The sequence below is a fragment of the Pandoraea sp. NPDC090278 genome, from assembly GCF_044772185.1.
In the GTDB taxonomy this organism is placed as follows: Bacteria; Pseudomonadota; Gammaproteobacteria; order Burkholderiales; family Burkholderiaceae; genus Pandoraea.
The window spans coordinates 172160-284935 of sequence record NZ_JBIVYJ010000007.1 but is presented as its reverse complement, the minus strand read 5'-3'; the positions used below and the strand labels follow the sequence as shown (position 1 = coordinate 284935).

At 62.7% G+C, this 112776-nt stretch carries 109 protein-coding genes and 2 pseudogenes (2 of these 111 only partly in view); 53 read left to right on the top strand and 58 right to left on the bottom strand.

Annotated elements, in window-relative coordinates; all coding sequences use genetic code 11:
• A protein-coding gene (locus ACIQWO_RS24160; RefSeq protein ID WP_402829611.1) for an N-acetylmuramoyl-L-alanine amidase crosses the window boundary here: on the bottom strand, positions 1–203 show its 5' end (the start). Its footprint begins 1261 nt before the window's first position; the window shows 203 of its 1464 coding nt (coding positions 1–203); the start codon lies at positions 201–203; its stop codon lies beyond the left edge, outside the window.
• Positions 197–730 (bottom strand): tRNA (adenosine(37)-N6)-threonylcarbamoyltransferase complex ATPase subunit type 1 TsaE, encoded by a 534-nt coding sequence (tsaE, locus tag ACIQWO_RS24155; RefSeq protein WP_402829609.1) that lies wholly within the window; start codon positions 728–730, stop codon positions 197–199. The genes ACIQWO_RS24160 and tsaE overlap by 7 nt, the downstream gene beginning before the upstream one ends.
• Before the next feature lie 8 nt (positions 731–738).
• Between tsaE and queG the strand changes: the two genes are divergently transcribed.
• Both queG and xerD read left to right on the top strand, forming a co-directional pair.
• Positions 739–2022, top strand: coding sequence for a tRNA epoxyqueuosine(34) reductase QueG (gene queG / locus ACIQWO_RS24150; protein ID WP_402829607.1), 1284 nt, complete (start codon positions 739–741; stop codon positions 2020–2022).
• Positions 2023–2054: 32 nt separating this feature from the next.
• A complete protein-coding gene (xerD, locus tag ACIQWO_RS24145) occupies positions 2055–3011 on the top strand; it encodes a site-specific tyrosine recombinase XerD (protein WP_402829670.1) in 957 nt (318 codons plus the stop codon).
• A gap of 26 nt (positions 3012–3037) precedes the next feature.
• On the opposite strand, the gene ACIQWO_RS24140 is transcribed toward xerD, so the two are convergent.
• The gene (locus tag ACIQWO_RS24140; protein ID WP_402829605.1) at positions 3038–4636 is read right to left on the bottom strand and encodes a class I adenylate-forming enzyme family protein; all 1599 of its coding nucleotides are present in this window, start codon (positions 4634–4636) and stop codon (positions 3038–3040) included.
• A gap of 126 nt (positions 4637–4762) precedes the next feature.
• On the opposite strand from ACIQWO_RS24140, the gene ACIQWO_RS24135 reads away from it, so the two are divergent.
• The 5 genes from ACIQWO_RS24135 to ACIQWO_RS24115 all read left to right on the top strand — a co-directional run bounded on the left by ACIQWO_RS24135 (position 4763) and on the right by ACIQWO_RS24115 (position 11034).
• The gene (locus ACIQWO_RS24135) at positions 4763–5251 is read left to right on the top strand and encodes an aminoacyl-tRNA deacylase (protein WP_402829603.1); all 489 of its coding nucleotides are present in this window, start codon (positions 4763–4765) and stop codon (positions 5249–5251) included.
• 241 nt (positions 5252–5492) lie between these two features.
• The gene (locus ACIQWO_RS24130) at positions 5493–6314 is read left to right on the top strand and encodes a fimbrial protein (RefSeq protein WP_402829601.1); all 822 of its coding nucleotides are present in this window, start codon (positions 5493–5495) and stop codon (positions 6312–6314) included.
• A gap of 101 nt (positions 6315–6415) precedes the next feature.
• Complete coding sequence (locus ACIQWO_RS24125) at positions 6416–6931, top strand: CS1 type fimbrial major subunit (RefSeq protein ID WP_402829599.1); 516 nt, start codon at positions 6416–6418, stop codon at positions 6929–6931.
• 66 nt (positions 6932–6997) lie between these two features.
• The gene (locus ACIQWO_RS24120; RefSeq protein ID WP_402829597.1) at positions 6998–9865 is read left to right on the top strand and encodes a TcfC E-set like domain-containing protein; all 2868 of its coding nucleotides are present in this window, start codon (positions 6998–7000) and stop codon (positions 9863–9865) included.
• Positions 9866–9897: 32 nt separating this feature from the next.
• Positions 9898–11034, top strand: a complete 1137-nt coding sequence (locus tag ACIQWO_RS24115) for a CfaE/CblD family pilus tip adhesin (RefSeq protein WP_402829595.1) — start codon at positions 9898–9900, stop codon at positions 11032–11034.
• A gap of 21 nt (positions 11035–11055) precedes the next feature.
• Here ACIQWO_RS24115 and ACIQWO_RS24110 read toward each other — a convergent pair whose 3' ends face one another.
• Entirely contained in the window at positions 11056–11859 is an 804-nt protein-coding gene (locus ACIQWO_RS24110) for a LuxR C-terminal-related transcriptional regulator (RefSeq protein WP_402829593.1), read from the bottom strand.
• A gap of 104 nt (positions 11860–11963) precedes the next feature.
• Between ACIQWO_RS24110 and plsY the strand changes: the two genes are divergently transcribed.
• Positions 11964–12572: a glycerol-3-phosphate 1-O-acyltransferase PlsY gene (gene plsY, locus ACIQWO_RS24105; RefSeq protein WP_402829591.1), complete on the top strand. Its 609-nt coding sequence runs from the start codon at positions 11964–11966 to the stop codon at positions 12570–12572.
• Positions 12573–12668: 96 nt separating this feature from the next.
• On the opposite strand, the gene ACIQWO_RS24100 is transcribed toward plsY, so the two are convergent.
• Entirely contained in the window at positions 12669–13154 is a 486-nt protein-coding gene (locus ACIQWO_RS24100; protein ID WP_402829589.1) for a YajQ family cyclic di-GMP-binding protein, read from the bottom strand.
• Positions 13155–13375: 221 nt separating this feature from the next.
• On the opposite strand from ACIQWO_RS24100, the gene murB reads away from it, so the two are divergent.
• Complete coding sequence (gene murB / locus ACIQWO_RS24095) at positions 13376–14401, top strand: UDP-N-acetylmuramate dehydrogenase (protein ID WP_402829587.1); 1026 nt, start codon at positions 13376–13378, stop codon at positions 14399–14401.
• On the opposite strand, the gene ACIQWO_RS24090 is transcribed toward murB, so the two are convergent.
• The 3 genes from ACIQWO_RS24090 to argF all read right to left on the bottom strand — a co-directional run bounded on the left by ACIQWO_RS24090 (position 14391) and on the right by argF (position 17439).
• Positions 14391–15443 carry a patatin-like phospholipase family protein gene (locus ACIQWO_RS24090; protein WP_402829668.1) on the bottom strand — a complete coding sequence of 351 codons (1053 nt, stop codon included), beginning with the start codon at positions 15441–15443 and terminating at the stop codon, positions 14391–14393. The genes murB and ACIQWO_RS24090 overlap by 11 nt on opposite strands.
• A 360-nt stretch (positions 15444–15803) precedes the next feature.
• The gene (locus ACIQWO_RS24085) at positions 15804–16127 is read right to left on the bottom strand and encodes a pyrimidine/purine nucleoside phosphorylase (protein WP_039400939.1); all 324 of its coding nucleotides are present in this window, start codon (positions 16125–16127) and stop codon (positions 15804–15806) included.
• A gap of 385 nt (positions 16128–16512) precedes the next feature.
• A complete protein-coding gene (gene argF, locus ACIQWO_RS24080) occupies positions 16513–17439 on the bottom strand; it encodes an ornithine carbamoyltransferase (RefSeq protein ID WP_402829584.1) in 927 nt (308 codons plus the stop codon).
• Between the two features lie 294 nt (positions 17440–17733).
• On the opposite strand from argF, the gene ACIQWO_RS24075 reads away from it, so the two are divergent.
• Positions 17734–18048, top strand: coding sequence for a DUF3579 domain-containing protein (locus tag ACIQWO_RS24075; RefSeq protein WP_039400937.1), 315 nt, complete (start codon positions 17734–17736; stop codon positions 18046–18048).
• A gap of 288 nt (positions 18049–18336) precedes the next feature.
• Here the strand turns inward: ACIQWO_RS24075 and rpsT are convergent, their stop codons facing one another.
• Positions 18337–18609, bottom strand: coding sequence for a 30S ribosomal protein S20 (rpsT, locus tag ACIQWO_RS24070; RefSeq protein ID WP_010807144.1), 273 nt, complete (start codon positions 18607–18609; stop codon positions 18337–18339).
• 179 nt (positions 18610–18788) lie between these two features.
• On the opposite strand from rpsT, the gene murJ reads away from it, so the two are divergent.
• Together murJ and ACIQWO_RS24060 are read left to right on the top strand one after the other, a co-directional pair.
• On the top strand, positions 18789–20342 hold the full coding sequence (gene murJ / locus ACIQWO_RS24065; protein ID WP_402829582.1) for a murein biosynthesis integral membrane protein MurJ: 1554 nt from the start codon (positions 18789–18791) through the stop codon (positions 20340–20342).
• Between the two features lie 50 nt (positions 20343–20392).
• Positions 20393–21259: a SirB1 family protein gene (locus tag ACIQWO_RS24060; protein ID WP_039400930.1), complete on the top strand. Its 867-nt coding sequence runs from the start codon at positions 20393–20395 to the stop codon at positions 21257–21259.
• A gap of 96 nt (positions 21260–21355) precedes the next feature.
• On the opposite strand, the gene ACIQWO_RS24055 is transcribed toward ACIQWO_RS24060, so the two are convergent.
• From ACIQWO_RS24055 to ACIQWO_RS24020, 8 genes are all read right to left on the bottom strand, one after another.
• Positions 21356–21850 (bottom strand): DUF962 domain-containing protein, encoded by a 495-nt coding sequence (locus ACIQWO_RS24055; RefSeq protein ID WP_402829579.1) that lies wholly within the window; start codon positions 21848–21850, stop codon positions 21356–21358.
• Positions 21851–22051: 201 nt separating this feature from the next.
• Positions 22052–22810 (bottom strand): SDR family NAD(P)-dependent oxidoreductase, encoded by a 759-nt coding sequence (locus ACIQWO_RS24050; protein ID WP_402829577.1) that lies wholly within the window; start codon positions 22808–22810, stop codon positions 22052–22054.
• A 152-nt stretch (positions 22811–22962) separates the two neighbouring features.
• Complete coding sequence (adk, locus tag ACIQWO_RS24045; RefSeq protein ID WP_402829575.1) at positions 22963–23628, bottom strand: adenylate kinase; 666 nt, start codon at positions 23626–23628, stop codon at positions 22963–22965.
• 261 nt (positions 23629–23889) lie between these two features.
• Complete coding sequence (kdsB, locus tag ACIQWO_RS24040; protein WP_402829666.1) at positions 23890–24705, bottom strand: 3-deoxy-manno-octulosonate cytidylyltransferase; 816 nt, start codon at positions 24703–24705, stop codon at positions 23890–23892.
• An 11-nt stretch (positions 24706–24716) separates the two neighbouring features.
• Complete coding sequence (locus tag ACIQWO_RS24035; protein ID WP_039400921.1) at positions 24717–24923, bottom strand: Trm112 family protein; 207 nt, start codon at positions 24921–24923, stop codon at positions 24717–24719.
• Positions 24904–25980, bottom strand: coding sequence for a tetraacyldisaccharide 4'-kinase (gene lpxK / locus ACIQWO_RS24030; protein ID WP_402829573.1), 1077 nt, complete (start codon positions 25978–25980; stop codon positions 24904–24906). Before lpxK ends, ACIQWO_RS24035 begins: the two co-directional genes overlap by 20 nt.
• Complete coding sequence (locus ACIQWO_RS24025; protein ID WP_046292971.1) at positions 25977–26438, bottom strand: biopolymer transporter ExbD; 462 nt, start codon at positions 26436–26438, stop codon at positions 25977–25979. The genes lpxK and ACIQWO_RS24025 overlap by 4 nt, the downstream gene beginning before the upstream one ends.
• Positions 26439–26453: 15 nt before the next feature.
• Positions 26454–27068: a MotA/TolQ/ExbB proton channel family protein gene (locus tag ACIQWO_RS24020; protein WP_150737689.1), complete on the bottom strand. Its 615-nt coding sequence runs from the start codon at positions 27066–27068 to the stop codon at positions 26454–26456.
• Between the two features lie 447 nt (positions 27069–27515).
• On the opposite strand from ACIQWO_RS24020, the gene xseA reads away from it, so the two are divergent.
• From xseA to ACIQWO_RS24005, 3 genes are all read left to right on the top strand, one after another.
• Complete coding sequence (gene xseA / locus ACIQWO_RS24015; RefSeq protein ID WP_402829569.1) at positions 27516–28889, top strand: exodeoxyribonuclease VII large subunit; 1374 nt, start codon at positions 27516–27518, stop codon at positions 28887–28889.
• 202 nt (positions 28890–29091) lie between these two features.
• Complete coding sequence (gene sodB, locus ACIQWO_RS24010; protein WP_402829567.1) at positions 29092–29670, top strand: superoxide dismutase [Fe]; 579 nt, start codon at positions 29092–29094, stop codon at positions 29668–29670.
• A gap of 450 nt (positions 29671–30120) precedes the next feature.
• A complete protein-coding gene (locus ACIQWO_RS24005) occupies positions 30121–30762 on the top strand; it encodes an HD-GYP domain-containing protein (RefSeq protein ID WP_402829565.1) in 642 nt (213 codons plus the stop codon).
• A gap of 72 nt (positions 30763–30834) precedes the next feature.
• Here the strand turns inward: ACIQWO_RS24005 and ACIQWO_RS24000 are convergent, their stop codons facing one another.
• The 4 genes from ACIQWO_RS24000 to ACIQWO_RS23985 all read right to left on the bottom strand — a co-directional run bounded on the left by ACIQWO_RS24000 (position 30835) and on the right by ACIQWO_RS23985 (position 32739).
• Positions 30835–31245, bottom strand: a complete 411-nt coding sequence (locus ACIQWO_RS24000) for a DUF192 domain-containing protein (RefSeq protein WP_402829664.1) — start codon at positions 31243–31245, stop codon at positions 30835–30837.
• A gap of 272 nt (positions 31246–31517) precedes the next feature.
• The gene (locus ACIQWO_RS23995) at positions 31518–31724 is read right to left on the bottom strand and encodes a hypothetical protein (RefSeq protein ID WP_402829563.1); all 207 of its coding nucleotides are present in this window, start codon (positions 31722–31724) and stop codon (positions 31518–31520) included.
• A gap of 127 nt (positions 31725–31851) precedes the next feature.
• Positions 31852–32097 (bottom strand): hypothetical protein, encoded by a 246-nt coding sequence (locus ACIQWO_RS23990; protein WP_402829561.1) that lies wholly within the window; start codon positions 32095–32097, stop codon positions 31852–31854.
• Between the two features lie 51 nt (positions 32098–32148).
• Positions 32149–32739 (bottom strand): pseudouridine synthase, encoded by a 591-nt coding sequence (locus ACIQWO_RS23985; protein WP_402829559.1) that lies wholly within the window; start codon positions 32737–32739, stop codon positions 32149–32151.
• Positions 32740–33018: 279 nt separating this feature from the next.
• Between ACIQWO_RS23985 and icd the strand changes: the two genes are divergently transcribed.
• On the top strand, positions 33019–34272 hold the full coding sequence (icd, locus tag ACIQWO_RS23980) for an NADP-dependent isocitrate dehydrogenase (RefSeq protein WP_402829557.1): 1254 nt from the start codon (positions 33019–33021) through the stop codon (positions 34270–34272).
• A 421-nt stretch (positions 34273–34693) separates the two neighbouring features.
• Here the strand turns inward: icd and ACIQWO_RS23975 are convergent, their stop codons facing one another.
• Entirely contained in the window at positions 34694–35185 is a 492-nt protein-coding gene (locus ACIQWO_RS23975; protein WP_402829555.1) for a hypothetical protein, read from the bottom strand.
• Positions 35186–35406: 221 nt separating this feature from the next.
• On the opposite strand from ACIQWO_RS23975, the gene ACIQWO_RS23970 reads away from it, so the two are divergent.
• The gene (locus ACIQWO_RS23970; protein ID WP_402829553.1) at positions 35407–35766 is read left to right on the top strand and encodes a VOC family protein; all 360 of its coding nucleotides are present in this window, start codon (positions 35407–35409) and stop codon (positions 35764–35766) included.
• Between the two features lie 80 nt (positions 35767–35846).
• Here the strand turns inward: ACIQWO_RS23970 and ACIQWO_RS23965 are convergent, their stop codons facing one another.
• Positions 35847–36797, bottom strand: a complete 951-nt coding sequence (locus ACIQWO_RS23965) for a LysR substrate-binding domain-containing protein (RefSeq protein ID WP_402829551.1) — start codon at positions 36795–36797, stop codon at positions 35847–35849.
• 108 nt (positions 36798–36905) lie between these two features.
• Here ACIQWO_RS23965 and ACIQWO_RS23960 point away from each other — a divergent pair, with 108 nt between their 5' ends.
• On the top strand, positions 36906–37649 hold the full coding sequence (locus ACIQWO_RS23960) for an SDR family oxidoreductase (RefSeq protein WP_402829549.1): 744 nt from the start codon (positions 36906–36908) through the stop codon (positions 37647–37649).
• A 316-nt stretch (positions 37650–37965) separates the two neighbouring features.
• Positions 37966–39081: a hypothetical protein gene (locus ACIQWO_RS23955; RefSeq protein WP_402829547.1), complete on the top strand. Its 1116-nt coding sequence runs from the start codon at positions 37966–37968 to the stop codon at positions 39079–39081.
• A 13-nt stretch (positions 39082–39094) separates the two neighbouring features.
• Here the strand turns inward: ACIQWO_RS23955 and ACIQWO_RS23950 are convergent, their stop codons facing one another.
• Entirely contained in the window at positions 39095–40033 is a 939-nt protein-coding gene (locus ACIQWO_RS23950; RefSeq protein ID WP_150808949.1) for a LysR family transcriptional regulator, read from the bottom strand.
• 182 nt (positions 40034–40215) lie between these two features.
• Here ACIQWO_RS23950 and ACIQWO_RS23945 point away from each other — a divergent pair, with 182 nt between their 5' ends.
• From ACIQWO_RS23945 to ACIQWO_RS23930, 4 genes are all read left to right on the top strand, one after another.
• A complete protein-coding gene (locus ACIQWO_RS23945) occupies positions 40216–41247 on the top strand; it encodes a 2Fe-2S iron-sulfur cluster-binding protein (RefSeq protein WP_402829544.1) in 1032 nt (343 codons plus the stop codon).
• A 144-nt stretch (positions 41248–41391) separates the two neighbouring features.
• Positions 41392–42615, top strand: a complete 1224-nt coding sequence (locus tag ACIQWO_RS23940) for an aromatic ring-hydroxylating dioxygenase subunit alpha (RefSeq protein WP_150661843.1) — start codon at positions 41392–41394, stop codon at positions 42613–42615.
• 23 nt (positions 42616–42638) lie between these two features.
• Positions 42639–43112, top strand: a complete 474-nt coding sequence (locus tag ACIQWO_RS23935; protein WP_402829542.1) for an aromatic-ring-hydroxylating dioxygenase subunit beta — start codon at positions 42639–42641, stop codon at positions 43110–43112.
• A 30-nt stretch (positions 43113–43142) separates the two neighbouring features.
• Complete coding sequence (locus ACIQWO_RS23930; RefSeq protein ID WP_402829540.1) at positions 43143–43457, top strand: non-heme iron oxygenase ferredoxin subunit; 315 nt, start codon at positions 43143–43145, stop codon at positions 43455–43457.
• Positions 43458–44064: 607 nt separating this feature from the next.
• Here the strand turns inward: ACIQWO_RS23930 and cspD are convergent.
• Positions 44065–44271 (bottom strand): cold shock domain-containing protein CspD, encoded by a 207-nt coding sequence (gene cspD, locus ACIQWO_RS23925; RefSeq protein WP_039400870.1) that lies wholly within the window; start codon positions 44269–44271, stop codon positions 44065–44067.
• A gap of 440 nt (positions 44272–44711) precedes the next feature.
• On the opposite strand from cspD, the gene clpS reads away from it, so the two are divergent.
• Entirely contained in the window at positions 44712–45026 is a 315-nt protein-coding gene (gene clpS / locus ACIQWO_RS23920) for an ATP-dependent Clp protease adapter ClpS (protein WP_010807118.1), read from the top strand.
• The gene (gene clpA, locus ACIQWO_RS23915; RefSeq protein ID WP_402829537.1) at positions 45023–47320 is read left to right on the top strand and encodes an ATP-dependent Clp protease ATP-binding subunit ClpA; all 2298 of its coding nucleotides are present in this window, start codon (positions 45023–45025) and stop codon (positions 47318–47320) included. The genes clpS and clpA overlap by 4 nt, the downstream gene beginning before the upstream one ends.
• 109 nt (positions 47321–47429) lie before the next feature.
• On the opposite strand, the gene dut is transcribed toward clpA, so the two are convergent.
• The 7 genes from dut to ACIQWO_RS23880 form a co-directional block, all read right to left on the bottom strand.
• Positions 47430–47876 carry a dUTP diphosphatase gene (dut, locus tag ACIQWO_RS23910; protein ID WP_402829535.1) on the bottom strand — a complete coding sequence of 149 codons (447 nt, stop codon included), beginning with the start codon at positions 47874–47876 and terminating at the stop codon, positions 47430–47432.
• Between the two features lie 74 nt (positions 47877–47950).
• Positions 47951–48982, bottom strand: a complete 1032-nt coding sequence (locus ACIQWO_RS23905) for an LLM class flavin-dependent oxidoreductase (RefSeq protein WP_402829533.1) — start codon at positions 48980–48982, stop codon at positions 47951–47953.
• Positions 48983–48999: 17 nt separating this feature from the next.
• Positions 49000–50220 (bottom strand): MFS transporter, encoded by a 1221-nt coding sequence (locus ACIQWO_RS23900; protein WP_402829531.1) that lies wholly within the window; start codon positions 50218–50220, stop codon positions 49000–49002.
• Positions 50221–50375: 155 nt separating this feature from the next.
• Positions 50376–51581: a bifunctional phosphopantothenoylcysteine decarboxylase/phosphopantothenate--cysteine ligase CoaBC gene (coaBC, locus tag ACIQWO_RS23895; RefSeq protein WP_402829529.1), complete on the bottom strand. Its 1206-nt coding sequence runs from the start codon at positions 51579–51581 to the stop codon at positions 50376–50378.
• 136 nt (positions 51582–51717) lie between these two features.
• A complete protein-coding gene (gene lspA / locus ACIQWO_RS23890; RefSeq protein WP_039400857.1) occupies positions 51718–52260 on the bottom strand; it encodes a signal peptidase II in 543 nt (180 codons plus the stop codon).
• A complete protein-coding gene (gene ileS, locus ACIQWO_RS23885; protein WP_402829527.1) occupies positions 52260–55097 on the bottom strand; it encodes an isoleucine--tRNA ligase in 2838 nt (945 codons plus the stop codon). The genes lspA and ileS overlap by 1 nt, the downstream gene beginning before the upstream one ends.
• Positions 55098–55265: 168 nt before the next feature.
• Complete coding sequence (locus tag ACIQWO_RS23880; protein ID WP_402829525.1) at positions 55266–56258, bottom strand: bifunctional riboflavin kinase/FAD synthetase; 993 nt, start codon at positions 56256–56258, stop codon at positions 55266–55268.
• Positions 56259–56472: 214 nt separating this feature from the next.
• Here ACIQWO_RS23880 and purN point away from each other — a divergent pair, with 214 nt between their 5' ends.
• From purN to nadC, 6 genes are all read left to right on the top strand, one after another.
• Complete coding sequence (gene purN / locus ACIQWO_RS23875) at positions 56473–57132, top strand: phosphoribosylglycinamide formyltransferase (protein WP_402829523.1); 660 nt, start codon at positions 56473–56475, stop codon at positions 57130–57132.
• A 197-nt stretch (positions 57133–57329) separates the two neighbouring features.
• On the top strand, positions 57330–58640 hold the full coding sequence (locus tag ACIQWO_RS23870; RefSeq protein WP_402829661.1) for an RsmB/NOP family class I SAM-dependent RNA methyltransferase: 1311 nt from the start codon (positions 57330–57332) through the stop codon (positions 58638–58640).
• 19 nt (positions 58641–58659) lie between these two features.
• A complete protein-coding gene (locus ACIQWO_RS23865; protein WP_402829521.1) occupies positions 58660–60102 on the top strand; it encodes a mechanosensitive ion channel family protein in 1443 nt (480 codons plus the stop codon).
• Positions 60103–60417: 315 nt separating this feature from the next.
• Complete coding sequence (locus ACIQWO_RS23860; protein ID WP_150664353.1) at positions 60418–61614, top strand: acyl-CoA desaturase; 1197 nt, start codon at positions 60418–60420, stop codon at positions 61612–61614.
• Between the two features lie 94 nt (positions 61615–61708).
• Positions 61709–62842: a quinolinate synthase NadA gene (nadA, locus tag ACIQWO_RS23855; RefSeq protein ID WP_402829518.1), complete on the top strand. Its 1134-nt coding sequence runs from the start codon at positions 61709–61711 to the stop codon at positions 62840–62842.
• Entirely contained in the window at positions 62842–63744 is a 903-nt protein-coding gene (nadC, locus tag ACIQWO_RS23850) for a carboxylating nicotinate-nucleotide diphosphorylase (RefSeq protein ID WP_402829516.1), read from the top strand. Before nadA ends, nadC begins: the two co-directional genes overlap by 1 nt.
• Before the next feature lie 101 nt (positions 63745–63845).
• On the opposite strand, the gene nadB is transcribed toward nadC, so the two are convergent.
• From nadB to radC, 4 genes are all read right to left on the bottom strand, one after another.
• Entirely contained in the window at positions 63846–65450 is a 1605-nt protein-coding gene (gene nadB / locus ACIQWO_RS23845) for an L-aspartate oxidase (protein WP_402829514.1), read from the bottom strand.
• Between the two features lie 243 nt (positions 65451–65693).
• Complete coding sequence (rpmG, locus tag ACIQWO_RS23840; protein WP_039400834.1) at positions 65694–65861, bottom strand: 50S ribosomal protein L33; 168 nt, start codon at positions 65859–65861, stop codon at positions 65694–65696.
• A 15-nt stretch (positions 65862–65876) separates the two neighbouring features.
• The gene (gene rpmB / locus ACIQWO_RS23835) at positions 65877–66110 is read right to left on the bottom strand and encodes a 50S ribosomal protein L28 (RefSeq protein WP_150664350.1); all 234 of its coding nucleotides are present in this window, start codon (positions 66108–66110) and stop codon (positions 65877–65879) included.
• A 225-nt stretch (positions 66111–66335) separates the two neighbouring features.
• Positions 66336–67010: a DNA repair protein RadC gene (radC, locus tag ACIQWO_RS23830; protein ID WP_402829511.1), complete on the bottom strand. Its 675-nt coding sequence runs from the start codon at positions 67008–67010 to the stop codon at positions 66336–66338.
• Positions 67011–67197: 187 nt separating this feature from the next.
• Between radC and ACIQWO_RS23825 the strand changes: the two genes are divergently transcribed.
• The 7 genes from ACIQWO_RS23825 (at position 67198) to ACIQWO_RS23795 (ending at position 74336) form a co-directional block, all read left to right on the top strand.
• The gene (locus ACIQWO_RS23825; protein WP_039400826.1) at positions 67198–67653 is read left to right on the top strand and encodes a peptidylprolyl isomerase; all 456 of its coding nucleotides are present in this window, start codon (positions 67198–67200) and stop codon (positions 67651–67653) included.
• Between the two features lie 8 nt (positions 67654–67661).
• Complete coding sequence (ispH, locus tag ACIQWO_RS23820; protein WP_402829508.1) at positions 67662–68633, top strand: 4-hydroxy-3-methylbut-2-enyl diphosphate reductase; 972 nt, start codon at positions 67662–67664, stop codon at positions 68631–68633.
• Positions 68634–69308: 675 nt separating this feature from the next.
• Entirely contained in the window at positions 69309–70517 is a 1209-nt protein-coding gene (locus ACIQWO_RS23815; RefSeq protein WP_402829506.1) for a branched-chain amino acid ABC transporter substrate-binding protein, read from the top strand.
• Between the two features lie 211 nt (positions 70518–70728).
• Positions 70729–71679, top strand: a complete 951-nt coding sequence (locus ACIQWO_RS23810) for a branched-chain amino acid ABC transporter permease (protein ID WP_039400819.1) — start codon at positions 70729–70731, stop codon at positions 71677–71679.
• An 18-nt stretch (positions 71680–71697) separates the two neighbouring features.
• Positions 71698–72828, top strand: coding sequence for an ABC transporter ATP-binding protein (locus ACIQWO_RS23805; protein WP_402829504.1), 1131 nt, complete (start codon positions 71698–71700; stop codon positions 72826–72828).
• Positions 72829–72849: 21 nt separating this feature from the next.
• Positions 72850–73623 (top strand): ABC transporter ATP-binding protein, encoded by a 774-nt coding sequence (locus tag ACIQWO_RS23800; protein ID WP_402829502.1) that lies wholly within the window; start codon positions 72850–72852, stop codon positions 73621–73623.
• Positions 73623–74336, top strand: coding sequence for an ABC transporter ATP-binding protein (locus ACIQWO_RS23795; RefSeq protein ID WP_150576270.1), 714 nt, complete (start codon positions 73623–73625; stop codon positions 74334–74336). Before ACIQWO_RS23800 ends, ACIQWO_RS23795 begins: the two co-directional genes overlap by 1 nt.
• Positions 74337–74475: 139 nt before the next feature.
• Here ACIQWO_RS23795 and ACIQWO_RS23790 read toward each other — a convergent pair whose 3' ends face one another.
• The 4 genes from ACIQWO_RS23790 to ACIQWO_RS23775 all read right to left on the bottom strand — a co-directional run bounded on the left by ACIQWO_RS23790 (position 74476) and on the right by ACIQWO_RS23775 (position 78144).
• A complete protein-coding gene (locus tag ACIQWO_RS23790) occupies positions 74476–74940 on the bottom strand; it encodes a GNAT family acetyltransferase (RefSeq protein ID WP_402829500.1) in 465 nt (154 codons plus the stop codon).
• Complete coding sequence (locus ACIQWO_RS23785; RefSeq protein ID WP_402829498.1) at positions 74937–75434, bottom strand: GNAT family N-acetyltransferase; 498 nt, start codon at positions 75432–75434, stop codon at positions 74937–74939. Before ACIQWO_RS23785 ends, ACIQWO_RS23790 begins: the two co-directional genes overlap by 4 nt.
• Before the next feature lie 114 nt (positions 75435–75548).
• Positions 75549–76808, bottom strand: a complete 1260-nt coding sequence (locus tag ACIQWO_RS23780) for an acetylornithine transaminase (protein WP_233328774.1) — start codon at positions 76806–76808, stop codon at positions 75549–75551.
• Positions 76809–77109: 301 nt separating this feature from the next.
• The gene (locus tag ACIQWO_RS23775; RefSeq protein ID WP_402829495.1) at positions 77110–78144 is read right to left on the bottom strand and encodes a CDP-6-deoxy-delta-3,4-glucoseen reductase; all 1035 of its coding nucleotides are present in this window, start codon (positions 78142–78144) and stop codon (positions 77110–77112) included.
• A gap of 15 nt (positions 78145–78159) precedes the next feature.
• On the opposite strand from ACIQWO_RS23775, the gene ACIQWO_RS23770 reads away from it, so the two are divergent.
• Positions 78160–79281, top strand: coding sequence for an SDR family NAD(P)-dependent oxidoreductase (locus tag ACIQWO_RS23770; protein ID WP_402829493.1), 1122 nt, complete (start codon positions 78160–78162; stop codon positions 79279–79281).
• A gap of 22 nt (positions 79282–79303) precedes the next feature.
• Here ACIQWO_RS23770 and ACIQWO_RS23765 read toward each other — a convergent pair whose 3' ends face one another.
• The 3 genes from ACIQWO_RS23765 to macA form a co-directional block, all read right to left on the bottom strand.
• On the bottom strand, positions 79304–80701 hold the full coding sequence (locus ACIQWO_RS23765; protein WP_402829491.1) for an efflux transporter outer membrane subunit: 1398 nt from the start codon (positions 80699–80701) through the stop codon (positions 79304–79306).
• A gap of 174 nt (positions 80702–80875) precedes the next feature.
• Positions 80876–82906, bottom strand: a complete 2031-nt coding sequence (locus ACIQWO_RS23760) for a MacB family efflux pump subunit (RefSeq protein ID WP_402829489.1) — start codon at positions 82904–82906, stop codon at positions 80876–80878.
• On the bottom strand, positions 82903–84069 hold the full coding sequence (gene macA / locus ACIQWO_RS23755) for a macrolide transporter subunit MacA (RefSeq protein WP_402829487.1): 1167 nt from the start codon (positions 84067–84069) through the stop codon (positions 82903–82905). Before macA ends, ACIQWO_RS23760 begins: the two co-directional genes overlap by 4 nt.
• 961 nt (positions 84070–85030) lie before the next feature.
• Between macA and ACIQWO_RS23750 the strand changes: the two genes are divergently transcribed.
• The 3 genes and pseudogenes from ACIQWO_RS23750 to ACIQWO_RS23740 all read left to right on the top strand — a co-directional run bounded on the left by ACIQWO_RS23750 (position 85031) and on the right by ACIQWO_RS23740 (position 87449).
• A complete protein-coding gene (locus ACIQWO_RS23750; protein WP_046292932.1) occupies positions 85031–85252 on the top strand; it encodes a hypothetical protein in 222 nt (73 codons plus the stop codon).
• Positions 85253–85269: 17 nt separating this feature from the next.
• Positions 85270–85998: pseudogene (locus ACIQWO_RS23745) on the top strand (response regulator); the annotation flags it as partial.
• A gap of 125 nt (positions 85999–86123) precedes the next feature.
• Positions 86124–87449, top strand: a complete 1326-nt coding sequence (locus ACIQWO_RS23740) for an ATP-binding protein (protein WP_402829484.1) — start codon at positions 86124–86126, stop codon at positions 87447–87449.
• Here the strand turns inward: ACIQWO_RS23740 and ppk2 are convergent.
• Complete coding sequence (gene ppk2, locus ACIQWO_RS23735; RefSeq protein WP_150576280.1) at positions 87427–88347, bottom strand: polyphosphate kinase 2; 921 nt, start codon at positions 88345–88347, stop codon at positions 87427–87429. The genes ACIQWO_RS23740 and ppk2 overlap by 23 nt on opposite strands.
• Between ppk2 and ACIQWO_RS23730 the strand changes: the two genes are divergently transcribed.
• Positions 88346–88492: a hypothetical protein gene (locus ACIQWO_RS23730; RefSeq protein WP_402829482.1), complete on the top strand. Its 147-nt coding sequence runs from the start codon at positions 88346–88348 to the stop codon at positions 88490–88492. The two genes, ppk2 and ACIQWO_RS23730, sit on opposite strands and share 2 nt — an antisense overlap.
• Before the next feature lie 173 nt (positions 88493–88665).
• Positions 88666–89682 (top strand): transporter, encoded by a 1017-nt coding sequence (locus ACIQWO_RS23725; protein WP_150664335.1) that lies wholly within the window; start codon positions 88666–88668, stop codon positions 89680–89682.
• Positions 89683–89742: 60 nt separating this feature from the next.
• Here ACIQWO_RS23725 and ACIQWO_RS23720 read toward each other — a convergent pair whose 3' ends face one another.
• From ACIQWO_RS23720 to leuC, 3 genes are all read right to left on the bottom strand, one after another.
• Positions 89743–91065 (bottom strand): 2-hydroxycarboxylate transporter family protein, encoded by a 1323-nt coding sequence (locus tag ACIQWO_RS23720; RefSeq protein ID WP_402829479.1) that lies wholly within the window; start codon positions 91063–91065, stop codon positions 89743–89745.
• A gap of 80 nt (positions 91066–91145) precedes the next feature.
• The gene (gene leuD / locus ACIQWO_RS23715; protein WP_402829477.1) at positions 91146–91784 is read right to left on the bottom strand and encodes a 3-isopropylmalate dehydratase small subunit; all 639 of its coding nucleotides are present in this window, start codon (positions 91782–91784) and stop codon (positions 91146–91148) included.
• Positions 91777–93189 (bottom strand): 3-isopropylmalate dehydratase large subunit, encoded by a 1413-nt coding sequence (gene leuC, locus ACIQWO_RS23710; protein ID WP_402829475.1) that lies wholly within the window; start codon positions 93187–93189, stop codon positions 91777–91779. Before leuC ends, leuD begins: the two co-directional genes overlap by 8 nt.
• A 124-nt stretch (positions 93190–93313) precedes the next feature.
• Between leuC and ACIQWO_RS23705 the strand changes: the two genes are divergently transcribed.
• Both ACIQWO_RS23705 and ACIQWO_RS23700 read left to right on the top strand, forming a co-directional pair.
• Positions 93314–94234: a LysR family transcriptional regulator gene (locus tag ACIQWO_RS23705; protein WP_402829473.1), complete on the top strand. Its 921-nt coding sequence runs from the start codon at positions 93314–93316 to the stop codon at positions 94232–94234.
• Between the two features lie 462 nt (positions 94235–94696).
• Entirely contained in the window at positions 94697–96889 is a 2193-nt protein-coding gene (locus tag ACIQWO_RS23700) for a putative bifunctional diguanylate cyclase/phosphodiesterase (RefSeq protein WP_402829471.1), read from the top strand.
• 75 nt (positions 96890–96964) lie between these two features.
• Here ACIQWO_RS23700 and ACIQWO_RS23695 read toward each other — a convergent pair whose 3' ends face one another.
• Complete coding sequence (locus ACIQWO_RS23695) at positions 96965–97381, bottom strand: VOC family protein (RefSeq protein WP_402829469.1); 417 nt, start codon at positions 97379–97381, stop codon at positions 96965–96967.
• Complete coding sequence (locus ACIQWO_RS23690) at positions 97378–97854, bottom strand: helix-turn-helix domain-containing protein (protein ID WP_402829467.1); 477 nt, start codon at positions 97852–97854, stop codon at positions 97378–97380. The genes ACIQWO_RS23695 and ACIQWO_RS23690 overlap by 4 nt, the downstream gene beginning before the upstream one ends.
• A 203-nt stretch (positions 97855–98057) precedes the next feature.
• Here ACIQWO_RS23690 and ACIQWO_RS23685 point away from each other — a divergent pair, with 203 nt between their 5' ends.
• Together ACIQWO_RS23685 and ACIQWO_RS23680 are read left to right on the top strand one after the other, a co-directional pair.
• On the top strand, positions 98058–98465 hold the full coding sequence (locus tag ACIQWO_RS23685) for a helix-turn-helix domain-containing protein (RefSeq protein ID WP_402829465.1): 408 nt from the start codon (positions 98058–98060) through the stop codon (positions 98463–98465).
• A gap of 59 nt (positions 98466–98524) precedes the next feature.
• Positions 98525–99853: a type II toxin-antitoxin system HipA family toxin gene (locus ACIQWO_RS23680; protein WP_402829463.1), complete on the top strand. Its 1329-nt coding sequence runs from the start codon at positions 98525–98527 to the stop codon at positions 99851–99853.
• Between the two features lie 25 nt (positions 99854–99878).
• On the opposite strand, the gene ACIQWO_RS23675 is transcribed toward ACIQWO_RS23680, so the two are convergent.
• Positions 99879–101162 (bottom strand): autotransporter strand-loop-strand O-heptosyltransferase, encoded by a 1284-nt coding sequence (locus ACIQWO_RS23675; protein WP_402829461.1) that lies wholly within the window; start codon positions 101160–101162, stop codon positions 99879–99881.
• A gap of 135 nt (positions 101163–101297) precedes the next feature.
• Positions 101298–102260, bottom strand: coding sequence for a LysR family transcriptional regulator (locus ACIQWO_RS23670; protein WP_402829658.1), 963 nt, complete (start codon positions 102258–102260; stop codon positions 101298–101300).
• A 216-nt stretch (positions 102261–102476) separates the two neighbouring features.
• On the opposite strand from ACIQWO_RS23670, the gene ACIQWO_RS23665 reads away from it, so the two are divergent.
• Positions 102477–104765, top strand: a complete 2289-nt coding sequence (locus ACIQWO_RS23665; protein ID WP_402829459.1) for an NADP-dependent malic enzyme — start codon at positions 102477–102479, stop codon at positions 104763–104765.
• Positions 104766–104987: 222 nt separating this feature from the next.
• Here the strand turns inward: ACIQWO_RS23665 and ACIQWO_RS23660 are convergent.
• From ACIQWO_RS23660 to ACIQWO_RS23640, 5 genes and pseudogenes are all read right to left on the bottom strand, one after another.
• Positions 104988–105624 (bottom strand): annotated as a pseudogene (locus ACIQWO_RS23660) (amino acid ABC transporter permease); the annotation flags it as partial.
• Positions 105625–105682: 58 nt separating this feature from the next.
• Positions 105683–106405 carry an amino acid ABC transporter permease gene (locus ACIQWO_RS23655; protein ID WP_402829457.1) on the bottom strand — a complete coding sequence of 241 codons (723 nt, stop codon included), beginning with the start codon at positions 106403–106405 and terminating at the stop codon, positions 105683–105685.
• The gene (locus ACIQWO_RS23650; protein WP_402829455.1) at positions 106402–107247 is read right to left on the bottom strand and encodes an ABC transporter substrate-binding protein; all 846 of its coding nucleotides are present in this window, start codon (positions 107245–107247) and stop codon (positions 106402–106404) included. The genes ACIQWO_RS23655 and ACIQWO_RS23650 overlap by 4 nt, the downstream gene beginning before the upstream one ends.
• A 162-nt stretch (positions 107248–107409) precedes the next feature.
• Positions 107410–107796, bottom strand: coding sequence for a YXWGXW repeat-containing protein (locus tag ACIQWO_RS23645; RefSeq protein ID WP_402829453.1), 387 nt, complete (start codon positions 107794–107796; stop codon positions 107410–107412).
• 186 nt (positions 107797–107982) lie between these two features.
• Positions 107983–108384: a 4-oxalocrotonate tautomerase family protein gene (locus tag ACIQWO_RS23640; RefSeq protein WP_402829451.1), complete on the bottom strand. Its 402-nt coding sequence runs from the start codon at positions 108382–108384 to the stop codon at positions 107983–107985.
• A 122-nt stretch (positions 108385–108506) separates the two neighbouring features.
• On the opposite strand from ACIQWO_RS23640, the gene ACIQWO_RS23635 reads away from it, so the two are divergent.
• Complete coding sequence (locus ACIQWO_RS23635; protein ID WP_402829449.1) at positions 108507–109430, top strand: LysR family transcriptional regulator; 924 nt, start codon at positions 108507–108509, stop codon at positions 109428–109430.
• Here the strand turns inward: ACIQWO_RS23635 and ACIQWO_RS23630 are convergent.
• A complete protein-coding gene (locus ACIQWO_RS23630) occupies positions 109417–110286 on the bottom strand; it encodes an MBL fold metallo-hydrolase (protein WP_402829447.1) in 870 nt (289 codons plus the stop codon). The two genes, ACIQWO_RS23635 and ACIQWO_RS23630, sit on opposite strands and share 14 nt — an antisense overlap.
• A 131-nt stretch (positions 110287–110417) precedes the next feature.
• On the opposite strand from ACIQWO_RS23630, the gene ACIQWO_RS23625 reads away from it, so the two are divergent.
• From ACIQWO_RS23625 to ACIQWO_RS23615, 3 genes are read left to right on the top strand one after another with little or no spacing between them, the layout of a single operon-like run.
• Complete coding sequence (locus ACIQWO_RS23625; RefSeq protein WP_402829445.1) at positions 110418–110789, top strand: ArsR/SmtB family transcription factor; 372 nt, start codon at positions 110418–110420, stop codon at positions 110787–110789.
• 22 nt (positions 110790–110811) lie between these two features.
• The gene (locus ACIQWO_RS23620; RefSeq protein ID WP_402829443.1) at positions 110812–111258 is read left to right on the top strand and encodes a YeeE/YedE family protein; all 447 of its coding nucleotides are present in this window, start codon (positions 110812–110814) and stop codon (positions 111256–111258) included.
• Positions 111255–111704, top strand: coding sequence for a DUF6691 family protein (locus tag ACIQWO_RS23615; protein WP_402829441.1), 450 nt, complete (start codon positions 111255–111257; stop codon positions 111702–111704). The genes ACIQWO_RS23620 and ACIQWO_RS23615 overlap by 4 nt, the downstream gene beginning before the upstream one ends.
• Before the next feature lie 12 nt (positions 111705–111716).
• Here ACIQWO_RS23615 and ACIQWO_RS23610 read toward each other — a convergent pair whose 3' ends face one another.
• On the bottom strand, positions 111717–112776 hold the 3' portion of the coding sequence (locus ACIQWO_RS23610) for an MFS transporter (RefSeq protein WP_402829439.1). The gene runs 323 nt beyond the window's last position; the window shows 1060 of its 1383 coding nt (coding positions 324–1383); its start codon lies beyond the right edge, outside the window; the stop codon is at positions 111717–111719.

The window sequence follows — 112776 nt, the reverse complement described above, 5'->3', positions numbered from 1 at the left end:
TTGACCGGGTTGTCGGTCTCCAGCGTGACACGTGTGTAGTCCCTCGCCGGCCAGACGCGCACTGCCACGATGGCGTTGGCGAACGCGAAGCGGGGGCCGGTGAGGGCGAGAATCAGGGTCGAAGCGCCTGCGCGCAAAGCGCGGCGGCGGCCGGCGTTGGGCGATGAGGCGTCGTCGGTACGGGCGAAGCGTTTGATCAGCATGAGTTCAGGCAAGCAAGACCGGCCGGCGTATAGGCGCTCGTCGTGAGACGGCGGGCGTCGCCAACTGGTTCCAGCCAAAGGCGCAAATCAGGGGTGCCAAGGAGTCCTTCGGCTTTTTCCGGCCACTCGACCAGGCACAGGGCGTCGCCTGCAAAATGCTCGCGAAAGCCCGTGTCGTGCCATTCGGTCGGATCGGCAAAGCGGTACAGATCGAAATGATAGACCGGCAACACGCCTTGTGGTGTGTCGATGTTGTATGGTTCACACAGCGCGTAGGTGGGGCTTTTGACGCGTCCGGCGTGGCCCAGCGCGCGCAACAGCGCTCGTACGAAGGTGGTTTTGCCCGCGCCGAGGTCGCCCGAGAGCTGCACGTGCAGGCCTGCGTGCGCGGCGTCGGTATGCGCCATGCGCTCAACGACAGCGCGCGCGAACGCCGCGGCGAAGGCCTCGGTGGCGGCTTCGTCCGGCAGCGCGAAGATGCGTTCACCCAGCAGAGGCGGCGCAGAAGAGTCGGGCATGGCGGGCATTGCGTAAAATGGAGTCGATGAAAGCTTCCGTGATTTTCCCCGCTACCGCCGCACAAGTCGAGCCATCGGCACCTCCGAATGCAAAGGAAGTGTCGCCCTCGCGCGACATTGCGACGCCGTCGGCCGCCACTTCAACCCTCGATCCGAAGGGTCTGGCTGCGCTTGCGGTGCAAATCCGAGGGTGGGCGCGCGAGCTTGGCTTCGGTCACGTGGGCATCACGGACATCGACCTCTCGCATGCCGAAGCGGGTCTGCAACAGTGGCTCGACGACGGCTGTCACGGCGACATGGACTACATGACGGCCCACGGCATGAAGCGTGCACGGCCCGCAGAGCTGGTCCCCGGCACGGTCCGCGTGATCAGCGCCCGCATGAATTATCTTCCCAATGACACCGACCTCGCCCAGTGGCGCAAGCGCGAGATGGCGCGTGCCGAGATGCCCGGCGAGGCTGTCGTGTCGCTCTATGCCCGCGGACGCGACTATCACAAGGTGCTGCGCAATCGTCTGCAACAACTGGCGGATCGCATCACGCAGGCTATCGGGCCGTTCGGTTATCGCGCGTTCACTGACTCCGCGCCGGTGCTGGAAGTAGAACTCGCGCAGAAGGCGGGGCTCGGCTGGCGCGGCAAACACACGTTGTTGCTCTCGCGCGACGCGGGCTCGCTGTGCTTCCTCGGTGAGATCTTCGTCGACGTTCCACTCCCAGTCGATATCGACGATACCGACGATGCGCATGACGACGATGGTGCTCGCCCCAATCCCGGCATGGATCGCGGCGAGCACTGCGGCCAATGCCGTCGCTGCATCGATGTCTGCCCGACGGGCGCGATCACCGAAGCGTTTCGCGTCGATGCACGTCTGTGCGTGTCGTATCTGACCATCGAACACAAAGGCGCAATTCCTGAGCCGCTGCGCGCCAAAATGGGCAACCGCATTTACGGGTGCGACGACTGTCAGCTCTACTGTCCTTGGAACAAGTTTGCACAGCCGTCGCCGCTGCCCGATTTCGCACCGCGCAACAAACTCGATAGCGCGTCGCTCGTCGAACTGTTCGCGTGGACCGAAACGGAATTCATGGACCGGCTCGCGGGCAGCCCGATTCGTCGCATCGGTCATGAGCGATGGCTGCGCAATCTCGCCGTCGGCCTCGGCAATGCGCTGCGCGAGACGCACGATGCCGCTGCCCGCATTCCCATGCGCGATGCGTTGCTTGCGCGTCGCGATCACCCCTCCGCGCTGGTGCGCGAACATGTCGAGTGGGCGCTGGCCCAGGAAGGAGTTCCGGTTTGAGCCTGTCTGAGCACACGCAAGTTTCCGAGCCGATGCTCACGCGCAGCACGTCGCTCATCGACCAGTTCTGCGACACGATCTGGCTCGAAGACGGTCTGTCGCGTAACACCCTCGACGCCTACCGTCGCGATCTGCGTCTGTTCGCGGAGTGGCTGGCGGACGAAGCGAAAGCGTCGGACGCAGCAAACGGCGCGGACACATTGCACGGCACCCCGCACGACAGCCCGCCCGCAATGTCCCTCGACACCGTTGACGAGGCGGCGCTCTCCGCCTATCTCGCGTGGCGTCGCGAGAGTCTGGCGAGTAGCGTGAACCGGCGTCTGTCCGTCTTCAAGCGTTTCTATCAATGGGCATTGCGCGAGCACCTCGTGCAGCAGGACCCGTGTTTGCGGATTGCGTCGGCCAAGCGGGCGCAGCGTCTGCCATCGACATTGTCGGAAGCACAGGTCGAGGCGCTGCTCGCGGCGCCGGATCTCACGCAGCCGCTCGGTTTGCGTGACCGCGCCATGCTGGAGCTGATGTATGCGAGCGGCCTGCGCGTGTCGGAGCTGGTCGCGCTCAAGACCATCGAAGTGGGACTGAACGAAGGCGTGCTGCGGATCTTCGGCAAGGGCGCGAAGGAGCGGCTGGTGCCGTTCGGCGAAGAGGCGAACGGCTGGCTCACGCGATATCTGGCGGACAGTCGCGGCGTGCTGCTCACCGGACGCGCGTGCGACACGCTGTTCGTGACGCAACGCGGCGAGGGGATGACGCGCCAGGCGTTCTGGTATCTGATCAAGCGATACGCGCTGCAAGCCGATATTCGCGCGCCGCTCTCACCGCACACACTGCGCCACGCGTTCGCCACGCACCTGATCAATCACGGCGCAGATCTGCGCGTGGTGCAGTTGCTGCTCGGCCACGCCGACATCTCGACCACGCAGATCTACACGCACGTGGCGCGTGAGCGTCTCAAGTCGCTGCACGCGCAGCATCACCCGCGCGGCTGACACTCGCGAACCGCGTCAGCGTAACGTCAGAGCATCGCCTTGAGCTTGTGCTTGAGCACCTTGCCGGTCGATGCGGCGGGCAGGGCGTCGAGCACTCGAATCTGCCCGGGACGCTTGTACGGCGCGAGTCGCTGTGCGGCCCATCCGGCAAGCGCTTCGACGTCGATCTCATGTCCCGGACGCGCTTCCACAAACGCGATCACTTGTTCGTTGCCGTCGACAGCACGCCCGAGCACGGCCACCTGAAGCACGTCGGGATGGCTCGCCAGCGCTTGCTCGACTTCGATCGGGTAGACGTTGAAGCCCGAGTGGATGATGAGTTCCTTCGCGCGTCCGGCGAGGAACAATGCACCGTCCGCAGCGCGCCGGGCGAGGTCGCCGGTGCGCAGCCAGCCGTCTTCGGTGACGGTCGCGGCCGTCAGTTCCGGCGCACGGTAGTAACCAAGCATGACGTTCGGTCCGCGCACCCACAATTCACCGACATCGCCCTCGGTCACGTCCTTGCCGTCGAGTCCCACGATACGCACCGCGACGCCTGGAATGACGAGGCCGACGGAGCAGTCTTCGCGTGGTGCGTCCAGCAACGTCTGGGAGACGGTCGGGCTGCTTTCTGTGAGACCGTAGCCGTTGTGGATTGGCAGGCCGTAGAACGCTTCGACACGCGCCTTGAGCGCAGCGTCGAGCGGTGACCCGCCGGAGTAGACGAAGCGCAGACGCGGCGCAATGAGTGTGGCGCCCTGCGTCGTCACATACGCCATCAGGCGTGCATGCATAGCGGGCACGCCTTGCAGAATCGTCAGTCCGTCGTGCGCGAGCGAGTCCAGCACCGCCTCGGGGGTGAAGCGCGCGGCGAGGCGCAACGTGCCACCGGCGTACAACGTTCCGAGACACACGGAAGTCAATCCGTAGACGTGCGAGATCGGCAGCACGCCATAGGCGATGTCGTCCGCGCCGACGCGTCGCAGCGTGCTCGACACGGCCGCAATGAACATCAGATTGCGATGTGACAGCCGCACGCCCTTGGGCGCGCCGGTCGTGCCCGTCGTGTAAATCAGCGCCGCGCACTGTTCGGACGGATCGCTTTGCACCGGCTCGGCCACGCTCGCGGGATCGACGTCCGACACCGCCAGCGCACCCAGCGCCAGTTCCGTCCACGCAACCTTGGCCGCGTCGGTGCGCGCGTGCGCAGCAGCGTCCGGAGAGGCGTCGATGGCGTAGACAGCACAACGTGGTCGCGCGTGCTCGCGAATCACCCGCAACTCGGCGGCAGACAGGCGCGCGTTGCAGAGCAGCGGCCAGGCGTCGAGCGAGGCGACGGCCAGCAGCAGCACCACATACGCGATGCCGTTCTCGCCGACGATCATCACACGATCGCCCCCTCTGACGCCGTGCTCGCGCAAGCGCGTTGCACACGTGCTCACGGCATGCGTCAGTTCGCCGTACGTCATCCGGCCGAAGTCGTCGATCAGTGCGATGCGCGACGGCGATTGCGCGGCGATGCGCGCTGGCAGACTATCGATGCGCGCCGGCAAGTCGGCGAGGAACGTCTTCAAGGACGAGACCGAAGACGCCGCGTCGGTGTCGGTCGGCAACGGAAGCAGGGGCGATAAATGTGAGGCAGGCATGGCGGCATTGTAATGCCCGATGAAGCGATTGCTTACAATCCGTAATTAGCGAACCCCAGGGATCCCGCCGCGCGCGTGCTCGAACGCCTGCGACGCGATCCGAGAACCGACTGCAACTTTTACGATATGAAATCCAAGGCCACCGCTGAAACCCCGGCGACCAAACAGCTTCGCGAAGCGAAGGTCGCGTTTCAGAATCACTTCTACGAGTACCAGGAGCATGGCGGCACGCGCGTCTCGTCGGATGCGTTGCAGGTGCCCGAGCATGCAGTCGTCAAGACGTCGATCATGGAAGACGAAGACGCTCATCCGCTGATCGTGCTCATGCACGGCGATTGTCAGGTGTCGACCAAGGCACTGGCGCGGCAAGCTGGACGCAAGCGCATCGAGACGTGCAAGCCGGAAGTTGCCAATCGTCATTCCGGTTTTCTGGTCGGTGGCACGAGTCCCTTCGGTACACGCAAGCGCATGCCGATCTTCATGGAAGCGTCGATTCTCGAATTGCCGGAGATCTACATCAACGGTGGACGTCGCGGCTATCTCGTCTCGATGGCGCCCTCGGAAATCGTGCGAGTGCTCGCGCCCACGCTCGTCAATGTCGCGCTGATCGACTGAGCGAGCAACTGCCCCCTGATCCCCTGATCGTCCGTCTCCCATCGACGGTCATTGCGCATACCTCGATGCGCATGAGAAGTCTTTAAGAAAATACCCATTTCCACACCATTGAGCGAAATCTGACTTGTCAGATTTCGCTTGTCTGCGCTCGTTTCTAAGATGGGGCCTCCAGTTCGGCAACAGCGAATTCGCGAGTCTGCGTCGCTTTGCCGTAACGCGACAACGAGTGCAACGAATGGAAATGTATGACGCGATTAGCCGCGCGACGGACTTCGTCACGCGGGTTCGGCTGACGAGAACCCGACGAATCGGACAAACCGTCCGAATCGGACGCGGTGCACGAACGATGGTCGGTGCAGCGCTGGTGTCGGCCCTGACGATGACACAGACCGCGGCAATGGCCAACGTCACGATTTCGCCCATTGCGAGTGTGATTTCCAGCGGACAGCAGCAGGTCAGCATCATCAGAATTACGTCGCAATCGACACAGGCGCAATACGTGGACGTGTCGGTCAGGCGGATCGTGGCGCCTGCAACTCCGGACGAGCATGAAGTCGCCGTGAATATCGAGCAGGGCGACGGTCTGGTCGCGTCGCCTGCGAAATTCGTACTGGCTGCGGGCGCCACCCGACTCGTGCGTGTTGTCGCCCTCGGGCGGCCCCAGGTCGAAGCCGCCTATCGCGTCTATTTCCGCCCCGCGACGGCACCGGGCGACACACCGGCGAGCCCCGCGCAGGGAGCGTTCGAGAACGACGTCAACGTGAGCTTCGTGTGGGGGGCGCTGGTGCGCGTCGAGCCGACGAAACGCGCCCCTGGTCTTGCCTCCACCGAAGACAACACCGCCCTCAGGAACACCGGCAATGTCCGGGCCCATGTGCTTGCGATGGGGCGATGCACGGGGGATGCCGAGCACACCTGTCAGTGGCATGACATCGGCCGAAGTATCTATCCCGGCATGACGCAACCCATTCCCGACGCACTGCGCGACGCGCAGGTGCGTATCCGATATCGCGTCGATGGCGTGACGAACGAACAGGTCATGGACCTGCCGCGCGCGCCGTAGCCCGATTCGATGGGGCCGCAGAGCCTCATTTTCATCCGGCCGGATCGTCCGGCCGAACCGGGGACACCCCCCCGCATCAAGCAAACCAAGGAATTTCAAATATGAAGACGTTCAAGCAATTCGCCGCCGCGATGACACTGGTACTTCCGATGGCCGCCGCTCACGCGGCAGATGTCGTCATCGATCTGAGCGCCAATATCGATCCGACCCTGTCGGTGCTTCAGGCGAATGGCAGCCCCATGCCGCAGAATCTCGACCTCGGTTACAACGCGGCGACGGGTGATTTGAGCTCGCCGACGATTCAGACGCGTCTCTTTACCAACGACGTGAGCCGGAACGTGGAGGTGCGACTCGGTTCCGCGTCGTCGCTCGTTCACGCGACCAATAGCACGGTTGCCGCCATTCCGCTGACGGTGCGGCTGGATGGTCAGACGATCACGACCGCTACGACCACGCTCAACGCCAATGAGGTCTGGACGGGAAGCGGGGTGGGCGAGTCGCGCACGCTGCCGCTGACGGTCACGGGGCGCGCAGCGGGGGCGAACCCGCCCGTCGCCGGTCGCTACGTCGGGCGTCTTGAGATGGTGATCCTGGCGTCGGCTGCCGGTGGTAACTAAGGCGACGGCGAATAAGTAGAAGGGCGCAGACACGATGGAACGCGTGTCTGTTCCCTCTCATCGATCATGAAAACGCTTCGCCGCACGTGCCTCGCCTGTTTGTCGTGGCTCGTCGTGACCGACGACCCGGCACATGCCAATCCCCGCACGCAAGTGCCTGCGGGATTCGAGGACATTGCACTTGGTCAGGTCGAGCATCTCGAAGTGCGGTTGCTGGGGCAGTCGCTCGGGTTGTTCCCGGTGTTCGTTCGACCGGACGACGTGCGTCTCGAAACGCCCGAAGCGCTCGCGCAGGCGATCGACGAACGAATGAGCATCACCCGCAGCGACCCGACGGCGGTGTCACTGGCTTCGCTGGTCGAGGCTCTGGCCCGACCGATGCCCCGCAATGGCCATCTCGCGTGCGACGACATGAGTTCGGGCACGGGATGCCGGTATCTGGAAACCGAGTCGGCCGGTGTCATCCTTGACGAAAGTCAGGGGACGCTCGAACTCTTTCTGTCCCGAGCCTGGCTTCCGGCGAAAAGCATTCATGGCCCCGAGTTCCACGCGAATACGCCCGGCAGCGAGAACGCGCTGATTCACTCACAGGTCGTGAACGCGGCGACGACCGATCGTTACCGCAACCTCACGGTCATGGGTAGCGGCGCGTTGGGCATCTCGCCCGCCAGTTACGCAGGCTTTTCCTGGTCGCTCGTGCATTCGAGCTACAACCGGCGTGATAGTGATGCGAACGCTACGCCTGCGGCGAGCGCGCCGTCGTCGGGCGGCACGCAGGCGACGCTCGACAGTCTTTATTACCGCCACGATCTCGGCCCCCGGTATTACCTGCAATCGGGGCGTATGGATCAGCGCAATCTGTCCAGCGCGCAAGGCGGCAGTTTCGGCTTCACGCTGCTGCCAGTGAGCCGCTTCGATGGCGCACGGATCGGTACCTCTCAGGCTTACTTCAACGAATCGGCCGCGTCGCTGGGATCGCCGCTGACGGTGTTGCTGACGCGCGAGGCGCGCGTCGACGCTTATCGAGGTCACGAACTGCTGGGGAGCGCCTATTTCGCAGCGGGCGTACAGCCGTTCGATACCCGTTACTTCCCGGAGGGGAGTTATCTGGTCAGCCTGCGAATTTTCGAGGGCGATACGCTGGTGCGTACCGAAACGGTGCCCTACTCGAAGGTGGGGGGCGGCGCGTCCGCGAAGGGCACGCAATGGTTCGTGCAGGCCGGGCGAGTCGTCGATCGGCTGGGCGATGCGAGCCATACCGGGCAACGGCGCGAAGGGGAGCGCGAGCGCCAGCGATTCACGTTTCAATCCGGTATTCGTGCCGCTTTCGGCCCCGGATTCACCTTCACGAGCGGTCTCGTGTGGTTGCAGTCGAGCCTCTACAACGAGACCCAGATCGGCTGGCAACGGGAGTTCGCGTTGGGGCGTCTGACGACCACGGCGGCGTTGCTGACCGGCTCGGACGGTGCGCGCGGCAACACGCAATCCATCTCGTTTTCCAATGGCGTCGGCGTCAGTCTGTATCGCTATCAGATGCGTGATGCGGCATGTCGCGGCAGTGCAGCGGCGGCGGGTGCGGTGGGGGCGAATTTCGGCTGCTACGACGTGCTCAATGCGAGTGTCTCCGCGCCGCTGGGGAAGTGGCAGGCGGTCGCCGGATACAGCGAGAGTCAGTCTTTCGGACAACCTCGGCAATGGGCCGGTGAGGGCCTGGAAGACCCTTGGCTCGGCGCGGATCGCGCTGCCGGTGGCGTGTCGCGGACCTTGCAAACCGCGCTCAGCCGTTCGTTCCGCTGGGACAAACTCCTGATCAATGCGCGCGTCGGTGGCTATCACCGGCGTCAGGCCGGGATGGAGCGACGGGAAACCGGCGGCTTCGTCAGCGTATCGCTGAGCGCGCATCGTCCGGCCGCCGCAGGGCAGAGCCTGTCGACCTATGGGAGCGCAGGCGCCGACGTGCGCACAGGTGGCGGGGGTGAGCGCGGTGCGAGTACCGATTATCACGGGACGTATTCGCTGGTCTGGGAAGACGCGTCGCGCCGGGAGCTGATGCTGAGTCTGAACGCCAACGAACAAGGTGCGGGCAACGCGACCTTGCGAGGCGCGATCGACGGTCGATATGGTGACGCGCACGCGGCCGTTTCGCGCAGTTTGCTACGTGCGGGCGGCGCAGAGGGTGGCGGGGGGCAGGGTTCTTTCGTCGGTGGATACGCGTCGAGTTTTGCGGTGTCGCGCGACGGCTTTCGGGTGGGCCCGGCCATGCTGGCAGGCGAGCCGCCTGCGGGCGTTGCGCTGGTGGTCGACGCCCTCGACGAGGATGACCCCACAGGCACCGCCGCGACGTTGCAGGTCGGAGGACGTTCGCTGCCGGTCGACTTCGGCGCGTCGGCGCTGAGCCCCGTCAGCGGTTACCGCGCGCTCAAGGGGGAAATCTCCGAGGCACACGAGGGCGAGATCGATCATTCCGTGGCGCTGGTGCGCGGGGCGGGGCAGTACGACTACTTCCTGACACCGGGCCGGTTAAAAGTGCACCGAGTCGCAGCGGGTCGTATCTACACGTACGTCGGACGCGCCGTGGGGCCGGACGGCCTCTCGATGGACAACGCGCGTGTACTGAGCGTGGTTGCGCCGCCGCTCGATGCGCAGGGCACATTCCTGGTCGAGTCTGCGCAGCGTCTCACGCATCTCTATTTGTTGGATGGCGCGCAGCCGATGCGTTGCGAACTCAACGTGACCGAGCGGCAGGACGTGATTCACCTGACTGGCGTCACGCAGTGCGACCACGTCGCCCAACAGGCACTTCCGGAGTCGCTGCGAGCGCAGTTGCGCGTTCAGCGTTTGCTCGGCGAAGCGCCGTCGGGACCGCGACAACAGGCGGCGGTGCGAGACGCGCAGACCGGCGAGAACTCATTTGCGACGTCAAGGATAGAGTGAGTCAAATGAAGCACGAGAGGAAGCATGAGTGCATGCGCGTGATCCAGCGCGCGAAGTGGGTTGTCGCCTTGGTGGGGGCCATGGGCGTGGTGTTTCCGGTCGTCGCGCAGATATTGCCTTCCGACCGCCATGAGAGCGTTTCGTTGACATTCGACCGATCGTCGGTGCCAGCCAACTGGCCTTTCAGTGGGCAAGTGACGACGCATTACACGCCGGGTGTCGGCATTGGCTCGCGCACGGCACATGTTTGCCGCTCGAACGTTGATACGACCTTGGGCGCCTGTCCGGTCAGACCGGCCAACGTGGCCGGGCCGGTACCGACGCCGATTTCCCTGCGATTCACCGAAGAGCGTTCCAAACTTCAGGTAGATCTGACGGTGGGCGGCACCAAAGTCACTACCGTGTCGGGCAGTACATGTACGCACGTGAGGCCGCCGTTTCACACCGATCGGAACTTTGGAAGATGCCAGGCGGGTCCCTATGACGTGTCGCGATACGAGCTGGCGATCAACCGTGCCGAGTTGCAGAGGATTCCGGTCGGCGGCATCTGGCGGGCACGCCTTGAGTTCGACGTCGTCGAGCAGGGGAATCAGGTGAGAAGCGCAGCCCACAGTTACGACATCGAACTTCGCGTGACAGACGAACGGAATGCGCAGATTTACTTTCCGACGCTGTCCAGTACATCGCCAAGGGTCGCGCTGGACTTGAGGCGACGCCCCGGACCCAATTTCGTCCCAATCGTGTATGGCGGTCGGTCGGTCGATATGTGCTTCTACGACGGGTTCGGCTCGAACTCTCCCGGCGCATTACGCGTGCGCGCCAGCGACGCACGTGCGAACTTTCCTGCGCGACCGCCCGGAAACGGATTGCTCTTGAGGCAAGGGACGGACGGCTCGCAGCCCCGGCAGCGGATCGAGTATCGGGTCGGCCTGACGTATGCCGGTGCGCATCAGTGGGTGAGCGTGGGCGACACCGTGGGCACTACCTTTGCTTCGGTAGCGCAGGCGCCGATTCGGATCGTACGGTTGCCGGGCATTCCGGCGCCGGTGGCGTGTTCGCCGGGGACGCTCGTCTTCGAGGTCGTGCCGTTCGTCGAGAGCGACAAGGACGCTGGGAGCTACGAGGGCCCACTCAGAATCGAGATGTTCGTCGACGCTGCGCTGGTATGAGTCGGGTGCCGGGTGAGCGGGTCAGGCCGCGTCGACGTCATGCACGGGCGACACCAGCGGCCCTTCATCCGGCAGGCCGGTTTGCAGCGCGAAGCGATAGAGCTGCGCGTCGGAGTCGACGCCGAGTTTTCGCATGACACTGCGCTTTTGCGCACTGACCGTTTGTTTCGTTCGATAGAGTTTTGCCGCAATGGCAGTGATCGACATTCCCGATACATACATGCGCAGGACCTGAACCTCACGCTGACTCAGCAATGCCGTGCGGGCGTCGGACACTGCGCCTGCGGGCGCAGTGCGGCGCGTACGGTGCATATGGTGCGTAAGGCGTAATCCATCGTGCAACGCGTGGACGGCTGCGATAACGTCGTCGATGCCGCGCGATTTACAGAGTGTCGATGCAACACCGAGATCGGTAATCTGGCGGGCCATCGGCGTGTCCACCATTGCCGTCAGCACCAGAATCCGGATGCAGGGAAACATGCGCCGCAACGTTGCGATCAGCGACAGGCCGTCGCCGTATTTGCCGCCGGGCATGGCGGGGTCCGTCACCAGCACATCGCATGGAGACCGACGTAGCAGGTCGATGAGGCCCGTCACATTGTGTGCGGTGCCAAGGACCTCAAGCGTGGGCCATTTACCCAACTCATGTGCCAGTCCTGCAATGACGACAGGATGATGGTCAGCGATGGCGACGCGAATCTTTGTCACTTTTCGATCTGTCTCCCGGGAGCGAGCTTGCACAATTCGCATGCCTGAAAGACCGGCGCCTTTCAATGACAGTTCCGCAAGCTGCGTTGCTGGAGCCTGGTTGGCGTAATTTCCCAAAAACGTCGGGGGCCGACGCGCAACCCCGTGTTTGCCAGAATGGGGGTGCACGGCGTCTCAAGTAGAATGGCGGCCATTACAAATCTTCCTCACGTCAGAAGTTCATGGCCACACTGGTTTTTATCGTTCTCGCGTATCTGATCGGCTCAGTGCCGTTTGCGGTGATCGTCAGCCGCACGATGGGCCTCGCGGACCCACGCAGTTACGGCTCGGGCAACCCGGGCGCCACGAACGTGCTGCGTTCGGGCAACAAGAAGGCCGCCATCCTGACGTTGATCGGCGACGCACTCAAGGGTTGGCTCGCGGTTTATCTGGCGGAACGCTTCGCCGACGCTTGGGGGGTGGGCGATTTCGGACTGGCGGCGGTGGCGCTGGCCGTGTTCCTTGGCCATTTGTACCCGGTGTTCCTGCGCTTTGCCGGTGGCAAGGGCGTGGCGACGGCCGCAGGCGTGCTGTTTGCCATCAGCCCGATTCTGGGACTGGCGGTGATGGCGACGTGGCTGATCATCGCGATCTTTTTCCGATATTCGTCGCTCGCCGCGCTGGTCGCTGCTGTGTTTGCGCCCCTTTACTACGTCTTCATGTACGGCTTCGGGCCGTACTCACCGGCGGTGATCGTCATGGCGATCCTGCTGATCTATCGCCATCGCGCGAACATCGGCAAGCTGATCGCAGGCAAGGAAAGCCGCATCGGGCAGAAGAAGGCGAAGTAAAGCTCAGGGCGACGAATTCACCGTCCGCCCAATAAAAAACCCGCAGCGAGTCTGCGGGTTTTTTGTGTCTGCCGTTCCGGCTGACCAACGTAACGCTTAGTCGCGGAAGTTGTTGAAGTCGAGCGGCGTGTCGGTGACATCCTTGCGCAGCAGCGCCATCGCGCTTTGCAGGTCGTCGCGCTTGGCACCCGCGATGCGAACGCTGTCGCCCTGAATGCTCGCCTGCACCTTCATCTTGCTGTCCTTGATGATGCGCACGATCTTCTTGGCCAGGTCGCCTTCGACGCCCTTCTTGACCTTCACGACCTGCTTGACCTTGTCTCCGCTGACTTTTTCGACCTTGCCGTAGTCGAGAAAACGCACGTCGACGTTACGCTTGGCCATCTTGGCGATGAGCACCTGCGTGACCTGATCGAGCTTGAAGTTGTCGTCGGCGAAGAGCGTGAGTTCTTGCTCCTTGTGCTCGACGCGCGAGTCCGATCCCTTGAAGTCGAAGCGCGTCGAGATTTCCTTGTTGGCCTGCTCGATGGCGTTCTTGACCTCTACCATGTTGGCTTCGCTAACCACGTCAAACGATGGCATCTGGCTCTCCTGAATTCCTAAGGGTTCGTGAAATGGCACGCAGGGCGTGCCGTGTAAGTCTGGCGGGCGGCGGGTGCGGCCTGCGCGCGCGGCGCCGTCGGCAGCCTCGGTATAATGATGCGCAAAATTCTTTCGCCCGACATTGTAATTCAGCCGTCGGTCCCGCGTCCCCCTCCAGACGCTGTCCGGCACGGCGACACCCACTGGCCTGCCCATATTCCATGCTTCAGTTGCAACGCGACGTCAGCCTGCGCGAATTCAATACCTTCGGTCTGCCCGCCACCGCCCGCTATGTCGTGACCGTCGACAGCGAAGCGGCGCTGCTCGACGCGCTCGCATTGCCCGAACTGGCAGGACTGCCGCGTCTTGTGCTCGGCGGCGGCAGCAACCTCGTGCTCACGCGCGACTTCGACGGCGTGGTGTTGCGTATGGCCATTCGCCACCGCGAGCGTCTTGCGGACAATCCCGCAGATCCGTTCGCGCGCTATGTGCGCGGCGGCGCGGGCGAAGTCTGGCACGATTTCGTCGACTGGACGCTCTCGCAAGACTGTCCCGGCCTGGAAAACCTGGCGCTGATTCCCGGCACGCTGGGGGCCGCACCGATCCAGAACATCGGCGCCTACGGGCTGGAACTCGCCGAGCGCTTCCATGAAGTACGTGCACTCGACACGACGGCCGGGGCGTTCGTCACACTCTCGCGCGACGATTGCGCTTTCGGCTATCGGGATTCGCTGTTCAAACGCGAACCGGGTCGCTACATCATCGTAGCCGTGACGCTGCGCCTGCCGCAGCCCTGGCAGGCTGTGACAGGGTATGCCGACGTGTCGCGCACACTGGCCGACGCCGGTATAGCAGAACCCGATGCGCGCCAGATTTTCGATGCGGTCGTCGACATTCGCCGCCGCAAGCTGCCTGATCCCGCGCAACTCGGCAACGCCGGAAGCTTCTTCAAGAATCCCGTCGTGGACGCCGCCACGTTTGAGGCGCTTCGCGCGCGTTTCCCGCAGGCGGTCGGCTATGCGCAGCCCGACGGTTCGTGGAAGGTCGCCGCCGGTTGGTTGATCGACCAGTGCGGCTGGCGCGGCAAGACCGTCGGAAACGCGGGCGTGCACGAGCGTCAGGCGTTGGTGCTCGTCAATCGCGGCGGGGCTACGGGGGCCGATATCGTCGCGCTGGCCCGCGCCGTGCAGGCCAGCGTTCAGGAACGCTTCGGCGTCTCGCTCGACCCCGAACCGCTCATGCTTTGATGGCGGTGGCGTCCGGCAGACGTTGCAGATAATCGCGCTTCAGATCCACCGTGGAGCGCACGCCGACGTCGTCGAAATGCGCCGCCAGCCAACGCTCTGCGGCCTCGCGGCCCCGATCGCGCAGCGTCGTGAGGAAGTGCCAGTCCGTGACGAATTTCGTCGACGAGGACAAGTCGTATAGCTCCTTGTCCGCGCGAATCGAGTGGATCAGCGGGTACTTCAGACGATCGCGAAACTCCGGCTTCAGCCATCCCTCGTCGAGCAGCTTGTGCACGAACGAGATCGCCCGGAATTCGCGTTGTAGCGACGCGTTGAACGTGATCTCGTTCACGCGGTTCATGATCTGTCCCGGCAGCACCGGCTTTTCTTTGCGCTCGATCGGGTTGATGTGCACGATCAGGATGTCGCTCGTGACTGTCTCGTAATAGAACGGGTAGAGCGGCGGATTGCCGAGATAGCCCCCGTCCCAGAAAAAGTCCTCGTCGATCTTCACCGGTTTGAACAGCCACGGCAGACAGGCGGACGCCATCGCCACGTCGAGCGTGATCTCGTGCGTGCGGAAGATGCGGATGTTGCCGGTGCGGATGTTCGTCGCGGAGACGAACAGACGCGTCGCGGTGCTCTCGCGCAGACGCTCGAAATCGACTTGCGCTTCGAGCACGGTGCGCAGCGGATTGATCTCGGCCGGCGGTTGCGCGAACGGCATCATCCATTGCTGCATGCTCTGCATCCAGTCGTGCCAGACGGGGTACTCGGTCGGACGCCCGTTGAGCCAGCTAAAGACGGTTTGCGCCCACGCGGTGGCCGACGAACCGGCTTGCGAAACACCCAGCCAGAAGCTGTGCAACGCCTCACGAGCCTTCTCACGCGGATCGACATTGGGACGGTCGAGCAGACCGTGCGCTAGCACCACGGCGTTCATCGTGCCCGCGGACGCGCCACTGATGCCTTCGAATTCCAGGCGTCCGTCTTCCAGCAGCTTGTCGAGCACACCCCACGTGTACGCACCGTGCGCGCCACCGCCTTGCAGGCCGAGGTCGATGCCTTTGCGTCCTCCGTTGTTGCGTCGTGCGCGGGAGGCTTTTGCTTTCGCGCTAGCACGGTGGCCGTCAGGGGGGAGCAACGGGACGTCCGTCGGTTCGAGGTCCGGGTCGTCGGGCGGCGTGTGTAACGCTTCTGCCGACGTCAGAGGTGACGCTGCGGACGTATCGAGCGCGGATGGGGGCGTGTTGGGAGCGTGCGCGTCAGACGATTCAGGCACATCGGACGCTTGGCCGGCAGCGTGGTCGGCCGATTCGGGAGGCAGTCGCGACATAGTGGGAAGCGGCGCCGGGCCGCGCTGAACCGGCCGAGAGGGCGATGACGCGGGAGACCCCGCGCCGTCGCGATGCTGGCCGGACGGTTAGCCGTAGTGGCAAACGTAATCGAGCGTCTCGACGACCTCGATATCGAACTTGCTATTGCCCGGCACGGAGAACTCCTGACCGGCAGCGTACTCTTGCCACTCGGTCTGACCTGCCAGGCGGATGCGGCAGCGGCCGCCCGTGACTTCCATGATCTCAGGCGCATCGGTACCGAACTGGAGCGTGGCCGGGAAAATCACACCCAGCGTCTTGCGCGTGCCGTCCGGGAACAGGACGGTGTGCGAAACGCACTTGCCGTCGAAGTACGTGTTGGCGCGCTTGATTACGGAAACGTTGTCGAACTGAGTTGCGATTTGCGTCATGACCGAATGCTGTGTCAAATGCGAGCGAATGCCGCGATGGAGAGTCAATATGCCGGACCGATCAGGGCCAGGCGTGAATTCATGCTAGCACGTTTCGAGCGTCCACCCGGCTGCATTTTGTGCAATGCACAACGAAATTGCACCGATGTGGTGCGGGACGGTGCAAATTCCGAAACGCTGTGATGGGCGGGGTGGCTGTGCCGTACTGCGATGAAGCGCGGCATCACGAGAATGGCTGACGGCGCGCGTCAGCGATGATAGCGGAACGTTAATCGCGGTGGGGTAACGAAAACCGCCCGGACGGCATGGCGCCAGTCCGGGCGGTGTGGCCGGGCAGACTGCCCCGGCTGACCTGCATTCGATGCGTCGTGTGCGCGCAGAGGCGTCAGACGCGGCCCAGCATCAGGAACTCCATGAGCGCCTTCTGCACGTGCAGACGGTTCTCGGCTTCGTCCCAGACGACGCTTTGTGCGCCGTCGATGACATCTGCCGACACTTCTTCGCCACGGTGGGCAGGCAGGCAGTGCATGAAGAGGGCGTCGGACTTCGCGCGTTGCATCAGGTCGGCGTTCACGCACCATTGAGCGAACGCGGCCTTGCGTGCTTCGTTTTCTGCTTCGTAACCCATGCTCGTCCAGACGTCGGTCGACACGAGATCGGCCCCTTCGCAGGCGGCGCGCGGATCGTCGAACTCACGCACGAACGGGCGGCTCGAGTCGGACACCATTGCCTGATCGAGGCGGTAGCCCGGCGGCGTCGAGATATTGAACTGGAAGCCGAAGATCTCGGCGGCCTGAATCCACGTGTAGGACATGTTGTTGGCGTCGCCGATCCACGTGACCGTCTTGCCCTTGATCGGGCCGCGATGCTCGTAGTACGTGAAGATGTCCGCCAGCACCTGACACGGGTGGTATTCGTTGGTCAGGCCATTGATGACTGGCACGCGCGAATGTTGGGCGAAGCGCTCGATGATCTCCTGACCGAACGTGCGGATCATGATGATGTCGGTCATGCGCGAGATCACCTGGGCGGCGTCTTCGATCGGCTCGCCGCGACCGAGCTGCGTGTCGCGGGTGTTCAGAAATACGGCGTGACCGCCCAACTGGTGAATACCGGCCTCGAACGACAGACGCGTGCGGGTCGAGCTCTTCTCGAAAATCATCGCCAGCGTGCGGTCGTGCAGCGGGTGGTAGGTCTCGTAGTTTTTGAATTTCTTCTTGAGGATGCGGGTGCGCTCGAGCACGTAGTCATACTCGTCGAGCGAAAGATCCGAAAACTGGAGGTAATGCTTGATGGGTTTGGCGGTGGTCATTTGGATGTTCTGCTGGAGGCCGATCCCGCGTGCGTTCACCGCAGAATTACCGGGAACTCGAACGCGTTCGGCGCGACGAACAAACCCTAGTCTACCAAATCGTTTTGTCGTCACACGAAAAGCGTATGATCGAGCCCGCTGCTGCACAGCCAAAATCGGCTGGCAAGACCGAAAAAAACATCCGCAGCAATGGTGGGGGACAGGTTCCAGTCTTATATAAGATATAATACTGGCTCTGTCGGCCACGCTACCCGCGTACGGCTGGCCAGGTGTTTTTTGAGGTGATTGAGCGATATGACCGACCAGGTTTCCGCGCGCGAGTATTTCATTCAGGGGCTGACTCTGGATGGCAAGAAGTTTCGTCCGAGTGACTGGGCGGAGCGTCTGTGCGGCGCCGTGTCGTTCTGCGGCCGAAGCAATTCTGGCCCGAACGCATACATGCAGTACTCCCCCTATGTGCGTCCGACGATGGTGGGTGACGTCAAGTGCGTCGTTGTCGATGAGCGACTGCGCGATATCGAACCGAGAATGTTCGATTTCGTGATGAGTTTTGCGCGTGACAACGGGTTGCAAATGACCGAAGCCTGCTTCGTTCCCGACGTCAAATAAATCCCCCTTGGCCGTTGTCGGCCAGACGTGAGTGCCGGGCCTTCGGCCCTACTCACCGTCGCTTCGTCACATCTCCGCCGTTTCTGGCACATTCCCTTCCCGGTTGTCTCCGCGGTGCTCAATGCACTCGGCAGAATTGCGTGTTTTGTATGGCGTAACGAGGGGAATGAGAGAGAAGGGAGGCAGAATAGAAAAAAGCCCGCATGAAGCGGGCTTTTTAGTGTCCCGACCGTAGTCGGAACCGGCAAGCAACTTGTAGTGCTTTGCAGCTAAGCGGGGATACCCAGCTTAGGCAGCTGCCGACATCGCCTTGATGGCGGCCGACAGGCGGCTCTTTTGACGAGCAGCGGTGTTCTTGTGAACGATCTTCTTGTCAGCGATGATGTCGATCGTCTTTGCCGAAGTGCGCAGCACTTCCTTGGCAGCGGCTTGGTCGCCGGTGGCGATTGCCTTGCGAACAGCCTTCACAGCCGTGCGCAGACGCGAACGCAGCGCCGAGTTGTGGGCGTTGATCTTAACGGTTTGACGCGCGCGCTTGCGTGCTTGTGCGGTATTTGCCATGTTCAGTGAATTCCTTGAATTGCTCCGCCTAATGCGGCTTCTGTGCAGTTTGGCTCCGCTCCCTGGGAGACACGGTGGCCAGGAAGCAATCCATTGACTTCGAAACCGACGATTATAGCCGAAGCCCAACGGAAATTGCAACTTCTTTGCTGCAATGCTGTGCGTATAATACGCGCAACATGAATTTGCTCAAAGCTCTCGCTACGGTCAGCGGTTTTACGATGCTTTCGCGCATCACCGGCCTGATTCGTGAAATTCTTATCGCACGCATGTTTGGCGCCGGTCCCATGACCGACGCCTACAACGTGGCGTTCCGTATTCCCAATCTGCTGCGCCGCCTGTCCGCTGAAGGGGCGTTTTCGCAGGCATTCGTCCCAATTCTGGCCGAATTCAAATCGCAACGTAGCGAAGAAGAGACGAAAACACTCGTCGATTCCGTCACAACGGTGCTTTTCTGGGTGCTCCTGTCCATCACGATTGCCGGGGTGCTCGGCGCGTCAGGCGTGGTCTACGCCGTGGCGACGGGCCTGTCGCGTGAAAACGGCACGTTCGACGCCGCCGTCTTCATGACGCGCGTGATGTTCCCCTATATCACCCTGATCTCGATCACGACGCTTGCCGCAGGCGTGCTCAACACGTGGCGTCAGTTCTCGATGCCCGCATTTGCGCCGGTGCTGCTCAACGTCAGCTCGATCGTGGCATCGCTTTGGGTGGCGCCGCATCTGGAGACACCGGTCTACGCGCTCGCGTATGCCGTGATCGTGGGCGGCGTGCTGCAACTGGTCATTCAACTCCCGGCACTCGCCCGCATCGGCATGTTGCCCCGCATCACGATCAATGTTGCGGCGGCGCTTCGCAATGCGGGCGTCAAGCGGGTGCTCGCGAAGATGGTGCCGGCCACGCTGGCGGTGTCCGTCGCTCAGGTCAGCCTGATCATCAATACGAACATTGCGTCGCGACTGGCGCAGGGCAGTGTGTCGTGGCTGGCCTACGCGGACCGTCTAATGGAATTTCCGACAGCGTTGCTGGGCGTGGCGCTGGGCACGATTCTGCTGCCGAGTCTGGCGCGCGCGCATGCCGACGACGATCCCGCCGAGTATTCCGCATTGCTGGACTGGGGGCTGCGTCTGACCTTCCTGCTGGCCATGCCCAGCGCCGTTGGTCTGTTCGTCTATGCCGAGCCACTCACCGCGACCCTTTATCAGTACGGACGCTTCGATGCGACCGACGTCGTGATGACAGCGCACGCGCTCACCGCCTACGGCGTCGGGCTCGTCGGGCTGATCCTGATCAAGATTCTCGCGCCGGGCTTCTACGCCAAGCAGGACATCAAGACGCCGGTGAAGATTGCCATCGTGGTACTGATTGCCACGCAGCTCTCGAACGTGCTTTTCGTGCGTTGGTTCGCCCATGCCGGGCTGTCGCTGTCGATCGGCGTTGGCGCATGCATGAACGCCGCGCTGCTTTTCGCCGGGCTCTACAAGCGCGGCATTTACCGGCCTGCGGCGGGGTGGCGTCTGTTCTTCGTCCAGTTGTTGGCGGCGTGTCTGATCCTGGCGGGCGTGCTGCTTTGGTTCACGCAGAGCTTCGACTGGGTGGCGCTGGGGGCGCGTCCGCTGGCGCGCATTGCCTTGCTCGGGGCGAGTCTGGTGCTATGCGCCGTGGTGTATTTCGGGGCATTATTCCTCATGGGTTTCAACTTCTCGTTCTTCCGTCGGCGCACCCGTTCGTGATCCTGGTGATCCATTAGCGGGCCGGTCGCGGCGGAACTCACGGATACCGCATGGCGAATCGAATTCTGGAGTATTTTGCTGCGCTGGTTGCGTCCGACGACGGCCTGCCGTTGACCGAAGCGGCCATCGCCATCGCGCAGGACGTCTATCCCGATCTCGACGTGCAGGACACGCTCACCCAGATCGATGCGCTGGCCGCACGCCTGGCCAAGCGTCTGCCGCCGGACGCCGGGCCGTTGCAAAAGCTGCAACTGCTCGATCATTTCTTCTTCCGCGAACTCGGTTTCACCGTCAATCAGAACGACTATTACGATCCGGATAACAGCCACCTGCATGTGGTGCTGGATCGCCGTCGCGGCATTCCGATTTCGCTCGCCGTGCTGTGCATGGAGATCGGTCATCAGATCGGGCTGCCATTGCGGGGCCTCTCGTTCCCGGGGCACTTTCTGCTGCGTCTCGCGGTGCCTGCCGGGGATGTCGTCATCGACCCCATTTCGGGCAATTCGCTTTCGCCGCAACGCTTGCTCGAAATGGTCGAGCCGTATCTGAAACACTATCGCGACGAAAGCGCCGAGCCGATTCAGGAGCTGGCGTTGTGGGCGTTGCTGCACCCGTTCCTGGAGCCCGCGACGCCGCGCGAGATTCTGGCGCGCATGCTTCGCAACCTGCGGGCCATCTATACGCAGAACGAGCGGTGGGAGCGGCTGCTGGCGGTGCAGGAGCGTATGGTGCTCGTGCTACCCGACCAGCCCATCGAAAAGCGGGATCGCGGGCTGGCGTATGCGCGTTTGGGGCTGGTGCGTCCGGCGCAGGACGACCTGGAGTGGTATCTCGGTAAGCGTCCCGAAGCGGACGACGCCGATGCGATTCGTCAGGTGCTCGACGACCTGAGCCGCCGTCCGGGCAGTCACGGGTAAGTTTCGCCCCTACAGCGTCACCCATAAAAAACGCCAGCCGCATTCACCGGCTGGCGTTTTGACGTCGGGCGCAGGCCCGTGGACGTCTTGCATCGGTTACACCGACTGCATCGACAGCTCCTGCACTTCGCGCTTGAGCCCCGGCTTGTAACCGAAATGGAAGAACACTTCGGCCATGAGGAACATCGGGGCGATAAAAATCTGGAAGATGTTATCGAGCAGGGCAGGCTTGCGGCCCTCGTAATGGTGGCCGATCAGTTGCACGATCCAGCCGCCGACGAACAGCACACCGAAAACGGCGAGCGCCCACGGCCATGGCAGTCTCGCCAGATGTTGCGTGATCGCTAGCAGCACGGCGAAGAACGCCGTCATGGCAAGCGCGAGCGGGACATCGAGCAGGAAGTAGTACATCAGCAAGACCAGCACGATCACGTGCGTCGCGTTCAGGCCGCTGGGGCCGAGCGGCACCCACGAGAACGCCTGCATCACCGCGAGGATGATCATGGGAACGCCGAAGAAATGCGTGAGACGGTTCTTGGGACTGCGGTGATAGCGCTGATAGAACGACATCTGTTGCGCCAGAGATTTCATGCCAGCCTCCTGCCTCGGGGGACGACGGGGAGAACATCTGAGCACCGGTTGGAGCATGAAAACCGGCGTCTTGAGCCGACCGCAATCTGCGTCCGGCATTCCATTGTAGTCATAGTCCGAACGACTTTTTGCTGCACTGCGACAAAATGTCTGCAGCGCGCCGTTCGTGCCGTTCCCTACGTGTTATCAACCGCTGATGCGCTATTTCGGCTGCATGCGAATCGCGCCGTCCAGACGAATCACTTCGCCGTTCAGCATCGGGTTGCGCACGATCTGTTCGACCAGCATCGCGTATTCGGCAGGCCGACCGAGACGCGACGGAAACGGCACCATCTGACCGAGCGATGCCTGCACTTCGGCGGGCATGGCGAGCATCATCGGTGTTTCGAAAATGCCCGGCGCGATGGTCATCACGCGAATACCGCTGCGCGAGAGATCCCGTGCGACCGGCAGCGTCAGGCTGGCCACGCCGCCTTTCGATGCCGCGTAAGCGGCTTGTCCCATCTGTCCATCGTACGCGGCGACCGACGCCGTATTGACGATCACGCCGCGCTCGCCTTCACCGTTCGGCTCACCCTGACTCATCGCGGTGGCTGCGAGGCGAATCATGTTGAAGGTGCCGATCAGATTGATCTGAATGACGCGCGAAAAGGCGTCGAGCGGATGGGGGCCGTCGCGCCCGACCGTCTTGCTGCCGATGGCGATGCCCGCGCAGTTGACGAGCCCGCGCAACGTGCCGAGTGCCTGCGCGGCGGCCACAGCGGCCTTGCCGTCGTCTTCCCGGGTGACGTCGCATTTCACGAACTTGCCCCCGAGCTTCTCGGCGAGCGCTTCGCCTTCGTCGACATTCACATCGGCGAGTACGACCTTCGCGCCAAGACCCACAAGCCAGCGCGCAGCCGCCGCGCCCAGCCCTGAGGCGCCACCGGTGATCAGAAACACATTGCCCTGAATTTCCATGCGTCATCCTCCATTGGCAAAAAAGGCGGCACAGTCTGAACTGGCCGCCTTCTTCTGTGGCGTTACTGACGAGGCATCACCCCTTGCCGGACCGCGCGCGTTGCGAACAACACGGAATCGCGGGGCGGCATCGACCGATGGTCCCGGTCGCCTTACTTCAGTGCGTCGAACGCGCGCGCGCGGATTTCATCCACGCTGCCCTGGCCCGAGATCTTGCGGTACTGCGGTGCGTCGACGATCGCGCCCGGGCTGCCGTGCTTGGCCCAATCCGAATAGTAGGCGACCAGCGGCTTGGTCTGCGACTCATACACTGCGAGGCGCTTCTTGACCGTTTCTTCCTTGTCGTCGTCGCGCTGGACGAGCGGCTCGCCGGTCACGTCGTCGACGCCTTCGACCTTCGGCGGGTTGAACTTGACGTGGTACGTGCGGCCCGATGCCGGGTGCGTACGACGGCCGCTCATGCGGGTGATGATTTCATCGAACGGCACGTCGATTTCGAGGACGAAATCGATGGCGACGCCAGCTTCCTTCATGGCTTCCGCTTGCGCGATGGTGCGCGGGAAACCGTCGAACAGATAACCGTTCTTGCAATCGTCGGCCGTCAGACGTTCCTTGACCATGCCGATGATGACGCCGTCCGGCACCAGATCGCCTGCATCCATGAAGCGCTTGGCTTCAAGGCCGAGTTGCGTGCCTTCCTTGATCGCGGCGCGCAGCATGTCGCCGGTCGAGATTTGCGGGATGCCGAATTTTTCTTTGATGAAAGTGGCTTGGGTGCCTTTGCCGGCCCCGGGTGCCCCCAACAAAATCAGACGCATCGATGACTCCTGAAAGTTTGTGATTTGTGAATGCTGTGCGTGCGGCAGGCAGGTGCGTCTCCGGTGCTCTGCGGCGGTTGCGGGTCCTGTGACCGGCGAACCGCGCTGCGCGCAGACATCGCGCCCGGCAGTGCGCGACGCGCGCGACCGGGGGGTCTGCTCGCGAGAATCAGAGCGATTATGCCACGTCATGCCCGCCCGGCGGCGTTTTGCAGACGGCCCGGTGTCGCGTCGGTGCGATTTCCGGGACGCGCGACGCCGTCAGTTTTTCAGCAATGCGCGCACGCGTTCGAGGTCTTCTGCCGTGTCGACGCCCGGCAGCGGCGCGTCGTCCGTCACGAGTACGGCGATACGCTCGCCGTGCCACAGCGCACGCAACTGCTCCAGCGATTCCGCCGTCTCGATGGGGGCTTGCGGCAAACTCGGGTAGCTGCGCAGGAACTTGGCGCGATAGGCGTACAAGCCGATGTGACGAAAGACCGGCGTCGTGGCGGCGGGTAACGTGGCGACGCTCGCGAGTCCGGCAGACCACGCATCGCGCGACCACGGAATCGGCGCACGCGAGAAATAGAGCGCGCGGCCATGCGCATCGAGCACGACCTTGACGACGTTCGGAGAGAAGATCTCCGCGTTGTCGGTAATCGGATGCGCGGCGGTCGACAGCGCGCATTCGGGGTGTTCGGCCAGATGGGTTGCGACGGCGTGCACCAGACGCGGATCGATCAGCGGCTCGTCGCCCTGTACGTTGACGACAATGGTGTCGTCCGGCCAGCCCTGCGCCACGGCGACCTCGGCCAGACGGTCGGTGCCCGTCGGGTGGTCCGCGCGGGTCAGGACCACGTCGAAACCGTGCGCGGACACCGCATCGACAACGCTCTGTGCGTCGGTCGCCACGACAACCTGACGCGCGCCCGATTCGCGCGCACGTTCGGCGACGCGCACGACCATCGGCTTGCCGCCGATATCGGCGAGCGGCTTATTGGGCAGGCGCGTCGACGCCAGGCGCGCAGGCACTACGGCGACAAAGTCCGTAGTGGTACCGGTGGCTGCAGCGCCCCCCTGGGTGCCGGGGCGCAACGTCGTATCGCTCACGATGCGGACTTGTCGTCGTTCATCGGAACGGGCGTGCCTTCGACGGACTGACGCGCTTCGTCGGCCAGCATGACGGGAATGCCGTCACGAATCGGATAAGCGAGCTTGTCTGCATGGCAAATCAGCTCCTGGGCTTTTTTATCCAGCTCCAGCGGGCCCTTGCACAACGGGCAGACGAGAATCTCAAACAGTCGGTTGTCCACGCAATTTCTCCACTACCAGTGATACGAGGCGCGCATCGAGCGCTGCCTCGGCAGGTACGGCCCACACACGCGGGTCGGACCAGGTGACGCATTTTACTGCATCCTTTTCGGTGATCAGGATGGCGTCCGCGGCCACGCCGTCGAACGGATTCGTTGCAAAGTCGTAATGATCGGGCAACGCCAGCGTCTCGATCTGCAACCCCGCCGCGCGCAACGCCGCAAAGAACCGCTCCGGTGCCCCGATGCCCGCGGCTGCCAGCACGCGCTTGCCCGCAAAGTGAGACAGCGCGCGGGTGAGCGACGGCTGGCTGACGCACCACGCGTCGCCCAACGTCAACGTCAGGCGCCACGTATGAGGCCAATCCGGCAGCGTTCGGCCATACGGATCGTTGATGAGGTTCACGTCCCGTTGTCGCGACAACGGTTCGCGCAGCGGCCCCGCCGGGAGCAGGAAGCCATTGCCATCGAGGCGATGATCGAAGACGGCGATTTCGACGTCGCGTACAAGGGCGTAATGCTGAAGACCATCGTCACAGACGACGACGTCGCATTCGGGATGCGCTGCGAGTAACGCCCGTCCGCCTTCCACGCGCGACGGCCAGACCCACACGGGCGCGCCAGTCCGTTTCGCGATCAGCAGCGGTTCGTCGCCAACGTCTTCAGGACGTGCCGTCTGCACGACTTCCGTCGGCCGGGTCAGCTTCGCCCCGTAACCTCGCGAAAGCACACCGGGTGTGTAGCCGTGTTCACGCAACGCGCCGACCAGTGCGATGACGGTCGGCGTTTTACCGGTGCCACCTACCGTCAGATTGCCGACCACGACGACCGGGACCGGGAGCCGTGTCGACGGTTTCCAGCCACGGCGAAAACGCATGCGCCGCCACGCGGCAATGCCGCCGAAGACCCACGAGAACGGCCACAGCAGCCAGGCGGCAAGCCCCCGGCGTTGCCACTGCGCCGTGACCCAATGGACCAGCGAGCCCGACAGACGCGGCACGAGGGCGCGTGCGCGCGCACCCTTCTCGGTGTCCGGCTGTCGCGGCGTTTGTCGTGTCATCGGGACGGTTGCGCAGGTGCGCCGTGCGCCGTCGTCGAACGGGCGGCGAAGGTCAGACGCGACAACCCGGCCTCACGCGCGGCTTCCATCACATTGATGACGGACTGATGCGCGCTCTTGGCGTCGGCGTTGATGATGATCACCGGCGGCTCCGCGCCGGTATTGGCGGGGCCAGCCGCCTGACGCAGCGCGGCCGTCAGACTGGCAACGTCGCGTTGGGCCAGCGCATGCCGGTCGATCGCGTAACTGCCGTCGGCACCTACCGAAACGACAATCTGACGCGGCGGCACGACCGCTTTTTCCGCGTCCGCTGTGGGCAGATTGACCTTGAGCGCGGTGTAGCGCGTGTAGGTCGTCGTGACCATCAGAAAGATCAGGATGACGAGCAGCACGTCGATGAGCGGGATCAGATTGATCTCCGGCTCGTCGCGCGTGGAGAGACCTCGACGGAAATTCATCGCATGTCTCTCGAATCAGTGCCGCGGCAGCGTGGCATCGAGGAAATGGACCGCCTGGGTTTCGAGTTCGACGAGGAAGGCGTCGACGCGGGTGCGGTAGTAGCGATAGAAGATCATCGCCGGAATCGCGATCATCAGCCCGAAGCCGGTGTTGTAGAGCGCAACGGAGATGCCGTGCGCCAGTTGGGCCGGATCGGTGCCCGTTGCGTCCTGCGCACCGAAGATCTCGATCATGCCGATCACCGTGCCGAACAGACCCATGAGCGGTGCGACCGAGGCGATGGTGCCCAGCGCAGGCAGAAAGCGCTCCAGTTCGTGGGCGACGGCACGTCCCGTTTCCTCCAGCGCCTCTTTTGCGCCTTCGCGCGGGCCCTGCGGATTGTGGGCGACGTAGCGCACGCCGGTCGCGAGCACACGACCCAACATGGAACCGCGCGCCAGTGCTTCGGTGGCGTCTTGCTTGGCAGCGCCACGGCGCGCGAGCGTGATCGCGTTTTCGAGTACGCCGGTCGGCAGCACGCGTGCGCGGCGAAGCGACAGGGCGCGCTCGACGATCAGGGCGAGAGCAATGATGGATGCGATGAGAAGTGGCCAGATGGGCCAGCCGGCGGCCTGGATGACGGCGAACAAAGAGACCTCTTGCTTGTTGCGGGGGATGGGCAAACGAGTCCGAACTGTAGCGTGCAGGGGGGGGATGGGCAAGCACCGTTTTCCACACCTGACGAGCACAAGGATGTGGACAACCTTTGGATACTCTCAGCAACTCTTTGACGCGGTGGAACTTTTTAGTTCGTGATGAAAAAATGAGCAATGAGCGGTTTCAGAAATGAACACCTCCGCAAGCTCACAAGTCCCAAGATTTCCTCGTCAGCCTGTGGATAACTATGTGTACATGTCGGCCTCTGAAGATATATCTTGTCGTGTGTCACGCAAACATGCCTTTTTACGCCGTGGAAGCCCCCCGCAAAGCCCGATAAATCAAGGGTTTGCGCCCGGCGTGTAGGAATTGTCGGGCATCCCGGCGCGAAAACCCTTAAATTAGCGGGCCTGTGGACAGTTTTTCGTCAGCGCACACGCATGAATCTATCTTTCGACGACGCCCGGCCCACCGGTGGTGCGGATCGCGTACTCAGTGTTTCGGATTTGAACAAGGCCGTTGCCGGCGTGCTGGAGCGGAGTTTCCCGTTGGCCTGGGTCAGCGGCGAGATTTCCAACTTCACGCGCGCCGCCAGCGGCCATTGGTATTTCTCGATCAAGGACGCACAGGCGCAAATGCGTTGCGTGATGTTCCGCGGTCGCGCGCAGCATGCGGATTTTTCACCGAAGGAGGGCGATCGCGTCGAGGTTCGCGCCTTGCTTTCCATGTATGTGCCGCGCGGTGAGGTGCAACTCAACGTCGAAGCGATCCGGCGCGCGGGGCAGGGCAATCTCTATGAGGCGTTCCTGCGGCTGAAGGAAAAACTCGCCGCTGCCGGGCTGTTCGATGCCGGACGCAAGCGTGAATTGCCGCGTTATGCCCGTCGCGTGGGCGTTGTCACGTCGTTGCAGGCGGCCGCGTTGCGTGACGTGCTGACAACGCTCGCGCGTCGCGCCCCGCATGTGAGCGTCGTCATTTATCCCGCGCCCGTACAGGGGGCGGACGCCGCCACAAAGCTCGCGGCGGCGCTCGACACGGCCAATGCGCGCCGCGAAGTCGACACCCTGCTGTTGTGCCGGGGCGGTGGCTCCATCGAGGATCTCTGGGCGTTCAACGAAGAAGTGCTGGCGCACGCCATCGCGCGCAGCGAACTGCCGGTGGTCTCCGGCGTCGGGCACGAAACCGATTTCACGATTGCCGACTTCGTGGCGGACGTGCGTGCGCCCACGCCCACGGCGGCGGCCGAGCTGATTTCAGCGGCGCGCGACGAGTGTCTGCGCGAGGTTGACCGGGAGCGTCAGCGCCTGAGCCGTGCAATGCGTCGCACGCTGGAGCAGCGCGCCCAGCAACTCGACAGCCTGTCGCGTGCGATGGTCTCGCCGCGTGAGCGTCTGGCGCGCCAGCGCGGGGAACTGGCGCATCTGGCCGATCGCATGCGCCACGCCCTCGAACGTCCGCTGGCCCAGCGTCGCAGCCGATTCGAGATGTTGCGTCTGTGCCATGCGCGGGCTGTGCCGGATGTCGCGACGCAACATGAGCGCGTGGCATTGCTCGAACAGCGTCTTCAGACGGCCATGTCGCGCCGTGCCGAGCGCTCGACGCAGCGTCTGACCGACGCCGCCGCACAACTCGAACTGCTCAACCCGCGCCGCACCCTGCAACGCGGATACGCCGCAGTCCTCGATGCGAAGGGTCAACCGCTGCGGGACCCTCGAAAACTCCAGCGTGGTCAGCAAGTGACCATGCACCTTGCAGACGGGGCGGCCGACGTGGGCATTGGTGATGTCCAGGTCAGGCTAGACGATACTTTTTAGTCGGCACGGTTCGGCAAAGCTGGCGAATCGCAGGCATCGTGCGTCGATTAGCCGGGATCGGCAAACAATCGTCACATTGATAAGGCAGAGTGCGGCAAACCAAGTACCCGTTGGGTTTGCGGGGTTTTCGCATCTGCCCTAGAATCGATGGCTCCGGATAACGCAAAATCGGGTTCCCCTCAGAGCACAAAGGACAATTGCCATGGAACACAAGCTCCCTGAACTGCCGTACGCCATCGATGCACTGGCGCCGACCATCTCCAAGGAAACGATGGAGTATCACTACGGCAAGCACCACCAAGCCTATGTGACCAACTTGAACAACCTGATCAAGGGCACCGAATTCGAAAACGCCAGCCTCGAAGACATCATCAAGAAGTCGTCGGGCGGCGTGTTCAACAACGCAGCACAGGTGTGGAACCACACCTTCTTCTGGAACACGCTGTCGCCGAACGGCGGCGGTGCACCGACCGGCGATCTGGCCAAGGCCATCGAAGCCAAGTTCGGCTCGTTCGACGCATTCAAGGAAACGTTCTCGAAGTCGGCCGTGGGCAATTTCGGTTCGGGCTGGACGTGGCTCGTGAAGAAGGCCGACGGTTCGGTCGACATCGTGAACACCAGCAATGCTGCCACGCCGCTGACCGGCGCCGACAAGCCGCTGATCACGATCGACGTGTGGGAACACGCCTACTACATCGACTACCGCAATGCTCGTCCGAAGTTCGTCGAGGCATTCTGGAACCTCGTCAACTGGGACTTCGCCGCGAAGAACTTCGCGTAATCGACGTTCCCGGAATTTGCCGGCCGACACAAAGTCGACTTCAGTGAGCCTTCTCTGAAGCGCACGTCAGACGCCCAACGCGAGCGTCTGGCGTCACCGGCAAAACTCAGCACGCAATCCGCATCACCGCACGACTTCTGTGCTTGTTTCACCGCATTCGCCGCCTCATTGCTGCCTCCTCGCTGCAGCACTCCCTTCCCGCAGTCACGCTCCGATCGCCATGCCGATGTGCAGACCTTCGCACTTCACGCGCGATGTCTCCCTTCGTTTTCAACGGTCGCCGGATTACAGACTTTTGCGCTGCGCTTGATCGACGTCAACATTCGTACATGGGCACCTCGTTAGAGTGAACCCTTCAATCCGAACGGACAACTTATGCCAGACCCTGCGCCATCGCGCGAGGCCGCCACGGCCATTGCGCATTTTGCGATCGACACCCGATGTGCCGACGTGCTTCAAGACACTCCGCCCCGTTTCTGGCTCGCCGATCCGCATCTGATGCGCAGCCTGCCCCCCGCCGCATGGACGCTCTTTCGTTTGGCCGAATACAAACGCGGCGGGACGGCCACACACATGTGGCGCGTCGGCGCGCTGGCATGGCGATTCGCGCAGGCGCTAGGGATGTCCGCCATCAAGGCGCAGGCGTTGGGGCTAGCGGCGGCGCTGCATGACACCGGCAAGCTTTGTATTCCGAATTCGATTCTGGAGAAGCCGGGCAGGTTGTCGCCCGACGAGATATTGACGATGCGTATGCATCCGCAGTTGGGGGCCGAGATGCTCAATGCCATCGGCGGTGCGGCATGCGAATTAGCGGCCACGGTGGCGCGTACGCATCACGAACGTTACGACGGCACTGGTTATCCCTATGGGCTTTCCGGCAACCGTATTCCGTTGGCCGGACGCATTGTGGCGTTGGTCGATGTCTTCGATGCACTCGCCAGTCATCGTCCGTATCGTGCAGCGTTAAGTCCGGCGCAGATCGTCGGCGCGATGCTTGCCGAGCGTGGACGTCACTTCGATCCGTGGTTGCTGGATCGATTTCTCGAGCAATCGCTCGGCGCGGCGCTGGAAATATCGAGCGGCGCGCGATAGCGACTACCGGCGCGCTGCATGAAAGATGCGCCACCCGGCGTTGGCGCATCAGGGGAAGGCAGAGGAAAACGATCAGCGCGGCAGGTTGGAGATCTTCGAACCTGCCTTGATGTTCTTCTTCGCGAACCAGCCCTTGTTCATCTCAAGCGCGTATCGCACAGCAGCACGCGGGCAATGGTTGTCTTCCGTCTGCGGTTCCATGTCTTCGATGTTCACGATCGTGCCGTCGTCGGCGAGGAACGCGATGGACAGCGGCAGATCGGTGTTCTTCATCCAGAAGCAGTGGCCGGCGCGTTCCTCGAACACGAACAGCATGCCTGCATTGTCGGCCATGGCTTTGCGATACATCAGGCCCTGCTCGCGGTCTTTCTCATTCGCGGCGACTTCGGCCTTGATGAGATACATGCCCGCAGAGAGTTGCACGGTCGGGAATTCCCCGGGCTGCTTGATTTGTGCAACGGCGCTGGCCGGGGCGAGCGCCATGACGGCGGCAATGCTGGTGAACGTTGCGCTGGCGGCGAGCGCGGCCAGTTGACGCGAAATCCGGATCACAAAAGACTCCTGAGAAGATCGGGGGGACGTCAAGAATACGGTCGGACGACAGTGAGAATTCCGCAGCAATTTCGTCGGGAATCCGGCGAATTTACCTCAGGCGGATAGCGGGTCATTGTATCTGCGGGACGAAAAAAAAGCAGGTTGCACGAGCAACCTGCTTGTTACCGTCCGTTGCGCAGGCGTGCTGCGCGACGCGGTACTTACTTGCTTGCAGCGGCCGGAGCTTCGGCGGCAGCAGCCTTCTTCGACGACTTCTTGTGCGACGACTTCTTGTGTGCCTTCTTCTTGGCAGCCGGCTTGCTAGCAGCAGCCGGAGCAGCCGTGTCGGCAGCAGCCGGAGCAGCAGCTTGGGCGAACACGCCCGTTGCGAACAGGCCAGCGACCAGGGCAGCGATCAGTTTTTTCATGAGATTCCTCGTTGGAGCTCGATGTTTGGGTGGTGTACTCGTTGACCCGCGAAGTGAGTCATCTCCTTTAACGTCCCGTCAGGACATCGGTTGACAACCCGCTCGCGGATTTTTTCGACGGCAAGTATTACGGCTTGTTACCGGCCGGCGGTTGGCTCATCGTCTTGGACGGGTGCTTCTTGTGGTGATGCTTTTTGTGCTTGGTGGTCTTCTTCGCCGGAGTGCCATGGTCACCCGCCGGAGCCGCCATCGCAGGCGCTGCTGCTGCGGGCGCCGCCGGAGCGACAGGCGCCGTCGCAGGCGCCGATTGTTGGGCCATCGCGGCACCGGACACGATCAGGCCGGCGGTCAATGCGAGCAGCAGTTTGTTCATGATGTGGTTTCCTCGTTTCGGTAGTGGTGCGTATGTTGCGCACCTGTTCCCTCAACGAGATGGACGACGGCTGCGTTGACCGGAAAGTGTAAGTATTTGTTGCGGCAGTTCGCACCACTGACCGGGGACGAGGTTCAACGAAAAGACGTCGACCGGGCCAATGGCGACGCGCACGAGCCGAAGTGTCGGTTTGCCAACGGCAGCCGTCATGCGTCTGACCTGGCGATTCTTGCCTTCGACGAGTTTGATTTCGAGCCAGTGCGTTGGAATGCTGGCGCGGTAGCGGATCGGCGGATTGCGCGCCCAAAGTTGCTCAGGCTCGGGGATTTCGCGCGCCTCGCACGGCAACGTGACGAAGTCGCCCAGATCGAGACCACCACGAAGACGGGCCACGGCCGCTTCGTCGTACGCACCTTCGACCTGCGCCCAATAGGTCTTGGGCAGCTTTCGCTCGGGCTCCGCGATGCGTGCCTGCAAGCGGCCGTCGTCGGTGAGCAGTAGCAAGCCTTCGCTGTCGGCGTCGAGACGGCCCGCCGGATAGACGTCCGGCAGATCGATGCACTCGGCGAGTGTCGGGCGCGTCGGATGCGGCGAAAACTGGCAGATCGTACCGAAAGGCTTATTGAGAGCAAGAAGTGTCATACCGGGTGATGGCGGGTAATGGCGAGGGTGATGCCTGAGGAAGCTGGTCAGCGGCGACATGTTAATGCATAATCGAAAACGTCACTCTTATGTCTTATATAAGACTGGATTTGTGTCACACGCATTTCGAAGCGCTATGACTAAAATAAGGCAGCGCTGCGCAGGGGCGGTGACGTATCGACCACAATGCAGTTGTGGTGCTTACGTACCGGCCGCTCATGCTGTCCGACGCAAGCCATCTGATGCACGCATTCCGATCCATCCAATTGGAGCCCCACCATGTCGTATCAGCACATCAAGGTCCCGGCAGGCGAGAAGATCACCGTCAACAAGGATTTCTCCCTGAACGTGCCGGACAATCCGATCATCCCGTACATCGAAGGTGACGGCACGGGCGTGGACATCACGCCGGTGATGCTCAAGGTCGTCGACGCGGCGGTGGAAAAGGCATACGGCGGCAAGCGCAAGATCAGCTGGATGGAGATCTACGCGGGTGAGAAGTCGACGCGCATCTACGGTCCGGACGTGTGGCTGCCCGACGAAACGCTTCAGGTCGTGAAGGACTACGTCGTGTCGATCAAGGGGCCGTTGACGACGCCGGTCGGTGGCGGCATTCGCTCGCTCAATGTGGCGCTGCGTCAGCAACTCGATCTGTACGTGTGTTTGCGTCCGGTGCAGTACTTCAAGGGCGTGCCGTCGCCGGTGCGTCAGCCGGAGAAGATCAACATGGTGATCTTCCGCGAGAACTCGGAAGACATCTATGCGGGCATCGAGTGGGAAGCTGAATCGGCGGGCGCAAAGAAGTTGATCGCGTTCTTGCAGAACGAAATGGGCGTTAGCAAGATTCGCTTTCCGGAGACGTCGGGCATTGGTGTGAAGCCGGTGTCGCGCGAGGGCACCGAGCGTCTGGTGCGCAAGGCGATTCAGTACGCCATCGACAATGATCGCGAAACGGTGACGCTCGTGCACAAGGGCAACATCATGAAGTTCACCGAAGGCGCGTTCCGCGACTGGGGATACGAACTTGCGAAGAAGGAGTTTGCGGCGACGGAGATCGACGGTGGTCCGTGGTGCAAGGTGAAGAATCCGAAGACGGGCAAGGAGATCACCATCAAGGACTCGATTGCGGACGCCTTCCTGCAACAGATCCTACTGCGTCCTGCCGAGTACGACGTGATTGCCACGCTCAACCTGAATGGCGATTACGTTTCCGACGCACTCGCCGCGCAGGTCGGTGGCATCGGTATCGCGCCGGGCGCAAACCTGTCCGATTCGGTTGCCATGTTCGAAGCGACGCACGGTACCGCGCCGAAGTATGCGGGCAAGGACTACGTGAATCCGGGCTCGGAGATTCTGTCGGCGGAGATGATGCTGCGTCATATGGGCTGGACGGAGGCTGCGGATCGCATCATCGCGTCGATGGAAAAATCGATTCTGTCGAAGAAGGTGACGTACGACTTTGCGCGTCTGATGGAAGGCGCCACGCAGGTGTCGTGCTCCGGCTTCGGCGACGTGATGATCGAGAACATGTAACGCAGCCATCGCGGGGCGAGTCTCCCCGCAATGACTTACGCAAACCCCGGCGCAGCGATGCGCGTCGGGGTTTTTTTACGTAACGAAGATCAGATCTCCAGCCACATATCGCGTCACCGTCGGCGAAAAATCCAGATTGCGGCGAGTGCCGCAGTCATGAGGCCGACAATGTCGCGCGGGTCGTAGGGAAGATCCGTACGACCTATGGTGACGCCTGTCAGCGTGGCACCGATCAATGCAAAGTTCGCAACGTGTCGGAGCTTCTTTCGGGTTTCGGAGGGGAGTCTGATCATCGGGATTTCTGGACGAGTACAGCGCAGGGGGCACGGAGGAAATTCTATTTCGGCCCAATACGTCGAGTGCAAGCGATTCGTCATAAATCGCCTCGCAAATCCGAATAATCCCGAAGTGGGTGACTGCGTCACCGAATAACGATGCGCGTTGTGACGAGGTGATCACCCGTGTTGGGTGTGTGGCTGCCGAACTCTCGGGGGAAGCCGACGCGCCATGTCACGACATCGGTGCCCGGCACGCCGCCCGCCTGATACCAGACAATCATGCCCGAGAACTTCATGTCCTCGCATCGCTGACCCTTCGGGACGACGTAACTGATCCACTCGGGTGCCACCTCACCGAGCGTAGGACGTGAGTCGAGTTCGAAGGTCGGCGAGCCCATGTCGCGGCACAGCACGCTGTGATTGGTCTGCTCCCAGATCATGACCTTCTGACCTACAGCCGCTTCCACCTCCAGCGTTGGCGGCGGAAAGGGGGAATCCGGTGGTTCGGCGCTCGCCGCACTTGCCCCGAGGGCACACGTCACCCACACGGCCTTCCACAGCCAGTGCAGTCCGCGCCGCATCGCCTGAGCATGCGGAATGTGCAACGTACCCAATGCCCTTACGGTGGTGTCCATGATGGATCTCCCACCCCCCGTGGCAGCCAGCGCAGGGGCGTTCTCCTCCCCGAAAACCGCGTCGGCAGACGCTTTCATTACAGTGCACGGACGGCGACAACGCAAGGTGCGGTCAATCCTAGGTCGCGTGCTACGCTTTTAACGTTGTCAGCGACAATCGCTCGCGCATCGGCCCGATGACGACGGGCACCGATATCTGCACGATCTCTGAGAGGACGAAGATGAAGGTCAACCGCATTGTTGCGAATCTCGCCGCGCCGTCACCGCAAACGATGCTAGCGGCGCAGCGCTTTTACGGCGATCTGCTGGGACTCGATTTGCTGATGGACCACGGCTGGATTGCGACGTATGGCAATGCGTCGAAGATGTCCGTGCAGATGAGCGTCGCCACGGAAGGTGGCAATGGCACGCCGGTGCCGGATCTGTCCATCGAAGTGGATGACGTCGACGAGGCGCTCGCACGTATGCGCGAAGCAGACGTCGTCATCGAATACGGCCCCGCCGATGAACCGTGGGGCGTGCGGCGTTTTTACGTCCGTGACCCGCTCGGCCGTCTGCTCAACATCCTTGCGCATCGCTGACTGGCGCTCGCATCGCCGGGGTCGCCGGACGCCGGACGCATCACGCGTTGGCGTCGCTCACGACACACGTCCCGACTGCTTTACTTTGACTTTCCCGCAATCCCGGTCCATCGCCAGTCGAAGCGCGCCGCAAGTTGTTGTGCTTCGAACGCTTGCGCCACATGATCGACAAACACGCGCGTGCGCAACGGCAAGAGCTTCTTGTTCGAGTAGTAGATGGACACGCCGCCGTACTCGTCGAACCATCCCGGCAGTAGCCGTTGAATGCGGCCGTCAGCGAGCATCGGGGCGGCATGCGGCATCGGCAGGAGCGCCACGCCATAGCCCAGCGCAACAGCATGCGCCATCGCTTCCGGATCGTCGAAGATCATCCGCGTTCGCGCTTCGACGGTAACGCGCTCATCCTCGACGTTGCGCAAATCCCACGCGCGCAAGCGTCCCGTCATGCCGGAGCGGCGGATCACCGCATCGAACGTGGTCAGCTCGGACGGGTGCGTCGGCACCTTGCGTCCCGACATATAGGCGGCGGACACGCACATCACCGCATAGGTCGGCGCGAGACGCCGTGCGATGACGCCCGGCGTCAATTCGATGCCGCCGCCAATGGCCGCATCGAACCCTTCGCCGACAACGTCCACACTGCGATTGTCGAAACGCCAGTCGGGCACGATGTCCGGATAGCGGGCGAGAAAGTCGCCCAACATCGGGACGAGGTACTCCCGCCCGAACGAATGCGCCACGCTCACTTTGAGCGTTCCGGACGGTGCACTCTCACGCTCGGCCGCACGTGAAAACGCGTCGGTCAGGGCCGCGAACGGGCTGTCGACATCAAGCAGGAATCGTTCACCGCCCGCTGTCAGCGTCAGACTGCGAGTGCTCCGATGGAATAGTCGCAGGCCAAGCTGCGCCTCAAGGCGCGCCACGTTCTTGCTGACGGCGGCAGGCGTCATACCCAGTCGACGCGCGGCCGCCGAGAATCTTCCGGCGCGCGCGCTAAGCACGAACGATTCGATCAGATGCAGCGCGTCCATTTCTTACCTGTTCCATAGGGTTGAAAGTGATGATAGGCATTATGGTCTAGTTTGCAGGTAATTCGAAGCCGATACTGCGTTCACTTCCTAACCCAGTGGAGCAACATCATGGCAACGAACTTTCAAGGCAAAGTGGCATTCGTGACGGGCGGCTCGCGCGGTATCGGCGCGGCGGTCGTACAGCGACTCGCCGACGACGGCGCGGCGGTCGCCTTTACATATCACGGCTCGAAGGAGGCTGCCGAAGTGCTGGCTGCGCGCATTCAGGCCTCCGGCGGTCGGGCGATTGCCCTGCAGGCGGACGTCGCAAACCCCGAAGCGCTCACGCGTGCGGTGAACGAAGCGGCACGTCAACTCGGCAAGATCGACATTCTGGTGAACAACGCCGGTGTCTTCTCTACGGGTAACATCGCCGACCTGGCGCTCGACGAATTCGATCGCATGCTCAACATCAACGTGCGTGCGGTCTTCGTCGCGTCGAAGGCAGCACTCGCGCACATGGGCGACGGCGGCCGTATCATCAACATCGGTTCGTGCAATGCCGAGCGCATTCCGTTCCCCGGTTTCGCCACGTACGCCATGAGCAAGTCGGCGCTCGTCGGTCTCGTGAAGGGCATGGCGCGTGACCTCGGTCCGCGTGGGATTACCGTCAACAACGTACAGCCGGGACCGACCAACACCGACATGAACCCGGCCGCTGGCGATCATGCGGGCAGCATGCACGACGTGATGGCGATCAAGCGTCACGCGCACCCGGCAGAAATCGCGGCGATGGTGGCGTATGTCGCCAGCGAAGACGCCGGTTTCGTGACGGGCGCGAGCCTGACCATCGACGGTGGTTTCAACGCCTGAAGATCGGGACATGTGGCGCACGTGAGGCACGCCAACTGGGAGACGTCGGATTTTCACGTCTCCCAGCGGCGCGCCGTAAGCGTAAGAAATGCAACGGACTTCGGGGTTTCGGCGGTGCTCGTGAGGGCTGCGAAGACACGCTGTCCCGAAGGGAAGTCACTTTGAACGCCGCCTCACTGCGGGCTTCGGCGAATGTCACCCGCAGGTCGGCCATCGTTGGAATGTCGACGCCGACGTATTACCGCCGTAACGCCGCGTAAGCTGGCGCGCCGTTCTACGTAACCCCGCACGCAGGACGTCGATCTAGACTGCGCGCATGAAGGTCGTTCACCTCTCCCACACGCCGGTGGCGGGCAGTCCGGGCAATATCGTCGCGGCACTGAACCGGCACACCGACATCGCGGCGCGGCATGTTGTCTACAACGCTGCCGCGTATGCGTCACGCACGTTCGCCGTCGATCTCGATTGGCAGCGTCAGCGTGAGGAGGCGCTCGATGTCATTGCCGAGGCGGACGTCATTCACATCCATCAGATTTTTCCGATGGAAACGACGTTCGGCGCGGATCTGCTCACGCGTTTCGGCAACAAGAAACTGATCCGTCAGTTTCACTCCGCGCCCGAACTCTGGTCTCGCGACGACGCCGCGATGCGCGAGCGTATCGTCAACGACCCGCTCCCCCAACTCGTGATTGCGCAGGGGCCGGAGCGCTTCTATCCGTTCGCTCGCGTTGTGCCCAATATCGTGCCGGTCGACGACGCGCGCTATCTGCCGCATCCCGAATGTGCGGGCGAGACGGGGCGGCCGGTGGTCGTGTTCTCGCCAAGCGGACGCTCGTCCGGATGGCGCAAACGCTGGGAGACCAAGGGGGCACCGCAGACGTTGCGTCTGCTGCGAAAACTCGAACGTCGCGGGCTGTGCGAGGTTCGGCTGATCACGGGCACGCCGCACGACGAGTGTCTGCGACTCAAGCAGCGTGCTGCGATTGCGCTCGACGAATGCGTGACCGGTAACTATCACCTCTCCGGGCTTGAGGCGTTATCGCAAGGCAAGCCCACGCTGGGGCATCTCGACAATCGCGTGCAATCGCAATTGCGGCGTCTCACGGGCGCATGCGACTTGCCCTGGGTCGACGTGCCGCTCGAAGCGGCCGAGGCACCGCTCGTGGAGTTGCTTACGAACGCGGCGTTGCGCGCGGAGATCGGTGCGGCGTCGCGCAAATGGATGGAAACCTACTATCACGACGCCACCCTGGTCGGGCACTACCGTCAGGCCTATCTCGATCTATTCGAGGCGCCCGGACGGTTCGGCGAGCGCCGCATCGACGACGCTGCGCAATGGCTCGGCGTCGCACTGCCGAATCTTCGCTGGCGCGCGCGCCGCAATGCCAATGCGTTCTGGCGCGGGCTGTGGGAAACGTGGCACGGGCGCTGAACGGCTTTCCTCATCACTCCGAGAACAATTCGAACAGCAGCGTGCGCATCCACTGACTTGCTGGCTCGCGGTGATATCGCGCGTGCCAGAACAGATTGATCTGCACGTCGGGAATGTCGAGGGGATGGTCGACGTAACGCAAGCCGAAGTGCTGGGCGCTGCGTTGCGCAAACTTCTCCGTCACGGTGGCGATGAGATCCGTGGCATGGAGAATGTCGGCCAGCGCGACGAAGTGGGGCACGCGCAACCGTATGTTGCGTTGCACGTGAGCGCGCGCCATGAACTCGTCGACCTGCCCGTGGCCGGTGCCTGCGGCCACCACCATCACTTGTTCGGAGCGTTCGAAGTCTTCGCGTGTCATGCGTGCCGTCGAGGTCTTCTTCGACCGTGCAGACGTCGTCACGCGATCGAGCGGATGCCCGGGGCGAAACATACACACGTACTTCTGCCGGAACAGACGCCGCTGAAAGAACTCCGCCGAGAGATCCGGCAGATGCCCGACGGCAAGATCTACCTGACCCGCCGCCATCTCCTCGCGCAGGTTCACCGCCGTATTACGCACCGTGCTGACCGTAATGCCCGGCGCACGCTCCCCTAAGGCGTGCATCAGCTTCGGCAGGAAATGCACCTCGCCGATGTCCGTCATTGCGATCTGAAAAGCACGCTGGCTCGTGGCGGGATCGAATGCCAGTTGGCGGTTGAACACGCCGTGCAGCGCGTCGAGGGCCGCCGCGACCGGTTCGGCCAGCTCGGTGGCCATTGGCGTGGGCAGCATGCCCCGCGATGTGCGGATGAAAAGCTCGTCATTGAACAACTTACGCAGGCGCGCGAGCGAATTACTGACAGCCGGTTGCGTCACGCCGAGGGCTTCGGCGACGCGGGATACGCGTCGTGCGTTGTAGAGGTGCTGGAAGACCACCAGCAGGTTCAGATCGACGGCGTGCAAGTCCATAGCGAGTCCATGAGCGTCTTCTCAACGCGAAGCGCTGACACCAGCAAAATCACTGAAATTTATAGGGCATATAAACGAGATTCTATTGGTTTATATCGTTCGTTGCGCGATGCTTCTTGCAAACGGCGTCTTAACGCCATCAGCGGTGCCCGGAAGGCACCGTCAGAACGGAGACAATCCCCATGCAAGTTCACGTGCAGCCGCTCGGCGAGCGACTCGACGTCGCCTCGGGCGACAACCTTCTCAAAGTCCTGACCGATCGCAACATTCCGGTGTCGTACAGCTGCCTGTCCGGCCGTTGCGGGACATGCCGGTGTCGTGTGGTGTCGGGGGACGTGCGTGAAGCGCAAGGCGTGGAGTACCGTCATCACGACGAAGGCCACGCAGACGAGCGCTACGTACTCGCTTGCCAGTCGACCCTCCACGGCGATTGCGAAATCGAGTTGCCCGCGCTGGACGAAGTCGTCGTGCATCCCGCGAAAATTCTCAAGGCGACGGTGCTGGCCATCGAATCGCTGACGCACGACATCAAGCGATTGGTGCTCAAGCCGTCCAAGCCGCTCAGCTTCTCGCCAGGGCAATACGCCACGCTGCAATTCACACCGGCGCACATCCGGCCGTATTCGATGGCCGGGCTCGACGCCGACGACACGCTCGAATTCCACATCCGCCGTGTGCCCGGCGGCGCTGTCACCGGTTATGTCGACGAGCAACTGAAGGTGGGCGACGCCGTGCGTGTGTCGGGCCCGCTGGGTACGTCGTATCTGCGTACGCGTCACGACGGCCCGATGCTCTGCGTCGCGGGCGGAACCGGTCTTGCGCCCGTGTTGTCGATCGTGCGCGGCGCGTTGGCCAGCGGCATGACCAATCCCATTGAGATCTATGTCGGCGCGCGTTCTGCTGAAGACGTCTATGGGCTCGCGTGGTTGCGGGAGCTTGCGGCGCGTCACGACGGCATTCGGCTGCACGTTGTGACGACGGTGGCGGCCTCGTCTACGCCTGGCACGCCGGAGAGCGCCGCGTCGCGATACCGCACCGGCCACGTGACTGACGCCCTTGCCGCCGATTTTGCCGCCCCGGAATCCCTTATCGGCTGGCGCGCCTATCTGTGCGGTGCCCCGCCGATGGTCGACGCCGCGACGCGTCTGCTTCGCCAGCGCGGCATCGGCAGCACCCACATCTACGCCGACGCGTTTTACGCAAAGGCAGCGTGATTTCTGCTTTCACCGCTTCTCTGCATTTCCCGCATCCATCAGGAGACGAACGTGACGACAACACCTCAGACCGGATTCGATCCGGCGCCCTGTGCCGAACACAATGCCGCCGGGCACACGTCGGCTAACTCGGCCACCTCGGATATCTGGCCCGCCGAGGGCTCCAGCCGCATCCCGTTTCGCGTCTACACGGACGAGCAACTGCACCGTCGCGAACTGGAGCAGTGCTTTTACCGCCAACACTGGAACTACGTCGGACTGGAAGCCGAGGTGCCGAATCCGGGCGACTTCAAGCGCACGGTGATCGGCGAGCGCTCCGTCATCGTGACGCGCGACGCGAGCGGCGAGATCAATGTGGTTGAAAACGTATGTGCGCATCGAGGCATGAAGTTCTGCCGGGAGAAGCGTGGTAACCGTACTGATTTCCACTGCCCGTATCACCAGTGGAACTACGACCTGAAGGGCAACCTGCAAGGCGTGCCGTTCCGGCGCGGCGTGAAGCAGGACGGCAAGGTCAACGGCGGCATGCCGAAGGATTTTCGGCCGGAGGATCACGGACTCACGAAACTGAAGGTCGCCACGCGCGGCGGGGTGATCTTCGCGTCGTTCGATCACGACGTCGAATCGCTGGAGGACTTCCTGGGGCCGGACATCTGCGCTTACTTCGACCGGCTGTTCGACGGACGCAAGCTCAAAATTCTCGGCTACAACAAGCAACGCATTCCGGGTAACTGGAAGCTGATGCAGGAAAACATCAAGGATCCGTATCACCCGGGGTTGCTGCATACGTGGTTCGTCACCTTCGGTCTCTGGCGCGCCGACAACAAGTCGCGGCTGGTGATGGACGCGCACGGACGTCACGCAGCGATGGTTTCCACGCGCGGGCAGGGCGGGGGCGGCGAGGTGACGTCAGGGGTGTCGAGCTTCAAGGAGTCGATGGCGCTCAACGACATGCGCTTTCTCGACATCGTGCAGGAAGACTGGTGGAAGGGGCCTACGGCGGTCCTCATGACACTGTTTCCCAGCGTCATCCTTCAGCAGCAGGTCAATTCGGTGTCCACGCGTCATATCCAGCCGCGCGGCCACAACGCGTTCGACTTTGTGTGGACGCACTTCGGGTTTGAAGACGACACCGAGGAAATGACCCAGCGGCGTCTGCGTCAGGCCAATCTGTTCGGCCCGGCGGGCTTCGTGTCCGCCGATGACGGCGAGGCCATCGAGTGCTCGCAGGAGGGATTCGCCCAGAAGCCGTGGCACCGGGTGCTGGCAGAGTTGGGCGGCACGGGCGTGGAAAACACCGAACACATGGTCACGGAAACGCTGATTCGCGGCATGTACGCCTACTGGCGTCGCGTGATGGGCGTCTGAACGAAATCTGGGGAGACGATTCGATGGTGGATTTTGCAACGTTTCAGGCTGTGGTCGAGCTCAATGCGGCCTATGCGGCGGCGCTCGACGCGCAGCAGTGGGACGCCTGGCCCGAGTTCTTTCTGGACGAATGCGTCTATCGCGTTCAGCCGCGCGAGAACTTCGATATGGGCCTGCCGCTCGCCACGCTCTCGTTCGAGAGCAAAGGCATGCTGCGCGACCGCATCTACGGCATTCGCGACACGCTGTTTCACGACCCCTACTACCAGCGTCACGTGATCGGGATGCCCTCGATTCGTGCGCAGGACGTCGACACGCTACACGTCGAGGCGAACTATGCCGTGTTTCGCACAAAGCCCGACCAGCTCACGGACATCCTGTCGGTCGGGCGGTATCTGGACATTGTGAAACGCACGGACGACGGCTGGAAGTTTGCGTCGCGGCAATGCATCTTCGACAGCGAGATGATTCCCAACTCGCTGATTTACCCAATCTGACAAGACTGACAGGACTGACAAGAGGACATCATGAGCGGCAACTGGATTGAGGTGGCGTCGCGCGACGCGATTCCCGAGGACGATGTCGTCGGCGTGGTCGTCGGCGAACGGGACATCGCGCTGTATGGCGTAGAAGGCGACGTGTTCGCCACGGACAACGTGTGCACGCACGGCAATGCACGATTGTGCGACGGGTTCCTCGAAGGGCATGAGATCGAGTGCCCGTTGCATCAGGGAAAATTCGACGTGCGTACGGGCGCCGCCATGTGCGCGCCGCTGACCGAAGCGGTCAGAACCTACCCGATCCGCATCGAGGCCGGAAAGGTCTACGTCGATCTGGGGTGATGTCCTCGGTGCCCGGTCGCCTCAAAGGCCGACTTTAGGGGAAAGTGTCCAAACGGGCCGCCTACCGGGCGGCCCGTGGCATTTGTGGGGCGCGTATTGCCTTGACCGGTGGGCATTGGCGGGCGTTGGCCTGCCTCCGGCAGAGGTACGAACAAGAGGTACGCATAAAGCGAACCGGTCGATTCAAAAAACTCAACGATGCGCCGGGCAATGCATCGGGTGAGCACTCCTTTCGTCGCAAGCGTCGCTTTGGAATTCGTTGAAAGATTATTTGTTTCCGACACTTAACGTGCGTCATTTCTGTGCATCGACGGCGCAGACGACTGCGTAGGATTACTTAGTCAATTCAGGTAATTGCGTAATTGATTTCCGCAACTCGAGATAGGTAAGGAGTATTTTAATAACGGAGTGGAATATTGCGATGAATATAGTTTTATAAGGGATTAAACGAAGTTTAATGCCGTAAAGATTCGCCGGTGGAGCGGAAAGTTGCGTGTGATTTGCATGCAAAAACGGATCCAAAATATATGAACGTTTCGCATGCATTGTTGCGGTGCAATAAAAAACCCGGCCGAAGCCGGGTCTCTAATGCTGCGAACTGCCTGGCTCAGTTCGGAGCCGTGATGTTCGAAGCCTGCTTGCCCTTCGGGCCTTGGACGACCTCGAACTGAACCTTCTGACCTTCCTTCAGGGTCTTGAATCCATTCATCTGGATCGCCGAGAAGTGAGCGAACAGATCTTCGCCACCTTCGTCCGGCGTGATGAAACCAAAACCCTTGGCATCGTTAAACCATTTGACCGTACCGGTTGCCATACAAACTTCCCCTAAACAATTACGACTACTACATATCACCGCAACAACGAGCACATCTGAAAAACCCGCCGGCTGGCGGCGGCTTCTTAGGCTCACCCAGGCATCTTTTCTTTTAAACCACTTATAGAGGAAAAGCGCCAGTTCGATTGTTTTCGCTAACTACCAATAGTGTCAAGCCCTTTTTGAACGATAGAAGTTACGTTCGATCAGGTTTTACCCTTATATCTTGGAGGGTATAAGGCGTGCGGAGACACGCCCTTGAAATTTGGGTTAAGCTGACTCATATGGGTGTGGCACCCCCGGTGGTCGGGGCTGCAGCGCCTTGCTGGACAACGCACGCGCTGATCGACGAGTGTTGGCATGCCGGTGGACGACCGGACGGCAGGCGGCATTGGGGATCCGATGGCTTCCTGCACCCGAGAGTTGTTTAGAATCCACGTATGGCAACCTTACCGACAACGCATGACGACACCGTACAGGAGCGGCAAGAGCAACAGCTCAAGCCGCCGTCCATGTACAAGGTGGTACTGTTGAACGACGATTTCACCCCGATGGAGTTCGTGGTGATGGTCATTCAGGAATATTTTAATAAGGACCGGGAATCTGCCACGCAGATCATGCTCAAGGTTCATCGCGAGGGCAGGGGAGTTTGTGGGGTCTTTACGCGCGACGTCGCGGCGACCAAAGTTGAGCAAGTTGTTAGCCATGCAAGGCAGTCCGGGCACCCGCTGCAGTGCGTGATGGAGGAAGCATGATTGCCCAGGAATTGGAAGTCAGCCTGCACATGGCGTTTATGGAAGCGCGCCAGGCACGACACGAATTCATCACGGTCGAGCACCTGTTGCTCGCCCTGTTGGATAACCCGACTGCAGCCGAAGTGTTGCGCGCCTGCGCGGCCAATCTCGACGATTTGCGACAGAACCTGCGCAACTTCATCGCAGATAACACGCCGACGGTGCCGGGCAGCGACGAGGTCGACACACAGCCCACGCTCGGTTTCCAGCGCGTGATTCAACGCGCCATCATGCACGTTCAGTCCACTTCCAACGGCAAGAAGGAAGTCACGGGCGCGAATGTGCTGGTCGCCATCTTCGGTGAGAAGGACTCCCACGCGGTCTACTACCTGCAACAGCAGGGCGTGACGCGTCTGGACGTCGTCAACTTTATCTCTCACGGCATTACCAAGACCGGTGCGTCCGGCGAGTCGGCCAAGGCTGGCGAAGGGAGTGCCGAAGGGGAAGAGGGCGCCAACGCCAAGGAAAGCCCGCTCGCTCAGTACACCCAGAACCTGAACCAGATGGCGCGCGACGGCAAGATCGATCCGCTCATCGGCCGGGAATCGGAAGTCGAGCGCGTGGTGCAGGTGCTGTGCCGCCGTCGCAAGAACAATCCGCTGCTCGTGGGTGAAGCCGGTGTGGGCAAGACGGCGATTGCCGAAGGCCTCGCCTGGCGCGTCACGCGCGGCGAAGTGCCCGAGATTCTGCAGGACGCCACCGTCTACTCATTGGACATGGGCGCGCTGCTCGCCGGGACCAAGTATCGCGGCGACTTCGAGCAACGTCTGAAGGCGGTGCTCAAGGAGCTCAAGGAGCGCAACAACGCGATCCTGTTCATCGACGAAATTCATACGCTGATCGGCGCAGGCGCTGCGTCGGGCGGCACGCTCGACGCGTCGAACCTGCTCAAGCCTGCGCTCTCCTCCGGTCAGCTCAAGTGCATTGGCGCTACGACCTTTACCGAGTATCGCGGCATCTTCGAAAAGGACGCTGCACTGTCGCGTCGCTTCCAGAAGATCGACGTGAACGAGCCGACCGTCGAGCAGACGGTGCAGATTCTGCGTGGCCTGAAGTCGCGTTTCGAAGAGCACCACGGCGTGAAGTATTCGTCGAGCGCGCTGTCGGCCGCCGCTGAATTGTCGGCCAAGTTCATTACCGACCGTCACCTGCCGGATAAGGCCATCGACGTGATCGACGAAGCGGGCGCTGCACAGCGGATCCTGCCGAAGTCGAAGCAGAAGAAGACCATCGGCAAGGGCGAGATCGAGGAAATCGTCTCGAAGATTGCGCGGATTCCGGCGCAAAGCGTGTCGGCAGACGACCGCGGCAAGCTTCAGACGCTCGATCGCGATCTGAAGAGCGTGGTGTTCGGGCAAGACCCGGCCATCGACGCGCTGTCCGCTGCGATCAAGATGTCGCGCGCCGGGCTGGGCAAGACGGACAAGCCGATTGGCGCGTTCCTGTTCTCGGGCCCGACCGGTGTCGGCAAGACCGAAGTTGCCAAGCAACTCGCGTTCACGCTGGGCATCGAGCTGATCCGCTTCGACATGTCGGAGTACATGGAACGCCACGCGGTGAGCCGTCTGATTGGCGCGCCGCCGGGCTACGTGGGCTTCGATCAGGGTGGTTTGCTGACGGAAGCCGTCACGAAGAAGCCGCATTGCGTGCTGTTGCTCGACGAAATCGAGAAGGCGCATCCGGACATCTTCAATGTGCTGCTTCAGGTCATGGACCACGGCACGCTGACGGACAACAACGGTCGCAAGGCTGACTTCCGCAACGTCATCATCATCATGACGACGAATGCGGGTGCCGAGACGATCAACCGTGCGAGCATCGGCTTCACGAACGAACGTCAGGCTGGCGACGAGATGGCCGACATCAAGCGCATGTTCACGCCGGAGTTCCGCAACCGTCTCGACTCGATCATCAGCTTCAAGCCGCTCGACGAGCAGATCATCCTGCGCGTGGTCGACAAGTTCCTCATCCAGCTGGAAGATCAGCTGCACGAGAAGAAGGTCGAGGTTGTCTTCACCGACAAGCTGCGCACGTATCTGTCGAAGAAGGGCTTCGATCCGCTGATGGGCGCGCGGCCGATGCAGCGTCTGATTCAGGACACGATCCGTCGTGCGCTGGCAGACGAACTGCTGTTCGGGCGTCTGACGAGCGGGGGCCGTGTGACCGTCGATCTCGACGAGAACGATCAGGTGCAACTGTCCTTCCCGGAGGACGGCAACACCAAGGCTCAGCCGGAAGCTGCCGAAGTCGAGTAATCGACTCGACACTGTCGCAAAGAAAAAGCGCCGCGAAATGCGGCGCTTTTCTTTTGTCCGTCGCCCGCACGGTGTGCGGGCGAATTACGGCGTAGTTACTACAGCGTCGTTACTGCTTGCCGGTACTGCCGAAGCCGCCCGCGCCGCGATCGCTTTCCGGGAATTCGTCGACGATGTTGAACTCAGCTTGCACGACCGGCACGATTACCAGTTGTGCCAGACGCTCGAACGGGTTCAGCGCGAACGGCTCGTTGCCGCGATTCCACGTCGAGACCATCAACTGACCCTGATAGTCCGAGTCGATCAGGCCGACCAGATTGCCCAGCACGATGCCGTGCTTATGGCCGAGGCCGGAGCGCGGCAGAATCAGGGCGGCGTAGCCCGGATCGGCCAGATGGACGGCCAGACCCGTCGGCACGAGCACGGTCTGGCCCGGGGCGATGGTCATGGGTGCGTCGAGGCACGCACGCAAATCGAGCCCGGCGCTGCCCGGCGTGGCATAGGCGGGCAACTGCGTGCGCAGGCGTTCGTCGAGGATCTTGACGTCGAGTTTCATGGCGTATGGCGGTGAATTAAGGCGAGTGAATCAAAAATTTCCCGGGCGGGGACGGCGCGAATCGTCAGGTCCGATCAGTCATCGGCACGCAGCGAAAACGCCTGCGCCAGCAGCTCGTGCGAACGCAGACGGGCGCGATAGCTGCCAGCGACCGTCAGCACGGTGATCTCGTCGGCTTCGAACTGCTCCTGCAATTCCAGCACACGTTCGGTCACGCGCTCCGCGGTGCCGATGATACTACGCGGCTTCTCCCGGGCGATCACGGACAGTTCCCGGTCCCGGTATTGCGCCTTGGCCTGCGCACCCTGATCGAGACTCGGGATCGGTTCGTTCATGCCGTACGCCATCTGCACGCGACGCAAATCCACGCCCGCTTCCAGCGCCTCGGCTTGCGCATCCGTATCCGCACAGATGACGAACAACGCGACCGAGCAGTAGGGCTTGTCGAGCTGGCCCGGCGTGAAGCGCTCACGATAGGCCTGCGTCACGCGATGGCCGTAATGCGCGTTGATGAAGTGCGCGAAGCAGTAGCGCAGACCGAGTTGTGCGGCGAGCAATCCGCCGAACTCGCTGGAGCCGAGTACCCACAATTCGGGGCGCGTTTCCACGGCCGGTTGCAGGAGCACGCCACGGTACGGGTGATCGTCGGCCAGCGTGTCGCCGAAGAGTCCCGCCAGCTCGGCGACTTGTTGCGGGAAGTGTTCGCCCGCGTCGTACGGACCCTTGGCGACGGCGCGTGCGGTGCGCATGTCGCCGCCCGGCGCGCGGCCTACCCCGAGGTCGATTCGATTCGGAAACAGTGCCTCGAGCATCAGAAATTGCTCAGCCAGCTTGAACGGGCTGTAGTAGGGCAGCATCACACCACCCGAACCCACGCGCAGACGTTTCGTCACGCTCGCCAGCCGGGCGATCATGACTTCCGGTGCAGGGTTGGCCACGCCACGTAGGCCGTGGTGCTCCGCGCACCAGTAACGTGTGTAGCCGAGATCGTCGGCGGCTTGCGCCAGTTCGACGGTGGCGGCGATGGCATCGGCCACGCTGTGGCCGTGGATGACCGGTGTCTGATCGAGCACCGACAGTTTGATACGTGCAGCGGGTTGCGTCATGAGTGGGGCGCTCCCGATCAGTGACCGCTGCCAGCGGACGAATCCACCGGGGCGGCGCCGGGGCCTGCATGCGGCAGGCGCGCAATCATCAGAATGGCGACGATGCCGCCAACGGCACCGCAAAGGAAGATCGAGGCGTAGCCGAAGAAGTTGGCGACGAGACCGGCCATCGGTCCGATCAGGCCGAGCGCGAGATCGAAGAACGCCGAGTACGCGGCCAGCGCCGCACCACGGTTCTGCGGCGGCACCGAACGCAATGCCTCCACACCGAGTGCCGGGAACACCAGCGAGAAGCCCATCCCGGTGAGCGCTGCGCCCGCGAGCGCCATATGCGGATTGACCGCGCCCCACAGCAGGAACTGACCGATGGCGCTGAAGACGAGCGAGCACATGGCGACGCGACGTCCGCCGAAACGGTCGACCGCGTGCGAGAGCAGAATCCGCATCGCGATGAACGTGCCGCTGTAGAGCGTGAGTGCGAACGCTGCGCCCGACCAGCCGTGGCTCGCGTAAAACAGCGTGATGAAGGCAGCGATAACGGCATAGCCGATGCTGCCGAGCGTCATCGCGAGACCCGGACGCCACACCAGCCCGACCACCTTGAAGAACGGCAGGCGGGTACCACCGACGGGGGCTGCGGCGGGCAGACGCAGCGCAATAGCGAACGCCACGGCAGGCAGGCCGATGTTGACCAGCGAAACGACAGTGAAGCCCGCCGCTTGCAGCAGATATGCGCCAAACGGTGCGCCCACGGCGAGCGCGGTGTACATCGACACGCCTTGCCACGAAATCGCCTTGCTCGCGTGCGCAGCACCGAGCAGGCCGATGCCCCACGACATGCCGCCCGTGAGCAACAGGCTTTCGCCGAAACCGAGCACGACGCGTCCCGCCAGCAGCACACCCAGCGCCAGCGAGGGGTTCGGCACCATCGAGGCGACGAGGTACAGCACACCGGCCGCCGCGCAGCCGCACAGGCCGGTCAGCACGGCGTTGCGTGGGCCGCGTGTGTCGACGGTGCGTCCGGCGTAGGAGCGCAGCAGGAGCGTGACGACCGACTGGATGCCGATCGTCACGCCGACCACGAACGAGCCGAAGCCCAGCGTTTCGTGGACGTACACCGGCAGCACGGGGAGCGGCATGCCGATGGTCATGAAGCCGAAGAACATAATCGCAGCGAGCATGCTCAGTGTCCCGTAGACACTGACGACTGGTCGCGCGGAGGTAGGAGGTTGCGTCATCTGGTTGTTATCGTCTGCGATGGCCCGAAGGGCCGGGTACTGATGGCGGCAGGTCGTGGGGCGCGCAATGCTGCTGCCGCGCCTGCCAGTCTGTCAGCGTCGCCGGACAACGACAATGACAGACGGACTGGCAGTAGGGGTATTGGGGGCGGGGATCAGTGCGACGACGGCAGCCGTGCGGCGATCTCGACGATCAGGCTGCGAGCGAGCGCTTGCTTGTCGGCGCGCGGCAGACGCTTCTGTCCCGCTTCGTCGAACAGAATGACTTCGTTGTCGTCCTGCCCGAACGTGGCCGGGCCGAGATTGCCCACGAGCAACGGCACCTGTTTGCGCTGACGCTTTTGCGCACCGTGCTTTTCGAGATCGCCCGACTCAGCCGCGAAGCCCACGCAAAACGGCGGTTTCGGCAGTTGCGCCACGGCGGCGAGAATGTCCGGATTCTGGACGAATTCGAGCGTCGGGACGTCGGCGTCACCTGTCTTCTTGATCTTGTCGTGCGCCACGTCGCGCACGCGCCAGTCGGCCACGGCGGCCACCGCGATGAAGATGTCGTTACGCGAAACGTCGGCCATCACGGCGTCGTACATTTGTTGCGCCGTCTGAACGTTGCTGCGCGTCACGCCGTAGGGCGTGGCCAGCGAAGTCGGTCCGGCCACCAGATGCACGTCCGCGCCCGCTTGTGCGGCGGCGCGTGCAAGGGCGAAACCCATCTTGCCGCTGGAGCGATTCGTGAGTCCGCGCACCGGATCGATCGGCTCGAAGGTCGGGCCTGCGGTGATGAGCACGCGACGTCCCGCGAGCCGCTTCGGCTGGAAAAAGCCAGCGAGTGCTTCGTACAGGTCTTCCGGTTCGAGCATGCGCCCGTCGCCGATTTCGCCGCAGGCCTGATCGCCGCTGCCCGGGCCGAGAATCGCGATGCCGTCGCCGCGCAGCGTCGCCGCGTTGCGTTGCGTGGCCGGATTGGCCCACATCTGACGGTTCATCGCAGGCGCGACCAACAGCGGGCAATCGCGCGCCACACACAACGTGGAGAGCAGATCGTCGGCCATGCCGTGCGCGAGCTTGGCGAGGAAGTCGGTGGAGGCGGGGGCGATGAGAATGGCGTCGGCCTCACGCGAGAGGTCGATGTGCGCCATGTTGTTGTCGACGCGGTTGTCCCACTGACTGGTGAAGACGGGGCGGCCCGAGAGCGCCTGCATCGTGAGCAGGGTGATGAATTGCGTGGCGGCTTCGGTCATCACGACCTGCACCGTGGCACCGGCCTTGATGAGCAGCCGCGTGAGTTCTGCCGACTTGTAGCAGGCGATGCCGCCCGTCAGGCCGAGCACGATGGTCTTGCCAGCCAGTTCACCACGTTCCATAGGAAATGCCTCCTCCAAAGTGCCGCGCGGCGCCTCCCGGGCGCCGCGACGGTGTTTGCTGCTTACCGATCCGTCGCACCGGCTGCACGCCGTGGACGCATCGTGCCGCAGATCGCTGCGGCCCCGTTGCGCTGCACTACTTGCCGCGCCGCACGCGTCGCAACTCGTCGATCACCAGCAGCACCGCGCCCACGCAAATGGCCGAGTCGGCCACGTTGAACGCCGGCCAGTGCCAGCCGCCGACGTGAAAGTCCAGAAAGTCGATCACATGGCCGTAGACCACCCGATCGATCACGTTGCCCAGCGCGCCACCGAGAATCAGCGACAGCGACAGGCAGAACATCTTCTGGCCGTTATGACGCTTGAGCAACACCACGATGACCGTTGCCGCCACGATGCCGAGCAGCGTGAAGAACCAGCGTTGCCAGCCCCCGGCGGCTGCCAGGAAGTTGAACGCCGCGCCCTTGTTGTACACCAGCACGAGATTGAAGAACGAGGTCAGAGGACGGAATTCGCCGTACTGGAACGTCTTCAGAATCGTGAGCTTGGTGACCTGATCGATCAGGATCGCAATGACTGCGATGCCCAGCCACGGCGCCAGTCCGAGGGACGCGCCGCTGCGGGCATTGCTGCCACCACCACGCTTCGCGCCCGTACGGGCGCCTGCTTTGCTTGCCATTATGCCGCGCTCCGGTGTTCGCCGCTGCCGAACAGATTCGACACGCAACGTCCGCAAAGGGTCGGGTGAGCGGCGTCTGCGCCCACGTCTTCACGATAGTGCCAGCAGCGCTCGCACTTCTGATGCGTGGACGGCGTGACGACCACGCCTTCCTCCGCTTCCGATGCGACTTGCGAGACCTTCGCGGCCGACGTGATCAGCACGAAACGCAGATCGTCGCCGAGGCTGGCCAGCACGTCGTACTTGCGACCCGAGACGCGTACGTCCACTTCGGCTTGCAGCGACGAGCCGATCTGTTCGGCGGCTCGTGCTTCTTCCAGCGCCTTGGTGACGTCGCCGCGCACCGTGCGCAGCAGATGCCACTTCTCGAGCAGACGCGTACCTTCTGCGACTTCCGGATAGGCGTAGTACGTCTCCGTGAAGATCGTGTCGTTGCCCGGCTGGAACACCTGCCACGCTTCTTCCGCCGTGAACGACAGGAACGGGGCCATCATCTTCAGCAGACCGTGCGTGATGTGATACAGCGCGTTCTGTGCGGCGCGGCGTGCCGGGGCGTCCGGCGCGCTCGTGTACAGACGATCCTTGAGGATGTCGAGGTAGAAGCCGCCGAGGTCTTCGGAGCAGAACGTCTGGAGCTTGGACACGACCGGGTGGAACTCGTAACGGTCGTAATGGCCGAGCACTTCGGTTTGCAGCGATTGCGACAGCGCCACGGCGTAACGGTCGATTTCCAGCCACTGATCCACAGGCATGGCGTGCTTCGCGTGGTCGTAGTCGGTCAGGTTCGCGAGCAGGAAGCGCAGCGTGTTGCGGATGCGGCGATAGCCTTCCGTCACGCGCTTCAGGATCTCGTCCGAGATGGACAACTCGCCCGAGTAGTCGGTCGAGGCCACCCACAGTCGGATGATTTCCGCGCCAAGCTTGTCGGCAACTTCCTGCGGCACGATCGTGTTGCCGATCGACTTCGACATCTTGCGGCCCTGACCGTCGACGGTGAAGCCGTGCGTCAGCAGCGCCTTGTAGGGCGGGCGGCCGTCGAGCATCGACGCGGTCAGCAGCGACGAATGGAACCAGCCGCGGTGCTGGTCCGAGCCTTCCAGATACAGATCGGCCGGGAAGCCCAGCTCGTGCGCATGCGATCCGCGCAGTACGTGCCAGTGCGTGGTGCCCGAGTCGAACCACACGTCGAGCGTGTCGCGATTCTTCACGTAATCCTTGGCCTCGTCGCCGAGCAACTCGACCGGGTCGAGCGTCTGCCAGGCTTCGATGCCTTCGGTTTCCACGCGCTTGGCCACGGCTTCGAGCAGCTCGGGCGTGCGCGGATGCAGCGCACCGGTTTCCTTGTGGACGAAGAACGCCATCGGCACGCCCCATTGGCGCTGACGCGAGAGCGTCCAGTCCGGGCGGTGCGCGATCATGTTGTGCAGACGTTGCTTACCCCACGACGGGAAGAAGTCCGTCGCTTCGATACCGGCGAGCGCGATCTCGCGCAGCGTCTGGCCGTTGCCCGGTGCGCCGTCGACCGGCCTTACGTCCATACCGGCAAACCACTGGTTCGTCGCGCGATAGATGATCGGCGACTTGTGGCGCCAGCAGTGCATGTAGCTGTGCGTGTACTTGAACGAATGGAACAGGGAGCCCGCATCGCGCAACGTGTCGACGATCTGCGCGTTGGCGTCCCAGATCGACTGGCCGCCGAACAGCGGCAGGCTGTCCTGATAGCGGCCGTCGCCCAGTACCGGCATGCGGATGTCGGCGTCCACCATGCCGTGCGCCTTGCACGACACGAAGTCTTCCACGCCGTAGGCCGGGGCCGAGTGGACGATACCGGTACCGGTATCGGTCGTCACGTAGTCGCCGAGGTAGACCGGCGAGGTGCGGTCGTAACCGGCGTCGGCGGTGGCAAGCGGGTGACGGAAGCGGATCAGCGAGAGCGCCTCACCCTTCGTGCGCGCGACGATCTCGCCATGCAGGCCGTACGTCTTCAGGCAGTCCTCGACGCGATCGGTCGCCAAGATCAGCAGGCCGCGCTCGGTCGAGACGAGGGCGTACTCGACTTCCGGATGGACGTTGAGCGCCTGGTTCGACGGGATGGTCCACGGGGTGGTCGTCCAGATGACGATGTAGCCATCTTCGCGTGGCAGCTTCGGCAGACCGAACGCCTTGGCGACTTTTTCCGGTTCGGCGAAGGCGAAGCCCACGTCGATGGCCAGATCGGTCTTGTCCTTGTACTCGACTTCCGCTTCGGCCAGCGCCGAGCCGCAGTCGAAGCACCAGTTCACCGGCTTCAGCCCGCGATACACATAGCCGTTCTGCAGGATCTGCGCGAGTGCACGAAGCTCACCGGCTTCGTTCGCGAAGTTCATGGTCTTGTACGGATTGTCCCAGTCGCCGAGCACGCCCAGACGCTCGAAGTCGGCCTTCTGGCGCTCGATCTGCACCGCAGCATAGGCGCGCGCCTTTTCCTGCACTTCGCGCACCGGCAGGTGCTTGCCGAACTGCTTTTCGATCTGGATTTCGATGGGCATGCCGTGGCAGTCCCAGCCCGGCACGTAGGCGGCGTCGAAGCCCGCGAGGCTACGCGCCTTGACGATCATGTCCTTGAGGATCTTATTGACCGCGTGACCGATGTGGATGTCGCCGTTCGCATACGGCGGGCCGTCGTGCAGGATGAACTTCGGACGGCCTTTGCTGGCTTTGCGGATCTTGTCGTAGATCTTCTTTTCCTGCCATTGCTTGACCCACAGCGGCTCGCGCTTGGGCAGGTCGCCACGCATCGGGAACGGCGTGTCCAGCAGGTTGACGGGGTATTTGCTCGGGGCTTTCTTTTCGCTCATGGATGCAACGCTATCGAATTTTGGGTATCGGGTGTGGGGCGCTCGCGCCGGTGGCGTAGCCGTTGCCTTGTTGACCTTGTGGGCCACGAAGGGCGGCGTCCGGGCAGGTGCCAGAGACGGCTGCGGGCCGCGCGCGAGGCGCTGAGCGCCGGTGCACGCGGGCGAAGATCAACTAATTCGGTCGGTCGCCGTGGTGGCGAAATCGCGTCGTACGCTCGGGCTATTGGCGTCGAGCGCATGGGCGAAATAGGCACGGGCTTCGCGCGTGTCCTGCGCGATGGCGGCTTCGAGTTCGGCCAGTCCGTCGAATTTCGCTTCGTCACGCAGTTTCTGCAAAAATTCCACGCGCACCAGCTTGCCGTAGCAATCGCCCACGAAGTCGAGCAAATGCACTTCGAGCAGCACGCGACCGGAATCGTCCACGGTCGGGCGCAGGCCCAGGCTCGCCACGGCGGGCAGCGGTTTGTCCGCCAGACCGTGCACCTGAACGACGAAGATGCCCGAGAGGGCCGGGTGCTTGTGCGCGATGCGCAGATTGAGTGTCGGGAAGCCCAGCTTGCGGCCGAGCTTCATGCCATGCACAACGTGACCGGTGATCGCGTACGGACGGCCGAGCAGCGCGTGAGCGCGCTCAAAGTTGCCGTCGGCGAGCGCCGCGCGTACTTCCGAGCTGGAAATGCGCACGCCGTCGTGTGCGATGGTCGGCATCTGCTCGACGACGAAGTCGAAGCGACGGCCCGCGTCACGCAGATATTCGATGTCGCCCGCGCGTTTCGCGCCGAAGCGGAAATCGTCACCCACCAGCAGCCAGCGGGTGTGCAGGCCGTCGACGATGATGTTGCGCACGAAGTCTTCGGGCGACTGGCCTGCGAAATGGGCGTTGAAGTGCTCCACCACGAGACGGTCGACGCCGTGCGAGCGCAGCGCTTCGAACTTGTCGCGCAGATTGGAGATGCGGGCAGGCGCCCGGTCGGGCATGAAGTATTCGCGGGGATGCGGCTCGAACGTCATCACGCACACCGGCAAGCCGCGCGCAGCCCCCGCCGCGCGCACGCGCGCGAGCAGTGCCTGGTGGCCCAGATGCACGCCGTCGAAATTGCCGATCGTCAGCACGCAGGGCGCTTTGCTTTGCGCGTTGGGTAGACCCCGGAAGACTCGCACGATAAGGAAGCGTCTACAGGACGTTGAGTGATGAAATAGCCGCGCGGCGTGGCTGAGAGGGTCTGGCGGCCTGTCGCGCCCGGTGACAACCGGTCGACACAGGGCGCTCGAACCGACATTGCGGCGCCGCGGAACGTTGAATTATAAACGCTTCGGGGCCATCGCGGCGCGGATCGCGCTGTCTGGTGCGCCGCGCCAATGATAAAATCCGGCGATGAAGAACATTGTCATCCTGATTTCCGGACGAGGCAGCAACATGCAGGCCATCGTCCGGGCCTGTACCGCAGAAGGCTGGCCGGCCCGCGTGGCCGCCATCATCGCTAATCGTCCCGACGCCGAAGGCCTGGCATTTGCCCAGGAAAACGGCATCCCCACGGCCGTGGTCCCGAGCCGCGGCAAGACCCGTGAAGATTTCGACGCCGAGCTGGCCGCCGAGATCGACCGCCACCAGCCCGATCTGGTCGTGCTTGCCGGGTTCATGCGCATTCTTACGCCGGAATTCACCGGCCGCTACGCCGGACGTCTTATCAACATCCATCCGTCGCTGTTGCCCGCGTTCCCGGGGCTGCAAACGCACGCCCGCGCACTGGAAGCCGGTTGCAAGATCGTCGGGGCAACGGTGCATTTCGTGACGGCCGAGCTGGACCACGGTCCGTACGTGCTGCAAACCGCCTTGCCCGTGCGCCACGGCGACACGCCCGAGACTCTGGCAGAGCGCATTCTGCCCCTGGAGCACATCATTTACCCGCGCGCCGTGCGCTGGTTCGTGGAAGACCGTCTGGTCATCGCCGAGGGTCGCGTGACACTGACCCCGCGTGCAGATGGCACTTCCGATTCACAAGATTCGCAATGGCTTTTTGGTGAGGACGCATGAGCACCCGCCCGACCCAGCGCCGCGATGGCGCCAAACAATCCGGTCACCGCTCCGGCGGCCGTTCCTCCGATCCCCGTCAGTCGTCCAAGGGCGGCAGTGGTGGCAATGGCGAGCGCCAGGAGCGCTACGTCCGTCCCGACAAGTACGACCGCACGCGCTACGAGCGCCGTCCGGACGCGCCGGTCGGTGGCACCGGCATGCGCGGCGAGCGTCTGCCCCCGGCGCTTTTCGAACATACGCAGCGCCTGCTTGGCAGCGTGCTGACGTTCACCGGCCCGGCCGACACGCTGGTTAGCACCTACTTCCGCGCCAACGACAAGCTGGGCCACCGCGAGCGCGGTGTGCTGGCGGAGACGGTCTTCGCCATCCTGCGCCGCAAGCTCGAATTCGGTCAGCACGCCGTGAGCGGCACGGGCTCGCAGGAGCGTCGTCTGGCGCTGCTCGGTCTGGCCTTCACGCGCGGCATCGCGTCGGTAGAGCTGGTCGCGACGCCCGAAGAAGCCACGTGGCTTGAACACGTCGGTCAGATCGATCCGGCGAGCCTCGCGCCGCGAGTACGTACTAACTTGCCTGCGTGGCTGTACGACCGTCTGGCCGCGCGTTTCGACGCCACCGAACTGGAAGCGCTTGCCGCCGCACTGAACCAGCCTGCCCCGCTCGACTGCCGTGTGAACCTGATCAAGGCGACCCGCGACGACGTGCTGGCCGGGCTGCGTGAGAGCGGGTTCTCGGCTGAGCCGACGCCGATGGCACCCAACGGCATTCGCCTGGCGGGCAAGCCTGCGTTGCAGAAACACCCGTTGTTCATGTCCGGCGCCATCGAAGTCCAGGACGAAGGCAGCCAGTTGCTGTGCCAACTGGTCGCGCCGCGTCGTGGCGAGATGATCGTCGACTTTTGTGCGGGCGCGGGCGGCAAGACGCTCGCCATCGGCGCGGCCATGCGCTCGACCGGGCGTCTGTATGCATTCGACGTGTCGGAGAAGCGTCTGGCCAAGCTCAAACCGCGTCTGGCGCGCAGCGGTCTGTCGAACGTCTATCCGGTGATGATCGACAGCGAGAACGACAGCAAGATCAAGCGTCTGGCGGGCAAGATCGACCGCGTGCTGGTCGACGCGCCGTGCAGCGGGCTCGGCACGCTGCGTCGCAATCCGGATCTGAAGTGGCGTCAGTCGCCGCAGTCGGTCGAAGAACTCACGCAAAAGCAGACGTCCATCCTCGCGAGCGCCGCGCGCCTCGTGAAGCCGGGTGGCCGCCTCGTGTACGCGACGTGTAGTGTGCTGACCGAAGAGAACGGTGCGATTGCCGAGGCGTTCCTCGCCGCGCATCCGGACTTCGTGCTGTTGCCTGCGAACGAATTGCTGGCGGCGCAGAAAATCGGACTCGACACGGGCAAGTACCTCGAACTGCTGCCGAACCGCAACGCGACCGACGGCTTTTTCGCCGCCGTGTTCGAACGTCGTCCGGCCGCCAAGGCCCCAGTCGTGCCGTCAGCTAATATCGACGAATAACAAGAAGAGATAGAAAGATATGGCGATGCAGGAAAGTCCGGCTTTCGCGAGGTTGGTGCGCGATGTCGTTCGCGACTTCGGCGATCCGCAGATCATCTGGCAGATCGTCGCGCTCGTGGGCGCGCTTGCCGTCGCCCTCGTGTTGCGTCGCTGGATGATCGGACGCCTCGATCGCCATTTCGAGCGCGTCGCACCGGCACGCCGAGCGGGCGCGTCAAGCCTGCGCCGCTCGTTCTTTCCGATGTTCGGCTGGATGTGCGTGGCGCTCACGCGTGTGGTGCTTCAGGAGTACACGCACGTCTCGCTGCTGATGCTCGCGGAAGTCCCGCTGTTCGGCACTGCGCTCATCTATCTCGCGTTCTACTTCGCTCGACGGTTGTTTGCCTCGTCGCCCCATGCTTCGGGGCTGCTCAAGGTGTTCGAGCGGGTGTTCACGACGCTCGCCTGGTTCTCGATGCTCGCCTACGTGCTGGGCGTGCACGACGACATCCTCAAGTGGCTCGCCAGCGTGAAGTTCGCTGTCGGCTCAAGCCATCTGACGCTGCTCTCGATGCTGTCGGGCCTGCTCTGGATCGGCGTGACGCTGGTGCTGGCGATGTGGGTCGGCTCGCTGATCGAAGATCGGATCATGCGCACGACCACGCTCGACGGCAACCTGAAGGTGGTGCTCTCGCGTGTGGTCAAGGGCCTGCTGACGCTGATCGCCGTGCTCGCGACGCTGTCGTTCGTCGGCATCGACATCACCGTGCTGGGCGTGTTCGGCGGTGCGCTTGGCGTGGGGTTGGGTTTCGGTTTGCAGAAGATCGCCTCGAACCTCGTGTCGGGCTTCATCATCCTGCTGGACCGCTCCGTGCGTATCGGCGACCTGATTACGGTGTCGACGTATCACGGCACCGTCTCGCAAATCAACACGCGGTACTCGGTCGTGCGCGGGCTGGACGGCGTCGAAGCGCTGGTGCCGAACGAGCAGCTGGTGACGAACGTCGTGCAGAACCATTCGTTCACCGAGACCCGTGGACGCGCCAAAGTGAATGTGCAGGTCGCCTATAGCGCGGACGTCGAACTGGCGATGTCGCTCATGCTCAAGGCGGCGGAAGACATCCCCCGCGTGCTGACGGACCCGCCACCCTCGGCGCTGCTGCTGAACTTCGGCGCGGATGGGATGGATCTGGAAATGGGATTCTGGGTGCAAGATCCGGCGCAGGGCAGCGGTGCGATCCGTTCCACCATCAATTTGCGGATTTGGCGCACATTTCGCGAACATGGTATTGAAATTCCGTATGCCCAGCGCGAAATACGTATCCTGAACGACTGGCCGGATGGGATTCCTGCGCAAGCCCCCCATCTGCCGGTCAATGGCCCCGTTTCGCCGGAGGGGGCGCACGAACAGCCGGATTCGGCCAATTCGACGCCCCAAACGCCGCTGCCACAGGCGGATGACGCTGGAAAGACGGCCCGATAGACCTTTTTCCCTAAGCTGCCGGGTTGACCTGCGACAAAATGCGTGGCTGCAAGGCGACACACGGGCGACGGTCCGTCGGGTAAAATGCGTCCCAAACCATAAAACCAGACGTTCACTGGCACGTTTTCCGCCCATATCGCACCGGCATCCGCAACTTGCCGTCCTCCAGCGAATCGAAGCGTCAAGCGAGCGCAAGAACGAGACCTGACGCGACGGCCTATGTCCTCATCGGCCTTCGGCCCGACAAGACAAGACACGGCACATTTCGATGCTTTGCCGTGATGGCTACCGTATTGATTAGTTTGGAGTGATATTTTGCTGGACAGTCTCCTTGGATTTCTCTCGACCGGCCTGCTCGACTGGAGCGGCTGGAAGATCTTCTTCTACACGTTGGCCGTCACCCATGTGACGATCGCCGGTGTGACCATCTATCTGCATCGTTGCCAGGCGCACCGCGCGCTCGACGTGCATCCGATCGTCGCCCATTTCTTCCGTTTCTGGCTGTGGATGACCACGGGCATGATCACGAGCGAGTGGGCCGCGATTCACCGCAAGCACCACGCCAAGTGCGAAACGCCGGAAGACCCGCATAGCCCGCAAACGCGCGGCCTGTGGAAGGTGCTGGCTGAAGGCGCCGAACTCTATCGCGCCGAAGCGAAGAACGAAGAAACGCTGCGCAAGTTCAGCCACGGCACGCCGAACGACTGGATCGAAAACAACATCTACAAGCGTTATCCGATTCTGGGTATCAGCATGATGATGATCATCAACATCGCACTGTTCGGTGCCCTCGGTCTGACCGTGTGGGCTGTGCAGATGGTGTGGATCCCGTTCTGGGCTGCTGGTGTGATCAACGGTCTGGGCCACTACTGGGGCTATCGCAACTTCAATTGCGCCGACGCGTCGACGAACCTGCTGCCGTGGGGCATCATCATCGGCGGCGAAGAGCTGCACAACAACCACCACACGTACGCCACGTCGGCCAAGCTGTCGAACAAGTGGTACGAATTCGACATCGGCTGGCTGTACATCCGTACGCTGTCGTTTGTGGGGCTGGCCAAGGTGAAGAAGGTTGCGCCGACGCCGAAGCTCGCGAAGATCAAAGCAGCATGCGACGACGATACGTTGCAGGCCGTGCTCTCGAACCGCTATGAAGTGATGGCGCGTTACGCGAAGACCTTCCAGCGTGCCTACGGCGAGGAGCTGGCGCGCTTCAAGGACAAGCGTCAGCATGGCGAATATCAGTTGTTCCGCGGCGCGCGCAAGTGGCTGCATCACGACGAAGCATCGCTGCAAGAGCCGCAGAAGCAGCAACTGGGCGAGATCTTCGCGCACAGCAACGCCGTGAAGACGTACTACGAACTGCGTCGCGAACTGGCCGGTATCTGGGACCGTTCGAACGCATCGCGCGAGCAGTTGCTGGGTCAGTTGCAGAACTGGTGCCATCGCGCCGAGCAGAGCGGCATTCACGCATTGCAGGAATTCGCGACGCGTCTGCGCCGCTACGCGTGAACGGGTTCAGCCAGAAATCTGTTTTTGACGCATAATCGAAACCCCGCCACGGCGGGGTTTTGTCATTCCAGGTCCCCCCTCGGGCCACGCGAAAATGAATGCCTCACTTAAATCCGTAGAATTCGAGCGCCCCGCATCGAGTGGCGCCACGTGCGTAGCCCACGCCTGGGCACGCGTCCCGGAGGCGCCGTCGCAGGAGGAACGCGCGGCGCTCAAGGCCAAGATCAAGCGTTTGCTCGTCGAGCGGGACGCCGTGTTGGTGGCGCACTATTACGTCGATTCCGACCTGCAGGATCTCGCCGAAGAGACCGGCGGCTGCGTGGCCGATTCGCTCGAAATGGCGCGTTTCGGCCGGAATCATGCCGCCAAGACGCTCGTAGTGGCTGGCGTGCGTTTCATGGGCGAGACGTCGAAGATTTTGAGTCCCGAAAAACGCATTTTGATGCCCGACCTCGACGCGACCTGTTCGCTCGATCTGGGCTGTCCGGCAGACGAGTTCGCCGCGTTCTGCGATGCGCATCCGGATCGCACTGTTGTTGTCTACGCGAACACGAGTGCCGCCGTGAAGGCGCGTGCCGACTGGATGGTGACGTCGTCCATCGGCCTCGAAATCGTGGCGCATCTGCACGCGCAGGGTAAGAAGATTCTCTGGGCACCGGACCGCCATCTGGGCAGCTACGTCCAGAAGCAGACGGGTGCCGACATGCTGTTGTGGCAGGGCGCTTGCCTCGTGCACGACGAGTTCAAGGCCACCGAACTCGAACTGCTGCGCCGCGAATACCCGAACGCCAAGGTGCTGGTGCACCCGGAGTCGCCGGCGGCGGTCGTCGAGCTGGCGGACGTCGTGGGTTCGACGTCGCAGATGATCACAGCGGCGCAGACCATGGACGCCACCGAGTTCATCGTGGCCACCGACAACGGCATTTTGCACAAGATGCGCGCCGCAGCGCCGGGCAAGCGCTTTATCGAAGCGCCGACGGCAGGCAACAGCGCCACGTGCAAGAGCTGCGCGCACTGCCCGTGGATGGCGATGAACAGCCTGCAAAATCTGGCCGACGTGCTGGAGACCGGGGCGAACGAAATTCACGTCGATCCCGAGATCGGCCGCCGCGCCCATACCTGTATCGACCGTATGTTGACGTTCGCCGAAGCGCGCAAGCAGAACGTGCGCGCGAGCGGTGATTTCGCGCGCGACGGCGCACTCTTTTCCGGCGTAGGCCCCGCATAATGACGCAATCGAAAACGTTGAGCACTGCCGAGGCACTCTCTCCTGAATTCGCTATTTTCGGTGAGCCGATCGAAGCGGCGATCACACGCAATGTGCGTGACGCGCTTGACGAAGACATCGGCAGCGGCGACCTGACGGGCCTGTTGGTACCGTCGGACGAAATGGCGCATGCGCGCATCATCGTGCGCGAGTCAGCCGTACTTTGCGGTGTGCGCTGGTTCGAGCGCACCATGCAGGGTGTGGACCCGTCCGTGCGCGTGCAGTGGCATTACCGCGAAGGCGAGCGCATGGCACCCGATTCGGTGGTGTGCGACATCCAGGGTCCGGCGCGCGCATTGCTCACGGGTGAGCGCACGTCGATGAACTTCCTTCAGATGCTCTCGGGCGTTGCGACCTCCGTGCGCCGGTATGCAGATATTGTGGAAGGCACCAAGGCGCGTGTTCTCGATACGCGCAAGACGATGCCCGGCCTGCGTCTCGCACAGAAGTTCGCGGTGCTCGTTGGTGGCGGAATGAATCAACGTCTCGCGCTCTACGACGGCATTCTCATCAAAGAGAATCACATCGCGGCCGCTGGCGGTATTCGTCAGGTGCTGGCAAACGCGGATCGTCTGGCTGACGGAGCGTCCGTCCAGATCGAAGTGGAGTCGCTGGAAGAGCTGGAGACCGCGCTCGAATGCGGCGCAACGTCGATCCTGCTCGACAACTTCACGCTGGAAATGATGCGTGAAGCGGCGCGCATTTCGGATGGACGTGCTGTGCTGGAAGCGTCGGGCGGCATCAATCTTGAATCGGTGCGTGCGATTGCGGAGACGGGTGTCGACCGTATTTCCATTGGCGGGCTGACCAAGGATGTCCGTGCGACCGACTTCTCCATGCGGATTCTGGAGACGGTGGGGTAAGCGCCGAGATTCGATCTGCCGCGCTGACATAGCGTGGCAAGCAAAAAGGCCGCAGGTTTTACCCTGCGGCCTTTTTGTTTGCGTGCGCCCGAGCGTCCGACTTACCGCTTGCGGCGCGGCAGCGGCGGCGAAATCACCGTCGGCAGCGCCTTCGGCAGCGTATCGGGGAAGTCACGCGAGAAGTGCAGCCCACGACTTTCGCGACGCGACAACGCGCTATCGACGATCAGCGACGCGACGTCGACCAAATTCCGTAGCTCAAGCAAATCCCGGCTGACGCGGAAATTCGCGTAATACTCGGCGATCTCCTCGCGAAGCAACGCGATGCGATGCTGCGCTCGCTCCAGTCGCTTGGTCGTGCGCACGATGCCGACGTAGTTCCACATCATGCGGCGCAGCTCGTCCCAGTTGTGGGCGACGACGACTTCTTCGTCCGCATCCGAGACGCGGCTTTCGTCCCACGCGGGCGCGTCGATGGTGGGCGGATGTTTGGCTTCGTCCCGTTGAATATCTTCTGCCGTGGCCTTCCCAAGCACAATGCACTCCAGCAGCGAGTTACTGGCAAGCCGGTTCGCACCGTGCAGGCCCGTGTAAGTCGCTTCGCCGACGGCGTAAAGCCCGGGCAGATCGGTGCGGCCGCGCATATCGGTCACAACCCCGCCGCAGGTGTAGTGCGCCGCGGGTACGACCGGAATCGGTTGCTTCGTGATGTCGATGCCCAGCTCTGCGCAACGCGCCATAATCGTCGGGAAATGCTCGCGCAGGAACTCGGGGCTTTGATGGCTGATGTCGAGATACACGCAGTCGAGGCCGTGCTTTTTCATCTCGAAGTCGATGGCGCGGGCCACGATGTCGCGTGGCGCCAGTTCGGCGCGCGGATCGTGTTGCAGCATGAAGCGAGTGCCGTCGGGCAGTACCAGGCGGCCGCCTTCGCCGCGCACGGCTTCCGTGATCAGGAATGACTTGGCGTACGGGTGATAGAGGCACGTCGGGTGGAACTGGATGAACTCCATGTTCGCAATGCGGCAACCTGCGCGCGACGCCATGGCAATACCGTCACCGGTCGCGGTATCGGGGTTCGTCGTGTAGAGGTAGACCTTGCCCGCACCGCCGGTGGCCAGCACTGTGTGTCGGGCCGTCATGGCGTGCACCTCGCCGGTGCCGAGATCCTGAACGTACAACCCCTGACAGTGACGACCAGCCGTGGGCGCGTCGTCGGCGCGATCGGAGGTGATCAGATCGACGGCGAAGTGGTTCTCGAAGAGGGTGATGTTCGGATGCTTGCGCACGCGCTCGGTAAGCGTCGCAATGACGGCGTGCCCGGTCGCGTCGGCGGCGTGGATGATGCGTCGGTGGCTGTGTCCGCCTTCGCGCGTCAGGTGAAAGCCGAGTTCAGCGTCGGCGTCGCGGGTAAAGGGCACACCCTGTTCGATGAGCCATTCTATGGCTTCGCGGCTGTGTTCGATGATGAAACGCGTGGCCGCTTCGTCGCAGAGTCCTGCGCCGGCGATCAACGTATCGGAGACATGCTCGTCGACGCTGTCGGTCGAATCCAGTACGGCGGCGATGCCACCCTGTGCCCAGTCGCTCGCACCTTCGGGCATCGGGCGTTTGGCGACGAGCGCCACGCGGCAGGTATTGGCCAGATGCAGGGCGACGGACTGGCCGGCGAGCCCGCTGCCGACGATGACGACATCGAAATTCATGATACGCGCGGTGTCTGGGATCGACGCGGCGACACTGGCGCGATCCTCGTAATGGGAGAGGAGCCAGTATAGCGAGTCAATACGCGCGTGGCACATGACCCTATGCGCACATCAGGGAAATTGCGCTTGGAAAGACTACGCATAGCGTAGCAGTGCAATTTTCGGGACGCCCAAACGAAAATACCCCGCCAGAGGCGGGGTATCGAACGCAGTAGCAAGCTACCGCGATGAAACCTGTTGATCTTATTTGATCTTGGTTTCTTTGTATTCGACGTGCTTACGAGCCACCGGGTCGAACTTGCTGATAGCCATCTTTTCCGGATGGGTACGCTTGTTCTTGGTGGTCGTGTAGAAATGACCCGTACCTGCGGTCGATTCCAGCTTGATCTTGTCGCGAGCGCCTTTTGCCATGATGAGCTCCTAAACTTAGATGGCGTTACGCGAACGCAGGTCCGCGAGAACGACATCGATGCCGACCTTATCGATCAGGCGCAAGCCGGCGTTCGAAAGACGCAGACGCACAAAGCGGTTTTCGCTCTCAACCCAGAACCGGCGATTTTGCAAGTTCGGGAGGAAACGACGCTTGGTTTTGTTATTGGCGTGGGAAACGTTGTTGCCGACCATCGGCGCTTTCCCGGTCACTTGACATACGCGTGCCATGAAGCACTCCTAACCCAGAATTCTGTGTAAAAAAAGGTGAGTCGAAAAGACAGACAGCGATAATACCACAAAAATCCCAGACAAATCAATCGCTTTAGTCGATGTAGGACGTAACTCCCTGGTGGGAAACGTCTGTCGGAGATTCGGGGAAGGGACGGAGTATAGCGTAAGCCGGGCCCGAATGCGACCCGGCTGCCAAATTTATGTGCAGGGTGTTGTTCCCCGTCACAGTTCACCGCCCTCGGCCATTGAGTAGACAGTGTCTCCCGCCACGATGAAATGATCGAGCAGTCGGATCTCCAGCAGGGCCAGCGCATCGCCCAACTGGCGCGTGAGCGCTAGATCGGCCGCACTCGGCGTCGGGATGCCGGACGGATGATTGTGGGCCACGATGATGGCAGCTGCATGAAGATCCAGCGCTGCACGCACGATTTCCCTCGGGTAGGCGCATGTCTGGGTGAGCGTGCCCTCGAACATGATGCGCGTGCCGACCAGCCGATGCGCTGCATCCAGAAACAGGCAGACGAAGCGCTCGCGAGACATATCTTGCAGCGTGAGGCGCAGATAGTCGCGCACGCGGGCGGGAGAATCGAGCAGGCAGCTAGATTGCATCCCCTCTCGCAACATGCGGCGCGCCACTTCGAGGGCTGCCTGAAATTGAAGCGATTTCGCCTGACCCAGCCCCGGTATCTGACGCAGCGTCTCGAACGGTGTGGCCAGCAGGCGGGCAAGCGAGCCGGTGCGGGTCAGCAACTCGCGCCCGAGCTCGACGGCGTTGCGGCCTTGCGAGCCGGTGCGCAGCAGGATGGCAAGCAATTCGGCGTCGGACAGAGCATTCGGGCCGTGGGCCAGCATTTTTTCACGGGGGCGCTCGGCAAGAGGCCAGTGGGCGATGGACATGACGACTCCAGGATCGGGGACCGATGATCGGACACGACCACGCGCATGATCGCGGGTGTCACGGATGACAGGGGAAACACAAACCGGGAAGCCGCCACGGGAAAATTTCGGGGCGGCTTTGATGGGGAGCCGGACGCGCAACGCGTCGTCGCTTACAATAATAGCTTGACCTTGCTGTGAGACCCCCATGAGTTCTGTTGCAACCCCCGTGGTTCAAGACAATTCCTATCTGACGCTTCACTACCGGATTGGCGCGCCCGACGGCGCGGACATTGTCAACACTTTCGAAGGCACCCCTGCAACGATGCAGCTGGGCGGCGGCCAGATGGCGCCGACGCTGGAGCAGGCGATGCTGGGCATGACAGTGGGGGAGCGACGCCGCGTCGAGCTGGCACCGGAGCAGGCCTTTGGCCCTCGCAATCCGGATCTGCTGCAACGCGTCTCGATGAAGACGTTGCAGGAGAACAGCAACTTCGGGGAAGAATATAGCGTTGGCGATCTGGTCGAGTTCAACGCGCCGAGCGGTGGTCGCTATGCGGGCATCCTGCGCGAACTGGGCGACGGCTGGGCATTGTTCGACTTCAACCATCCGCTGGCTGGCCAGCCGATCGTGTTCGAAGTCCAGATTATCGGCATTCTGTAGGAATCGAAATGAGCGCCACCCAAGTCGTAGCACCGACGCTGTCGGATGCAGAAATTCTGCTGGCTCAGCCGCGCGGCTTTTGCGCGGGTGTCGACCGCGCGATCGAGATTGTCGAGCGCGCCCTGACGATGTATGGCGCACCGATCTACGTGCGTCACGAAATCGTGCACAACGTGTATGTCGTCGAGAACCTTCGCAAGAAGGGCGCGATCTTCATCGAAGAATTGTCCGATGTGCCTTCGGGCAACACGTTGATCTTCAGCGCGCACGGCGTTTCGCAGGCGGTACGTGCCGAGGCCGAATCGCGTGGCCTGCGCATTTTCGATGCGACTTGCCCGCTCGTGACGAAGGTTCACGTCGAAGTCGCCAAGATGCGCGGCCAAGGGCTCGAGATCATCATGATCGGCCACAAGGGTCACCCCGAAGTGGAGGGCACGATGGGCCAGTCGGGCGAGGGCATGTTCCTCGTCGAGACGATCGAAGACGTGCTTGCACTGCAAGTGGCGGACGAAAGCAAGCTGGCATTCGTGACGCAGACGACGTTGTCGGTCGACGACGCCGCCGAAGTCATCAACGCGCTCAAGAAGCGCTTCCCGCTGATCACCGAGCCGAAGAAACAGGATATCTGCTACGCCACGCAGAACCGTCAGGACGCCGTGAAGTTCATGGCGCCGCAGTGCGACGTGGTCGTGGTCGTCGGCAGCCCGAACAGTTCCAATTCGAACCGTCTGCGTGAAGTGGCCGAGAAGATGGGCGTACCGGCCTATATGGTGGACTCGCCGGATCAGCTCAAGCCGGAGTGGTTCGACGGCAAGCGTCGCATCGGTGTGACGGCTGGCGCATCGGCCCCCGAGGTGCTGGCGCAGTCGATCGTATCGCGTCTGCGCGAACTGGGCGTCAATCAGGTCAAGGTGCTCGACGGCGTGGAAGAGAACATCGCGTTCCCGCTGCCCAAGGGCCTGACCCAAATGGCGAGCTAAACAGCACGCCGGGGTGGGGTGCCGCGCCTGCGGCGCACTGACCACCCAGCAGCAAGACTCTCGGTCGGCGCTCACGCCGCATGACCGACAAACCGGGTGCCGTACCTCACGGCCCCGGTTTTTTTACGTCTGCCCGCACCGTGTCTCCCTCCGCCTACTGCAAAAACCCATTGCGGCGTTTTCGCACCGTCACCGTAATTTCCGCAAAACCCCCGCACGTCGAAAATTGGAAGTTTTAACGTCTCGTCAGCCAAAACCGAATGACGTTATTGATAATTCAACGGACATGGAATTAAAGAAAATAAAAGCCGCCTGGATTTTCGGAATCTAATTATTTATATGCTTGCTTAATTAGAAAGAACCCTCCAAATCAAATGGGCATGCTAATTGCTTATTAGATTGGTACGGCATCCGGGCCCTTGAATGGTGCACCGGTTGCACCATAAGGCCGCCCGGGGAGTCGCGCGCGGGCGCGTAAAATCATTCACAAATTCGGGGTTGCGCTTTTGAAAAGATAGGGTTGCACAAGTCGGTATAAAACCTTAGTCCTCCATTATGGAAAACCCTGTGGCTACGGGCGTCGCAGCCGCAAAGAATGGAGTTACAATGCGCGCGTTTCGCATACGAAACATCGATTTGGCGTTATTAAATCGCCGACAATCTGGAGATAATCACATGCAACTCAAGTTCGCGAAGGTACTGCCCGTAGTCGCCGCAGTGACGCTGCTGGCGGCTTGCGGCCAGAAGGAAGAAAAGCAGGCCGATTCGGGTGCCGCTTCTGCACCTGCCGCGACGACTGCCGCCAGCGGGGGCGGCGATGCGGTTGTCATTAAGATCGGTCACGTTGCACCGTTGACGGGCCAAATTGCTCACTTGGGCAAAGATAACGAAAATGGTGCACGCCTGGCCATTGAAGAGGCCAACAAGGCGGGCCTGACCATCGATGGCAAGCCGGTCAAGCTTGAGCTGGTGGCAGAAGACGACGCCGCCGATCCGAAGACCGCAACGCAGGTTGCCCAAAAGCTCGTCGACGAGAAGGTTGTCGCCGTGGTGGGTCACTTGAATTCGGGCACGACGATCCCGGCTTCGAAGATCTACAGCGATGCGGGCATCGTGCAGATCTCGCCGTCGGCGACCAACCCGGCTTACACGCTGCAGGGCTTCAAGACGGCCTACCGCGTGGTCGCTACCGACGCACAGCAGGGTCCGGCACTGGCCAACTACGCGACCAAGGCGCTTAATGCCAAGTCGGTTGCCATCGTCGACGACGCCACGGCATACGGCAAGGGTCTGGCCGATGAGTTCGAGAAGACCGCCAAGGCCAATGGCCTGAAGGTGCTCTCGCACGATGCGACCAACGACAAGGCCACGGACTTCCGCGCCATTCTGACCAAGATCAAGGGTGAGAAGCCGGACATCATCATGTACGGCGGTATGGATGCCACCGGCGGCCCGTTCGCCAAGCAATCGAAGGAACTGGGTATTGGCGCCAAGGTGCTGGCCGGTGACGGCGTGTGTACCGACAAGGTGGCCGAACTCGCTGGCGACGCCATCGACAACATCGTCTGCTCGGAAGCGGGTATGGCGCTGTCGAAGATGGAAGGCGGTGCGGACTTCTCGAAGCGCTACGAAGACCGCTTCAAGCAGCCGATCCAGATCTACGCCCCGTTCACGTATGACGCTGTGAACGTGATCGTCGACGCGATGAAGCGTGCCAACTCGGCAGACCCGGCGAAGATCCTGGCGGCCATGCCGGCCACGGACTACAAGGGTGTTATCGGCCACATCGCCTTCGACAGCAAGGGCGACATGAAGGAGCCGGTGATCACGCTCTACAACTACAAGGATAAGAAGAAGAGCGTGCTTGACGTGGTGAAGATGTAAGTCCCGGGCGCTCGCGCCATGAAACGGCACCGCTGCCTACCCGTTCGGTGCCGTATCGATATCTGCGGAAAGAGGCCGTGCCTGCATGACGGGCACGGCTCTCCTCCTGACACAGGATTACGCCTCATAACCCGCAGTTCTCTCGGCCCCCTCGCGCGCCCTATCGGGCAAGCGTGTCGAGAGCCCGTTTCCGGGACAAGGAGTTAGCTTCATGGATATTTTTATCCAACAAATCTTGAACGGCCTCGTGCTTGGCAGCGTCTACGCGATCATTGCACTGGGCTATACGATGGTCTACGGCATTCTGGGCATCATCAACTTTGCCCACGCCGACGTGATGATGATCGGCGCGATGGTCGCGCTGTCCACCATCAACCTGCTGTTGAAGATCGCGCCGGACATGAACCCGGCGCTCATGCTGGCGATTGCCACGCTCGTGTGTATGCCCGTGTGTGCGATAGCCAACTTCGTGATCGAGCGTGTGGCCTACCGGCCGTTGCGTAATGCGCCGCGCCTGGCCCCTCTGATCACCGCCATCGGCGTCTCGTTGCTTCTGCAGACGATCGCCATGCTGATCTGGTCGCGTAACCCCCTCTCGTTCCCGCAACTGCTACCGACCGACGCCATGAACGTCATTCCGCCGCGCGGCGATCATCCCGGCGCGGTCACAAACGGCACCGGTATCGTGATCGTGGTCGTAGCGTTCCTCGTCATGTTCGGTCTGACCCAGCTCGTGAACCGCACCAAGCTTGGGCGTGCCATGCGTGCGACGGCGGAAAACCGCAACGTCGCCGGTCTCATGGGCGTGAACCCGAACTTCGTGATCTCCGCGACGTTCGCCCTCGGTGGCGCGCTCGCCGCTCTCGCGGGCGTGATGATGGCCTCGAACTACGGCAACGCGCACTTCTACATGGGCTTTATTCCCGGCATGAAGGCGTTCACCGCTGCGGTGCTCGGCGGTATCGGCAACTTGCAGGGCGCCATGGTGGGCGGCGTGCTGCTCGGCCTGATCGAAGCATTGGGCGCGGGCTACATCGGCGATCTGACCGGTGGTGTCTTCGGGAGTAACTATCAGGACGTCTTTGCGTTTGTCGTGCTGATTGTGGTGCTGGTGTTCCGTCCGAGCGGCCTGCTCGGCGAGCGCGTGGCAGACCGTGCATAAACGGGGAGGATCGACATCATGAATCAACCCCTGCAAACGTCGCCGGCGACGCAGATTTCTGCCGCCGCTGCGACCCGCAAGGCCTACCGCGGCCTCGCGTTCTTCCTGCTGGCCGCGATTCTCGCGCCCGTGCTCGTCGGCTACGCTGGCGGCAACTACTGGGTGCGGGTGCTCGACTTCGCGCTGCTCTACATCATGCTCGCGCTGGGCCTGAACATCGTGGTGGGCTTCGCTGGCCTGCTCGATTTGGGTTACATCGCGTTCTATGCCGTGGGCGCGTACGTCACGGCCTTCCTGAGTTCTCCTCACCTCTCCACGCAGTTCGAGTGGATCGGTGCCTTGTTCCCCGGCGGGCTGCATGTGCCTGTGTGGTTCACGATTCCGATCGGTGCCGCCGTCGCGGCGATCTTCGGCATCTTGCTCGGTGCGCCGACGTTACGTCTGCGCGGCGACTATCTGGCCATCGTGACGCTGGGTTTCGGGGAGATCATCCGTATCTTCATGAACAACCTCGACCGGCCGATCAACATCACCAACGGCCCGAAGGGGATCACCGGCATCCAGCCTGCGTCGTTGTTCGGCTTCGATTTCTCGAAGGCGCACAACTTCTTCGGGTTCCAGGTCAGCTCGGTGTACATGTACTACTACCTGTTCGTGTTCCTCGCGTTGCTGATCGCCTTCATCTGCGTGCGCTTGCAGCACTCGCGCATCGGACGCGCCTGGGTGGCCATCCGTGAAGACGAAATCGCCGCCAAGGCGATGGGCATCAACACGCGCAACATCAAACTGCTGGCGTTTGCGATGGGTGCGTCGTTCGGCGGTGTGGCAGGTGGCATGTTCTCCGCGTTCCAGGGCTTCGTCTCGCCCGAGTCGTTCACTTTCTGGGAGTCGATCGTCGTGCTCTCGATGGTGGTGCTCGGCGGCATGGGCCACATTCCGGGCGTGATTCTGGGCGGCGTGCTGCTCTCGGCGTTCCCCGAGATCCTGCGCTCGACCATGGGCCCGTTGCAGATGAAGTTGTTCGGTAGCGTCATCGTCGATCCCGAAGTGATCCGGCAGTTGCTGTACGGTCTGGCCATGATTCTGATCATGCTGTACCGTCCGGCCGGCCTGTGGCCGTCGCCGCGTCCGGAAGAGCGGACTCTGTAAGTCGAGGGAGATGACCTGAATATGAGCGAACAAATTCTTCTGTCCGTCAAGGGCGTGAACAAGCGCTTCGGCGGTCTGCAGGCCCTCACCGACGTGGGCCTGGAGATCAAGCCGGGGCAGATCTACGGGCTGATCGGCCCGAACGGCGCTGGCAAGACCACGTTCTTCAACGTGATCACCGGTCTCTACACCCCGGACTCCGGCGAATTCCGACTCGACGGCGCGGCTTACAAGCCGACCGCCGTACACGAAGTCGCCAGGGCTGGCATTGCGCGTACGTTCCAGAACATTCGTCTGTTTGGCGGCATGACTGTCGTCGAGAACGTGATGGTTGGACGTCACGTGCGTACGAAGATGGGCGTGATCGGCGCCATCGTCCGGTATCCGGGCGCGAAGGCCGAAGAGCGCGCCATTCGCGATCGTGCGATGGAGTTGCTCGAATACGTGGGCGTGGCGAAGTACGCCAACTACACGGCAGCGAACCTCTCGTACGGCCACCAGCGTCGTCTGGAAATCGCGCGTGCGTTGGCCACTGACCCGAAGCTGCTGGCGCTGGACGAACCGGCCGCTGGCATGAACGCGACGGAAAAGGTCGAGCTGCGTGGTTTGCTCGACAAGATCCGTAGCGACGGCAAGACGATTCTGCTCATCGAGCACGACGTGAAGCTGGTGATGGGGTTGTGCAACCGCATGACGGTGCTCGATTACGGCAAGGTGATTGCCGAAGGTTTGCCGCAGGATGTCCAGAAGAATCCGGCGGTGATTGAAGCGTATCTGGGTTCGGGAGGCCATTGATGAGCGCAATGTTGACGATCAAGGGCCTGAAAGTCGCTTACGGCGGGATCAAGGCGGTGAAGGGCATCGACCTGAGCATTCAGCCGGGCGAGCTGGTCACGCTCATCGGCGCGAACGGTGCAGGCAAGACGACCACCATGAAGGCGATCACGGGCTTGTTGCCGTGGGCCGATGGAGACATCGAGTATCTGGGCAAGTCGATTCGCGGCGTGAAGGCGTTCGATCTGCTCAAGCAGGGGTTGGCGATGGTGCCGGAAGGTCGCGGCATCTTCACGCGCATGACCATCCTCGAGAACATGCAGATGGGGGCGTATCTGCGCAACGACAACGCGGGCATCAAGCAGGACATCGACAAGATGTTCGGCATCTTCCCGCGTCTGAAGGAGCGTAAAGATCAGCTGGCGGGCACGCTCTCGGGCGGCGAGCAGCAGATGCTCGCGATGGCACGTGCGTTGATGAGCCAGCCCAAGCTGTTGCTGCTCGATGAGCCGTCGATGGGCCTCTCGCCGATCATGGTCGAGAAGATCTTCGAAGTGGTGCGTACGGTGTCGGGCGAGGGGGTGACGGTGCTGCTCGTTGAGCAGAACGCACGTCTGGCGCTGCAAGCGGCACACCGTGGCTACGTGATGGACAGCGGGCTGGTCACCATGACCGGCGACGCGAAGGACATGCTCGACGATCCGAAGGTGCGCGCCGCGTATCTGGGGGAGTGAGTGTCGAACTCGCGTGACCGGCCGACGGCGATCCGTCGTCTGCCGGTCGGTGAGGTCGGTGAATGAGCAAAGGGCGCCGAAGGCAACTTCCGGCGCCCTTTGTGTTTTCGCGACATTCGAAGACTGCGCGACGTCGCGCTTACTGTGCCATCGCCGCCAGCGGCAGCCGCTTGCCGAGGCTCACGACATCATCGGCGGCGTAGCCGTGTGCGTGATAGAACGCGAGGACTTCGCGCGACTGCGTGAGTACTTGCAGATTGAGCTTGAGGCAACCGCGCGCGGCCAGCGCGATTTCGGCGTGATGCAGCAACGCGCTCGCCACACCGCGACGTCGCAACGCATGCGCGACGGCCAGCGAGTAGACCCAGCCGCGATGTCCGTCGTAACCGGCCATGACAGTGCCGACGATCTTGCGTTCGCGCACGGCGACGAAGAACAGGTCGTCCTGCATGGCCATCTTGTTGGCAATCGAGCGACGTGGTTCGCGATGCGGCTTGTCGGCGCGGTTGTACTCCGGAAAGGCTTCGCGCCAAAGCGCGATGACGGCGTCGGTATCCGCGTCGTCGAACGTGCGGATATGGATGTCGGCGGGCATGCGGTTCATGGTGCTTCCTGTTGGCCGGTGTAGATGTCGGGCCGATGGATCTGCATCATCTTGTTCACCGCGCCGAGCGGCTCGAAGCCATAGCGCGAGTAGAGACTGGCGGCATCGGTCGTGGCGAGCAGAAAGCGGCGCAGTCCTTGCAGTGCCGGATGCGCGAGCACATCCTCGCACAGGCGCTTGCCGATCCCCAGACCGCGCATGGACGGGTCGACGAATACGTCGGCCAGATAGGCGAACGTGGCGTGGTCGGTGATCACGCGGGCGAAGCCGACCTGACGTGCCGGGCCGCCCTCGACCTGCGTCGCATACGCACCGAAACACAGCGAGTGCGTGATCGCACGCATCAGCGTATTGCGCGGAATGCCTTCCGCCCATGCCGTTTGCGTCGACAAGGCGTTGTGGATGAAGCTGATGTCGAGCCGTGCCGGATCGGCCGAAATCTCTACGATGGCTTCGCTGGGCGGTGTCGGGTGGCCCTGACTCATGTCGTTCATCGATGGAGTCTCCATTGGAATGTCGTTCGTACTCGCCCGGATCACCTCCGGGCGAGTGTCGTTACACGATTGCTGGGTTCAGCCGTGCATTCAGCCGTGCATTCAGCCGTGCATTCAGACGTGCTTCGCGAGCAGCGTGTCGAGCATCGAGAGCATCTGATCGATCTCTTCGCGGCTCACGTTCAGTGCGGGCATGAAGCGCAGCAGGTTCGGACGCGCCGAGTTGAGCAGCAGCCCGTCCGGTGTCATGTCGCGTGCAGCTTCGACCAGTTGCGGACCGATGTCGCGACCGAGCAGCAACGCGCGGAGCAGGCCTGCGCCGCGTTCTCCCTGACCGCCGTAGCGCGACGACAGATGCTGCAATCCGGCGCTCAGATAGTCTGCTTGCGCGCGCACGAATTCGAGGAAGCCCGGCGAGCTGACCGTGCGCATCACGGCAAGGCCGACGGCGCACATCAGCGGGTTGCCGTTGTACGTGCCGCCCTGATCGCCTGGCTGGAAGACGGCGAACTCGTCGCCGCACAGCATGGCGGCCAGCGGTACGCCGCCGCCGATGCCTTTGCCGAGCGTCATGATGTCCGGCACGATGCCCGACTGCTGATACTGGAAGAGGGTACCGGTGCGTCCGCAGCCGGTCTGCACTTCGTCCACGATCAGCAGGAGCCCGCGCGCCGTCGTCAGTTCGCGCAGCGCCTTCATGAACTCAGGCGTTGCAGGCACGACACCGGCTTCGCCCTGAATCGGTTCGAGCATCACGGCCACCGTCTCCGGCCCGATGAGGGCTTCGACCGATGCGATGTCGTTCAGCTCGGCCTTCGGAAAGCCCGGCACCTGCGGTGCGAAGATCGTATCCCAGCCCGGCTTGCCGCTCGCGGACATGGTCGCAAGCGTACGGCCGTGGAAGGCGTTCTTGAACGTGATGATTTCGAAGCGAGCCTTGCCCGCGCTGTTCGGGTGCAGTTGCCCCCACTTGCGGGCGAGTTTGATGGCGCTTTCGTTGGCTTCCGCGCCGCTGTTGGCGAAGAAGACCTTGCCGAGGCCGGAGAGATTGGCGAGCAGGTCGGCCAGCTCGATCATCGGCAGGTTGTAGTAGGCGGGGCTCGGGTTGAGCAGCAGCGAGCCTTGCGTGGCGAGGGCGTCGCGCATGACCGGGTGGCAATGGCCGAGGCTGTTCACGGCCCAGCCCTGAATGAAATCGAGATATCGCTTGCCTTCGTGGTCGTACAGCCAGCCGCCCTTGCCGTGCGTGAACACGAGTTCGGGGCGCGTAGTGATCGGCAGCAGCGCCTGCGTGGGCAGATCGGCGAACTTGGCGTGGCGTGCCGCCTTGGGTGAGGTTGAGGATGCGGCGGCGGACGGTTGAGCAAGCGACATGACGGTCTCCGAAGGTAGGTGAGAAGAGACTGGGGAATAAAAAAAGCCACGGGGGTTGCCCGTGGCTTCGCTGTGCTTGAGAACTTGCGTGTTATCGCAGTCGATAGCGTGCGCCGCGGCATCCCGGTTGGGGCAGCGTACGGCGACGTCGGATCGAGGCGATGGCAATCAGGTTCATGTCGGCAAGCATAAGGTGGTGACGCGGCGCTTGTCAAAGGGAATGCATGCGGTGTGGTTTGCATGCATCTTTTGCGCATCCCTTCAACGGTGACCGGTCGTCACGACCATGAGGTTCATAGGGTCATTGGCCGCCGCCGGGGTTATCGGCTTCGGTGGTGAAGGCATCGGCGAAGAACGCGTCTTCCGGCAACTGGTGATGCGCGATGAAGTCGCGACGGGCCGACTCCACCATCACGGGCGCACCGCAGGCGTAGACCTCGTAGCCGGACATATCCGGCAGGTCTTCGGCCACGGCGCGGTGCACGAAGCCTGTGCGGCCTTCCCAGGCGTCTTCGGGCGCGGCTTCGGAGAGGACCGGCACGAACTTGAAGCCGGGAATCTCGCGGGCCCATTGTTCGGCCAGTTCGCGCAAGTAGATGTCCTTGAGCTGACGGGCGCCCCAATAGAGCGTCATCGGGCGGTCGAGGCCCTTGTGCGCGGCGTGTTCGACGATGGCCTTGATCGGCGCGAAGCCGGTGCCAGAGGCGAGCAGCACGATTGGCTTCTCGGAGTCTTCCCGCAGGAAGAACGTGCCGAGCGGGCCTTCGAAGCGCAGGATCTCGCGCTCCTTCATGTTGCTGAACACATGATCGGTGAAGACGCCGCCGGGCATGTGACGCAGATGGAGTTCGAGGAAGCCTTCTTCGTGGGGCGCGGTGGCCATCGAATAGCTGCGGCGTTTGCCGTCTTTCAGGATGAATTCGATGTATTGACCGGCGAGGTACTGGAAGCGCTCGTTGGCGGGGAGTTGGAGGCGCATGACGATGACGTCGTCCGCGCGGCGCTCCAGTGCATTCACACGGCAGGGCAGGCGCTTGACCGGAATGTCGCCGATGCCCTTGACCTCACGCGACTCGATGACGAGATCGCCTTTCGTATGGGCGCAGCAGAGCAGGGCGAAGCCACGGGTTTCCTCGTCCTTGGAGAGGGCAGAGCTGGAGTGAGCGCCGTGTTCGACGGTGCCTTCGACCAGTTTGGCCTTGCACGAGCCGCAGCCGCCGTTTTTGCAACCGTAGGGCAGGCCGATGCCCTGGCGCAGTGCGGCGGAGAGTACGGCCTCGCCATCTTCGATCTGGAACTCGCGCCCGCTCGGCACGAGGGTAACGTTGTAAGCCATACTACAATCCGAAAAATGAAAAAACCGTCCAAACCTCTCGGTCGTCCGCGCCTGCTGGTCGTGGGCTGCGGCGACGTCGGCATGCGCGCACTGCCGGCTCTCGTCGAACGTTTTCGTGTCTTTGCCGTGACGTCCAGCGACGCGCGCCATGCGGCGTTGCGTGCGGCGGGCGCGGTGCCCGTCGTTGCCAATCTGGATGACGCTGCGAGCTTGCAACGCGTGGGTCGTCTGGCCTCACGGGTGTTGCATCTGGCACCGCCTGCCGGGGTCGCGGGCAGCGGCACGCAGGACCTGCGTACTCGCCGTTTGCGCGCTGCGCTGAACCGGCCGTCGAAACGCAATATTGTACCCGAGGGGGGGCTTCACGCCCTGTCAAGTCTGGCTCACCTGGCCCTTGCGCCGCGCCGGATTCTTGTCTACGCGAGCACCAGTGGCGTCTACGGCGACTGTGGCGGCGCGTTGGTGAATGAGACCCGCACACCGGCCCCGCGTTCACCTCGTGGGCAGCGTCGCGTGGATGCCGAGCGGACGGTGCGCACGCTGGGCCGTCCGTCTTCCCACGGTCGTCATCCGCGACGTGTGTTGACGACGGGGGCTGCGCGAGCGCATGCGGCGTCAGTGTCCGGTACTAAGGCGTCGTGGCGTATGACCGTGCATGCACGGGTAGCGTGGCGGGCGTCTGTCGTGCGGATTCCGGGGATCTATGCGGCTGAGCGTTTGCCGCTGGCGCGTTTGCAGAAGGGCACGCCTGCGTTGGTGGCATCGGACGACGTCTTCACCAACCATATCCACGCCGACGATCTCGCGGCGATTCTGATTCGCGCGATGTGGCGTGGCAAGGCGCAGCGGGTCGTGCATGCGAGCGACGACACCGAGTGGTGCATGGGCGAGTACTTCGACCGCGTCGCGGATGCGCTGGGCTTGCCCCGACCGCCGCGTGTGTCTCGCGACGAGGCACGCCGGGTCCTGGAGCCGACGCTGCTTTCCTTCATGTCCGAGTCGCGACGGCTAGACAACACGCGGCTCAAACGCGAACTTGGGTACGCGTTGAAGTATCCCGACGTGGCGGCGCTGTTGTCGACGATGACGCCGCTCGCATCGCGCGACGACGGATCCTCGACCGTCGCGCCCGCTTGACGACGAGCGTCACACTTCCTCCTCAGCTATCGTTCCCCAACGTCCCACCAATCGCTTTGACGAGCGAGAGCGTTGCATCGATCTGTGCGAGGCGGGACTGCGCGGCGTTGCGGCGAGCCTGACGCGCGAGGCGTTGGGCGTCGAGCCACGATTGCAGGTCGATGTCGCCTGCACGATAGCGCGCCTCCGAGAGCTCGGCTGCTCGTTGCGCCAGGGCGGCGGCGCTGGCGAGCGACGTGTACTGCGACGTCGTTCGCTCGCGTGCCGAGAGGGCGTCTTCGACTTCCACGAGCGCTGTGAGCAACGTGTTGCGAAACGTAGCGACCGACTGCTCGTAGTCATTGCGCGCGAGTGCCGTCGTAAAGCGTGCCGTTTGCACCTGAAGGAACGGCATCGCAATCGACGCGGCGAGCGTGCCGACAGGATTGGCGAGCAGACGCGAGAGCGACTCGCTGGTGGTTTGCGCGGTGCCGGTGAGCGTGAGGGATGGATAGAACGACAGGCGGGCGGCGTCCACATCTGCCAGACGCGCGCGAACGCGCGTCTCGGCGGCGGCGAGGTCCGGACGCTGTGCGAGGAGCGACGCAGGCAGCCCGGGCGCGACCTCTGGCAACTGTGCGACGGCGAGCGACTCGCGCTCAGTGAAGCGTGTCTGTGCGGGACGTCCGAGCGCGTTCGCCAGTGAGTGCCGCGCTGCATCGCGCAACCTTTCCCATTCAGCGAGTGCGCCTGCGGCGGCGTCGCGATCCTGCTGTGCCTGCACGGGGTCGAGGGCCGACACCGAACCGGCACGCCGACGCGCCGTGACCAGCGCAACGGCGCGTTCAGCAGCCGCGAGGTCGTCCGTCGCACTGCGCACATTCTCGTTCAGATAAGCGACACGCCAATAGAGCGAGGCGACCTGACTCGAGAGCGAGAGGGCGGCGGCGCGGCGGTCCCATGCGCTGGAGGCGGCTTGCCAATTGGCGGCGTCGCGTTGCGCGGCGAGCTTGTTCCAGAGATCGACTTCGTAGCTGATGCCGACGCTTGCGCCGGAGGTCGTCTGCGTCTGTCCGTTCAAACGTTGTGCGGCTTGCCCGCCGTCCAGCGCGCGCGACTTCGAGCCCGTGATGTTCGCGGAGAACTGCGGCCAGCGATTGGCGTCGGTCAGTCCGGCCTGGAGCGCATCGCGATCCGCTTGCAGGGCTTTGATGGCGAGTGCGGGGTTGGCCGCGAGCGCCTGAGCGATGAGCGAGTCGAGCTGAGGTTCGCGAAACGCTCGCCACCACGGCGCAATATCCGCGTCGGCTGCTGCGCTCGCAGCGTCCGCTTGCGCTGCACCTGACCGAGTGCCGTCGATGGGCGTTTGGAACTGCGACGGGACGGGCAACGCCGGGCGTTCATAGTCTGTGCGGGTCAGGCTGCAAGCATTGAGCATCATGCAGACGGCGACTGCGAAGAGCGACGGCGAGACGCTCTGGCGCGGCCGGAAAAATCCTGAAAAGCAATTCATCGAATCTGTCAAAAAGACCCCCGCGCGCGACACCGAATCGCGCGCGGGGTATAAAAGCCATCCCGAGCCTGAGGGGGGGATGCAGCGGGACGGCGGGGGCAATCATTCACGGGCCAGGGCATCCACCGGATCGAGGCGTGCGGCACTGCGCGCGGGGAGCCAGCCACTGAGCATGCCGATAGCGCAGGCGCAAGCCACGGCGGCTGCAAACGTATTCGTCGAAAAGACCACCGAGACCTGCGGCACGAACGTCGCGACCAGCCAGCCGATGGCGTAAGACAGCACCACACCGATCGCACCGCCCATCAGACAGACGAGCACGGCTTCGATGAGGAACTGCCGGAGGATGTCCTGACGGCGCGCGCCTATTGCGCGACGGATGCCGATCTCACGGGTGCGTTCCGTCACCGAGACCAGCATGATGTTCATCACGCCGATGCCACCGACCACCAGCGAGATGAGGGCGACGAACGAGAGCAGCAGCGTGAGCATCTGGCTCGTGCGCGAAATCGACTTCACGATCGTGTCCATGTTGAACGTGAAGAAATCCTTCTTGCCGTGGGCGCGCGTGAGCAGGCGAATGATTCCGGCTTCGGCGGCGGCGGGCGGGTGGCCGTCGAGAATGCGGACCGTGATCGATTCCAGATGCTGCTGACCGGCGAGGCGGCTCGCGACCGTCGTCCAGGGGACATAGACATTGAGCGAGCGGCTGACGAACATCGACGAGCGATCGCGCACAACGCCGATCACACGTAGCGGCAGCGAGCCTGCGAGAACAATTTGTCCGATGGGATCGCCACCGTTCGGCAGCAGCTTGCGCAGCGTGTTTTCACCGAGCAGGGCCACTTGTGCCTGACGCTCTACTTCGCTGGCATCGAAGCTGCGTCCACGGGCGAGTTTCAGGCCGTTGGCGCGCATGAAGTCTGCGCTCTCGCCGTGGACTTGCGCGTCCGTATCGATGCGACCGAAGCGCATGCGGGCCGTACGTGGGCCGACTTGCGCCGTCACGCTGTCCGTGTAGGGCTGGGCGGCGAGCAGATCGGCGTCGCGGGGCAGGAGCGTACGAATCTCTGCGGCCTTGTCGTCGTTGAAGTCCTTGCCGCGCAGCACCGTGATCGTGTTCGGAGCGATGTTGCCGATATCGTTGAGCACGCGTCGCTTCGTCCCTTCGCCGATGGCCGACAGAGAGACCACCGACGTGATGCCGATGATGATGCCGAGCATCGTGAGACCGGTGCGCAGACGGTGCGAGGCGAGTGCGTGCCATGCCATCGACAGGCTTTCTGCAAACGTCGGCCAGCCACTCATCCAGCGAGTCAGCGCATTGCCGCGCGACATTTCCGGCGCATCGGCGACCCGGAAATCCACCGAGCGTTCGGGGCCGGACGACGCATCACGCGTTTCACTTGCCACCGAGGCTTTGACCGCATGGGGCGTGTCGTTCAGCCGATCGCACTTGATACGTCCGTCTGCGATTTCAATCACGCGTTGCGCCCATGCGGCGACATTCGGATCGTGGGTGACGAGGATGATCGTGTGTCCGCGCGCGTGGAGTTCACGCAGGATGTGCATCACTTCCAGCCCGCTATGGCTGTCGAGTGCGCCGGTCGGTTCGTCGGCGAGGATGATGTCGCCGCCGTTCATGAGGGCGCGGGCAATACTGACGCGTTGTTGCTGCCCGCCGGACATTTGCGAGGGGCGATGCGAGAGATGCTTGCCGAGGCCTAGACGTTCGAGCAGTGCTGCGGAGCGCGACGAGCGTTGCGAGCGCGGGATACCGGCGTAGACGGCGGGGACTTCCACGTTGCCTTGGGCCGAGAGATGGCCCATCAGGTGATAGCGCTGGAAGATGAAGCCGAAGTATTCGCGGCGCAGTTGTGCGAGCGCGTCGTCGGAGAGTGAAGCGACATCGTGTCCGTCGATTTCGTAGCGTCCGTGGGTTGCCCGGTCGAGGCAGCCGAGCACGTTCATGAGCGTCGACTTACCGGAGCCGGATGGGCCCATGATCGCGACCATTTCGCCGCGCTCGATGACGAGTTCGACATCGCGCAGGACCGTGACGGCACCGTCACCTTCGCCGAAAGAGCGAGAGATGCCGGAGAGCCGCAGGAGCGGTGCGGGGGCGTTCGTCACAGGAGCGTACCTGCGTCGTTGCTACCGGACGGCGGCGCGTCGGTCGGATCGGCGGTTACGACGCGGTCGCCTTCGGCGAGTCCGTCGAGGGCTTGTGCGGTGAGACGGTTGTCGAGCCCGACCTTCACCCAGCGCGGGTGGGCAATGCCCTTCGCATCGAGAACACGAACGCGATAGCGACCATCGGCGCGTTTTTCGCCGAGGGCGACAGAGGGAAACGTCAGAGCGTTCGAGATACGAGCACTCACGATAGACACTTGCGCGGTCATATCGGGACGGAGGACACCGGCCGGATTGGGCACATCGAAGAGGGCGTTAAAGAAGATGGCGTTATTGATCTTCTCGGGCGAGGGTTGGATGACGCGGAGCTTGCCTTCGTAGCGCTTTTCGGGGGCACCGAGGATCGTGAAGTAGACGGGTTGACCGGCGCGGATGCGCACGACATCGGCTTCCGAGACCTGAGCGCGAATCGTCATCATCGAGAGGTCGGCGACCTTCAGGATCGTCGGGATTTGATAGATGGCGGTAACCGTCTGTCCTTCTTGGGTGGTGATGGCGGTGACCGTGCCGTTAATGGGCGCGGTAATACGCGTATAGGACTGATTCGTGCGTGCCTTATCGACCTTCACCTTTTGCTGGCTGATCTGAGAGTCCAGGGAGGCGAGTTCGGCGGTGAGGGCGTCGGCTTCGGTGCGGGCCTTCTCGAGGTCGCGGGGCGAAGTGGCGTCATCGTTGGCGAGTTGGCGTTGACGAGCGAGTTCGCGAGCGGCTTGTGCGTGTCGAATGGCTTTGGCGCGTCGGTCGGCGGCGAGTGTGGTGAGACCGGCGTTGGCTTCGCGCAGGTCGTTATCGCTGGACGTAGGATCGATTTCAGCGAGCAATTGCCCCTTCGAGACAGCGTCTCCGAGCACCACCTTAAGAGAACGAAGTTGTCCGTTGGCTTGCGAACCGACTTCGACTTGTTTGATGGGTTGGAGGACACCGGTAGCGAGGACGGCGTCTTCGAGATCGGCGCGGGCGACCTTAGCGGAGAGATAGGCGGGCGGCGTGGGCCGGGGCCATTGCCATGCGACGAGGGTTGCGAACAGGGCGACGACGACTGCGCCGATCTTGCGATGTCGGGTAAAGCGAAAAGAGGCGAAACGAGAAAAGAGGCGCGTCATCGAAGGAAAGAAATGGCGAAAGCCGTCGCGGGGTAAAGCGAACGTGAGGCGATGCTAAACAAAGGTGTGGAGACAAACTGTTTTTAGTTGTTGGGACTTTGTGAACAGAGATAACGGGAAAGAAAAAACAAAGAAAAGCGATCAAAGGAGACAAAAAGAAACAAAGGAGGGGGGAGAAAAGAGGGGAAACCGAAGCGGGTGAGGCGTAGAGAAGTGCTGGGCGTCATAGAGGTGGGTGGTGCGTGTAGAGGGACAGGCAGTGTGTGAGCGACGACACGGCCGTCCCGCAGCAGTTGCGGAGCACGTGCGGGGCGGGTGTGGCGTCGCGATGGTGCTGGAGAAGAGCGGTGTCGACGGAACCTGGGGTTTCGGCTAAGGAAGCGGGAAGCGGGCGGTGTCGGTTGAGGTACTGGGTGTTTCGAGGGAGACGGACCGGGGCCCCTTTCTGCAGCGAGTTGGGTTTATGTCTGAGAGGCGGAAAGGGGCCCCGGTCCGTTGGGGGGAAGGTGTTAGGGGCGGGGAGGAGGGGGAAATGTGGAGAGTAGGAAAGGGGAGGCAGCGGGTTGTGGTTTTGGTGTGGGAAAGGGCGTGAGCGCCTTATCTTGTAAGGGCGAGAGGGATTTCGAGGGGGCTGAGGGTGTGGCGACGTAGTGTCTGCACAGTGTGAAGATTGCGGGGCGGCGGCGGCGTGCGGCGTCCATCCGTGGGGCGTTATGTAAGGTAGTCACAGCGATGCGGCATCGTTAAATTCGCTATAATTTCGCCTTAATTCGCCTAACGTCGACGAAATCTGGATTTTCGAGCCTTTGGTGTCGTCATGAGACCGTGAAATGGTCTCAGTCCACCTTACCAATCCTTTCTGAAATAAGGATTGGACGCCATTCTGTTGGATGCTTCGGTCAACGCTTCACTGGACGGGCGCGCAAACTGCGGTGTATCTCGTCACGGAGGGGTACAAAGCATGGCCATTACCATTGGTTCGCCGGACGCGGCGGTGCATCGTGCCTGGCGCCTGCCGGGACAAGGGGCGGCTTCGACGGTCGGCACACATCGTGCGGCGTCGGGAGCAGATCGATATGCCAACGCGCTGCGGGCGCTCTCCAGTACGCCGGAGCCCGTGTCCGTCACGCAAGACGATGCAGTGAAACTGTCGCAAAACGCGACGGCACCGCGCGCAACCTAATTTACCGAGAAATATTCATGAGTCTGCATGTTCTTCTGGTCGATGACGATCCTGTCGTTCGCGACCTATTGCGCGAATTGCTGCACGCCAATGGCATGCAGGTCTCGGTGCTTCACAACGGCGCGTCGTTGCTGCGTCGGTTAGAGCTCGAACGACCGTCCGTCATTTTGCTCGACATCATGATGCCGGAGCGCGACGGCCTGCGAGCATTGCAGGACTTGCGTGCGGCGGGCGAGGATATCCCCGTCATCATGTTGTCGGCGCGTGGCGGCCCGCTCGATCGTGCCCTCGGCCTTGAGCTGGGTGCCGACGATTACCTTGCCAAGCCGTTCGATCCGCGCGAGCTGCTGGCGCGTATCCACGCCGTGCTGCGCCGCCGTGGCCCGGTCGCCGCCAGCGCGCCGGACGCCCGTGCGCCGTACCGATTTGGCCCGTTCGAGCTGGATTACACGCTGCGCACCCTTCAGCGCGAGGGTGAGCGCTTGCCGCTGCGCGATACCGAATTCGCCATGCTCAAGGCATTCACCCAGCATCCCATGCAGGTGCTACCGCGCGTCAAACTGCACGCCATGTTGTATGGCGACGGCATCGCCTTCCGCGACCGTAGCCTCGATGTGCCCGTGTGGCGTCTGCGCCGCCTCATCGAAGCCGACCCGTCGGAACCGCGCTACATCCAGACCATCCGAGGCAAAGGCTACGTGTTCGTGCCGGGCGGCGAGCTGACCGAGGGTGCGACGTCCGAGGCCCGCGAGCGCGCTGACGGATTGGGGGATGCCGGTGATATCGGCAGTGTCGGCGACGACGGTATGGCGCTCGCTACCACGGCATCGGCAGGCAAGCGCACTGTGCGCGGCTGGCGGGAGTCCGCTGCGTGAATTTGCGTTGGTTGCTGCGCGACTCCCTGTTCGCGCGCATGGCATGGCTGGGCATTGCCGTCTTGTTGGTGATGCATCTCGTGTGGAGCGCGCTGGTGTTCTACCAGCGCCCGCGCCAGCAAGTCGACGGCTTCGCCCGAGGCTTGCTGGTGGCCATTCAAAGCGTCGATCAGCGGGCTGTCGATCCTGGCAGCCTTGCGCCGCCCCATGCCGTGCGTCGCGTTCCTGTGGCGCAGACGCCGACCTTCACCAACGAAGCCGATGACGAGCGCGCCACGCGTCTTCGTCACGAACTGCTCTCGCGTCTGCCGCCAGACACCCAACTGCACATCGTCAACGAACGCAAACGCAGCAACATCTGGGTGCTGCTGCCGCAGCGCGACGAGTGGATCGTCATCGGACTCGATCTTCCGCCGATGCCGCCGTTCGTGCGCGAGACCGTCGGTATTCTTATCGGTGCCGTGTTGCTCGCGCTGCTCGTTGCGTGGCAGATGCAGCGACCGATTGCGCGTCTCGCACATGCTGCCCGGGTGATCGCTCGTGGACGGCGTCCGGCATTGTTGCCCGAGCAAGGACCGCACGAGTTGCGCGACCTGACCCACGCGTTCAACGAGATGGCCAAGCGGCTGGCCGAAGCCGAAGACAATCAGGCCATCATGCTCGCGGGGATTGCGCACGATCTCAAATCGCCACTCACGCGTTTGCGCCTGCGCGCCGATCTTATCGACAGCGAGAATTCACGCGATGGCTTCGTGCGCGATATCGCGTCCATTGACCACATCGTTCAGCAATTCCTCGCCTATGCGCGAGACGAAGCGGATACCAGCCCGCTGATCGGCGTCGATGCGTTTTTGCGCGAGCAATTTCCAGCGGATGAGGAAGCGTCGGATGCCAGCCCTATCGAGAGATCCGCCGAAGCCACCGACGATGCCTCGCTATTCGTCAGCAACTTACGCGCGGGGCCCGAATTCATGCTGCCGCGCACGCTGCTCGACCGCGTGATGTCGAACCTCGTCGACAACGCGCTGGAGCACGGCGAGCCGACAGTGCGTCTGGCGACGTGGCGCGACGAAGCGACCGGATACATCGAAGTCAGTGACTGCGGCAAGGGCATCCCGGACGATCAGGTAACGCTCGCCATGCGCCCGTTCGTGCGGCTCGATGCCTCGCGCGGTGGCGAAGGCCACTGCGGACTCGGACTGTCGCTCGTCGGGCGGCTCGTGGAAGGGTTGGGCGGTGCGGTGCGCCTCGACAGATCCCCCGGTGGGGGATTGCGCGTGACGCTCCAGTTGCCGATGCTCAGTAAATCTCCGGCACGATGATCTCCGACGGCACCGGGTGACGCATATAGCTCTCGCTGCGGGCGCGCTCGGGTAGCACCACCTGCGAGCGCTCCACGTCGTGATACGGCACCTGGTTGAGCAAGTGATGAATGCAGTTCAGACGCGCGCGCTTCTTGTCGTCGGCCTGCACCACCCACCACGGCGCTTCCGGAATGTGCGTGCGCTCCAGCATCACTTCCTTCGCGACCGTGTACTTCTCCCAGCGCGTGCGGCTCTCCAGATCCATCGGGCTCAACTTCCACTGCTTGAGCGGATCCTGAATGCGGGCCATAAAGCGCGCTTCCTGCTCTTCGTCCGAAATCGAGAACCAGTATTTGACGATCTGGATGCCGCTGCGCACCAGCATTTTTTCGAACTCCGGCACCGAGCGGAAAAACTCCTCGTACTCGTTCTCCGTGCAAAAGCCCATCACATGCTCGACACCGGCGCGGTTGTACCAGCTACGGTCGAACAGCACGATCTCGCCAGCGGCCGGGAGATGCTGGACATAGCGCTGGAAATACCACTGCGTGCGTTCGCGATCGTTAGGCGCGGGCAGGGCTGCCACACGGCACACACGAGGATTCAGGCGCTGCGTAATGCGCTTGATCGCGCCGCCTTTGCCTGCGGCGTCGCGGCCCTCGAAGATCACCACGAGACGGTGACGGCTGCGAATCACCCAGTCCTGCAACTTCACCAGTTCGCCCTGAAGACGGAACAGCTCGCGGAAATAGTGCAGACGGTCGTCGCGCGCCTCCGCGCTCAGATCGTTCAGACCGGGCAGACGCAGATCGTCGATTTCCATCTCGATCTCTTCGTCGTAACTGTCGATCAGGTCATCTTGGAGACGACGCGCAAGCATTGCGTCGTGGTCGGCGTCGGAATCGAATTTAGTCATGGCGACGATCTCTTACGGCCAGCAAACACAAAAGGCACCCCGTACTGCCCGGGTGACGGCGGACGGACAAAATGCGCGCCCGATGATGCGTTTCAGTATGCGACGATTTTATGACACCAGCATGGCGTTGACGAATGCTATGTGACGTAGTTCCCGCGCGTGCCCCGTCCGGCGGTGCAGCCACCGTATTCCGTAGGATTCGCGAGCATGCCGAAATTGTCACAAAAATGAAATATGACATTGTCATGATGGCAAGTCCCACCGTGCTGCGGTGCGGTTCACGTCCTTCCCCCACGCCTCGCCACAGATACCGCGCGCATGTTCGCCGAATTAGCTCACAACGCATATGGCTGCGATCAGGCTGGTCTGATCTACGGCTATCGTTTCACTGACGGCGCACCCCCGCAACCGGTCGATTCGACCGAGGCGCTGGCGTGGCTGGCGAAAGGCGAGCGTGCCGACGGCTTCCTCTGGCTGCACTTCAACTTCGCGCATGCTGCGTGCGAGAAGTGGCTCAAGCAGCAGATGCATCTGCCCGAAGAGTTCTACGAAAGCCTGAGCGAAGGGTCGCGCTCCACGCGCATCGAACATTCCGACGATTGGCTGCTGGCCGTCATCAACGACGTGATCTTCGCGTTCGACATCGCGCAGTCCGAGATTTCGACGCTGCGTGTGGCGGCCAACGCCCGCTTGCTCGTGACCGGACGCGTGAAACCGCTGCGCTCCATCGACAAGCTGCGTGCGTCCGTCAAACGTGGCGACGCCTTCCGCTCGCCGCTCGCTTTGCTCGTGCACTTGCTTCGCGATCAGGCGGACGTGCTTGAGCGCATCGTGCGCGAGACGAGCCGCCGTGTGGACACCGTCGAAGACCGCCTGTTGCAGCAGCGTATCGAGAGCAACCGAGCCGACCTCGGGTCGTTGCGCCGGGTGCTCGTGCGTCTGCAACGTCTGCTCGCGCCGGAGCCTGCGGCGCTCTTTCGTCTGCTGAGCCGCCCGCCGATATGGGGCCATGCCGACGACGTTCAGGAGTTCCGTCAGGCGACGGAAGAATTCGCCGTCGTTCTTAACGACTTGTCGGCTTTGCTTGAGCGCATCAAGTTGCTTCAGGAAGAAATTGCGGCAATGGTCAGCGAGCGCACCGACCGCACCATTTACACGCTGACGGTCGTGACCGTACTCGCGTTGCCCATCAATATCGTGGCGGGCTTTTTCGGGATGAACGTGGGCGGCATTCCGCTCGCGGATCATCCGCATGGCTTCTGGGTGCTCGTGTTTATCGTCGCGACAGGCACTGCTGCCGCAGGCTGGTGGGCCTTCCGGCGGCGGCCGGACTGAAGTCCAGACCGCCGCTGCCCGAGGGGAAAGGGGACTTCGGGGGCTATCTGCGCTCCCGCGTCAGTGCCAGAACTTCATCAGCAGCGTTGCGATCACCACCATCCCGGCACCGCCGATACGCGTGGAAATCTGCGCGAACGGCATCAGTCCCATGCGATTCGACGACGACAGAATCGCCACGTCGCCCGTGCCACCCAGACCGCTATGACAGGCGGTGACGATGGCCGACTCGACCGGGAACATCTTCAGCCACATGCCGACGAAGAATCCCGAGACGACCATCGCGATCACCGTCGATGCGCAGATCACGAAATAGGCCGTCGAGAACGCGCCGACGAGTTTGTCCCACGACACGAACAACGTCCCGAGCCCGACCAGAATCGCGAACGTCAGGTTCGTCGACATGAACTTGTACATCTGATACGCGCCGGTCTCCATGCTTTCCGGAATCAGGCGCGACACCTTCAACACCGCAGCGGCGACGATCATCAGCACCGGCCCCGGAATGCCGGTCACGGGCGCAAGCAACGCACCGAGAATGAACAGCGTGCAGGCCAGCAGCAGGCCGTGTCCCATCAGACGCAGATCCAGCGCGTGCTCCACGTTCTGCCCTTCGAGCAGCGCACGATCTTCACCACTGCGCACGAGCATGCCATTGCCGTTGTATTGCGGACGCTTCTCCCCGAAGCGCTTGAGCAGCCCCGCCGAAAGAATCGCCACGACATTGCCGATGAGCGCGGCGGGGACCATCGTTGCAATCAGATGCCCCTGCGCCTCGCCCGTAATTTCCGAATAGCCGATCGACAACGGCAGAATGCCCTCGCCGATACCGCCACCGAGAATCGGCATCACGATGAAGAAGAACGTGTGACGAGGGCTGAAGCCGAACAGCAAGCCTGTAAGACATCCGGCGGCAATCGCAGCGAGCGTGCCGATCAGCAGCGGCACGAACATCTTCAGAAAGCCCTGAATCAGGATCTTCCGGTTCATGCCGAGCATGCTGCCCGCCACCAGACACGCAATGTAGAGATATTGCAGATTGGCCGTCTTCATCGTGACGGTGATGGCCTTGAGGATCGCATCGTCCATCAGCCCATTGCCGAGCAATGCGGCCGGTACGAACAGACAAAGGATCGCGGGGCCGCCGATGTGCTTGAAGACCGGAATCGCGCCGCCGATCTCGCCGAGCAACATGCCCGCAATCATCAGCACCGCGAAGCCGCCGATCATGTCGGCGGGCAGGCGCCCGGTGACGGCCGCAAGACCGGTGATGACGGCGATGGCGACGAACATCGGCAACGGTGCGCCGCCGATGGTGAATTTCGACATCAGAGAGGGGGTGGCGAGCGGCGTCGCGCTCGCCTGAGCGGCCTGGCTTTTCATGGTGTCTCCTGAAAGGATGGAATACCTGTCCGGGTGAGGGCGCTTGCGGCACTGATTCAATGCCGTGCGCCTCTTGTCACTCAGGCGGTACGTTGTTGTCTGGGCAGATCGATTTGCATCCAGGGAAAACCGGTGCGGTGGCGGGCTTCGAATGCGGCGATGGCGTCGCTGTCCTTGAGCGTCATGCCGATCATGTCGAGACCCTCCACGAACATGCGTTTCTGACGCGGCGGCAGATCGAACGCGAACGACTCGCCGTTTGCCGTCACCACACATTGGCGCTCGACGTCGATGGTCAAAGCGTTTTGCGCGGGATCGGTCACCGTCTCAGTCAGCTTCGCGATGTCCTCCGGGGCGAGTACGATCAACAGCAGACGGTTGTTCTGCGCGTTGAAGTAGAAGATCTCGCCGAAGCTCGGTGCGATGACCGCTTCGATCCCCGATTGCTGCAAACCCCACACCGCGTGCTCACGGCTCGACCCGCAACCGAAGTTGGCCCCGGCCACCAGAATGCGGGCGTCGCGATAGGCGGGACGGTTCAGAACGAACGTGTCGTTCGGCGTGCCGTCGGCATTCGTGCGCAGGTCGTACAGCACACCGCGCGCGAGGCCGGACTTGTCGATGCCGAGCAGAAATTGCTTGGGCATGATCTGGTCCGTATCCAGATTGTTCAACGGTAGCGGGGCGGCCGTACCGGCCACGATCGTGTGCTCAGCCATGAGCGGTCTCCTTGCGAATGTCGACGATGCGACCTGCGATGGCGGCGGCGGCGGCCATGGCGGGGCTCATCAGATGCGTGCGTGCGCCGCGTCCCTGACGTCCCTCGAAATTGCGGTTGGTGGTCGACGCGCATCGCTGACCGGGCTTGAGGATGTCGTCGTTCATGGCGAGGCACATCGAACAGCCCGGCTGACGCCATTCGAAACCGGCGTCTTTCAGCATGTCGGCAATGCCTTCACGCTCGGCCTGATCGCGTACGCGACCCGACCCTGGCACGACCATTGCACGCACGCCGTCGGCCACCTTGTGACCCCGCACGATCTCCGCAATCGCACGCAGGTCTTCGATACGCGCGTTGGTGCAGGACCCGATGAAGACATGATCGATGGGCAAGCCGTCGAGCGACTGACCGGCGTCGAGCCCCATGTAGCCCAGCGCCTTCGTTGCGTTGTGACGCTCCGTCTCGTTGTCAGAGAGCGAAGGAATCCGCGCGTTGATCGCAATGGCCTGATCGGGGCTCGTGCCCCACGTCACGAAGGGCGCGACGTCGGCGGCATCGAAGCGGTGTGTGACGTCGAATGCCGCATCCTCGTCGGAGCGCAGCGCGAGCCAGCGGGTCTTGGCGTCTTCTAGCGCGTCGCCGGACAGATCGCGAATGTGATCGCCGACGTATTGCAGCGTGGTCGCGTCTGGCGCGATGAGCGCGCCGCGCGCGCCCGCCTCGACGGTCATGTTGCACAACGTCATGCGGGCTTCGGCAGACAGCGCCTCGATGGCCGCGCCCGTGTACTCGACGACGAAGCCGCGCGCGCCTTGCGCTCCGATACGGGCAATGATGTACAGCACGAGGTCCTTCGACGTCGTGCCGCTTGCCAGCGCGCCGTCGACATGAATTCGCATGTCGCGTGCTACGCGATATATGAGCGTTTGCGTCGCCAGCACGTGCTCGACTTCCGACGTGCCAATGCCGAAACCCAGCGCACCGAGTGCGCCGTAGGTGGTCGTGTGACTGTCGCCGCACAGCACCACCATGCCGGGGCGGATCAGCCCCAGTTCGGGGGCCACGACGTGTTCGATCCCTTGCTCCGGGTCCGTCACGTCGAACAGATGAATGCCGTGTTTCTGGCAGTTGCGGGTGAAGTTGGCGGCCTGATGGGCGGCAGCGTCGATCACGATGGTGCGTTTATCGACCGGCACCGGGTGCGTGGGAATGACGTGATCCACGATCCCCATCTGCTTCTCCGGGCAGCGCACCGGCAGGCCCTTCTCGGCCAGTCCCGCGAAGGCTTGCGGGCTCGTGTACTCGTTCATGATGTGCAGGTCGGCATAGAGCGCGACGTGCTGCGCATCGACGTCGAAGGCCGTATGGCTTCGCACGATCTTTTGGTAAAGCGTTTGTCCCATGAGGTACTCCTTGATGCGGGCGGTCGTCGTTTTGCTATGTCTCGCAACCTTGCGTGCAGTCTAATTCGTTCATAGAATCGCAAAATGCATATTCGCTTAACCTATTTTTAAGTTGAATTTAATAATGGACGCCATCGCCGATCTGGAATTCTTCGCCCGTCTGGTGACGTTAGGCAGCCTGTCGGCGCTGGCGCGCGACCTTGGCGTGACACCCCCGGCGATCAGCGCGCGGCTGAGCCAGTTGGAGCGACGGCTCGGCGTAAAGCTGCTCAACCGCACCACCCGGCGACTGGCGATGACGCACGAGGGCGAGCTGTATCTCGGCACCGGCTCGAAGATCATCGAACAGGTGCAGGAGTTGGAGCGCATGGTGTCGAGCAGCCGCGATTTGCCGCGCGGTCTGCTGAAGGTGAACGCGACGTTCGGCTTTGGACGCCGTCACGTCGTGCCTGCTTTATCCGAATTTCGCGAGCAGTATCCCGAGGTCGAAGTGCAGCTCGATCTGACGGATCGTCCGATGAATCTGGCCGAGTTCGCGTTCGACGTCGGCATTCGCTTCGGCGAACTGCCTGACCAGCGAGTGGTAGGACGCCGCATCGCGGCGAACCGGCGGTTGGTGTGTGCGTCCCCCAAATACCTGGCGCGCCACGGCGTGCCGAAGGTGCCCGACGATCTGCGCAATCATCTGTGCATCGTGCTGCGCGAGAACGATACGGCGTATGGCACATGGCATTTCACCAAAGGCAAGCGCCACGAGTTGGTGAAGGTGCACGGGGCGATGAGCAGCAACGACGGTGAAGCGACGCTGCGCTGGGCGCTCGATGGTCACGGCGTGCTCGTGCGATCGGAATGGGATGTGCAATCCGCATTGACATCGAACGCACTGACGCAATTGCTTAGCGACTGGGCATTACCGGCCGCCGATATCTACGCGATCTATCCGGAACGGCTCAATCTCTCGGCCAAGGTACGGCTCTTTGTCGAGTTTATGGAGCGCTATCTGGCACGTGAATTGAACCGGGATGTCGGTGGTAGTGCGAACTGAATTAAAAGTATTCGCGTATATCGATTACGCAAATGGTGTGCGACGTATTTTGCAATTTGCATGCAATTCCCGGGTTCAAATAAAAATTCCAAACGATCGTGTGAATGTTGGGCGAGGGCATGTGGGTAGGCTGGCGGCGTGGCTTGCCACCATTGGGTATAGCGCCTCAGATGTTAATGAATCGGTATTGGAATTCGTCGCCAATAAGTTTTGTATAACGAACAATCCGGAGGCATGATTTCCGGTCTTCCCCTTATAATCCGCTGAATCGGACGTCGAATATCCGGGCGGTCGCGCGCAAACCTGCGAAGTCATCACGGGGTGCATGGCGTTGCGCGCATCAATCACCGGTTTAAATGCCGCGCAATGACACCGGGTTGAACTTGGTGGCCATGTTTCGCGCGTCGACACAACGGCATCCGAAGTTGTCCATCAAGCCGCTTTCAGGCGAGGAGACCGACGATGAAGTGTCCCGCTGTATTACCGATGGAAACGGAGCGGCTGGCTGCGCTGGCGGAGTACGGCCTGGGTAGTGAACGCCCGCTTCCGAGTCTCGATGCCGTAGTGCATATTGCAGCGCACATGTTTGGCGTGCCGGTGGCGGCCGTCAACATGGTGGGCAACGATCACGTATTTTTCGCGGCGGCCACGGGCTTTTCCTGCACCAGCACCGATGTCGACATGAGCCGCGACGCGTCTTTCTGCGCGCACGCGATCAATGGCGACGGGGTGATGGTGGTACCCGACGCCACGGCCGACGAGCGCTTTCACGACAACCCGCTGGTCACCGGCAACGCGCAGGTGCGTTTCTACGCGGGTGTGCCGCTCATGTCGGTGGACGGTCACGCACTCGGCGCGCTATGCGTCATCGACAACAAGCCGAATCACACATTCTCCGAAGTGGATCGCGAGCGTTTGCGCGAGCTGGCACGCATGGCGTCCGACCGGCTGGAATTGCGTCGTGTGGAGTTGTTCATCGAGCGCGAACGGCGCACCTTTGCCGAGCCGGAGCGCTATTCGCCCACGGCGATGATCCGCTTCGACGCCTTCGGCGAGATCCTCGACTGGAACCATGCGGCAGTGACGATGTTCGGCCACGCGATGACGGACGGCCCGGGCCGTTCGCTGGAGACGCTGCTCGCCGGGCGCAGCCGCTCGGTGCTGCGCGATCAGATCACACAGGCGGTGAGCGCCGGATCGGTCGACGGTATGACGATGCCCTCGGAGGTCTATGGCCTGCGTCGCGACGGTCGCGAGTTTCCGATGAGTCTCTCGCTGTTCTGCTGGGTCGAGAACGACGTGCAGACGTTCAACGCGCATGTGCATGACCTCAGCACGCTGCGCGAGGGCGGGGAAGTGTTGCGGCGGCTCGCGAGCACCGACGTGCTGACGGGCATCGCGAATCGGGCGAGCTTCTATCGCGACGCGGAAGTGGCGTCGGTCTGTCTGCGTGGTGCCGCCGTCGCGATATTCGATCTCGACGGGTTCAAGGACATCAACGATACGCTGGGCCACGCCGTCGGCGACGGCATTCTGTGTGAAGTTGCGCGACGTTTGACGCGTCTCGTGCGCACGGTCGACACGGTCGCGCGCATCGGTGCGGACGAGTTTGCGCTGCTGCTGTGGGGCGTGACGGACGCCGTGGAGGCGCGTCGGCGGGCCGATGCAGCCCTGTTGGCGATTGCGGAACCGATGGTGATCGACGGGTTCGACGTGCGCGTGAGCGCTTGCTGCGGCATCGCGGTCGTCCCGCGGCAGGCGGAGGAAGCGCTGAGTCTCATCAGCAATGCCGATCTGGCGCTGTCGCGGGCGAAACAGCATGGGGCCGGGCAGACGTTCGTCTTCATTGACGCGCTGCGCATCGAAGCGGCGGCACGTCGTGTGTACAACATCGAACTGCATCGTGCAGTGAACGACGGCGAGTTCGTGCTCTTCTATCAACCGCAGGTGGATTTCACCGATGGCTCGCTGACCGGGGCTGAGGCGCTGATCCGCTGGCGGCATCCGCAACGTGGATTGCTGTCGCCCGCCGCGTTTCTACCGGCGCTCGAACGCGGGCCGCTGGCGGCGTCGGTGGGCGCGTGGGTGTTGGACGAGGCGTGCGCGCAGGCGGCGTACTGGCGACGCAACGGCGCGCCGGGTTTCCGGATGGGCGTCAATCTGTTCGGGCTGCAATTTCGTATCGGCAGCATCTTCGACGAGGTGGTCGCGGTGCTCAACCGGCACGGACTGCCGCCGCAGGCGCTGGAACTGGAAGTGACGGAGAGCATCGTGCTCGATGACGACGTCGTGCTCGAAGCGTTGCAGCGTCTGCATGCGTACGGTGTGAGTATTGCCTTCGACGACTTCGGCACCGGCTATGCGTCGATCAGCATGTTGCGACGCTATCCGTTGAGTCGCATCAAGATCGACCGGTCGTTCGTGCAGGGGATGATGGAGTCGGAGCGCGATGCGTCCGTGGTACGTGCGCTGGTGGACATGACGCGCAGCTTCGATCTGCGCACCATTGCCGAGGGCGTGGAGACGGAGCAGCAGCGCGACAACCTGCGTCGGCTTGGTTGTGACGAAGGGCAGGGATACCTGTTCGGGGTGCCCATGCCTGCCGTCGAATTCGGAGAGATGTTCGACGTGGGGCGTCAGTTGAATCAGGCGTGAGCGTGATGCAACGATGCGCCGCTTATCCCGACGGGTGGAGCGGCGCATGTAATTCACTTTGCTTGCGTAACTTCCTTACTTCGCTTCTTTCGGCGGCTGAATCATCTTCCAGCCGTTGCCTGCCGGATCCCGGAAACCTGCATCGACGCTGCCGTAGCGGTCCACCGGTTCCTGTGTGAATTCCACACCTTTCTCCTTCAGGCGCGCGTAGTGCGCGCGGCAGTCGGCCACGTAGAGCACGAGCGGTGGTATGGCGCCCTTGGCGACCATGGCACGTAGCGTCTGTGCGGTGGCGTCGTCGTGAATCGGTGCGCCGGGCGCGAACAGGCCGAGCTGGAACGTGGGCTGGTCGGGATGTTGCACCGTCAGCCAACGGTACGGGCCGTTGCCCACATCGGTGTGCACGCGAAAACCGAGCTTGTCGACATAGAACGCGAGTGCTGCGTCCTGATCGTCGACATACAGCCCCACCACGCCAATTCCTTCGTTCATAAGACCTCCTCGTTGGTTGATGGAGGGACTTTACCGTCGGCCATCCGACGGCGCTTCTCCAAAACTGCGATGTTGAGATCGGGCCGCTGGGCGGCCTTCAGGACGCAACCCGGCACCAGATCGAGCGGCGAACCGTTGGCTCGCGCCTGTTCCCGAAGTTCGCCGGGGCTTTGTCCGGTGATGTCGCGAAAGATCCGTCCGAAGGTGCCGATGCTCTCCCAGCCGGTCGCGAAGGCGATTTCCGTGATGCTGAAGTCGGTGTCACGCAGGAGCGTACTGGCCTGCTCGATGCGCCGGGTCAGCAGATAGCGATGCGGGGGGAGTCCGAAGGCTTGTTTGAACGAACGGGAGAAGTGCGCCTCGGACGTGCCGCTGACCTCTGCCAGCCGCTTGACCGGCCACGCCTCGTGCGAGGCGGCGTCCATGCGGTCCTTGGCGCGCAGCAAGCGGCGAAGCAGCGCGGGTGACTGCATAGAGATAGCCGCGTCAGGGGCTTGGCGTGTGTCAGAGGCTTGGCTGCGTGCTTTAGCGGGCATAAGGGCTGACGGCGCAGGGAGTGTGTGGGTAGTTTAGGCCCAACGTATGGCGCATCGCACGCATTGCACCAAAACAGGCATGCGGATGATCGTAAAATCGATCTTTGAGTCGTTAATGTTCGATTTAACGAGCATTTACTTTGTTGATTTTTCTGGAATTGCTCGTAAAATCATTCTTTGAGTCTGTAAGGAGCGATTTTACGAACATGAAAACTTCTCAAAGCAGCTCGCTTACGTCGGCGCAACTTACCGAAGCCTCGAAACTCGGCCAGTTGCTCGCTCGCCTGCGCACCGCTCGTCGGGTAAAGCAGGTCGATGCGGCGATCCGTGCGGGCTTATCACGCAATACCGTATATCGAATGGAACACGGCGATCCAGGGATTGCCTTTGGTCAAATCCTGCGTTACCTCGACGCCATCGCGCCAGGCACGACGCTCGGCGATCTGTATGCTGAATCGGATCCTGCACTTGCAATGCTGCGCGTGCGGGAGCAGACGAAGCGTGTGCGCGACATGTCGTCTTCGGAGCTCGATGCCCTCGACTTCTGACGCCTGAGCAAAACCGCTAACGTCTTCAGCAACTTATCTCGAACGAAGGGGCGCGACGCATGGCAGAGGTGACCACACGGTTGATTGTTTTTTCGCATTTGGCGCAAGGGTGGGCACCGTGCGGTCAACTGGACCTGACCGAGTCCGGCGCAACATTGATGGCCTCGACGTTTGCGTATGGTCTGAAATATCTCAAACGAAAAGACGCCGTTGAGCTAGACCCGGTCAGCCTCGGCACAGGCGACTCCAACCTCGTCACTGGTAAGCGGCTGTTTCCCGTGAATCGCCTGACGTCATTTGGTGGTGTACGCGACGCAGCGCCCGACGCATGGGGGCGTAGAGTCATCGAGTCCAAACTCAAAGCGCCTGCGAACAGTCTTGCCGAGTCCGTGTATCTGCTGCACGCTGGCAGCGAGCGCGTTGGTGCACTGGATGTGCGTCGAGCGTTGAATGATCCGCCTACCGCTGGCGTGACGGGTGTGCAATCGCTGTCGCATCTGATCGAGGCGGCCGAACGAATAGAAGCGGGCGTACCGGTGCCAGCACATCTCGACGCCATTTTTGCAGACGGTTCTGCACTAGGCGGAGCACGACCGAAAGCTTCAGTTCGGGACGAAGAAGGCGCACTCTGGCTAGCGAAATTCCCTAGCCGTGGCGATTCCATCAATGTGCCAGCGCTTGAATGCGCAACGCTCAAGCTCGGCGCACACATCGGACTGTCTGTTCCGGACGTCGTCACTCGCAATATCGGAGACCGGCAGATCATGATGATTCGCCGCTTCGACCGTTTCTGGACGAATCCCGAGAGCGGTCTCGTCTCGGCGTCACCCGGTGAGGGACGAATCGAGCGGCGTATGCCGTTCGTCAGTGGGCTGACGCTGTTGGCGTGCGACGAGATGGAGTCACACGCCAAGTCTTATCCGGAAATTGCCGATGCCATTCGTCGCTATTGTCATCCGAGCGTTGTTCGGCAGAACAACACAGAGCTGTTCCAGCGCATGATCTTCAACATCTTCGTGAGTAACGACGACGATCATCTGCGCAATCACGGATTCCTATGGGATGCACAGATCGGTGGTTGGCGATTAAGCCCCCTATATGACGTCATGCCACGAGCCAGCATGGCGGAAGAGAGACTCTTACATCTCGGTGTGGGTCCTCAGGGACGTCTTGCAACGCTTGATAATGCGCTGGAAGCCCACGAGCGCTTTACGTTGTCGCGACGCGATGCCTGTCGACTAATTGATCGTGTTTGGCGAGACGTCCGGGAGTGGCGAGTCCACTTCGAAGCCTTTGGTGTCGGTGCTGATGATATCGACCGTATTGCGCCCGCATTTCGACATATCGACGCCATTTCCAGCGCGGCCTTGCGCAAAGCGTTGGCCTGACTCGCTGATCTCTTTTCTCTTTTAACTATCCCGTCAATCCCGGCACCCGATCCACCGCCGACAGCACTGCTTCCGGTGTAATCGACGTCGAGCATTCGAAGGCGCGTTCCGTGCCTTTGTGGCGCGGGCAGAAGTGGAAGTCGTCGTGGTTGTAGCGGATGGCGGGGTCGTGCCAGCAGCCGGTGCAGACGTCGGGGTTGATCACGCGGTACGGCGTCGCGAACTCGTTATGCGGCAAGGTGAAGCCCGAGATCAGGACCGTCGGTGTGTCCATCGTCCATGCGAGCCACGACAGGCCGCTCGACAAGCCGACGAAGGCGCTCGCGTGCATCAGCCAGCGCGCGCGCTCGGTGAGCGGCAGGTCGCCCGTCGCATCGATGGCCCCCTCGGGGATCGACTGCCAGAAATCGTTCTTGCCATAGCGCGGTTTCTGATCGACGCACACCACCTGAAAGCCACGCGCGCGCAAGCCCGCAACGACGGCGTCCCATCCCCCAGGGTGGTTCCAGTATTTGCACTGCGCCGTACTTTGCACGGCGATGCACACGTAGGGCTCGGCCATCGGACGTGACACGTCCGGCAATGCCGTCTTTGCTCGTGCTTCCGCGTCGTCGACGCCGAGGATGTGCGCGGCCGTACGGTGCAGTCCCGTTTCACGAAAGTCGCGTGGCTGCTGCGTGAACTCCTTATCGTCGAAGAACAGGCCGATGTTGTAAGTCGCGTAGTACTTGCGCCGCTCGACCTTCTCCTGCGCAACGAATTCGACGTCGGGATGCGCGTCGCGGAACAGCGCGGCTACCGCTGGCGTGACCACGCACGCCAGCCGACAGCCATACACGTCCTTGAAGCGCAGGGCGTACGGTATCCATCCCAACACATCGCCCAGGGCCGCCAGCGGAATCTGGATCAGCACGTCCTGATCGCGGAGGTCGAAGCGATGCTCGAAGACCACCACGTCGTTCAGCCAGATCGTGATGCCATACGGCACATAATACTTCGCCGGGCTGCGCACCACGCCCGACGACAGCGAGACTTCCGTGAGTGTGCTGTCGTCGCGCAAATCGCTGATGCGCACGCGCCACGGCAGCGGCTGACCGAAGTCGGGGATGACCACGCGCGCGCCGTCGTTGAAGTCGAAGCGCAGCCCGGCCGGGCCGACCTGCGTGGGCAGCAACGCCGGGGCCAGAAAGATCTGGTGCGGCGACGCGCCGAACGGGGTGATTGGGGGCGTGACCAGCGGCGTCCCGGCCGATGCGGGATCGGCCGACGTCGCGGTGTTCTGAGGGGAGAGGGAGACAGCGTCGTTCATGGGCCACACGATACGACGGACACAAATCCGGCAATCGAGCGGGAAACGAGCCGAAAAGGCTTCATTTCGCGAAATTCGCCGGTTTTCGCGATGGTTTTGCGGTCAAGGGCCTTTCAACGCCTTTCCGGTAGCGGCTCAGGACGTCCCGGCCATCAACTGATACTGCGCGCGCAGCGCCTCCGTGAAGCGCCGGTGCGTCTCGCGCGGGTTCTCTCGACGGGTGAACATGGCCACGGGCGGCAGCGTCCACGTGAGCGACCACGGCACGATGGCCACGCCTGCGATACGCACCAGTTCCTCGGCGATATCGGCGGGTAGTAACGACACCGCGCGCTCGCTGCTGGCCAGCAGTTCGCCCGTCAACCGGGACGAAAAGCTCTCCACCACAGGTACCGGCGGCACCACCCCGGCATGCAGGAACAGGTCGGAGAGCTGGTCGCGCATCGGCGTATTCGGCGCGCCCATCACCCAGTCGAGTTCCGCCAGTTGGGCCCACACCGGGGCGCTGCGTCCCAGTCGGGCCGCCAGACGACGGCTCGCCACCACGCGCGGGGCCTGATGGTGCAGGACTTCGAACTGCACCTGCGTGACGTCGACGTTCGCCGCCGCGCGGGCGATCACCACGTCCAGCGTGTGGTCACGCAATTGCGCCATCAGCGATTCGCTCGTGCCTTCATGCAGCGTGACGGTCAGGCGCTGGGGAATCTGGGTCAGCGTCTGCTGGATGGCGGCGGAGAGGGTCTTGCCGGAGATATACGGGATCACACCGACCTGAAGGCGGGCTGCATGCCCGGCCATGACGGCTTCGATATCGCGGGTCAGATGGTCGAGATCGTGGACCATCGCCTGCGCTCGGGCCAGCACCACGTCGCCAAGCGGTGTCGGCGTCATGCCGCGCGGGGTGCGGTCGAAGAGCGGGCCGCCCAGCATGCTTTCCAGCTCGGCCAGCGCGCTGGTCACGGCCGGTTGACTCGTCGCCATATGCTCGGCCACGCGCGTAAGCGAGCCGTGCTGCTGAATCTGCAACAACAGCACGAGATGACGCATCTTGAGCCGGGTCGTCAGCCGCCGGACCACTTCCCCCGTATCGAAAGGCACCGCCACCATCTGTCCTGAATCCTCTGAAACCCCCGATGTTCGGGGCTTATATGGAAAATATGATGCCCCCATAGTAATTCAGAATCGCCCCCCGCTGGCGGCTCCCTAGAATGGGCTCACCTCTATGCGCCAGAGTCGACAGCCGTCACCAGAACGGTTCGCAGCGCAAAACAGAGCGAGACAAAAGTTCAGAGAACCTACGAGGACGACATTGCCATGAGCAACAGCAACGATCACCAGGCCGCCCTGGAGTATCACCAGTTCCCGACCCCGGGCAAGATCTCCGTGACGGCCAGCAAGCCGCTCGTCACTCAGCGCGATCTGGCGCTCGCCTACACGCCGGGCGTCGCAATCCCGTGTCAGGAAATCGCGGCCGACCCGTCGGCATCGTTCAAGTACACCGGCCGTGGCAACCTCGTCGGCGTGATCACCAACGGTTCGGCCGTGCTCGGTCTGGGCAACATCGGCGCGCTCGCCTCCAAGCCGGTCATGGAAGGCAAGGCCGTCCTCTTCAAGAAATTCGCTGGTATCGATGTGTTCGACATCGAAGTGACCGAGAGCGACCCCGACAAGCTGGTCGACATCATCGCCAGCCTCGAAGCCACGTTCGGCGGCATCAACCTCGAAGACATCAAGGCACCGGAGTGCTTCACCGTCGAGCGCAAGCTGCGTGAGCGCATGAAGATCCCGGTCTTCCACGACGACCAGCACGGCACCGCCATCACCGTAAGCGCCGCGTTCATCAACGGCCTGAAGGTCGTAGGCAAGGACATTCGCGAAGTGAAGGTCGTGACCTCGGGCGCGGGCGCTGCGGCACTGGCCTGTCTGGACCTCATGATCGACCTTGGCCTGCCCCTCGAGAACATCTGGGCAACGGATATCGACGGCGTGGTGTTCGAAGGCCGCACGGTCGGCATGGACCCGGACAAGGCGCGTTTCGCCCAGAAGACCGACAAGCGCACGCTCGCCGAAGTGATCGACGGCGCGGACGTGTTCCTCGGCCTGTCCGCCGGTGGCGTGCTCAAGCCGGAAATGCTCAAGAACATGGCCTCGCGTCCGCTGATTCTGGCGCTGGCCAACCCGACCCCGGAAATCTTCCCGGAAGACGCCCGCGCCGCCCGTGAAGACGTGGTGCTCGCGACCGGCCGTTCGGACTTCCCGAACCAGGTCAACAACGTGCTGTGCTTCCCGTACATCTTCCGCGGTGCGCTCGATGTGGGTGCCACCACCATCACGCGCAACATGGAAATCGCCGCCGTGCACGCGATTGCCGGTCTGGCGCAGGAAGAGCTGAACGACTCCGTCGCCAATGCCTATGGCGCATACGACCTGTCGTTCGGGCCGGAATACCTGATTCCGAAGCCTTTCGACTCGCGTCTGATCGTGCGTATCGCCCCGGCCGTGGCGCGCGCTGCGATGGAAGACGGCGTGGCCACGCGTCCGATCGCCGACTTCGACGCCTACGCCGACCAGTTGCAACAGTTCGTGTACCACTCGGGCGCGTTCATGAAGCCGATCTTCTCGGCCGCGAAGCAACTCGTGCGTGACGGCGGCAAGTCGCGCATCGTGTTCGCCGAAGGGGAAGAAGAGCGCGTGCTGCGCGCCGTGCAGGTGATCGTCGACGAGAAGCTGGCGCGCCCGATTCTGGTCGGTCGTCCGGAAGTGCTGCTCGCCCGCATCGAGAAGTTCGGTCTGCGTCTGCGTCTGGGCGAAGACGTCGAAGTCACCAACCCGTACTACGACGAGCGCTTCCATCAGTACTGGACCAACTACTGGGAACTGCGTTGCCGCGACGGCATCACCAAGGAAATGGCGCGTGTCGAGATGCGTCGTCGTCTCACGCTGATCGGCGCGATGATGGTGCGTCTGGGCGATGCCGACGGCATGATCTGCGGTACGGTGGGTGCTTATCACGACCACCTGCGCTTCGTCGATGAAGTCATCGGCAAGCAGCCGGGCGCGAATACCTACGCTGCGATGAACATCCTGCTGCTCGACAAGCGCACGGTGGCACTGGTCGACACGCACGTGAACGACGATCCGACGGCCGAGCAGATTACGGAGTTCACGCTGGCGGCTGCGAAGCAGATGACGCGCCTGAACCTCAACCCGAAGGTTGCGCTGCTCTCGCGCTCGAACTTCGGCTCGGGCAGTGCGGCGTCGGGCACGAAGATGCGCCGCGTGCTGGAGATGGTGACGGCGCAAGCACCGGATCTGGAGATCGACGGCGAAATGCACGGCGACTGCGCGCTCGACGAAGGTCTGCGCAGCCGTATCCTGCCGCAGTCGAAATTGAAGGGTGCTGCCAACCTGCTGGTGTGCCCGAACGTCGACTCCGGCAACATCGCCTACAACCTGCTGAAGACGGGCGCGGGCAGCAACGTCGCCGTCGGCCCGTTCCTGCTGGGCGTGGGCGCACCGGTCAACGTGCTGACGTCCAGCTCGACCGTGCGACGCATCATCAACATGACGGCCCTGACCGTCATCCAGGCCAATCGCGACTGAAGTCAACCCGGCGTCGATGCTCCGGCAGTTGTTCCGGAGTGCGACGCCGATCGCGATGCGCCAGACGGCTTAGCCGTCGCGTGAATCTTGCAAGCCCCGGCGGGGGCGGCAACCGTATCGATACGATGCGCTGCCAGCCCCGCCGGGGCTTTGCTTTTGCGTCGTCCGGATCGCTGGCTTGCGGTTGAAGCGGTTTGCCGAGCAACGTCGTGCAAAGCCATTCGAGTGCGGTGCACATCACGAAGTAGATCAACGCGACGAACGCGAACACTTCCGCCGGGTAGACCATGAGCCGACTGTTCACCTGTGTGGCAACGAACGACAACTCCGCCACGCCGACGATGTACGCGAGCGAGGTGTCCTTCACCAGCGAAATCCACTGATTGACGAACGACGGCGTCATGATGCGCAGCGCCTGCGGCAGTACAACGTGACGCAACGTCTGCACGCGCGTGAGACCGAGCGACATACCGGCCTGCCATTGCGCCGTGCCCACGCCACGAATGCCTGCGTAGACCGTGTGCGAGAGATACGCGCCACCGATCAGCGCGAGCGCGCATGCCACGGTGGCGAGCCCCGGCACGTCGACGCCGAACAGGATCGGCAGCAGAAAGTATGTCCAGAAGATCAGCATCAGCACCGGAATGGCGCGAAAGAAGCCGATCACGAACGTCAGCAGCCAGCGCGCCGGGCCGCCGAGCATCGAGAGGGCGATACCACCCGCCAGACCCAGTACACCGGACGCCACCGCGCTCACCGTGGCGAGCACCAGCGTGAGCGCGGCACCGGAGAGCGGGCCGTCGGGGAAGTCACCCCAGAGCAGGTAGGGCAGGTTGTCGAAGACGGCGGAGAAATTCATGGGGACGTCCGGGAGGTCGCTGGCGTCGGGCGCGGTGGGATCGGCGAAATCAGCGAAATCAGCGAGAAGGGGCGGTGGCGTGACGATGCGTCGTGACCATGCTGACGGCTTCGATCAGCGCAATCGCGCCGACGTAAAGCAGCGTGGCGATGCCGAACGCCTGAAACGTCTTGAACGTTTCCGTCTCGACCTGACGCGAGGCGTACGAGAGTTCCGCGAGGCCGATCGCCATCGTCAGCGAAGAGTTCTTCACCACGTTCATGTATTGCCCGAACAACGGCGGCATCGCAATGCGCACCGCCTGCGGCAGCACGACATGACGGAAGATCGCGAAGCGGCTCAGGCCGAGCGCAGCGGCTGCATGCGTTTGTCCGGCAGGCACCCCTCGCAGGCCCGCGCGAATCTCTTCGCCGATGAACGCCGTCGTGTAAAGCGTGAGGCCTACGAAACCGGCGAGCGTCTCCAGCGTCGGCCAGCGAATATCGAACAGCACGACATGCCAGACATGCGCTTGCGAGAGCCATTGCACGGCGTTCTCGGGCAGCAGCGCCGCGACACCGAAGTACCAGAAGAAGAGCTGGACGAGCAGCGGTGTGTTGCGCATCAGCGCAACGTACGCGGTCGCGGGGCGAACGAACAACGCGCTGTGCGAGTTGCGCGCCACGGCCAGCCCGAAGCCGAGCAGCGTCGCCGTCGCGCTGGCCGCGATAGCCAGTGCGACGGTGACGCCGAAGCCGGTGAACAGCCAGTCGAGATACTTCGGCGCGAGCCAGTCCGTCACGCCTTGTCGCCGATCTTGAACAGACGCGGCAGCGGCTGGGCCGACTTCGGTCCGAACCAGCGGTCGTAGATGTTGGCGGCGGTGCCGTCCTTTTCCAGATCGCGCAGCGTGTCGTTCACGAACGCGGTCAGCCGTGCCTCGCCCTTCGGCACGCCTACGCCCATGTAGTCGTTCGAAATCGTGAAGGCCGGGATCTCGTAGTTCTGCTTGTCCGGCACATTGGCGAGCAGCCCGACGAGCTTCGGCCCGTCCTGCGTGATGGCCTGCACGGTGCCCGTGCGCAACGCAGCGAAAGCGAACGGTGTGTCGTCGAACGCGACGATGGTCGCTTTCGGGAATTTCTCACGTAGCGTGATTTCGTTCGTCGTGCCCTTGTCCGCACCGATGCGCAGCGCACTCAACTGATCCGGCGACGACAACGTGCCTTTCTTGGCGAGGAACTGCTGGCCCGAGGAGAAATAGGGAATGCTGAAGTCGACCTGCTTGGCGCGCTCGTCCGTGATCGTGAAGTTGGCCAGTACGAGATCGACCTTCTTCGACGTGAGGAACGGAATCCGGTTGGCCGGGTTCGTCGGTTGCAGTTCGAGCTTCACGCCGAGCTTGTCGGCCAGTGCTTTCGCGTAATCGACGTCGAGACCGACGATCTTGTGCGACTTCGCGTCGACATAACCGAACGGGGGATTGCTGTCGAACGTCGCGACGCGCAGCACGCCCGCTTTCTTGATGTCGTCGAGCTTGTCGGCGTGTGCGGCGAGTGGCGCGAGTGCTGCGACGGACAACAGAGCCGCAGCAATGGAGGAAATGGCAAGACGTGTGCGTGGCTGGCGAATATTGTTTTGCATGGCCTGTTGGGCTCCGATTATCGTGGATCGCTGCGGATAGCAGCGAGCAGATGTCTACGATAACGGCGCGCATGCTCGCGCCCAACCAACCGATTTTCCTTAGCAAAACGCCGGCGCTGATAAGCGCCGGCGTTTCGATACCACGTCTTGAATCAGTCGCGATTACCCGTGATAGCGATCATGGTCGTGATCGTGGTCACCGTGGTCGCCGTGGCCGCGATTGTCATGACGGTCGGGGCCGCCATGATCCCATCCGCCACGGTTCAGTTCCCAGCCATGCGGGCCCTGATGCCAGGCCGGTGCGCGGTAGGCGTAACCCGGGCGTGCCGGTTCCCAGTGACCGGCGCGCCAGTCGTGACGATGGCCGTCCCAATCCCAGAAACCCGGGGCCCAGACGTAACCCGCACGCGGCGGCGGGACCGGTTCATAACGCGGCGGCGGCGGTGCGCCGATGCTGATGGACACGCCCACCTGAGCGTGCGCCGGTGCTACGGCAAAGCCGCCGAGCGTGGCAGTAACGAGCGCGATGGTCAGAGTCAGTTTTTTCATTTTCGCCCCCTTGCAAGCGAAGTTTTGGTACGCCTTCATCGTACGAGGGGGCGCGTCAGTTACGAAGCTAATAGTCGTAAGAAAATGTTGAAATTGTTTCGTTTCATCCCGCGAAAAGCCGCGTGAACATTAGCTTCGGTGACATTGACCATCGGTCGGCTTTGGGGTGACTTTGTCAGTGAATACTCACAACGACGCCGCGCGCTGATGCCGATACTCCTGCGTGCGACCGCCATAGCCATACGCGGCAGCACGCGCGTCGATCACATGGATGTACGAGCATTCGTGCACGTTGCCGAGCAGGCCGGACAGCGATTCGAATACCTGGGCAATGAACCGCGCCTTCTCGGCTTTCGTATTCGTTTCGTCCGTCACGCTGATATCCAGATGGAAAGCGTTCTTGCCTTGCTCCGAGAGCGGCGCGCCGCCGATGAACCAGCGTTCGTGCGGAATGTAATCGACGGTCACGGCGATGACTTCCGGTGCCTTGTGCAAGGTGTCGACAGTCAGTTGCGAGACGATGCGAACGGCATTGCGCGAGAGTGTGTCGTCGGGCGTGCCGGAGAGTTGCAGGACGATGTGCGGCATGGTGAAGCTCCTTGAGAGTGAGAGTCGGTGCAGTGACAACGACTTCAGTCTAGGGAGATGTTTGACATCGGAAAAGCGGGAATATACGATTTCATCCATCGGTTTCTTTAATGGGTGAGATCATGGCCCCCGGATTCGATTTCGACCAGTTGCGTACTTTTGTGGCCGTTGCCGAGGCTGGCAGTCTGTCGGCTGCGGCCCCGCGCGTGTTTCTGTCGCAATCCTCTGTCAGTGAACAGATGCGCAAGCTAGAGGAACGCATCGGCGTGACGTTGTTCACACGCGGCAAGCAGGGCGTGGCCACGACACCGGCCGGTGAGCGGCTGCTCGGGCATGCAAGACATCTGCTCGCTCAGTCGGAGAGCGCCTGGCACGACGTGCGCGGTTTTTCGCTCTCGGGAGAGTTGCGGCTGGCGATCACCGATTACTTCCGTCCAGGCGATGTGGCGCGCATGCTCCGGCATCTCGGCGTGGCGTATCCGTCGTTGCGCATCCACGTGACGATTCTAAAAAGCGGCGTGATCGAGAGCGGTTACGACACGGGTGACTTCGACATCGGCTTGTCGATGCGCATTCTTGGCAAGTCGCTGGGGCGCGATGCCGTCGCAGGCACCCGCCCGCTCGGACGCGAGTCGCTCGATTGGGTGGCGTCTTCGGATTTCGTGCTGGACGCGGATGCGCCGCTACCGCTGCTGGTGCTCCCCGACACATGCGCGTTGCATCGCTTCACGACGCAATGGCTCGACGAGCAGCAGGTGCCGTACACGATTGCGCATGTGGCATCGGGCGTGGCGGGGTTGCAGTTGGCGCTGAGTGCGGGGTTGGGGGTGGCGTGTCTGAACACGTCGGCGGCGGGGCCGTCGCTCGCGCGCGTCGACAAGCTGATGCCGGGGCGGCGCTTGCCGCCGCTGCCGGAAGCCGAGTTTCATCTGCTACCGGCACGGCGTGGTGAGCCCGAGTGGGTGACGCAGGCCCGCGACGCGCTGGCCGAGCATCTGACAACTTCTACGTCGTTGACGGCACCGGCGGCGCTTACAACGCGTTGAGCGGAATCTTCAGATAGCGCGTGCCGTTCGCCTCCGGCGCGGGCATGTCGCCTGCACGGATGTTCACCTGCACGGCGGGAAGGATCAGCGTCGGCATGTCGAGCGTGCGGTCACGCGCTTCACGCATGGCGACGAAGGCGTCCTCGTCGATTCCGTCGTGCACATGGATGTTCGCGCGTCGCTGCTCGCCGACGGTCGTCTGCCAATGCGCCGTGCGCCCGGCGGGCGGATAGTCGTGGCACATGTACAGACGCGTCGATTCGGGCAGGGTCAGCAGGCGACGGATCGAGCGGAACAACGTGTGCGCGTTGCCGCCGGGGAAATCGCATCGTGCGGTGCCCACGTCGGGCATGAACAGGGTGTCGCCCACGAAGACGGCATCGCCCACCCGGTACGCCATGTCCGCTGGCGTGTGGCCCGGTACGAACATCGCCTCGGCCTGCAACGTGCCGATGGCGAACGTCTCTCCATCCTCGAACAGGTGGTCGAATTGCGAGCCGTCGGGCGGCACGTCCGCGCCCAGATGGAATAGCTTCTTGAAGACGTGTTGCACGTCGCGGATATGCGCGCCGATGGCAATGCGCCCACCCACGCGTTCCTTGAGCCAGCGGGCCGACGACAGATGATCGGCGTGCGCATGCGTCTCGAGAATCCAGTCGACGGTCAATTTCTGTGTGGCGACGAAGTCGAGCACGCGCTCGGCCGAGCCGGTGTGCGTGCGACCCGCCTTCGGGTCGTAATCGAGCACCGGGTCGATGATCGCCGCGCGACCGCCGGGCGCATCGAACACGACGTAAGTCACCGTGGCGGTGGCCGTGTCGAAAAAGGCTTCGATGTGTGCTGGCGTGGCTGACATGACCGGCTCCTGCAAAAATTTATCGATTCATATATTATAAATCAGTAAAGTGTACGCACTACGCGTGACATCTTGCGAAAGGGCGCGGCATCTCGTCGCGGTCCGGTTTCCTGATTTGCATCGATCCTGCCATGCCACGAGTCACTGCGCTATCCCGTGTTGCGCCTGTCGACCCTCCTGCGGCTGTCGTCCCGTCCGCCTCGCTCGACCTCGCGCGTCTGCGTGCCGCTGCGCAAGACGCGACGGCGCTGTTGCGTGCTCTAGCGAACGAGGACCGTCTGCTTATCCTGTGTCAGCTCACACAGGGCGAGCTATCGGTGGGCGAACTTGAAGCGCAGCTCGATATCCGGCAGCCAACGCTCTCCCAACAACTCGCCGTCTTGCGCAGCGAAGCGCTGGTGACGACCCGACGCGACGGCAAGCGCATCTACTACGCTGTGGCCGACGGCGCGGTGCTCGCCGTGCTGGCGTGTCTCTACGATCAGTTCTGTCCGACATCCTGATTCCACGACGGAGCCTCTCCTCATGACACTCGACACCCTTCACTTCACGCCGTGGGCATCGCTCGCCGGTGGCGTGCTGATCGGCATTGCGGCGGTTTGGCTGATGTTGTCTGCCGGACGAATTGCTGGGATTTCCGGCATTGCGGGCGGGTTGTTGCGGCCTCGTGCGGGCGACGTGGCCTGGCGCGTCGCATTCATCGTCGGCCTGATGGCTGCGCCATGGGTGTATCGCGCCGTGGCGATCGTGCCCGAAGTGCAGGTGGAGGCGAGTACTGCGATGCTCGTCGCGGCGGGGCTGCTGGTCGGCTTCGGCACCCGTCTCGGCTCGGGCTGCACCAGCGGTCATGGCGTGTGCGGGCTGTCGCGTCTGTCGTGGCGCTCGCTCGTCGCAACGCTGTGCTTCATGGCGACGGGATTCCTGACGGTGTACGTCGCGCGTCATGTGCTTCACGTCGGAGGTGCCGCATGAAGAAGATCCTCTTCGCCCTCGTCGGCGGTCTGGTGTTCGGGGTGGGACTGATCCTCGCGGGCATGGCGAATCCCGCGAAGGTGCTTGGGTTTCTGGACATCGCAGGTAAATGGGACCCGTCGCTCGCCTTCGTCATGGGCGGTGCGGTCGCGGTGGGGCTCGTGGGGTTTCGGCTGGCGCACTCGCAAGCGCTGGCGTGGACCGGCGAGCCTCGCGTCTGGCCTGCGTTGCACGGACTCGACAAACGGCTGGTGGGGGGCGCGTTGCTGTTCGGCGTCGGCTGGGGGATCGCAGGGATTTGCCCCGGTCCCGCGCTCGTGCTGCTTGGCGCGGGATCGGGCAAGGCGCTGGTGTTCGTCGTCGCGATGATCGTCGGCATGGCGGTGCATGCCGTCGTCACCTCTGGCCATTCGGCCACGTCTGCCAGCGGGAAGGGGGCGAAGTAACGCGCCCCGCGTTCAGTGCTTACGTGCGAGTTCCGTACCCGCGTCTGCAGGCAGTTGCCGTGTGACGGGAATGGACAGCCACGAGAACAGGCCGATCACGAGGAAGGCGGGGAGGAAGTCGCTCGCCACCAACTCGGTGTGGCCGGCCAGTCGGCTGCTCGCCTGAAGCACCATCCCCGAAATCGTCACCCCGAGCCCCAGCGACAGTTGCTGAACGACGCTGGCGAGACTGGTGGCGCGACTCGCATCCTCGCTCGCGATGTCGGCGTAGACGATGGAGTTCAGACAGGTGAATTGCAGCGAGGGGAAGAAACCGCCGAACGCCACGACGCCGAGCATGACGATGACCGGCGTGTTGTGCGTAAAGAGGCCATATGAGGCGAGTGCCAGCCCAGCCAGCCCGGCGTTCACAATGAGCACCTGACGGAAGCCGAATCGCGCCAGCACGCGCTGGGCAATCGCCTTCATGAAAATCGCGCCGAACGCCGAGGCGCAGGTGATCATGCCGGACTCGAACGGGTCCATGTGCAGACCTTCCTGTAACGCCAGCGGCAGCAGGAACGGCACCGCACCCAGGCCGATGCGAAAGAGCGAACCGCCAACCACGCTCGCATGGAACGTCGGAATGCGCATGAGACGGAAGTCCAGCAGCGGTGCTTCGACGCGATTGGCATGTCGCCAGTAGGCGTAGACGAATACGCCGCCCAGCACGCACATGGTGATCACAACCGTGTCGCTGACCTGATGCTCGCCGATCATCGCCAGCCCCAGCATCAGCAGACCGCTGCCGAGCGCCGAGAGGATAAAGCCAATGGCGTCCAGAGGACCTGCATCGCCACCGCGCTCGTTATCGATGTACTTCCCCGCGAGATAGATGCCGAGCAGACTCACGGGAATATTGACGAAGAAAATCCAGCGCCAGTGCAGATACGCGGTGATGGCGCCCCCGAGCGGCGGGCCGATCACCGGGCCGAGTAGGGCGGGCATGGTCAGATACCCGATGGCTTTCACCAGATCGTGCTTGGGCACCGCCCTGAAGATCACGAGTCGGCCGACCGGCACCATCATCGCG

Bases quoted from the DNA above. Each gene is read 5' to 3' on its own strand.
- tsaE (WP_402829609.1), bottom strand. From the start codon at position 730: ATGCCCGCCATGCCCGACTCTTCTGCGCCGCCTCTGCTGGGTGAACGC.
- queG (WP_402829607.1), top strand. From the start codon at position 739: ATGGAGTCGATGAAAGCTTCCGTGATTTTCCCCGCTACCGCCGCACAA.
- xerD (WP_402829670.1), top strand. From the start codon at position 2,055: ATGCTCACGCGCAGCACGTCGCTCATCGACCAGTTCTGCGACACGATC.
- ACIQWO_RS24140 (WP_402829605.1), bottom strand. From the start codon at position 4,636: ATGCCTGCCTCACATTTATCGCCCCTGCTTCCGTTGCCGACCGACACC.
- ACIQWO_RS24135 (WP_402829603.1), top strand. From the start codon at position 4,763: ATGAAATCCAAGGCCACCGCTGAAACCCCGGCGACCAAACAGCTTCGC.
- ACIQWO_RS24130 (WP_402829601.1), top strand. From the start codon at position 5,493: ATGTATGACGCGATTAGCCGCGCGACGGACTTCGTCACGCGGGTTCGG.
- ACIQWO_RS24125 (WP_402829599.1), top strand. From the start codon at position 6,416: ATGAAGACGTTCAAGCAATTCGCCGCCGCGATGACACTGGTACTTCCG.
- ACIQWO_RS24120 (WP_402829597.1), top strand. From the start codon at position 6,998: ATGAAAACGCTTCGCCGCACGTGCCTCGCCTGTTTGTCGTGGCTCGTC.
- ACIQWO_RS24115 (WP_402829595.1), top strand. From the start codon at position 9,898: ATGCGCGTGATCCAGCGCGCGAAGTGGGTTGTCGCCTTGGTGGGGGCC.
- plsY (WP_402829591.1), top strand. From the start codon at position 11,964: ATGGCCACACTGGTTTTTATCGTTCTCGCGTATCTGATCGGCTCAGTG.
- ACIQWO_RS24100 (WP_402829589.1), bottom strand. From the start codon at position 13,154: ATGCCATCGTTTGACGTGGTTAGCGAAGCCAACATGGTAGAGGTCAAG.
- murB (WP_402829587.1), top strand. From the start codon at position 13,376: ATGCTTCAGTTGCAACGCGACGTCAGCCTGCGCGAATTCAATACCTTC.
- ACIQWO_RS24085 (WP_039400939.1), bottom strand. From the start codon at position 16,127: ATGACGCAAATCGCAACTCAGTTCGACAACGTTTCCGTAATCAAGCGC.
- argF (WP_402829584.1), bottom strand. From the start codon at position 17,439: ATGACCACCGCCAAACCCATCAAGCATTACCTCCAGTTTTCGGATCTT.
- ACIQWO_RS24075 (WP_039400937.1), top strand. From the start codon at position 17,734: ATGACCGACCAGGTTTCCGCGCGCGAGTATTTCATTCAGGGGCTGACT.
- rpsT (WP_010807144.1), bottom strand. From the start codon at position 18,609: ATGGCAAATACCGCACAAGCACGCAAGCGCGCGCGTCAAACCGTTAAG.
- murJ (WP_402829582.1), top strand. From the start codon at position 18,789: ATGAATTTGCTCAAAGCTCTCGCTACGGTCAGCGGTTTTACGATGCTT.
- ACIQWO_RS24060 (WP_039400930.1), top strand. From the start codon at position 20,393: ATGGCGAATCGAATTCTGGAGTATTTTGCTGCGCTGGTTGCGTCCGAC.
- ACIQWO_RS24055 (WP_402829579.1), bottom strand. From the start codon at position 21,850: ATGAAATCTCTGGCGCAACAGATGTCGTTCTATCAGCGCTATCACCGC.
- ACIQWO_RS24050 (WP_402829577.1), bottom strand. From the start codon at position 22,810: ATGGAAATTCAGGGCAATGTGTTTCTGATCACCGGTGGCGCCTCAGGG.
- adk (WP_402829575.1), bottom strand. From the start codon at position 23,628: ATGCGTCTGATTTTGTTGGGGGCACCCGGGGCCGGCAAAGGCACCCAA.
- lpxK (WP_402829573.1), bottom strand. From the start codon at position 25,980: ATGACACGACAAACGCCGCGACAGCCGGACACCGAGAAGGGTGCGCGC.
- ACIQWO_RS24025 (WP_046292971.1), bottom strand. From the start codon at position 26,438: ATGAATTTCCGTCGAGGTCTCTCCACGCGCGACGAGCCGGAGATCAAT.
- xseA (WP_402829569.1), top strand. From the start codon at position 27,516: ATGAATCTATCTTTCGACGACGCCCGGCCCACCGGTGGTGCGGATCGC.
- sodB (WP_402829567.1), top strand. From the start codon at position 29,092: ATGGAACACAAGCTCCCTGAACTGCCGTACGCCATCGATGCACTGGCG.
- ACIQWO_RS24000 (WP_402829664.1), bottom strand. From the start codon at position 31,245: ATGGCGCTCGCCCCGGCCAGCGCCGTTGCACAAATCAAGCAGCCCGGG.
- ACIQWO_RS23995 (WP_402829563.1), bottom strand. From the start codon at position 31,724: ATGAAAAAACTGATCGCTGCCCTGGTCGCTGGCCTGTTCGCAACGGGC.
- ACIQWO_RS23990 (WP_402829561.1), bottom strand. From the start codon at position 32,097: ATGAACAAACTGCTGCTCGCATTGACCGCCGGCCTGATCGTGTCCGGT.
- ACIQWO_RS23985 (WP_402829559.1), bottom strand. From the start codon at position 32,739: ATGACACTTCTTGCTCTCAATAAGCCTTTCGGTACGATCTGCCAGTTT.
- icd (WP_402829557.1), top strand. From the start codon at position 33,019: ATGTCGTATCAGCACATCAAGGTCCCGGCAGGCGAGAAGATCACCGTC.
- ACIQWO_RS23975 (WP_402829555.1), bottom strand. From the start codon at position 35,185: ATGGACACCACCGTAAGGGCATTGGGTACGTTGCACATTCCGCATGCT.
- ACIQWO_RS23970 (WP_402829553.1), top strand. From the start codon at position 35,407: ATGAAGGTCAACCGCATTGTTGCGAATCTCGCCGCGCCGTCACCGCAA.
- ACIQWO_RS23965 (WP_402829551.1), bottom strand. From the start codon at position 36,797: ATGGACGCGCTGCATCTGATCGAATCGTTCGTGCTTAGCGCGCGCGCC.
- ACIQWO_RS23960 (WP_402829549.1), top strand. From the start codon at position 36,906: ATGGCAACGAACTTTCAAGGCAAAGTGGCATTCGTGACGGGCGGCTCG.
- ACIQWO_RS23955 (WP_402829547.1), top strand. From the start codon at position 37,966: ATGAAGGTCGTTCACCTCTCCCACACGCCGGTGGCGGGCAGTCCGGGC.
- ACIQWO_RS23950 (WP_150808949.1), bottom strand. From the start codon at position 40,033: ATGGACTTGCACGCCGTCGATCTGAACCTGCTGGTGGTCTTCCAGCAC.
- ACIQWO_RS23945 (WP_402829544.1), top strand. From the start codon at position 40,216: ATGCAAGTTCACGTGCAGCCGCTCGGCGAGCGACTCGACGTCGCCTCG.
- ACIQWO_RS23935 (WP_402829542.1), top strand. From the start codon at position 42,639: ATGGTGGATTTTGCAACGTTTCAGGCTGTGGTCGAGCTCAATGCGGCC.
- ACIQWO_RS23930 (WP_402829540.1), top strand. From the start codon at position 43,143: ATGAGCGGCAACTGGATTGAGGTGGCGTCGCGCGACGCGATTCCCGAG.
- cspD (WP_039400870.1), bottom strand. From the start codon at position 44,271: ATGGCAACCGGTACGGTCAAATGGTTTAACGATGCCAAGGGTTTTGGT.
- clpS (WP_010807118.1), top strand. From the start codon at position 44,712: ATGGCAACCTTACCGACAACGCATGACGACACCGTACAGGAGCGGCAA.
- clpA (WP_402829537.1), top strand. From the start codon at position 45,023: ATGATTGCCCAGGAATTGGAAGTCAGCCTGCACATGGCGTTTATGGAA.
- dut (WP_402829535.1), bottom strand. From the start codon at position 47,876: ATGAAACTCGACGTCAAGATCCTCGACGAACGCCTGCGCACGCAGTTG.
- ACIQWO_RS23905 (WP_402829533.1), bottom strand. From the start codon at position 48,982: ATGACGCAACCCGCTGCACGTATCAAACTGTCGGTGCTCGATCAGACA.
- ACIQWO_RS23900 (WP_402829531.1), bottom strand. From the start codon at position 50,220: ATGACGCAACCTCCTACCTCCGCGCGACCAGTCGTCAGTGTCTACGGG.
- coaBC (WP_402829529.1), bottom strand. From the start codon at position 51,581: ATGGAACGTGGTGAACTGGCTGGCAAGACCATCGTGCTCGGCCTGACG.
- lspA (WP_039400857.1), bottom strand. From the start codon at position 52,260: ATGGCAAGCAAAGCAGGCGCCCGTACGGGCGCGAAGCGTGGTGGTGGC.
- ileS (WP_402829527.1), bottom strand. From the start codon at position 55,097: ATGAGCGAAAAGAAAGCCCCGAGCAAATACCCCGTCAACCTGCTGGAC.
- purN (WP_402829523.1), top strand. From the start codon at position 56,473: ATGAAGAACATTGTCATCCTGATTTCCGGACGAGGCAGCAACATGCAG.
- ACIQWO_RS23870 (WP_402829661.1), top strand. From the start codon at position 57,330: ATGCGCGGCGAGCGTCTGCCCCCGGCGCTTTTCGAACATACGCAGCGC.
- ACIQWO_RS23865 (WP_402829521.1), top strand. From the start codon at position 58,660: ATGGCGATGCAGGAAAGTCCGGCTTTCGCGAGGTTGGTGCGCGATGTC.
- nadA (WP_402829518.1), top strand. From the start codon at position 61,709: ATGAATGCCTCACTTAAATCCGTAGAATTCGAGCGCCCCGCATCGAGT.
- nadC (WP_402829516.1), top strand. From the start codon at position 62,842: ATGACGCAATCGAAAACGTTGAGCACTGCCGAGGCACTCTCTCCTGAA.
- nadB (WP_402829514.1), bottom strand. From the start codon at position 65,450: ATGAATTTCGATGTCGTCATCGTCGGCAGCGGGCTCGCCGGCCAGTCC.
- rpmG (WP_039400834.1), bottom strand. From the start codon at position 65,861: ATGGCAAAAGGCGCTCGCGACAAGATCAAGCTGGAATCGACCGCAGGT.
- rpmB (WP_150664350.1), bottom strand. From the start codon at position 66,110: ATGGCACGCGTATGTCAAGTGACCGGGAAAGCGCCGATGGTCGGCAAC.
- radC (WP_402829511.1), bottom strand. From the start codon at position 67,010: ATGTCCATCGCCCACTGGCCTCTTGCCGAGCGCCCCCGTGAAAAAATG.
- ACIQWO_RS23825 (WP_039400826.1), top strand. From the start codon at position 67,198: ATGAGTTCTGTTGCAACCCCCGTGGTTCAAGACAATTCCTATCTGACG.
- ispH (WP_402829508.1), top strand. From the start codon at position 67,662: ATGAGCGCCACCCAAGTCGTAGCACCGACGCTGTCGGATGCAGAAATT.
- ACIQWO_RS23815 (WP_402829506.1), top strand. From the start codon at position 69,309: ATGCAACTCAAGTTCGCGAAGGTACTGCCCGTAGTCGCCGCAGTGACG.
- ACIQWO_RS23810 (WP_039400819.1), top strand. From the start codon at position 70,729: ATGGATATTTTTATCCAACAAATCTTGAACGGCCTCGTGCTTGGCAGC.
- ACIQWO_RS23805 (WP_402829504.1), top strand. From the start codon at position 71,698: ATGAATCAACCCCTGCAAACGTCGCCGGCGACGCAGATTTCTGCCGCC.
- ACIQWO_RS23800 (WP_402829502.1), top strand. From the start codon at position 72,850: ATGAGCGAACAAATTCTTCTGTCCGTCAAGGGCGTGAACAAGCGCTTC.
- ACIQWO_RS23795 (WP_150576270.1), top strand. From the start codon at position 73,623: ATGAGCGCAATGTTGACGATCAAGGGCCTGAAAGTCGCTTACGGCGGG.
- ACIQWO_RS23790 (WP_402829500.1), bottom strand. From the start codon at position 74,940: ATGAACCGCATGCCCGCCGACATCCATATCCGCACGTTCGACGACGCG.
- ACIQWO_RS23785 (WP_402829498.1), bottom strand. From the start codon at position 75,434: ATGAACGACATGAGTCAGGGCCACCCGACACCGCCCAGCGAAGCCATC.
- ACIQWO_RS23780 (WP_233328774.1), bottom strand. From the start codon at position 76,808: ATGTCGCTTGCTCAACCGTCCGCCGCCGCATCCTCAACCTCACCCAAG.
- ACIQWO_RS23775 (WP_402829495.1), bottom strand. From the start codon at position 78,144: ATGGCTTACAACGTTACCCTCGTGCCGAGCGGGCGCGAGTTCCAGATC.
- ACIQWO_RS23770 (WP_402829493.1), top strand. From the start codon at position 78,160: ATGAAAAAACCGTCCAAACCTCTCGGTCGTCCGCGCCTGCTGGTCGTG.
- ACIQWO_RS23765 (WP_402829491.1), bottom strand. From the start codon at position 80,701: ATGATGCTCAATGCTTGCAGCCTGACCCGCACAGACTATGAACGCCCG.
- macA (WP_402829487.1), bottom strand. From the start codon at position 84,069: ATGACGCGCCTCTTTTCTCGTTTCGCCTCTTTTCGCTTTACCCGACAT.
- ACIQWO_RS23750 (WP_046292932.1), top strand. From the start codon at position 85,031: ATGGCCATTACCATTGGTTCGCCGGACGCGGCGGTGCATCGTGCCTGG.
- ACIQWO_RS23730 (WP_402829482.1), top strand. From the start codon at position 88,346: ATGGCGACGATCTCTTACGGCCAGCAAACACAAAAGGCACCCCGTACT.
- ppk2 (WP_150576280.1), bottom strand. From the start codon at position 88,347: ATGACTAAATTCGATTCCGACGCCGACCACGACGCAATGCTTGCGCGT.
- ACIQWO_RS23725 (WP_150664335.1), top strand. From the start codon at position 88,666: ATGTTCGCCGAATTAGCTCACAACGCATATGGCTGCGATCAGGCTGGT.
- ACIQWO_RS23720 (WP_402829479.1), bottom strand. From the start codon at position 91,065: ATGAAAAGCCAGGCCGCTCAGGCGAGCGCGACGCCGCTCGCCACCCCC.
- leuD (WP_402829477.1), bottom strand. From the start codon at position 91,784: ATGGCTGAGCACACGATCGTGGCCGGTACGGCCGCCCCGCTACCGTTG.
- leuC (WP_402829475.1), bottom strand. From the start codon at position 93,189: ATGGGACAAACGCTTTACCAAAAGATCGTGCGAAGCCATACGGCCTTC.
- ACIQWO_RS23705 (WP_402829473.1), top strand. From the start codon at position 93,314: ATGGACGCCATCGCCGATCTGGAATTCTTCGCCCGTCTGGTGACGTTA.
- ACIQWO_RS23700 (WP_402829471.1), top strand. From the start codon at position 94,697: ATGAAGTGTCCCGCTGTATTACCGATGGAAACGGAGCGGCTGGCTGCG.
- ACIQWO_RS23695 (WP_402829469.1), bottom strand. From the start codon at position 97,381: ATGAACGAAGGAATTGGCGTGGTGGGGCTGTATGTCGACGATCAGGAC.
- ACIQWO_RS23690 (WP_402829467.1), bottom strand. From the start codon at position 97,854: ATGCAGTCACCCGCGCTGCTTCGCCGCTTGCTGCGCGCCAAGGACCGC.
- ACIQWO_RS23680 (WP_402829463.1), top strand. From the start codon at position 98,525: ATGGCAGAGGTGACCACACGGTTGATTGTTTTTTCGCATTTGGCGCAA.
- ACIQWO_RS23675 (WP_402829461.1), bottom strand. From the start codon at position 101,162: ATGAACGACGCTGTCTCCCTCTCCCCTCAGAACACCGCGACGTCGGCC.
- ACIQWO_RS23665 (WP_402829459.1), top strand. From the start codon at position 102,477: ATGAGCAACAGCAACGATCACCAGGCCGCCCTGGAGTATCACCAGTTC.
- ACIQWO_RS23650 (WP_402829455.1), bottom strand. From the start codon at position 107,247: ATGCAAAACAATATTCGCCAGCCACGCACACGTCTTGCCATTTCCTCC.
- ACIQWO_RS23645 (WP_402829453.1), bottom strand. From the start codon at position 107,796: ATGAAAAAACTGACTCTGACCATCGCGCTCGTTACTGCCACGCTCGGC.
- ACIQWO_RS23640 (WP_402829451.1), bottom strand. From the start codon at position 108,384: ATGCCGCACATCGTCCTGCAACTCTCCGGCACGCCCGACGACACACTC.
- ACIQWO_RS23635 (WP_402829449.1), top strand. From the start codon at position 108,507: ATGGCCCCCGGATTCGATTTCGACCAGTTGCGTACTTTTGTGGCCGTT.
- ACIQWO_RS23630 (WP_402829447.1), bottom strand. From the start codon at position 110,286: ATGTCAGCCACGCCAGCACACATCGAAGCCTTTTTCGACACGGCCACC.
- ACIQWO_RS23625 (WP_402829445.1), top strand. From the start codon at position 110,418: ATGCCACGAGTCACTGCGCTATCCCGTGTTGCGCCTGTCGACCCTCCT.
- ACIQWO_RS23620 (WP_402829443.1), top strand. From the start codon at position 110,812: ATGACACTCGACACCCTTCACTTCACGCCGTGGGCATCGCTCGCCGGT.
- ACIQWO_RS23615 (WP_402829441.1), top strand. From the start codon at position 111,255: ATGAAGAAGATCCTCTTCGCCCTCGTCGGCGGTCTGGTGTTCGGGGTG.